This is a genomic window from Pseudomonas sp. Irchel s3b2 (assembly GCF_900187445.1).
Taxonomy (GTDB): domain Bacteria; phylum Pseudomonadota; class Gammaproteobacteria; order Pseudomonadales; family Pseudomonadaceae; genus Aquipseudomonas.
The window spans coordinates 1-115,343 of record NZ_FYEB01000012.1; the positions used below are offsets into that span (position 1 = coordinate 1).

Genomic DNA, 115,343 nt, shown 5'->3' on the forward strand with positions numbered 1-115,343 from the left:
AAAGCATACGCGGCCCCAAAATTGCCAAGCCCAAGGAATGGCTGGAGGGAAAGGCTGCCAATGCTCATGTGTCGACCGACCGGGTGCTTAAGGCCCATAAAGGGAAAACACCTTGAAAGGGCTGGCTGTAAAAGCGAAACCGCCAGCGGCCGTGACCGCAGAAATGGATATGTACTCCACTCCCAATACCAAGCCCCGCCAGATCCGACTTACCCGCGAAGCTTTTTGTCACCCGAAAAATCTCACGCACTTCTATTGATCTGCTGCAACCCCCCACTACTAACGGACCATAGATAATGGCCTTGTAGTGGCGTTTAATGCGGATACAACAATTAGAAGATGTCTGGGGTGACAAACAATGATGCGAGACGGGTCTCTGGCTGGGGCAGTGCCCGCAGCCGTACTTTTGCCGAAAAACCTTTGGCTCACGCCGACCTTGCAAAGCATCGCCCTGATGCTATTGCTGTGCGCCATGGCATTGGCTGGCTGGTCGCTTTACCTTGGCCTGCCATTGGCCGTGCTGATTATCTGGCTGCCGCGCCTGCGTTCGCGCACGCTCCCCGAGGCTATCCCTGCAGACGGCACCAGCGCTATCGCCGGATTGACTCGCGATCTTTCCTACACCACCAGTCACAACGCCTTGTCGGCCGCCGGCGTGGCCTATTCGGTCAAGCAACTGGCAGACAAACTGCAATCGCAGCTCAACGCCGCGGCGCAGATTGTCAGCAGCGCCGAAGTGATGATCGCGACCGAACACGCTACGTCGAAGCTCAGTCGGGAAGCCTTGAGCGCGGCCAGCGAAGCCCATCAGAGCAGCGCGGCAGGGCGCACTGAGCTGGTCGAGTCCATTGCGCGCATGCATCAACTCAGTCAACGTGCCAGCAGCAGCCGCGAGCTGATCGAAGCCCTGAGCCTGCGCAGCGACGATATCCAGCGGGTCACGCTGGTGATTCAGTCCATCGCCAGCCAGACCAATTTGTTGGCGCTGAACGCGGCTATCGAAGCCGCGCGGGCCGGCGAGCACGGTCGCGGTTTTGCGGTGGTGGCCGATGAGGTTCGCGGGCTGGCCGCGCGCACGGCGACGGCGACCGGTGAAGTCGGGGAGATGGTCGCCGACATTCAACAACGCACCGCGCAAGTGGTGGAACAGATTCGTCAACTGGCCAGCGATCTGAATACCGGCGTCGAGCAGGTCGAGCACACGGGGCAGCATTTGGAAAACATCGCGCGCCTGGCGGCCGGCGTCGAAAGCCAGGTCGGAGAAATCGCTCTGGGTGCGGACACCAATCGCGAACAGCTCGACAGTCTGTTCCATGCCATCGAACAGATGCGCAGCGATCTGGCGATCAGCGACCAGCAGACCCAGCGGCTCGCCCAGGCTGCGGTACAAATGGAAGGGCAGGCCGAAACCATCAGTGAACGCCTTGCAGCAGTCGGACTGGATGACTATCACCAGCGGATTTACGACCTGGCCCGCGAAGGTGCGAGTCAGATTGCGGCGCGTTTTGAAGCGGATATCGATCAGGGCCGGATCAGCCTCGATGACTTGTTTGATCGCAATTACCAGGCGATCCTCAACACCAGTCCGGCCAAGTACCAGACCCGTTTCGACCGCTACACCGATCAGGTCTTGCCGGCGATTCAGGAACCGTTGCTGCCGCGCCATGAAGGCCTGGTATTCGCCATCGCCTGCACGCAGCAGGGTTATGTGCCGACCCACAACACCGTGTTCAGCCAACCACTGACCGGTGATGTGCAGGTCGATACCCTGCAAAACCGCACCAAGCGCAAGTTCGCCGACCGCACCGGGATCCGCTGTGGCAGCCATCAACAGGCCGTGCTGTTGCAGACCTACACCCGCGACACCGGTGAACTGATGCACGATCTCTCGGTGCCGATCATGCTCAAGGGCCGGCATTGGGGTGGGTTGCGCTTGGGTTACAAGCCAGAACGTCCTCGCTGAGAGATTAGTGGATCTGGTGCATGCGCAGGTTCAGGTCGTCGACCACATGCGCCCAATCGGCGTCTTCACGCAGTTGTTCTTTGAGGAAGCCGGCTTGTTGCGGGGTCCAGAACTCGGCCTCGATGAGTTTCTTGTCATCGGGCAAGGGTGAGTGACGGGCAATGAAATCGTCGATGGCCTTCTCGCTGGAGTCCAGGCCGAGCTGGTCGAACAAGCCTTTCAAATCATGAGTGGGTGAATCCATCTTCATCTCCTTGCAGATAATCTGTCGCGTCGAGTGCGAGATCCGAGGTGCGGCTTCATTGCATCTGAGAGGCATTTGAGAGAGCCGCGCTTCAGGCGTTCGATAGCGATATTCAAATGCAGGGATGAGCATAGACTGCAAATCCGATGATCAGGCGTTCAATGCCCCTTCATCGACGGCCACTTTCAGAGCCTTGGCAGCTTCCTGGGCGGCAATGGCCGCGACATCCGCGGTCTTGAACCAGCGATCCTTTTCGACCTGGTGATACGTCACAGTGGTCAACGGCGGTTTGGCGCGCATGATAATGACTGCCTGGAATTCGCCGTCGACCTCTCTGGCTTCGCCCCGGATAAAAAATTCACCGATATCAAATTCCGTCACCTGGCAGTCTTCCCTTGGAAATAGTTGTTGTGTCGACCGCCGCCCGCCTTGGGGAGGGGTTTCATTGGTCGGGCAGTATGGCAGTAGTTGCCTGCCGGCGGCTGAGTTAAGTCGCCGGTGTGACGAAACGTCTATAGAAGTGAATGCTGCGTGTCTCAGCTGCGTGCCTCGAGTGAGCGGGCAAGGGCGCAGGCTTCGTTATGATTGGCGCGGAAACCTCTTACACGTCCGGTGGATATTTCTCTGATGTGGAAAAAGGCGTTGCCGGCCAATACCACCTGAAAACGCGGGAGCAGAAGCTCTTCAGGAAGGAAGTCCTGCTGCTGGAGCCCCATCGAATGCAGAGGTGATGAGCCGTTTGTGTATCGGGTATGAGGTTGGGCAAAGTGAGTCAGTCTGCACATATGAAGTCCTTTTCGTGGTTTTACCGACGTGTGTACGTTGTTATGGGTAGTCTCGGTGAGCATGGCTGCTCTAGAATCCATCAATGGTTGGCCATTGACGCTCATCTAAAGCAATTTTTTACTGGCGATATGTCGGAAAAGTGCTTTTTTTAAAGAGAATTTTCCCTAAAGTTGGTAATCCGGTTTTCTCTGGCCGTCAGAAGGGCGTTTTCCTTCAACATCTGACGACCGCCAGGCAAGACGACGTGAGGGATGTTCCAGTAATCTTCTCGAACCTCGCGATGAATGGGTCCTCTGCTCATTCCAGGATTCGACCCGGGTCATTTGGCTACACCTCGGCATTGCCGCTTTTTTCTGCTGTGCGCATTTCCCGCGCACGGCGTCATTTTCAGATGTGGGGATGTTTCCTTGGCAGTAAGTAATCTCGATATGCATGCTTTGTTCGTACTGGGTGATTTGCGCGCAAAGCTGGTTAAACAGTTTCAGTCACGTTTCGTCTACATCACTGAACAGAACGCTGAAGGCATTTACATTGCCGAACTGGACACTGAATCAGCGCTGGTGGTGGATGACAAACCCGGGCTTAAACTCAAGGTCGGCGATCATTTCAGCGCCTCTGTATTGCCCAGCCGCGAAGGCGGCAAGCTGGACATCAAGTTCCGCGAAATCAAACTGACGGTATACGGGCTGGGGGATTACGCATTCGTGACCACCACAGACGGCCACGGCATTGTGTTCAAGGAAGGTCATAGCGTGGTGATGGTGTTCGCAGCCCACCAACAATTGCAGGAAGGCCTGACAAAAACCCTGAAAGCCGTGACTGCCAAGGCTGCCAAGTGGCGCAAGGGTGAACTGGTGACCTTCAAGGCCAGCGAGTAATGACCCTGAGTCGCGCCGATTTCCATGAACAGAACCAGGCCAGTGCCCACGCCGAGGCGCAGCGCTTGTTGGCTCAAAAGGCCGTTCTACAGGGAGTCTGGCTGAGTTGGGTGGCGTCACAGATCTACCTGTTGCGTCCGGCGGTGTACGCCAGCATGGTCAGAAGAGAGCTTGCACGCTTGCAGGAACCTTCCGAAAATTAGTCCTCGCCCCTCGAAAGCAGGAACCTCAACTACAGTCAGATGACTGAGTATTCAGAGGCTTGCGGTCTTCTTTGTCAGGCCATCCTGCTATTGCTGTGAACAGCACGAGGTGCAAAAGCATGAAGGGATTTCGACGGTTACTGGCCGCTACCCTGGCCACGTTCAGTTTATTGGCTTCACCCGTTCCGGTGTTCGCTGCTCAGGCGCCGATTCATTTCGCCGACCTGAACTGGGAAAGCGGCAGTCTGATCACCGATATTCTGCGGATCATCGTCGAGAAGGGCTATGGCTTGCCGACCGACACCTTGCCGGGGACGACCATTACCCTGGAGACCGCATTGGCCAACAATGACATTCAGGTCATTGGCGAAGAATGGGCCGGTCGCAGCCCGGTCTGGGTCAAGGCTGAAGCCGAGGGCAAAGTCGCGGCCCTGGGCGATACGGTCAAGGGCGCCACCGAGGGCTGGTGGGTGCCGGAGTACGTGATCAAGGGCGACCCGGCCAAGGGCATCAAGCCGATGGCGCCGGATCTGCGCAGTATCAGTGATCTGCCACGCTACAAGGACGTGTTCAAAGACCCGGAAACCCCGGGCAAGGGGCGTTTTCTCAACAGCCCGATCGGCTGGACGTCGGAAGTGGTCAACAAACAGAAGCTCAAGGCGTACGGGCTGGACGACAGCTACGTGAACTTTCGCAGTGGTTCGGGGGCGGCGCTGGACGCAGAGATCAGTTCGTCGATTCGTCGCGGCAAACCGGTCCTGTTCTATTACTGGTCCCCGACGCCGTTGCTCGGCCGTTTCAAACTGATTCAGCTGCAAGAGCCACCGTTCGATGCCGAAGCCTGGAAAACCCTGACCGACGCCGACAACCCCAATCCGAAACCGACTCGCTCGCTGCCCTCGAAGCTGTCCATCGGCGTGTCCACGCCATTCCAGAAGCAATACCCGCAGATTGCCGAGTTCTTCACCAAGGTCGATTTACCGATCGAAGCATTGAACAAAGCCTTGGCTGACATGAGCGAAAAACACACCCCGCCACGTCAAGCGGCGGAGGCGTTCATGAAAGCGCACCCGGACGTGTGGCGGGCCTGGGTGCCCAAGGATGTGGCGGATAAGGTGTCTGCCGCCCTGAAATAAACCGATGTATGTAACCCGGGAACTCCCGGATGTACATAAAACTCGCAGGAGCTGCCGCAGGCTGCGATCTTCTGACTTTGCTTTAAAAAAACAAGATCAAAAGATCGCAGCCTGCGGCAGCTCCTACGGGGGAGATAGCGAATACCCTTACAAAAACGCGCAAGGAAGTTCATCCTGCTGCAACATTTCACGCTGAATGTCTGAATATGAGCCTTTTGGTCGCGCAATGGATTGCAGCAATCTTTTTATTGATCAGCCTGGTCCACCTGTATTGGGCAGCGGGTGGCAAGTGGGGCAGCGAGGCGGCGGTGCCGCGCGTGTCCGGGGAGGGCGGTGAGGCATCAAGGCCTGCGTTCAAGCCGTCGGGCTTCGTAACGTTGCTGGTGGCGGTGGGTTTACTGCTGATCGCGATGCTGGTGTGCCTGCGGGTCGGGCTGTATCTGCCCACGGTGCATCACTGGTCGCTGCAATGGGTGATCAGCGCGATCGCGATGCTGATGTTTGCCCGGGCGATCGGTGATTCGAATTTGGTGGGGTTTTTCAAGGAGATCAAGGATTCGCAGTTTGCCCGGCTCGATACCTGGGCCTATTCACCGCTGTGTGTGGTGTTGGGCGCTGGATTGTTGGCGGTGGCCTGGATCTGAAAAGCTTCGCGGGCAAGCCTCGCTCCAGGTACACCGTTTACCTGTAGGAGCGAGGCTTGCCCGCGAAGAGGCCCTACCATTCAACACAAGCCCGCGGATTTAACTCCCTGTTTCCGTCCGCCGACTACTCACCTCAGCCGGCACATCATCCCCCGCCATGCGCTTGCGAAACAGCGCCGCCCGGGCCAGCAACAGCGTGGTCACCGGTACCGTGATAGACAACAGAACCGGAATCAGCCAGGCATGCAGCGCCGGCGCCGAGTTAAGCGCCGAAAAGTAAATGATCGATGCCAGTGCCACGCACCACGCGCCCAACGTCGAGGCCAGCGCCGGCGGGTGCATGCGCTGGAAATAATCCTTCATCCGCAGCAGCCCGATCGCGCCGATCAGCGCAAACAGGCTGCCGAGCACCAGCAGAATCGCTACCGGTACTTCCACCCAAAGAGACAATTCAGCACTCATTCGATCACCTCGCCACGCAACAGGAATTTGGCCAGGGCAAACGAGCCGACGAAGCCAAACAGAGCGATCAGCAGCGCCGCCTCGAAGTAAGTGTCACTGGCATAACGAATGCCCAGCGCGAGCATCATCAGCATGGCGACGATGTACAAGTAATCCAGGGCCAGAACCCGGTCCTGAGCCGACGGGCCCTTGAACAGGCGGATCAGGGTCAGAATCATCGCCATCGAAAAAAGGAACAGGCTCAGCAGGATCGCGTTCGACAGCAATACGCTCATTCGAAGATCTCCATCAAGGGGCGCTCATAGGTCGTCTTGAAGTGCCGGATGAATTGGCTTTCGTCATCCAGATCGAAAACGTGCAGCAACAGAATGCTGCGATCCAGCGCCAGTTCCGACCAGACTGTGCCGGGGACCACCGTGCAAATAATCGACAACGCGGCCAGGCCGTTGGCATCGCGCAAGTCCAGCGGCACCTTGATGAACCGCGAGCGAGGCGCACGACGGCCCGCGTTGAGCACGCCCCAAGCCACGGCGAGGTTGGACACAAGTACGTCACGCCCGACCAGCAAGAACAAACGCAGGATCACCCCAGGACGACGAATGCGGATCGGCAGCGGTCGCAGCTTGCGCATCATCAACGGTGCGCAGAACCCCAGCATGGCGCCCAGCAATAGATTGCCGGGGCTCATCGACAGGTTCAACACCAGCCACAGCAGCCACAACGCCAGCGACAGCCACGGAGCAGGAAACAGACGCTTCATGGTTGCACCTCCAGCAGCGCCGTCTTGGCTTGCGGGCCTGGAATCACACGAGTGCCGAGCACCGCCATCACGTATTGCTGCGGGTTATTCAACGCTTGAGCGGCGGCCTGGGTGTAGCGCAGCAGCGGTTCAGCCTTGAACGTCAACGCAATGCTCAGCCCCAGCAGAATGACGATCGGCACGCATTCCAGGCGTCGCAGCAAGGGCGACGGCAGCTCTTGCGGGGTCCAGAAACGCTGGATGCCCAAACGCGAGAAAGCGATCAGCGAGGCCAGTCCGGACAAGATCAACAGGACGAGCAAACCCCACGCGCCGTTCGATATCGGTTCGTCGCTGCCATTGCCCAGGCCCAGCGGATTGAGCAAAGCGCTGAGCAGACCGAGTTTGCCGATAAACCCGGAAAGTGGCGGCATGCCGATGATCAGCAGGGCGCAGGCGATGAAGCTCAAACCGAGGAAGGCCATGGTCCAGGGGATCACTTGGCCGACCACGGCTTTGCGGTCGTCATCGAGGTTGAAGCCTTTGGGCGGCTGCAAGGATTCCAGGGGGCGTGGAAGCAGCTCGCCGTCATCGAACAGTGGCATTTCGTTGGCCGAGCGCGAGCGTTCGATCAATTCGGCCAGTAAGAACAGTGCGCTCAAGGCCAGGGTCGAGCTGACCAGATAGAACAACGCCGCGCCGATCAGGTTCGGCTGGGCGAAACCGATGGCCGACAACAGAATGCCGGCCGACACCAGAATGCTCAGGCTGGCCATGCGTTCCAGGCGTTGCGCGGCGAGGATCGCCACGGCGGCGCAGACGATGGTCGCCATGCCACCGTAAATCAGCCAGTCGCCGCCGAAGTACGCGGATGCCCCGGCCTGCCCGGAGAACAGCAGCGTCCACAAGCGTAGCAAGGTGTAGACACCGACCTTGGTCATGATCGCGAACATCGCCGCTACTGGCGCGCTGGCCGCGGAATAGGCTGGCACCAGCCAAAAGTTCAGCGGCCACATCCCGGCCTTGGCCAGGAACGCCACTGCCAGAATGGCCGCGCCGGCATGCAGCAAACCGCGATCGGCTTCCGGCACCAACGGAATTTTCAGCGCCAGGTCGGCCATGTTCAGCGTACCGGTAACGCCGTAGATCAGCGCCGCGCCAATCAGAAACAGCGACGAGGCCAGCAGATTGATCGAGATGTAATGCAGCCCCGACGACACCCGCGCCCGGCCCGAACCGTGCAGCATCAGCCCGTAAGAGGCGGCCAGAAGCACTTCGAAGAATACGAACAGGTTGAACAGGTCTGCCGTCAGGAAGGCGCCATACAGGCCCATCAACTGAATCTGGAACAGCGCATGGAAACTCGAGCCTGCACCGTCCCAGCGGGCCATGGCGAACAGCAACGCGCTGACGCCGATGATCCCGGTCAGCACCAGCATCAGCGCCGACAGACGATCGACCACCAGCACAATACCGAACGGCACCTGCCAGTTGCCCGGCAGGTACACACCGATGGAGCCGGGCACGCCGGTGGTTTGGGTCCATTGCAGCAACATCACGGCAATGCCCAACCCCAGCAGGCTGGAGAACAGATTGATTTTGGCCTTTAACGGGCGGTGTTTCTCGCCGAGCATCAGCATCACCGCGGCGGTCAGCAGCGGTAGCAGAATCGGTGCAGCGATCAGGTGCGCCATCGGATTCATTCTTTAGGCTCCCGGCCATCCACATGGTCGGTACCGGTCAGGCCCCGGGAGGCGAGCAGCACCACCAGGAACAGCGCGGTCATGGCGAAGCTGATGACGATCGCGGTCAGCACCAACGCTTGCGGCAGCGGGTCGGTGTAGTGCAGCAAATCCTGAGGCACGCCGTCCTTGATGTTCGGCTCCTTGCCGATGAACAGGCTGCCCATGCTGAAGATGAACAGGTTGACGCCGTAGGACAGCAGGCAAAGGCCCATGACCACCTGGAACGTCCGTGGCCGCAACACCAGCCACACGCCGGACGCGGCCAGCACACCGATGGCGATTGCGATGACTTCTTCCATCAGATGGCTCCTTGCGTGATAGCCGCTTTGGCCATGGGCTTGGGTTGCGCGCTGGTTTTATGACCGCGTACCGATTGGTGGGCGAGGGCGGTGAGGATCAACAGGGTCGAACCGACCACCACGGCGTACACACCAATGTCGAAAAACAGCGCGCTGGCGATGTGAATGTCGCCCAGCAGCGGCAGGGTGAAATGCCAGGTGTGAGTGGTAAGGAATGGATACCCGGCCGCCATCGCCCCGAGCCCGGTGACCGTGGCGAACAGCAGCCCGGTGCCCATCCAGCGCAGCGGTCGCAGGCTCATTTGCGCCTCGACCCACTGGGTGCCGGCGACCATGTATTGCAGGATGAACGCCACCGACATCACCAGACCGGCGACGAAACCGCCACCGGGTTGATTGTGCCCGCGCATGAACAGGTAGACCGACACCACAAAAGCAATCGGCAGCAGCAGACGAACCAGCACCGCTGGCACCATCATGAAGCCGAGCGCGGTGTCGCTGGCGTGCCGCGGGTTGACCAGGTCGGTGACCACGTCGGGCGCCAGCAAGCGCTGTTGGGCCGGTAGTTGCAGACTTTCTTTCGGCGGGCGGAAGCGTCGCAGCAGGGCGAACACGGCCAGGGCCACCGCCACCAGCACGGTGATTTCGCCGAGGGTGTCGAAACCACGGAAGTCCACCAGCATCACGTTGACCACGTTGCTGCCGCCGCCTTCGGGCAGGGCGCGACTGAGGTAGAACGAGGAAATGTCGTTGGGCGTCTGGCGGGTCAGCATCGCGTAGGACAGCAGCGCCATGCCGCCACCGACCGTGATCGATAGTGCCAGGTCGCGAACCCTTCGCACTCGCGCCTTGCGCAGACTGCTCGGCAAAGGCGACACCTCTTCGATCCGTCGCGGCAGCCAGCGCAGACCGAGGAGGATCAACACCGTGGTCACTACTTCGACCACCAGTTGCGTCAGGGCCAGGTCCGGTGCAGAGAACCAGACGAAGGTCACGCAGGTCATCAGGCCGCAGACGCTGACCATGGTCAGGGCCGCGAGTCGGTGATACTTGGCTTGCCACGCCGCACCGAGGGCACAGGCAATTGCCAGCAGCCAGAGGGTCACGAATACGATCGAGCCCTGGATTTTCGGCCGGTCGCCCCAGCTCAGGCTGCTGTGCAGCATCGGAATCAACCCGGCCAGCACCGCGGCGAGTACCACCAGAAACAGCTGGGTTTGCAGGCGCCGGGTATTGATCAGTCGCTCCAGACGTCGAGCCAGGCGCATCATGATCACCAGGCTGCGCTCGAACAGACGCTTGCCATTGAACCGGCCAATGATGGGTGGGTGGTCGAAGCGCCCGCGCTTGAGCTGATTACGCAGCAGCAGATAAAGCACAACGCCGCAGGACATGGCGATCAGACTCATGATCATCGGCGCGTTCCAGCCGTGCCAGATCGCCAGGCTGTACTCGGGCAGCGTGCCGCCCACCACCGGCAATGCCGCCGCCGCGAGCAACGGGCCGACCACTTGAGCGGGGAAGATCCCCACCACCAGACAGGTGAACACCAGCAATTCCACCGGCGCGCGCATCCAGCGTGGCGGCTCGTGCGGGGTGTGCGGCAGGTCGGTGGCGGTCGGGCCGAAGAACACATCGACAGTGAAGCGCAGGGAGTAGGCCACGCTGAACGTCCCGGCGATAGTCGCGACGATCGGCAAGGTCATCTCGATCCAGGCCGTGGCGTTGATGAACACTGTTTCGGCGAAGAACATCTCTTTCGACAGAAAACCGTTGAGCAGCGGCACGCCGGCCATCGAGGCGCTGGCGACCATGGCCAAGGTGGCGGTGAACGGGATCAGTTTGATCAGGCCGCTGAGTTTGCGAATGTCCCGGGTGCCGCTTTCGTGGTCGATGATCCCGGCAGCCATGAACAGCGAGGCCTTGAACGTGGCGTGGTTGAGAATGTGGAACACCGCGGCCACGGCGGCCAGCGGACTGTTCAGGCCCAGCAGCAGGGTGATCAGGCCCAGATGGCTGATGGTCGAGTAGGCCAGCAGGCCCTTGAGGTCATTCTGAAACATCGCGCAGTAAGCGCCGAGCAACAGGGTGCAGGCGCCGGCCCCGCTGACGATGTAGAACCATTCTTCACTGCCGGACAGCGACGGCCACAGGCGCGCGAGCAGGAAGACCCCGGCCTTGACCATAGTCGCCGAGTGCAGATACGCCGAAACCGGTGTCGGCGCCGCCATGGCGTGGGGCAGCCAGAAATGGAAGGGGAATTGCGCACTTTTGCTCAGGGCACCGATCAGGATCAGGGGAAGCAGAATAGGGTAGAGGGCATGTGCGCGAATCAGATCGCCGGCGGCCAGGACCTTGTCCAGGTCATAGCTGCCGACCACATGGCCGAGCAACATGACTCCCGCCAGCAAACACAAGCCGCCGGCGCCGGTAACCATCAATGCCATGTAGGCGCCACGTCGCGCATCGGCGCGGTGGTGCCAGTAACCGATGAACAGGAATGAGAAGAGGCTGGTCAGCTCCCAGAAAAACACGATCTGGATCAGGTTGCCGGAGATCACCAACCCCAGCATGGCGCCCATGAACGCCAGGAAAAACGCGAAGAAACGCGGCACCGGATCGTCTGGCGACATGTAATAACGGGCGTACAGAGAAACCAGCGTGCCGATGCCCAGCACCAGCATCGAGAACAGCCAGGCAAAACCGTCCATGCGCAGAACGAAGTTCAAGCCCAGGCTGGGTAACCAGAAGAACTCTTCGCGGATCACGCCGCCATGGGCGATTTGCGGGTACAAGAGGGCGACCTGGACGGTGCCGATCAGGGCGACCAGGCCAGCCAACAGCGATTCGGTATTACGCGCGTTGTGCGGCAGCATCGCTGCCAGACAGCTGCCAATGAAAGGCAGAAGCAGTAGAACTATCAGGGACATAGGCTTCTAATCTGCGGAAGTTTGTGAGGCATCATACGTGCCAGCTTCCGGATCACCAAACGCCAAGCTGTCGCAGAATCCTACAAGGTAAGCGGAAAATTCCTGCTTATCGTTCCCACGCTCTGGGTGGGAATGCCTCAATGGACGCTCTGCCGCTCTTGGGACGCGGAGCGTCCCGGGCTGCGTTCCCACGCAGAGCGTGGGAACGATCAGTGCTCGGCTTCGCGATCCAGATCGTCCTCAACCTCAAGAACCACCTTACCCTTGGTCTTCAACTCACTGACAATCACCGCCACCACAATCAACCCCGCCCCGACCAACGCAATCGCCGGCAACCGCTCTCCGGCAATCCGCCCGACAATCCCGGCCCACACCGGTTCCCCGGCGTAGATCAACGTCGCCCGCGTCGGCGACACACTCTTCTGCGCCCAGTTCATCGCCACCTGAATCGCCGCACTCGCCGCGCCCAGGCCCAATGCACTGCACAACAGCAACCAGGAGAATCCCGGAATCACTTCCTGAGTCGGCACCACCATCAGAAACGCCAGCACCGAAGTCACTGCCAGCTGCACCACCGTCACCCGGCGTACATCGACCTGGCCGGCATAGGTGCTGATCAGAATGATCTCCGCCGCAATCGCCACGGCGCTGATCAATGTGGCGATTTCACCGGGGCTGAAATTGAACGAAGCGCCGGCAGGTCCCGACAGCAACATCAACCCGGTAAAGGCCAGCATGATCCCGATGCTCGGCATCAATCCCGGACGCCGACCCAGCACCAGCCATTGCAGCAACGGCACGAACGGCACATACAGTGCGGTAATAAACGCCGACTGACTGCTGGGGATGCTCTGCAAACCCACGGTCTGCAGGCCATAACCGAGCATGATCGCCACGCCGATAAACGCCCCGGCCTTGAGTTCGAACAGGGTCAGTTCGCGCAGATGACGCCAGGAGAACAGCGCCACGAGGCCCGCCGCGGCGGCAAAACGCAGACCGACGAAAAACATTGGCCCGCTGACGGTCATTGCATGCTGGACCAGCAAAAAGGTCCCGCCCCAGATCATGGTGATCAGCACCAGCACGCATTCAGCTTTGCTGAACCGTGAGAAACGGGAGGAAGCAGGGGAGGAGTTCACCGACGTCATGACCTTGCGCGCTACCTGAGGGAGACGCACAATGCGCCGGAAGTTGGGCAGTATACTGCGCAACACCACTCAGTGAGCAATATAGTGCACAAAGATTCCACCCAACGGGCGTCGGTCCTCCAGCACGTCAGTCAGAATGTCCGACGTCTGCGCCACGCAGCCGATATGAGCCAGACAGCCCTGGCCGAAAAGTCCGGAGTCAGCCGTCGGATGCTGGTGGCCATCGAGGCCGGCGAGAAGAATGTCAGCCTGACCACCCTCGACCGCGTTGCCGAAGCACTGGACGTAGCCTTCAGCGATCTGATCCAGGCTCCCGATGCCCGTGACCCGAGCCGCATCAACGAATTGGCCTGGGCCGGCACCATCCCCGGCAGTAAGGCGGTGCTATTGTCGAAAGCCACCGCCACCCGCGAAGTAGAACTGTGGGAGTGGCGCCTGGAACCGGGTGAGCATTACCCGTCTGAGCCGGATGCCGAAGGTTACAGCGAACAGCTTTATGTATTCGAAGGTTGCCTGACCCTGATGCTCGGCGGTCAACCGCAGAAAATCGCTGCCGGCGAGTTCTTCATGTTCGCCAGCAACCAGCCGCATTCCTATCGCAATGATGGGGAAGTGGCGGCTCGATTTGTGCGTAACGTGGTGATTTGACTGTTTAGCGGCCAACATTGGATAAATACCGGAATCGGCTCGGGACAGGTAACTATCAACCAATGAGAACGCCATGACTGACACCTCACACGGACAGGCGACTGACATTCTCCGCCACGCGGACATCCTGATCATCGGCGGCGGCCTCAGCGGCACGATGCTGGCGGCGCAGTTGTTGCGTTTGCCGGGCAAGCGCCAGGTGCTGGTGATCGAACCCCGGGTCGAACTTGGTCGGGGCGAAGCCTACAGCGCGGTCGAGCTCGGCCATACGCTTAACGGCAATGCGGCGCGCATGAGTGTCGACCCGGACAATGCCGACGACCTGACGCAATGGCTGACGGAGTACATTGCCGCTGGCGGCTGGCCGGAGTCGGATCAGCAACATGTACCGGTCAGTGAACTGTTCCCACCTCGGGGGATTTTCGGGTTGTACGTGCAGCAGCGTCTGGCCGAGGCGCAAGCGTTGGGCGCATTGAATGGTTCGAGTGTCGAGCATGTGCGAGCCGAGGTGGTCGACCTGCAAACCTGTGACGATTCAGTACAGTTGAGTTTGAATGACGGGCAACGCTTGCAAGGTGCTTATGCGGTGTTGGCCACGGGAATGTTTGCAGCCGCCCGCACGCCGCAAACCGAATCCAGCGGCCTGAACGCAGCGGCGCTCGATCCATGGGATGTGGCCGCCATGCGTCAGCTCGATCCGCAGTCGACGGTGCTGGTCATCGGCTCGGGCCTGACCATGGTCGATGCCGTGGTGTCGCTGGAGCAAGCCGGGCATCGCGGGCCGATTGAAGTGTTTTCCCGTCATGGCCTGCTGCCGCATGTGCGTCGGCAACCGCCGACGTGGGTGGATTTTCTGGCCGAGGACCACGGCATTCGAACGCCGCGCCAGTTGATGCGCGAACTGCGCCGGCAGTGTCGCAATGCCATCGAACAAGGCATCGACTGGCAAGCACCACTGGATACCGTGCGGGCGCACATCGGGCGGTTATGGAGTCAGGCGACGGATGTGCAGCGTCGGCAGTTTGTGCGCCATGTGCGGCCGTGGTGGGAAAGCCATCACCATCGCTCGCCGCCATTGAGTGCCGAGTTGGTGGCGCGGTTGCACGGAGAAGGGCGGTTGCGGATTCAGGCCGCATCGTTCAAAGGGCTGGAGCCTTCGTTGAACGGGGAGGTCAGTATTCGCATTCGGCGCCGTGGCGAGGCACAGACTTGCGTCATCAGCGGCGCGGCGTTGATCAACTCCAGCGGCATCGAGTACGACTGGCGGCGGGTGGCGCGGCCGTTACCGCAGCAGCTGTTAGCGCGCGGTCTGGTGCGTCCGGGGCCATTGGCGCTGGGGATTGCGGCAGCGGTTGACGGCGCGGTTCCAGGTGCCGATGGGCAGGTCGCCAGCCGTTTGTTCGCCATGGGCCCGCCGTTGCGCGGGATGTGGTGGGAAAGCACGGCGGTGACCGACGTGGCAAGCCAGGCCAAGGCGCTGGCGGCACGGCTCTGCGAGCTTGCTCGCGACAAGGACTTTCAATCGACATAGATATTGCCTGATACACCCTCTTCGCGAGCGGACTACCTATATCGCGGGCAAGCCCGCTCCTACATTCCCGGCGCATCGCTCGGTAGGTCGGTCTGACACAATTAATAATAATTTTCTTGTCGGCTGAATTTTTCAAAATGTGTGTGGTCTGTTTCACGTCCGTGATAGCTGGCGTCATTTAGCCAGTATTTCTGGCATCAGTTTCAGGGGAACTACGACCCTGCCTCTGCGGGCAATTTGCCCCCTCAGCACTTATTAACGATGGAGCGTTATGTTTATCTCCCCACGGATGTGGCCGGTGCTTTGCGCCCTATTGCTTGGCTTGGGCACACAGAACAGTGCCAATGGCGCCAGCCCGTCAACGCCGGGTGACCAGGACCTGATTCGCGATCGCCAGAATCGCCTGATCGAAGAACAGCAGCGTCGGCTCGAAGAACTCAAGGCATTGCCGGGCAAGCCAACATTGCCCGCAACACCGGCCGCCCCGGTGGATACACGTTGCTTTCCTATCAAAGACATCGAACTCAAGGGCGCCGACAGTCTGTCCGCTGCCGACCGCGAGCGCTTGCTCAAGCCTTATATCGGTCAATGCCTGGGCGTCTCGCAACTCAACGAATTGCTCAAGGTCATCACCGACCATTACATCGGCAAGGGCATGATCACCAGCCGCGCTTACTTGCCGCAGCAAGACCTCTCCAGCGGCCACTTAAGTGTGTTTGTAGTTGAGGGCAAACTCGAGGGTTTGAAGGGCGCCGACGACAGCCATATTTCGGATCGGGAACTGTCCATGACCTTCCCCGGTAAAACGGGCGAATTGCTCAATCTTCGTGAAATAGAACAACTGGTGGATCAGTTGAACCGCTTGCCCTCCAACCAGGCGCAAATGGAGCTGACCCCCGGCGTTCAGGTTGGCGGCAGCAGCGTGCTGGTCAGGAACAACCCGCAAAAGCCCTGGCGTGCCAGCCTGTCGCGTAACAACGACGGTCAGAAAAGCACCGGTGAACAGCAGTGGGGCGCAGGCTTTGAGTGGGACAGCCCGCTGGGGCTGGCCGACCAGTTGATGTTACGCGGCGGCCATGATGCGTTGAGCGATCATCAGAAAACCTCGAAAAACTCGATGTTCTATTACAACGTGCCTTGGGGCTGGTGGAACTTCAGTTATACCTACAGCCAGAGCGAATACCGCTCCCAGGCCCAAGGCAATGGTTTCAACTTCAGCCAGAGCGGCGACAGCGAGAATCATCAATTGCGCGCCGAGCGCCTCGTCCATCGCGATGCGGTGAGCAAAACGTCGATCAATGCCGGTTTCGCTCACCTGCGCACCAACAACTACATCGAAGACAGCCGTCTGGATATCAGCAGCCAGCGCATTACCGAAGCCCAGTTGGGGATCAACCATGGCCGGCGTATCGGCCATTCGTTCGTCAACCTGGACCTGGGCATGCAGCAGGGCATCGGCGCGCTGGATGCGCAGGGCAACGACCAGCGTCGTGATGAGGCCGGCAACCTTACCGCCAACGCCCGTTATCGAAAGTACACCGCCACGGCCAGTTACCTGTTGCCGTTCAACTGGCTGGGAGAGTCCTTCACGTTCAGCAGCCTCGCCACGGGCCAGCGCAGTGAAGACGTGTTGTTCAGCCCGCAACGCATCAGCCTGGGTGGCAGCTCATCGGTGCGTGGCTACAAAGACCAGTTTTTATCCGGGGACAGCGGCGGCTACTGGCGTAATGAGCTGCGCTGGACCCGCCCGGTGACTGCCGATTGGCTGCGCCCGGCACTGAGCGAATACGGCACCAGTGTCGGTTATGACCAAGGCGTCATCAGCAATGACCGATACAACAGCGAAGTACATGGCCGAATGTCCAGCAACTCGCTGGAGTTCTTTGCCCGTGGCAAGTACCTCGCCACCCGCGTGACATTCGCCCATTCGCTGGAACGCCCCTCCGTGCTCACCGAGCGCGAGGCGCCGATCTATTTCCAGGTCGACCTGTTTCTTTAATTGATTTGTCATCGCGTCAGGATTTTTGAATATGGACGTTCACCAGCTTGCCTTTCTGTCTCGCCAGCCTTCAGCTGCCGTGGCCCCTCGCACGCACTTCCTGGGTATGCCCAAACGCTTGCTGGCCTTGCTGCTGGCGAACGTCATGTTCTGGCAGCCGATCTGGGCCCAGGCCGAGGGCATCGCCATCAGTGGCGGCACCCAGACCGGCATCGGGCAGGCCGGCAACGGCGTACCGGTGATCAATATTGCCGCGCCCAACGGCGCCGGGCTCTCGCACAATCAGTTCAAGGATTACAACGTCGGTCGCCAGGGCGTGATCCTCAACAACGCGACCAACGCGGTGCAGAACACCCAACTGGGTGGCCACATCCTGGGCAACAGCCAGCTCGGTGGGCGGGCCGCCAGTACCATCCTCAACGAAGTCAACGGCGGCAACCCCAGCCAGCTCAACGGCTACACCGAAGTGGCGGGCCGGTCAGCGCGGGTCATTGTCGCCAACCCCTACGGCGTGAGCTGTAACGGTTGCGGTTTCATCAACACGCCGCGCGTGACCCTCAGTACCGGCAAACCTGTACTCGACGGCACCGGCAAGCTTGATCACTTCGAAGTCGATGGCGGCAGCATCACCATCGATGGCATGGGGCTTGACGCGGCCAACATTGATCAATTCGACCTGATTACCCGTTCGGCCAAGATCAACGCCAACATTTATGCCCGGCAGTTGAACGTCATCACCGGTGCCAACAATGTCAACGCCGACAGCCTGGCGACCACGCCCCGCGCGGCCCGTGATGCTAACAAGCCGCAACTGGCAATCGATGCGGCGGCACTGGGCGGGATGTATGCCAACACCATCAAACTGGTGGGCACCGAGCAGGGTGTCGGAGTCAAGCTGGCGGGCAACATGGCCGCCAGTGCCGGCGATATTCAAATCGATGCCGGCGGCCATCTGAGCATGGCGCAGGCATCGGCCCAAGGTGCCTTGCGGGTCAACGCGCAAAGTGTCGAGATGACCGGCAAGGCTTACGCCGGCAGCGTCGATGTGCGTACGCCCGGCGAGCTGGTCAACCGGCAGAGCCTGGCCGCCCGCGATCGCATCGACATCAATGCCAACAAACTCACTAACTCCGGTGTGATTGCCGCCGGCATCGAAGCCGACAACAGCCGCAACACCACGGGCGACCTGAGCATCACCAGCCCCTCCGTGACCAACAGTGGCAGCCTCGAAGCCAGTCGCGCGTTGAGCATCCGTGCGAGCAAAGACCTGACCAATCAGGGCGTGGTTCAGGGCGCGGCGGTCGATCTGACCAGCGCCCGGGTGACCAACCAGGGCGTTGCCGCGCGCATCGTCGGTGATCGGTCGCTGGTGATCAACACGCCGGCCATCGTCAATCTGGCAGGGGTGATCCGCTTTGGCGCGGGGCAGGCGGCCACCTTGCAACTCGACAGCCTGGACAACCGCGAAGGCTTGATCCAAGTGCTGGGCGGCAGCCTGACCATCACCTCCCGCCAACTGAATAACCGTGACGGGCAAATCGGCGCCGATGGCCTGATCATCGATACCGATACGCTTGATAATCGCGCCGGCCTGCTTTCTGCCAGCGCCGGTAATGCGCAGGTGAACACCCGCGGCAGGTTCGACAACACGTCGGGCACGCTCCAGGCGCAAAACCAGCTTTCAGTCACGGGCAAGGAGGTCATCAACCGGGGCGGCAGGCTGCTGGCGGTCAACGGTGACCTCGATCTGAAAGCCTCGAGCCTCGATAACCAGCTCGGCAGCGTGCTGGGGGCCAAGGTCAGCATTCGCGCGCCGGGTGGGCAGGTCGATAACCGCGGCGGGAAAATCGTCGGTGAGCGCATTGATCTGAACGCCTCGGGGCTCGACAACAGCAACGCGGGGCTGCTGGCGGCAGGCGCCCAGGGCATGAGGCTGATCTTCGATCCGGCGGCCATCAAGGCGCAGCTGCTCAATAACAAAGGGCGCATTCAGAGCGACGGCGGCCTTTTGCTGCAAGGTGGCTGGCTGGACAACAGCGCAGGCACAGTGCTCGGTAAAAACATTCAGGTCGATACTCAACGCCTGATCAACAACGGCAAGGGCGCGCTGGTCAGTAATGGCGGCGACGTTGTCCTGAATGTCAGCAACGTGTTGAGCAACCTGACCGGTGTGATCGATGCCGGTAACAGCACGGTCACCGTCACCGGCGCGAGCCTGATCGATAACCAGGGCGGCACGATTCGCGGCCAGCGACTGGACCTTCAGGCGACCACTTTGCTCAACGGTCAGAAGGGGCAACTGGTCGCAGGCTCCGGTGGGTTGACCTACAGCGGGAACCGACTGGACAACAGCGGCGGCGTTATTCTCGCCGACGGTGGGCTTGCCAGCCTGAAGCTCGGCAAGGGCAGCATCGGCAACCTTGGCGGCACGATCCAGGGCGACACCGTCGAGGTGACCGCCGGCAGTCTCGATAACAGCAGCGACGGCACCAAGGCCGGCATGATCGCCAGCCTGGCGGGCGAACTGAAGCTGACCGTCGATTCATTGACCAGCCGCGCCGGCAAACTCTTCGCCAAGACCGCGCTGGTGTTCAAAGGCTCCACGCTGGACAACAGCGGTGGACAGCTCAGTGGCAACACCGTTGACCTGACGGCCGACCAACTGACCAACCAGGGTGGCCTGATCGAATCCAACACCTGGCTTGCACTCCAGGGCGGCACGCTGGACAACAGCGCTTCGGGACGAATCCGTGCTCTGGGCAACAACGTCAGTACTCTTCGCGTCTCGACAGACGACATCAGCACGCTCGATTTCAGCGACACAGTCAATAACCACAACGGCACCATCGAGGTCGGTAACTCGTCGTTCAGTTTCAAATCCAGCACGCTGGATAACCGTACCGGGACCCTCGAACACGCCAACACCGGGTTATTTACCCTGCACCTCGATAGCCTGACCGGTGCCGGTGGTGATATCACCGGCCTGGGCAGCGGCGACTGGAACTTTGGCGCGGTGGATGGGCTGGGGCGTGCACAGCTCAACGAGGCCCTGACTTACACCAACGATTCGCTGACTCTACAGTCTGGCGATCGCCTGGCCAGCAGCACCGCACTGGTGCTCAACCTTGGCAGCCTGAGCAACGGCGGCGAGCTGCTCAGCGATGGCGACCTCACGCTGAACCTTACGGGTGATCTGTTCAACAGCGGTCGATTATCCGCGCAAAAAATGCTGACTATCACCGCCCATGACGTCCGCCAGAACGGCGGACGCATGGGGGCCGGAACCGACACACGCCTCAACCTGAGCGGTACGCTGGATAACCTCGGTTACCTGACTGCCCGCCAGAACCTGCGCATCGACGCAGCGCAAATCGACAACCACGGCACACTGGGTGCCCAAGGCAAAGTCGACCTCACCGCCACCGGCGGCATCACCAACGGTGCCGATACATTGCTGTTCAGCGGCGGCGACATGACCCTGCGCGCCAGTAGCCTGCTCAACTGGTATGGCGACCTTTACAGCGCCAGCAATCTAAGCTTCGCCGGCACTGACGGCGCCGCCGCGCAAAGCTTCAGAAACCTCTCCGGGACCGTCGAAAGCCAAGGCAACATTAGCCTTCACGCCGTCTCGCTGGAAAACGCCAAGGCCGAATTCGAGCTGGAACAACAACGGGTAAGCGGCACCTTGAGGTGGGCGTGCGGCCAACACTGTGGCGGGCATGACTCCTTCAAGCGCGGCCAGATCACCATCGGCCAAACATTCATCGAGCGCGCCATCAAGGACTCTGCTTCGGCGCGCCTGGTTGCAGGCAAAGACCTCAATATCCAGGCCTCAAGCGTGCAGAATCGCTACAGCTTGCTGGCCGCCAACAACAATCTGACCATCATTGCCGATGACCTGCTCAACCAGGGCGCGTCCACCCGCACCGGGCAGAACACCATCAAGATCGGTACGCCGGGGCGCATTTCCACCGGTTACTGGGACCAGATGGAGTTCACCGACGTCCCGGCCTTCAACGCGGCCGTTGCCGCCGGCAACTACGACGACGCTCGCTTCGAGCTGCTGACATCGCGCTCCAGCGACAGCCGCTTCCGGGAGCAAAGCAACGTCACCGTCTGGACCGACAACCCTGAGCCGACCTACGCCGCCACGATTCAGGCCGGCGCCACCGTCAACCTCAACGTCACGCGTACCGTGCAAAACGGAACGCTGCACCAGAACACGCTCGAACAACTGACCGGTACGCTGGGCAACGACCAGACCGGCGTCGGGGTTGGCGAGGTCAATATCAACATCAACCCGCAGGCGAGCGGTGCCGCCGCCGTGACGCCTGCCGCTGTGCAGCCCATCGAGCGTATCGCGGCGGATGGCAGCGTACAGACCGTCTTCAAACCGGTGGATTACAGCGGGCTACCGTTCACCTCAGTGGACCCGACGGCCGGGCCGAATTTCCAAACGCCCAAGGGCGATTACGGGTTGTTCATCAAGAACCCCGACCCGACAAGCCGCTATCTGATCGAGACCAACCCGAACCTCGCGAACCTGTCGCAGTTCTTTGGTTCGGACTACCTGCTCAAGCAGTTGAACGTCAACGCCGACGCCACTTGGCGTCGACTCGGCGATGGCCTGTACGAGCAGCGCCTGATTCGCGATGCGGTGCTGGCGAAAACCGGCCAGCGTTTTCTCGCCGGCGGTTTGACCAGCGATTACGACCAATACCGCTACCTGATGGATAACGCCCTCGCCAGCAAAGACGCACTGCGCCTGAGCCTTGGCGTCTCGTTAACGGGCGAGCAGGTCAGTGCGCTGACCCATGACATCGTCTGGATGGAAAACCGCATCGTCGACGGGCAAAAAGTCCTCGTGCCAGTGCTGTACCTGGCCCAGGCAGATACCCGCAACGTACGCGGCAGCAGCCTGATCCAGGGCCGAGACTTGAACCTGTTCACCGGCGGCGATCTGGTCAACGTCGGCACGCTGCGCGCCAGCAACAACCTCAACGTCCAAAGCGCCGGCAGCGTCTACCAGGGCGGGCTGGTCGAGGCTGGCAACGACCTGCAAATACTGGCGCAAGACAGCATTCGCAACGCCATGGCCGGCGAGATCCGCGCCAGCCAAGTCAGCCTTGTCGCGCTCAAGGGCGACATCATCAACGACCGCACCGCGATCCAGGTTCGTGACGGCGCCGGCATGCGCACCCTGACCGATGCGGGCAGCAGCATCAGCGCCCGGGAAAACCTGGCCGTTGCGGCCGGCCGCGACCTGACCAACCACGGCGCCTTAAGCAGTGGCGGCAACGCGACCCTGACGGCGGGCCGAGACATCAACCTGGCGGCCAAAACCGACACCAGCGTGAGACACGAATTCAGCGACGGCGGCCACAAGTCGAGCATCACCACCGACGTGAAAAACCTCGCCGCGACCGTTACCGTCGGCGGCAACCTGACCGTGGATGCGGGCCGCGACGTCAATGTCATCGCCAGCCAGGTCAAGGCCGGGAACAACCTGACCATCAAGGCCGGCCAGGACTTCAACGTGACCTCGGCCGACGACATCCACAACGTCACCAGCAAAACCAAGGACGGCAAAAAACGCATCACTGAAGAAAACGACCGCACCACCCAAATCGCCAGCATCTTGAGCGCGGGCAACAACTTCAACGCTCAGTCCGCCCGCGACATTAACCTTATCGCCAGCAAGATCAGCGCCGGCAACGAAGCGTATCTGTACAGCGGCAACAAGCTGAACCTGCTGGCCGCGCAGAACAGTATGCATACGCTGTATGACATGAAGGAAAAGGGTAACTGGGGCGCCAAGAAGGCCCAGCGCGATGAAGTCACTCAGATCACCCACGTCGGTACCGAGATCAACACCGGCGGCCGCCTCACCCTCGCCAGTGCCGGCGATCAGCGCTACCAGGTCGCCAAGCTCAACAGTGGCAAAGACCTGATCCTTGAAAGCGGCGGTGCCATCGCTTTTGAGGGCGTCAAGGACTACCACGACGAAAGCCACACCAAGAGCAAGAGCGATTTGGCCTGGACCAGCTCCAAGGGCAAGGGCAATACCGATGAGACGCTTCGCCAGAGTGAGTTGGTGGCGCAGGGGCAGTTGGCGATCAAGGCCGTAGATGGCTTGAAGATTGATATCAAGCAGATTAATCAGAACACGGTTAGCCAGACCATTGATGTGATGGTGAAGGCTGATCCGCAATTGGCTTGGTTGAAAGAAGCTGAGAAACGCGGGGATGTGGATTGGCGGCATGTGAAGGAGTTGCATGATTCCTTCAAATACAGCCATTCCAGCCTTGGTCAGGGGGCGATGCTTGCGATCATCATCGTCGTAACGGTGTTGACGGCAGGTGCCGCCAGTACGCTTGCGGCAGCCGCCGGTAGTGCTGCAGGCGCCGGCTCGACGATGGCGGCGGCAACGGCAGCCACAGCTGCAACGACGACCAGTGCGGCTGTCGCAGGTACGGCAGCAGGTCTGGGAAACATCATTGCCACCGCATCGTTGACCTCCCTTGCCAGTACGGGCGTGGTCAGCACGATAAACAACAAGGGCAACCTGGGAGCCGCATTCAAGGAAACCTTCAGCAGCGACAGCATGAAACAAGCGCTGATCGCGGGCGCCTCAGCAGGATTTGTGAATTACGCCAGTGGCAACTGGTTTGGTGCACAGAGCGACCCTATCACTAACAAAGTGAGTGGTCCCAGCGTAGTACCTCATTGGAACGATCCGGCGGCTATTGGTCGGTTCGGTACGATCCAGTTGGCGGGCGGAGCGGTGCGCGGAACGCTTTCTGAAGCCCTTGGGCAAGGCAGCTTCAAGGACGCAATGAAGGGCAGCGTCTTCGATGTGCTTCAGGCTACTGCTTTCACAGGTGTTGGTGATTTTGGCGATGCCTTCAAACTTCAAGACAGCGGCCTAAGTAAAACCGCCCTGCATGCTGTCGTGGGTGGGTTGCTTTCGGAAGCAATGGGTGGCGATTTTAAAACGGGGGCGATCGCAGCGGGCGCTAATGAGGCGCTTATCGCGACCTTGGATAAAACACCGTTACTCAGTGGCGATGATCCCGCAGAGCACGACCGGTTGGTAAACGCTGCGTCCAAACTGGTGGGGTTGCTGGCGGCAGCAAGCGTTGATGGCGACGTTTCTCTAGGCTCGGAAATCGCCGGGAATGCGCAGTCTTACAACCGCAAATTGCACGTTCAAGAAGAGAAAAGACTTGCTCTTGAGGCCGAGAATTTAGATGCCTCAACTGGCAAAAGCCAATCTGGCTTCGAATGGAACGCTCTACTGACATTCGTAGCAGGGGGGGAAGTAGATAAGCAGACCAACAATGAACTACAGGGAATTCTGTCCGGCTATAGCCCGAATAACCCAGAGGGGCAGCACTTGGCTGACGACCTGCGTGTTGCCCGAGGAGTGGTCACTCAACTGCAGAACGAGAAGGTGCTTTTGACGTGGGCGGATGGGAGCCCCATCGTCGCCAACGGCGACAAGGTCGTTGCGTTCAAGTCTACGGACAGGCAGTACAACGACTCGCGTCTCTTCAATCCTTCGAGCAATTCCACCTACAACAACGCCCCAGATGGTATGGGTGTAGTACCGGACAAGTGGGCTGAACAATACGGGGATTCCATTGCTATCAGGAAGCTTCCGGAAATAGGTGCGCTCAGTGCCGATGCTGGGACCCAAGCAGAGCAAATGGATCGGTTACGTGTTCTGGCGAGTGGCGGGGTCAATTCGAATATTGATCTCAAGCTACTTGCTGAGCTTATGCCCATAGGTGGGGTGGGCAAGGGAACGCTTCTGAGTGCAATCAAGGACTTGGCAGCGCGAGATGCATTGGCGGTCAAAGGTGCGGAGGCTATTGCTGGGAGGGGGATCGAGTCTGTTGCAGGGAAAGGCGTAGATACCGCTGCCGGGAAAAGCACTGAACAGTTCGTTACCCAAGCCGAGGCAAAGTTGGCGGGTTACAGCCCATGCTGCTTCGCCGCAGGAACAAAAGTCTCTACACCGCAAGGCGATCGCACGATTGAATCGCTCAAGGTCGGCGATGTGGTCTGGAGCAAACCCGAGAAGGGCGGCAAGCCGTTCGCCGCTACCATCCTGGCGACACATCAGCGTTCGGATCAGCCGATCTATCGCCTAAAGCTCAAAAACGTTCGTGGCGACGGCAAAGCCGAAGGCGAAACCCTGATGGTCACGCCAAGCCACCCCTTCTACGTCCCGGCCAAGCGCGACTTCATTCCAGTCATCAACCTGAAACCTGGCGACCTGCTGCAATCACTGGCTGATGGCGACACCGAAAATACCTCGTCCGAAGTCGAGTCGCTTGAGCTGTACCTGCCCGAGGGTAAAACCTACAACCTGACGGTCGATGTGGGGCATACGTTTTACGTTGGAAATCTCAAGACCTGGGTACACAATACGGGGCCTTGTGATCTGCCTGCTGATTATTTTGCAGGTGGTGCAAAAGCGACAAGCGAAGTCGTGCCACCCGGGCCTGTTGTTTCTTCTGGTACGACTCGGACAGGTGTTGTTCGTACAAATGCGGCTGACTGGCGAGCATTGCGTGATAATTGGGATGACCTTGGGTATGGCCAAATCTTAAGTACTGAAAATCGGGCCGCTATTGCTAAAGGACGTACTCCGAAAGTCGACGATGCATGGGTTAAGGTTTTTCCGGAGGATGCAGGGTTAAAGGGTGAGAGAATTCCTATGCACCATATCCAAGGTTCGCCACTTACGGTACCACTACCTGATACACGGCATTTGGATGCGCATATGCCAGGAGGGTTTAGATATAATCCGGGTGGCCCTGGGTCAGCTCTTCCGGCATACCCACCGAAAAAAGGAGTTGAGTAATGCATTCCATACCGCTAGAGCATGCGAAGCAAAAGTTAATTTTTTACGTGGCTCAGGATTTGGATCAGTCCATTAAATCTGATGTGCAGCAGCTTGTGAATGAGCTTGCTGCATCAAGAGTATGGAACATATCCCCGCCAAGCTTCGTTGACGAGATAGACGAAGGGGGGGAGGAAGTAGTAGGTGGGATGTTGGAGATTTATTCGGCTTTACAGCCAAATATACTTTCTACTGATATGGATTCGAAAAATTTAGATGAGGTAGAGGAGCTGATCAGTGCTGTTAGAGATTTATCTGAAAGAGAAGGGCTTTCCTTTGAGTTTCAATTAGATACTACTTATGTTGGCAGCATTGATGATGGTGTCATTGATCGAGTTCTACTGGAAGGTCTGCTTGTGCCTTGGAGAGATAACCTCAAACGGAAGAGCTGAGTCGGTGCAAAAGGTTCTTTCACGGCTACGGGTAGTGCTGACTTTTACGTCACACCACAAGGAACTGCTGTGCCAGCGACCGGCTATCGAGCAGTCGGAGGTCCCGCTGTCGAGGAGGCGTTAACAGGAACAATTTCTCCTCGCAACCCTACTTATATTACATTCGACAACATTAAAAATATGACGCCGTCCGAAGCGCAGGGCCTACTTCAACTGCCCCGGACACCCTCCAACTGGGTAAGCTTTGATACGCTGCCATTAGTAAATGACCTGAAGATTCCAACTGGGAAGTAGAATACAACCACAACCTTGGAGCCGATTACCAACACATTCCCTGAGGGGGAATAGGGGACAGACCACGATTTTTTTGATGGTAAGCAAAAGCGTGGTCTGTCCCCTAATGCTTTCAGATTGCTGGAGGGAGCGGAATATGATGCCCATCAGAAATGCCGCTAACAAAGCCAACAGCACATCCGCCGAGAACAAGAGCTTGTCGGTCAGCCAGTGGATGTGCATGCAACCAATCCAGTGAAGTTTGGTGGTAGTCCGACCGATCCCACCAACAAAATTATTCTGCCTCGCAATGTTCATCGACTGCAGGTAACCCCTAGGTGGAACAAATTTCTGAAAAATCTAGGAAGATAGCGATGAAATATAATTTGACAGAGGGTCAGCTCAATGGTCCTGCTGAATCATCAACTCTTGATGGTCTGTCGACACTTCCTAAGAGTTATATCGACTTTCTCAAGGAGCATAATGGTGGTGAGGGCTTCATAGGCGACAACTACATTATTTTTTGGAAAGCTGAGGAGTTGGTCGACTTCAATCGAGAATATGAGGTCGAAACATATGCCCCAGGCATCTTCTTGTTCGCTTCGAGCGGAGGCGGAGAAGGATATGGCTTCGATACTGACGATGCAGCTATGCCGATAGTGCGCATCCCGTTTATAGGTATGGATCGGCAGTATATTGACACGGTAGCCCGCGACCTCCCGAGCTTATTTGCTTGGTTGGCAGACTGAAATGAATAAGCAAGAGCGCCCCAAGGGCATGGAGTTGTTCGAGATTACACCGGTCATTCTGGGGGGCGATCCAACCTGTCCTGAGAACAAAACCTGGTTGACGAGGCAGCAGCATTTTGAAGCGGTGCGCTACTGGAATCGGGTCATCAGCAATATGCGTAAAGAACAGCGTTAAGGTTCAAAAGGTGTTTTTCCAGTTAATTGTAGAGGGAAAGATCTGCGGAACAATATTTACTGGTTTTAATCAGGCTGCTCGTCCGGGAAAGGGGACGGATTTATTTGTTTGTTTCGGGCGTAGTGGTCAGAAAATAAATCTGTCCCCGTATTTTTCAGTGATAGTGATTTTTCTTTGTCCGTGGGGGCGAATGGGAAGCCCAAGGCGTATATCAATGAGAATGGCGATTTGGTTCCTCCAAATTTGGAGGGGACTGGCAGCGTTCAAACGCATGTAAGGGGAAGTAATCCAGAGAACTCACCCTACATATCAGCAACTGATCCACAAGCAGCGCTGAATCCGAAGGACTATGGTGGTAATCAAATCGAAATCGATGTGAAACAGCTGCAGAAGGATATTGATGCGGGTGAATTGCCGAATACTAAGTTTTTAACGAGCCAAGAAGTAGCAGCTGAACTACAATCAAAGATAGACGCCGCACGGGTGAGATACTCTACAAACCCAAGCAGGAAAAATGCGGAATCATTGGATAATGCAGTGCGAGATTTAGGGAGTGCTGTGCGGGATGGCGAGTGTTTAATAAAGGGATGTGTTCCGGCTAAATATATTAATTCCAATGGGGGATAGGTGTTCATTATGGATCGCATGATATATGACCTGCTTTATAGTGTGCCGAAGGGGGCTGATTATGCCGTTGATGCGACGAACCTAGATCCTGATGATATCCCTCGCGCCAGAGTCGATGGTGTGATGAATATACTGCTCCACGCAAATAACGAAGTGGAGCGTTTTTTAGCCGCGAGATTGCTAACTAGTTGGGGGTATCATGAAGGTTTGATCGCGCTGGAAAAGTGCATGAGTGGGTATGAGGGTGTCGAAGGCGTTTTTCTTCACAGGCTACACGGCTATGATGATACTTTTAGGCAAATACTGTTGGCAATTATTAGCTATTTTTCAAACGTGGCTGATAGAGGCGATTTAGAGAAGGGCAGGACTCAAGTATATGCTCCGTTGTCGAAAATAATATTAATGGCAAGTACGATGCCATTTGAAATATATAATGTGTTTGACTTTGTGGGGCGTGAGGGGTTTCTTGAGTATGTTCCTCTTCTTAAGCAGCATCTTGTGTCAATAATTGATCACCCAGAGATACATCGCTGGAAGATAAATGACGTTATTGAGTCGTTGCTGAAATTGGATGCTGAGTTTGTGTTTTCTGTTTTGGAGCAGAAAGGTAAAACAATCGAGGATTTCAAGGTTTAGTTTGGGAAAGGGGGAAAGGGGACGGATTTATTTGTTTGCTTCGGGCGCAGTGGTCAGAAAATAAATCTGTCCCCCTTATTTTTAGTCCCCTTATTTTTAAATTCAGTTCAATGGTCTTTAGATGATGGGTATTTAAAGGACCTTTCAAAATGAAAAAAGAACAATTGCTGTCTAATCTTTCTGCTATCGGTGTTAATGCGACTAGCTATTCTTTGGGTGAGATCCGATACAGCGATTGTGTGTGCGTCGTTGCAGAGAATGACAAGTGGAAGGTTTATTATGTAGAGTGTGACAAACCTGCTGAGCTTGCGGTGCTTGATACAGAGGAGCAAGCATACGATTTTGTGTATGAAACATTCTGCAAATGGCTTGGTGTGGAGAAGCTGCAGTAGGGGGGCTGTCGTTGGCATTGGCTCTTGCAATGAGTCAGCCCATCCACCACAAAACCCAAAGTGATAAACAGGCGATGTTTAATCGACATCTCCAGATACTCACTCAGGCTACACATTCTTGCGTCGCTGCCTACGACTACGCCAGAATCCGCCGGCTTGTGCGCCTTGAGGCCGGGCACTATCGTTTGCCTGTCGCTGAAAAACAGCGATCGGGTTTGGTAGCCCGGTTTGACTTGCGTGCATAGCGCACCTGATGCAGAGCCTTTTCGGCCTGCGTTTATGGTGGCCATGCGCAGGGCGCCTTCGGGCGCGCCGGTTCTCCAAGTCACCGGTCTACCAACCTTCGTATGGCCACCACCCCTTCGTTTGGTAGCGAGAGTGATGGCTCCTCTTTTCTGATTTGGAGTTCCATCTATATTCAAGATCACACCCAACCCGCCGGAAACCGATCCAACATCCCCCTACGATTCCCTCGATTCAAAAAAACTCAACGAAGCCGCCGACCGCGCCCTCGATCATTACCTCAAGCCGCCCATCCCCAAAGACACCAAGCACAAACCCAGCACTATTTACCATGTGGGTGCGAAGGTCGATAACGAAACCCTGCTGGTCAACGCCTGCGAATCCCTGGCGTCAGCGAGTGTGATGCTCAGTGAGTTCGCTGGATTGATGGACCCATCGCAACATGATGTTGGGGATTCAATCGGTGGTCATGCTCGGGGAGTTAGCGGTGAATCGGGTGCTGGATAACCTCGATCCACGAGACTAGCGAGGATGATCGTTCCCATGCTCCAGCGTGGGAATGCCTCAACGGACGCTCTGCGTTCGGCTCTGGAAGGGACGCGTAGCGTCCCGGCTGCATTCCCACGCAGAGCGTGGGAACGATTAAAACCCCGCATCATGCGGGGTTTCTTGTCAAAGTGTGGGGGCGGGCTTGCTCGCGAAAGCTGCTTAACATTCAACAGAGATGTCGACTGTTACGCCGCCTTCGCGAGCAAGCCCGCTCCCACAGGGGTGATGTTAAAGCTCACATCAACATTGTTACGCCACCACCTGATAACACGGCACATACTCCGCGCCGCCCGGCAGTTTCATCCGGTGCTGGGCGACGAAGGCTTTGAGCAGTTTGTCCAGCGGCTGCATGACGGCGGCATCGCCACGGATCTGATATGGCCCGTGTTCTTCGATCAGGCGGATGCCCTTGTCCTTGACGTTGCCGGCGACGATGCCGGAGAACGCGCGGCGCAGGTTGGCGGCCAGTTCGTGGGACGGCAAGTTGCGGCTCAGTTGCAGGTTGGCCATGTTGGCGTGGGTCGGATCGAACGGGCGCTGGAAGCCTTCGTCGATCTTCAGCAGCCAGTTGAAATGGAACGCGTCGTTGCGCTCGCGACGGAACTGTTTGACCTCTTTGAGGCCTTGAGTCATGTATCGCGCCACTTCAATCGGGTCGTCGATGATGATCTCGTAGTGCTGCTGCGCGGCTTCACCGAGGGTGGCACCGACGAAGGCGTGCAGCTGCTCCAGATACGGTGCGGCACTTTTCGGCCCGGTGAGCACCACGGGGAAAGGCAGGCCTTCGTTGCCCGGGTGCATGAGGATACCGAGCAGGTACAGGAATTCTTCGGCCGTGCCCGCGCCGCCCGGGAAAATGATGATGCCGTGGCCGACGCGTACGAAGGCTTCCAGGCGTTTCTCGATGTCCGGCAGGATCACCAGTTCGTTGACGATCGGGTTCGGTGCTTCGGCGGCGATGATCCCGGGTTCGGTCAAGCCGAGGTAGCGGCCACCGTGGATGCGCTGTTTGGCGTGGGCGATGGTCGCGCCTTTCATCGGGCCTTTCATCACGCCCGGGCCGCAACCGGTGCAGATGTCCAGGCTGCGCAGGCCGAGTTCATGGCCGACTTTCTTGGTGTATTTGTACTCTTCGGTGTTGATCGAATGGCCGCCCCAGCACACCACGATTTTCGGCTCGACGCCGGGGCGCAGGGTGCGGGCGTTGCGCAGCAGGTGGAAAACGTAGTCGCTGATGCCTTGGGAGGTGCTCAGGTCGATGCTCAAGGCATCGAGTTCGTTTTCGGTGTAGACGATATCGCGCAGGGCGCTGAAGAGCATCTCGCGGGTACTGGCGATCATTTCGCCATCGACGAAAGCGTCGGCCGGGGCGTTGAGCAGTTCGAGGCGTACGCCACGGTCTTGCTGGTGAATGCGGATCTCGAAGTCTTTGTAGGCTTCCAGAATGGTCTTGGCGTTATCAACATGGGCGCCGGTATTGAGGATGGCCAGGGCGCACTGGCGGAACAGGGTGTAGGTGATTCCGGATGAGGCTTGGCTCAGTTGCTGTACTTCACGTTGGGACAGTGTTTCCAGGCTGCCTTTAGGGCTGACCGAGGCGTTGATTACATGTCGTTGGGTCATTCAATGATCCTTAAAACGATGTCACCCGCCAGCAATGGCGCATGGCATCCGAATAGTGTGTATCCATGATGAAGATGGCACGAACTGCGCTGTATCGCCATGTCCCCGTTTGACGATGAAAGGATGAAAAGGAGCTCCAGCATAGCTAAATCCTTATGGGAGGCGATAATGCCTCGCACTCTTTTTGTTTTCACACCCAAGGAAGCCTGCCGCGATGTTCGAAATACAGCCGATGAATGCCGAAACCTATCGACGCCAGACGCGGCGCAGCACGGTGATCATCGCCCTGATGTTCCTGGTGCTGGCGATGGTGCTGTCCACGGCGGCGGTGGCGCTGTTCGGTGAGCCCGGCGGTGACAATCTGCGTTTCAACGTGGGTGGCGTGTTTGCCGCGTTATTGCTGGTAGCGGCGCTGATGCGCGGCAAGTTCTGGACCCAGGAATGGATGGCGCCAGCGGTCTACGGTTGGCAGCTCAAGCGTAGCCTGATGAGTATCACTAACGTCATGCACCAGGTGACGGCGGCAGTGGAGAAGAGCGATCCGAGCGCCATGAAGCTGCTGCGTTTTTATCACTTGGGACTGAGCCAGATGCACCAGTTGGACGGCAACTCCAGCGACCATAGCCAACTGACCCGTGAGATGGACCAGCACAAGGCGCGGATGGAAATGCTGGGCATCGAGACCGAACAGACGCAATTGAATCCGGCCTGGCTTGAGGCGGTGAAACAGATACCTCTGTAACAGACAGGCGTGATTCAATAAGCGTTTTCGTGCAAATCACCTATCGTATCGTTGTCGGGTTGTAATGAGTTGAGCACCAGGCACGGCTGGCTGGCGCTAAAAGGGCGAACGGGAAAATTCGCCATGTCATAAGGGATTAAGGGAGCGTCATGGGGCATCCGTTCGTCAAAGACCGTAGTGAAAGTCCCCGGCTCGCCACGCCTTGGGTGCCTGAGCAGGTTGAGTCCAGGCTCAAGGTTCGATACGCCGTCTTCCTGCTCATTGCGGTGTGCCTGTCCATGACGGCCATTGTGATCGGCGAAGTCTGGAACGCGCGTCAGTATCATTTGCGCGGCAGCGAAGTGGAGATGTCCAACCTGGCGCAAACCCTGGCCTCGCAGACGCAGGCCTCGATCAAACAGGCCGACACATTGCTGTTTGCGTTGGTGGATCGCCTCGAAAACGACGGTATGGAGCCGGCGAAATTTCCCAGATTACAACGTTTGCTCCAAGCCCAGCGCAATGAGCTGGCACAGATCCACGGCCTGTTCGTTTTCGACGAAGAAGGACGTTGGCTCGCCAATGCCATTAACATCGTGCCGTCCAATGCCAATAATTCCGACCGTGAGTATTTCATCTACCACCGTGATCATCCCGACCGCGGTCCTCATATCGGTCCGTCGATAAAAAGTCGCTCGACCGGTGAGTGGATCATGACCGTGTCACGCCGGATCAATCACGCCGATGGCCGGTTTGCCGGGGTGGTGGTGGCTTCGATCTACCTCAATCATTTCCTGGACCTGTACAACAGCATCGACATGGGTAAAAACGGGGTGATCAACCTGATCGCCGACGACGCCAGCATCGTCGTTCGCCGCCCGTTTAACGAAGCCGATGTTGGCACCAGCGTCGCCAGTGGGCCGCTGTTCACCCAACTGTTGCCCAAAGGCGATTCCGGTACGGCAACGGTCAAGTCCTACGTGGATGGGGTGGAGCGGGTCGCGGGGTTTCGGCGGGTCCAGGGTTATCCGCTTATCGTCTTTGCCGCGCTCGACAAGGATGAAGTCCTGGCTGGCTGGCGGCAGGAGTCAATACTCAGTGCGGGCATCGTCTCATTGCTGCTGGGGTTTCTGGGCGTTCTCGGCTATCGCCTGATTCGCGTCATGAAGCAGCAGAATCATATTCAGAACGAATTGCTGGAGGCTCAGGAAAAGCTCATTGAGGTCAATCACAGCCTTAAATTGCTGGCTCTGGAGGATGCCCTGACCGGGCTTTCCAACCGGCGTCAATTCGATTTGTTCATCCTGGCGGAAATGGGCCGTGCCAGGCGTACCCATACCAGCCTTGCGTTGCTGATGATCGATGTCGATCATTTCAAAAGTTTCAATGATCACTACGGACATCTGGCGGGCGATGAGTGTTTGCGCAAGCTCAGCACCATCATCACCGACAACATCCAGCGCCCCGGCGATCTTGCTGCCCGTTTCGGTGGCGAGGAGTTTACGGTGGTGCTGCCCGGCACCGATTATGTGGGGGCGTTTCTGGTGGCGGAAAAGATCCGGCGCGCGGTTCAACAAATGGACATCAAGCATAGCGGCAGCCCCGAAGGCATCGTCACGGTCAGTCTGGGGGTTTGTGCTTACAACCAGACATCGCAGAGCCAGCCCGAAGATTTGATCGGTGCAGCGGACAAGGCGCTGTACGTGGCCAAGGCCAGTGGCCGGAACATGAGCGTCATCGCCAACTGAATTCAACCAGACCGGCTACTGCCCTGAGCGGGTCGGGTGCCGCAGCTTCCATAAGCGGATCAGCCGCAGATAGATCAGCACGTTGATCGCCAGCACCACGCTGCCCAACCCCAGCTGAATCGTGGGGGTGAGCCCGGCCGGATAGATAATCGGCCACACGTAATGTTCGATAAAACCGCCGCCGTAACCGGTTTGCCCGGCCGCTTGGCGCATGAGGTTTTCCCAATCGGTCAGGGGGCACGTCAGGTGGAAAACTTCCACGATCACGCCCCACGCAGCGGCGGGCAGGTGCCACCAGACCAGGTGGTGCCATTTGAGCACCAGCAGCCCGCCGAACAGCACGAACAGAATGAACAGCAAGTGAGACAGCACCAGCCCGTCGGCAGCGATTCGGTAAAGCATGTCGATTCCCTGACGCGTTATGTGAATCACTCCATGGTACTCGGGCTGGGTACTTGTGCTCTATCGATTGCTGTTTTCAAGCAGGGCCAGTACTCCTTTCAAACGCATCGCCGTGGCTTCGCTGCTGCATTGCATCGGCGCGCGCAGCTCGTCATGGATCAACCCTTCCAAGGCCAGGGCGGTTTTCACCGGGGCGGGATTGGGTTCGATGAACAGGCTGTGAATCAGTGGCAGCAACTGGAAGAAGGTCGTTCGACCGGCCGCTAACCGGTTGTCGCGGATCTGTTGATACAGCGTCACGAACAGCTCGGGATGAACATGGGCCGAGGCGGCAATCGCGCCTTTGGCGCCCAGGCACAGGGCGCTGAAAATCTGATTGTCTTCACCGCACAGCACGTCGACTTTGCCGCTGGAGAGCAACGCAAGAGTGGTGGTGGGATTGCCGCCGCAGTCCTTGATCGCGACGATCCGCTCATGGGCGACGATCCGGAGCAAGGTCGCCTGCTCGAAGGCTATGCCGGTGCGATAGGGAATGTCGTAGAGAATGACCGGGACGCTGGAAGCATCGGCGACGGTCTTGAAAAAGGCTTCCAGGCCGGCCTGGGAAGGGCGGATGTAGTACGGCGGTGGAACCAGCAAACCCGCCAGAGGACGTTTCAGAATCTCGCTCTGTAATTGCAGCAGCTCGGCGAGGTTGTTGCCGGCCAGGCCCATGACCACGCGTTCTGGCGCTACCTGCTCCAGCACCGCATCGAGCACCGCCAGTTGCTCCTGTTTGCCCAGCGCCGCGGCTTCCCCGGTGGTGCCGCAGACCACAATGCCATCGACGCCTTTTTCCAGCAGATGATTGACCAGCCGCCGCAACCCATCGAAGTCGATCGCGCCATGGTGAAACGGCGTAACGATGGGAACCCAGATACCTTGAAACGATGACATGCACTTTCTCCTGAAGGTTGACCGATATCGTCACCGTCAGAAGCGTAGAAGGAAGTCAGCAAGAAGGAGGGAGTGTCCGCCGCGCTCAATGTCCTGTCAGCTCATCTGACGGGACAGCGCGCCCCGGTCACATGAGCGACTGTTTCTTCGATTTAAGGGCGTGCGCAACGCAACCTTGCGCCTTGGCATTCAAGCCAATGACGACAGTATTGAGGTTGAAGGTTGCGGACATGGTTGCTTACACCCTGAATGAGGTGCTCAGTTTTAAAAGTCGGCGCGATGTTTGTCAATCTCGAAAATCAGCAGCGGTTGCGGGCAAGTGCGCAAGATTGTTCAAGCCATCCATCGCGACTGCTGGCACAGTCTGGGGTCTTCTCCCTGGTTGTAGAGCGTTATGTCCAACTCACTCATGCCGCGCAGTGCATTCCTTCGCGGTGCCGCGGCCATCATGCCGTTGTCCCTGGCGACCGCGCCTTGGGGATTGCTGGCCGGCTCCATGGCCATTGAGGCCAATCTCACACCGCTGCAAGGCCAGGGGTTGTCGAGTATCGTGTTTGCCGGCGCGGCTCAATTGGTCGCCATCGGCATGCTCAAGGGCGGTGCCGGGGTCTTTTCGATTCTGTTGACCACATTGTTGCTGACCTCCCAGCATCTGCTTTACGGGATGAGCATGCGTTCGGTGATTTCCCCGTTGCCGGGCCGCTGGCGTGTGGGGCTGGGCTTTTTGCTCACCGACGAGCTGTTCGCCCTGACCAGTCAACATGACAAACAACAGTTCAATCGTTGGTACGCCCTGGGTGTGGGACTGACGTTTTATATCGCGTGGAACCTCTTCACCCTGGCGGGCATTGTGTTGGGCAGCAGCATTCCGGGCCTTGAACACCTGGGGCTGGACTTCTCCATCGCGGCGACTTTTATCGCCTTGATCACCCCGGTGGTGCGCAACGTTCCGACGGTGGTCTGCGTGGCGGTCTCGCTGTTCTGTTCGGTGCTGTTCAGCTATTGGCAATGGGGCTCGGCGCTGGTGTTGTCGGGGTTAGCGGGCATGACCGCAGGCTTTATCTGCAACAAACTCTATGTGGGGCGCACATGATGGTCTGGGCTGTGATTATCGGGATGGGCCTGCTGGTATTCCTGAACCGCTACGTATTTCTCGAGCCTCGACTGCCGGTGCGCTTGAGCAGCAATGCCCGACAGTTCCTCGGTTTCGCGGTGCCGGGCATGCTCACCGCGATCTGCGGGCCGATTGTGTTCATGCCGGACAAACAGTTGAACCTACAGTGGGACAACCCCTACCTGATCAGTTCGCTGGTGGCCGTGGGCCTGGTGCTTTACACCCGCAACACCTTGCTCAGCATGTTATTGAGCATGGGGTTCTTCTTTTTGCTGCGGTGGTGGCTGTGAGTCGTCCCATCCGAACTGTTCTATGCTTGATAGATGGCTGATCCTTTGAGGAAGGGAGGTGGACATGGCCACTGAACCAAAGCGTCCGGACCCGGATGAGGACATCGATGAACCGACTGAGGAAGAGCTCGAGCAGCAGAGGCGTTCGACGCCGGACTGGAAGCATCCCGACGACGGTAAAGAGCTGTCGGATCGCGACCAGGAGCGCCCGCTGAAACCCTGATCGTCTTGTACATACCAAAAGGCCCCGCTATCGATGGCGGGGCTTTTTAATGGTTCTTCACGGTTACCGGGACAGCGAATTCTTTTTCATGAAGATCAAGAGCGTCTTTCCCGGGATTCCGTGAAGAACCTTTTTAATTCCCAATACCTAAAATGCAATCACCCTCCCACAGGTAAGACAATGTGTCGCTGCAGACAGAGAAATGTACCGGGAAATGCAGTCTGTTGACGCACTGTTGCTGGGTAAACACTCACTGTTCCCGGTCATGAGCTTATGCATAAATAGAATTTAATTTCACTCCTGTAAGAGCGTTATGGTCTATAAAAATGACCTTCCAGGAGCCCCTGATGAACCTCTCCCGATACCTGCGCGGTCTGTTGGCCAGCGCCCTGTTTGCCGCGCCTTTGAGCTACGGCGCCGACCCCGTGGTATTGCACGTCGGCGATCAGAACTACTACAACATTCGCGCCTCGGTGGAGGCGTCGGGTGTGCTGCAAGGAGCGCCCTACACCGTCGACTGGAAGCACTTTCAGGCCGCTGCGCCATTGGCCGAAGCGCTGAACACCGGCGCATTGGACCTGGGTTTTCTCGGCGATTCAGGTTTTCTGTTTCTGGCCGCCAAACAGGCGCCAGTGAAGCTGATCGGCGTGTCGCGGCAGAACCCGGACACCATCGCCTTGCTGGTGCCCAAGGACTCGCCGGTCAAAACCATTGCCGATCTCAAGGGCAAGAAAGTCGCGTACTGGCCCGGTGCCTGGAGTCAGCAGCTGACCCTGCGCGCCTTGGAGCAAGCCGATTTGCCGGATAACTACGTCGACTTCATCAAACTGATGCCGATTGACGCCGCCGCCGCGTTACCCCAAGGCAGCATCGATGCGTTTCCGGTCTGGGAACCCTACATTTCCCAGCAAATTCTGTTCTCCGGTGCCCGGCCGATTCTCACCGCCAAGAACCTGATGCCCGGCTTAAGCGCCATCGCCGCTTCGACGCCTTCGATCGACAGCAAACGCGAAGCCATTGCCGACTTCCTGGTGCGCCTGAAAAAGGCCCGGGCCTGGGTCGACACCCACACCGATGAGTACGCCGATCTCTGGGCGAAAAAGGCCAACCTGGACCAGAACGTGTCGCGTCATTGGCTGCGCCAGGCGCACATGACTGTCGGTCCGGTGGATCAACAGGCCGCTGCGGATCTGCAAAGCACCGCGGACTTCCTGTTCAAGGTCAAGGCATTGCCGGCTGCCCTGGCGACGGCACCGATTATCGATAGCTCGTTCCAGCAGTCGCTGGCGCAATAACCGAAAATCGAAGGCATAACGCGAGTCCGGGAGCGGGCGCTGGAACCAAACACTGTGTACCCTTATCCAACCTCGGCTTGCAGCGATCTGCAGGCCGGTCGAGGGATGAATGGGCGAGGGGTTTTTGCCATTAAACGTGATGACCGCAAGGTCTGGTCCAAGGCAAAACATGAAGCAGCTGGTCAAGGTTCTCTCCGCGTTCGCCATCGCAGTCGGCTTGTTTGGCTGCATTGCCGCGCCCATTGAAATGACGCCGCAGACGCAACAGGGTCTGCGCACACAAGCGCCGATCCGCTTTCTGCTGACCTTCGACGACGGGCCCAGCGCGTCCGGTTTTTACAACCCGACCGTCACCGTACTCGATAGCCTCGCGCGTAATCCGCTGCAACCCGACATTAAAGCCGTATTCTTCGTGCAGACCCGTGACTCACGCGCTGGCGGCAGTGAAGCGGGTCGACAAATCATGCGTCGCGAACACGCCGAAGGTCACCTGTTGGGTTTCCACACCGCCACGCGCCGGCACACCAACCATCGCTCACTGGACCCGGAAGAACTGGAGCAGTCGCTCACTGATGGCAGCGCAGACATCGCCGCGATCAGCAAAGCCTTGCCGACCCTGGTGCGTCCGCCATTCTGGAATTACGACAAGCGCACCTTTGCGGCCTATCAACAGCATGGCATGCACGTACTGCTGACTGACCTGAGCGCCAATGACGGCAAGATCTGGGGCTTCAACGCCAGCCCTCGGCGACGGGCCAATCTGCTGTTGCAACTGTCCGAAGTCCGCGAGCGCATCGCCCTCGGTGAATTGCCGACGGTGGATGGGGTGATTCCGGTGGTGGTGACCTTTCACGACCTTAATCGCTATACCGCCCGACATACCCGCGAATACCTGCAAATCCTGCTCGACAGTGCCAGCGCCACCGGTCTGGTCACGGCGCAGAAAGCGTTTTACGACGACACGGCAGCCCTGCAGCGGGCGGCCATGGCGCGTACTGTACGTGACAGTTCAGAGGCGGTTGAGTTGCCAGGGATCTGGAACTGGTTGTGGGGCGCAGATACCCACTGATCGATGTCGGGCGATTAACTGTTCAAAGTGAGAAGTAGCTAACACTAATTGTTAGCGTTCGCTGGCGCGGGTTTATTGAAGTTGATCTACGCTGAGTGGATCCAATCGGAAAACCGTCCACGAGGGCGTCCGCCATGGTTCCACTTGCGCAGCTTTGCCAAATTGTCGAGTCCGGTTTCAAACCGCTGTCCTGCGAATGCACCGTGAATCGCGATGAAACGTTGCGGATCAAAGTCTTCAATGGCACCACCGGGCGGATTGAGCTGTTGATAACCGGTGTATCGCCTGACGAACTGACCAGTGTCCGCGATATTTCCAACCTGATCGGCGAACTTCGCACTGAAATGCGCGCCGGGCGCCGAGCGTTTGCCGGGGTCATGGCCTGATTTATGAACCTTCGCGGGGCAGCAGTTCATCGATCATCCGCAAACAATGATTCAACCCCGGCGATACATCGCCCACGCGCCTGCTGAGGATGATCGGCGAGGTCGCGTTGTCTTCCAGCACCGGGGTGAAGCCAATGTCGTCGCGGTGCAGCAATTGCACTGAGGCCGGCACCAACGTCACCCCGATTCCCGCCCCCACCAGACCGATTGCTGTTTGCAGCTCGTTGGTCCATTGCGCCACGTTGATGTGTACGCCATAGGATTCGAATAGCGCGATTACGTGGTCGGCGTAACTGGGACGCGGGTTGCCGGGGTAGAGCACGAAGGGTTCTTTTGCCAGTTCACGAAGGCTGATCGGCCCGGCCAGTAATGGATGGCCGGCGGGCAGGGCGGCGACCAGCCGATCTTCGGTCAGCACGGTCTGAAGAATGGCCGGGTCGTCGATGCGAATTCGCCCGAAACCAATATCGATGCGCCCGGCCTTGAGCGCCTGCACCTGTTGCAACGTGGTCATTTCCGAGAGCCCCAATTCAAGCGCCAGCGGCTCACCGCTGCGCAATCGGCGAATCAGTTCCGGCAGCACGCCATAGAGGGTCGATGGCGCAAAGCCGATGCCCAGCCAGGTCTTTTCGCCCAAACCAATCCGCCGTGTGTTGTCGCACACCTTACTCAACTGTTCGAGCAGGGCGGTGGAATGTTCATGGAAAAATCGCCCGGCGTCGGTCAACTTCAGCGGTCGGCCGCGCTCCAGCAGAAGCACCCCGAGTTCGTCTTCCAGCTGCTGAATCTGCCGGCTCAGCGGTGGTTGGGCGATGTGCAACAGTTCGGCGGCGCGGGTGAAGTTGAGGGTTTGAGCCAGCACCTGAAAATACCGCAGGTGACGCAGTTCCATGAGGCCTCCGAACGTTGATCTGTTAAATACCTTTAAGGTATCGAGCCAGACCAATTCTATATTGGCTTCCCGAAAAAAGCCGTACCAGAATCCGTTCCAGAACTTTAAGAACCTGACGGGTATCGACATGCGTGCAACTGCCATTGAATCGATCGAGACGATCATCGTCGATCTGCCGACCATCCGCCCGCACAAACTGGCGATGCACACCATGCAGAACCAAACCTTGGTGATCATTCGTGTGCGCTGTGCCGACGGCATTGAAGGTGTGGGTGAATCGACCACCATTGGCGGTCTGGCCTACGGCAATGAAAGCCCGGACAGCATCAAGACCAACATCGACAAACACTTCGCGCCATTGCTGCTTGGCCAGGACAGCGGCAATGTGAATGCCGCGATGTTGCGCCTGGAGCGCAGCATTAGGGGCAATACCTTCGCCAAATCGGGTATCGAAAGCGCCTTGCTCGACGCCCAGGGCAAGCGTCTCGGCCTGCCAGTCAGCGAACTGCTGGGCGGCCGGGTTCGCGATGCGCTGCCGGTGGCCTGGACCCTGGCCAGCGGCGACACCGCCAAGGACATCGCCGAAGCGGAAAAAATGCTCGACCTGCGTCGCCATCGGATCTTCAAGCTGAAAATCGGCGCAGGCGAGGTCAACCGCGACCTGGCCCACGTCATTGCGATCAAAAAGGCCTTGGGTGATCGCGCCAGCGTGCGGGTCGATGTCAATCAGGCCTGGGACGAAGCGGTCGCGTTGCGCGCCTGCCGTATCCTCGGAACCAACGGCATTGACCTGATCGAACAACCGATCTCGCGCAATAACCGCGCCGGCATGGTGCGCCTGAATACCGTGAGCCCGGCGCCGATCATGGCCGATGAATCCATCGAATGCGTCGAGGATGCCTTCAACCTGGCGCGGGAGGGCGCAGCTTCGGTATTCGCCCTGAAAATTGCCAAGAATGGCGGCCCACGCGCCGTGCTGCGAACCGCCGCGATTGCCGAGGCGGCCGGTATCGGCCTGTACGGCGGCACCATGCTCGAAGGCGGTATCGGCACGCTGGCCTCGGCCCATGCCTTCGTCACGCTGAACACACTGGGCTGGGACACCGAGTTGTTCGGCCCGCTGCTGCTCACCGAAGACATCCTCTGCGAGCCGTTGGTCTACCGCGATTTCCAACTGCACGTCCCGCAAACACCGGGGTTGGGCATGACTCTGGATGAAGAGCGCCTGGCGTTTTTCCGTCGAGACAAGACAACCACTGCCGTTCATCAAGCCTGAGGAGGGCATCATGCTGTTTCACGTAAAAATGACTGTGAATTTACCGGTCGACATGAACCCGGAACGCGCCGCTCAGCTCAAGGCCGACGAAAAAGCCCTGGCCCAGCGTCTGCAAGAGCAAGGCAAGTGGCGTCATCTGTGGCGCATCGCCGGGCTCTATGCCAATTACAGCGTGTTCGATGTCGACAGCGTTCAGGAACTGCATGACCTGCTGATGCAATTGCCGCTGTACCCGTACATGGCGATCGAAGTCACCGCGATGTGCCGGCATCCTTCTTCCATTCGCGAGGATGACCGCTGAACCCAGCCTGTTCAGTTCGCTACGCTAATAATTACAAGATGAGGAACCCACCAAAATGAACGTCAAGATTTCCCACACTGCCAGTGCCCAGAAGTTTCTCGAAGACGCCAGCGGTCTGCATAACGAAGCCGGCGATCCGCGGGTCAAAGCGCTGATTTACCGCATCCTGCGCGATTCAGTGAACATCATCGAAGACTTGGCCGTGACCCCGGAAGAGTTCTGGAAAGCCGTCAACTACCTCAACGTGCTGGGTGCGCGTCAAGAGGCCGGGTTGGTGGTGGCCGGGCTCGGTCTGGAGCATTACCTCGACCTGCTGATGGATGCCGAAGACGAGCAGGCAGGCAAGGCCGGCGGCACACCGCGGACCATCGAAGGCCCGTTGTACGTGGCGGGTGCGCCGCTATCGGATGGCGAAGCGCGGCTGGACGATGGCGTCGATCCGGGCGTCGTGCTGTTCATGCAAGGCCAGGTGCGCAACACCGCCGGCGAGCCGCTGGCCGGCGCGGTGGTGGATGTCTGGCACGCTAACACCGGCGGCACTTATTCGTACTTCGATACCACTCAATCGGAATTCAACCTCCGTCGTCGTATAGTCACCGATGCTGAGGGCCGTTACCGTTTTCGCAGCATCGTGCCGTCGGGCTACGGCTGCCCGCCGGACGGTCCGACCCAGCAATTGCTCGATCAACTGGGCCGTCATGGTCAGCGGCCGGCGCACATCCACTTCTTCATTTCGGCGGCGGATCATCGTCACCTGACCACCCAGATCAACCTCGACGGCGATCAGTACCTGCATGACGATTTCGCCTATGCCACCCGTGATGAGCTGATTGCCAAAATCACTTTCAGCGATGATCCGCAGCGTGCGGCGGCCCATGGCGTGAGCGGTCGTTTTGCCGAAATCGATTTTGACTTCACGCTGCAGTCGTCTGCCCAGCCTGAGGAGCAGCAACGCCACGAACGGGTTCGCGCGCTCGAGGACTGATACCCTCGACCAGCCGAACCTTTGTGGGAGCGAGCCTGCTCGCGAAAGCGGAGTATCAGTCAACGTTGATGTTGAAGCTGATAGCCCTTTAGCGAGCAGGCTCGCTCCCACAGGTCGGTCAACTGACAAATCGATGCGAGTACTGCTCTAGAATGGCCCGACGCACCCTATAACAACAATGAGAGTGAACCGATGATGCAAGCGCAATTGTTGAGTCATCGCAGCAGAGTCTTCGACCACGCGGACCCTTACGCGGTATCAGGCTACGTCAATCAGCACGTCGGCAATCATTGCCTCCAGATGCCCAGGTCCGGCCGACCGCTGGCCAGCCTCGATCATCGTAAATTCGCCAGCCTCGACCTGTGCCGCATCAGTTACGGCGCCAGCGTGCGGGTTATGTCCCATGCGCTGGACAGCATCTATCACTTGCAAGTGTTGCTGCGCGGCAACTGCCTGTGGCGCGGTCATGGCCAGGAACATTACTTCGCCCCCGGCGAATTGCTGCTGATCAACCCCGACGATCCGGTGGACCTGACGTACTCCGACGATTGCGAAAAATTCATCCTGAAAGTCCCCACCCGGTTGTTTGAGTCAGTGTGCGAGGAGCAGCGCTGGCGGTATCCGGGGCAGGGCATACGGTTTCTGGAGAACCGTTATCAGCTCAATGAGCTGGAAGGTTTCGTCGGGCTGCTGGCGATGATTTGCCAGGAGGCGGAAGCCGCCGAACCGATTCCCCGGGTGCAGGAGCACTATGCGCAAATTGTGGTCAGCAAGATGCTCGGTCTGATGAAAACCAACGTCATGCGTACCGATCCCGGCTCACCCTCGGCCACGTTCGAGGCACTGGTCGATTACATCGCGTGTAACCTCAAGCAGGACATCGACAGCGAAGAACTGGCGCGCCAGGCGCGGATGAGCTTGCGTTCGCTGTATGGGTTGTTCGAACGCAACGCGGGGGACACGCCGAAAAACTACATTCGGCAGAAAAAACTCGAACGGATTCATGCCAGCCTGAGCGACCCGACCTGCATCGTGCGCAATGTGACGGAAGTGGCCATGGATTACGGTTTTCTGCACCTGGGGCGGTTCTCCGACAGCTATCGCAAGCAGTTCGGCGAATTGCCATCGGACACCCTCAAACGCCGCCACTGACCTCGCAAACGCCGCCCATCGTTTGATCATTCCCACGCTCTGCGTGGGAATGCAGCCCGGGACGCTCCGCGTCCCTTCCAGAGCCGAACGCAGAGCGTCCGTTGAGGCATTCCCACGCGGGAGCGTGGGAACGATCATCAACCACCGACCGCTCGTTGCACAAAATGGATACAGGTCTGCACCCCGCGGATAGTCCGCCCCATCCCCTCGTCCTAGCATGGCCCTGCCTGAATAAAAACAATGGAGGCGGCGGCCATGACCCTGCGACCTGAATACCTTCACTCCCTGCTTGAAGAAGACCCTGAGCAGGGCATCTATCGCTGCAAGCGCGAGATGTTCACCGATCCGCGGCTGTTCGACCTCGAGATGGAACACATCTTTGAAGGCAACTGGCTGTACCTGGCGCACGAAAGCCAGATCCCCAACAACAACGACCTTTACACCCGTGACAACCCAAAAAAATGGACAAAGACTCATCGAAAAATCAATGAGTTACAGACTTCGTAAATGTCCATTTTTTTCAAAGCAAAATGGACAATAGTCAGATCCTTTCCTCAAATAAGATCCGCACCAGCTTCAGGCTCACCTCGCAGTACCAACACCACAGCAACGATTCAACCTCATCAAAACAATTTCCTACCTTCGGAAACCCCGATGCTTGGGCCTCATTTTCTGTGCTGAACCAGATGTGATTATCAAGACACTTGCGAGCACCCAACACAGCCGCTGGAGAGGTGGGTGCGCATGGTTTTTCGGATTTAGATCATGCTGATGACGGATCTGTTTGCGAGCGCAGATGAGGAGGCGCCCTTTGATAGTTTCGATGAAACCGTAGTAAGAAATCATCGCCTACTGCTTGAGACAAGCACGCATCAGTTACGAAAGGGGAGTGGTTATGGTCGTAGCATGCGTCTTCCGCGTTCTGGCTCCCCATGCGCTTACAGTGTTGTGCCCCAAGTCATTCGGAGTTGTCGCAGTTGGCGGGACAGTTTCTTTAATCGGTCGAACCCTTGAAAATCGTCCTTGCTACGGGACTCTTAGCCTCATCGTTCGGCTCTGCAGTCGATGCTCCAGCTCAATCTTTCATGCGCGTTTCGTGTTTCCTCTCGGGAGTAGTCGGGGCCATCCATAGCCATCTCTCCTCCCTTCGCAACCTCTGCACAAAGTGGATATCACTCTGCACGAATCGGATATTCCGATTCTCTCCACTTCCTTAATTTGACCTGGCCTGAACAATAACAATGGAGGCCCTGGCCATGTCCCTAGGATTCAATTACCTCAACGCGTTGCTCGAAGATGATCGGGAAAAAGGCATCTATCGCTGTAAGCGCGAGATGTTCACAGATCCTCGTCTGTTCGAATTGGAGATGAAACACATCTTCGAGGGCAACTGGATCTATCTGGCTCACGAGAGCCAAGTTCCCGAAATCAACGATTACCTCACCCTAACCATGGGGCGCCAGCCGGTTTTCATCGCGCGCAACAAGGACGGGGATTTGAATGCCTTCCTCAATGCGTGCAGTCATCGAGGGGCTATGCTGTGCCGTCACAAGCGTGGTAACCGCTCCAGCTACACGTGCCCATTTCACGGTTGGACTTTCAACAATTCCGGCAAGCTGCTCAAGGTCAAAGATCCGAGTAACGCCGGCTACCCCGATAGCTTCAATTGCGACGGATCTCACGATCTAACAACGATCGCCCGCTTCGAGTCGTACCGTGGCTTTCTATTCGGTAGCCTCAAGTCGGATGTCAAACCTCTGGTTGAGCATTTGGGCGAGTCCGCAAAAATCATCGATATGATCGTTGACCAGTCACCTGACGGCTTGGAAGTACTGCGCGGCGCTAGCTCTTACATCTACGAAGGCAACTGGAAGCTAACCGCCGAAAACGGCGCAGACGGCTACCACGTCAGCTCCGTGCACTGGAATTATGCCGCTACCCAGAATCAGCGCAAACAGCGTGAGTCGGGTGATGAGATTAAAACCATGAGCGCCGGCGCCTGGGCAAAACAGGGCGGTGGCTTCTACTCCTTCGATCACGGTCATCTGCTGCTGTGGACTCGTTGGGCCAACCCTGAAGACCGTCCCGCCTACGAGCGTCGCGACCAGCTTGCCGAAGATTTCGGTCAGGCTCGCGCCGACTGGATGATCGAGAACTCACGCAATCTGTGTCTGTATCCCAATGTGTACCTCATGGATCAGTTCAGCTCGCAGATCCGTATTGCCCGGCCAATCTCGGTCAATAAGACCGAGATCACTATCTACTGCATCGCGCCGAAGGGTGAGAGCGCAGACGCTCGAGCCAAGCGTATTCGCCAGTACGAGGATTTTTTCAACGTCAGTGGTATGGCTACCCCGGACGACCTTGAGGAGTTCCGTTCCTGTCAGGCAGGTTATGGCGGAGGCGTAGGCTGGAATGACATGTCACGTGGCGCAACCCATTGGGTAGAGGGCCCAGATGAGGCTGCTCGCGAGATAGAGCTGAATGCGCTTCTGTCGGGCGTGCGCACCGAGGATGAAGGCCTGTTCGTGCTGCAGCACAAGTACTGGCAGGAAACCATGCTGAAGGCACTTGAAGAGGAACAACAACTGATCCCCGTGGAGGCCGTGCAATGAGCCTTTATGAAACAGTGCGGGACTTCCTCTACCGCGAAGCGCGCTATCTGGACGATATGCAGTGGGATGAGTGGTTGGAGCTGTACGCTGCCGATGCGAGCTTTTGGATGCCTTGCTGGGATGATGATGATCGCCTTACTGAAAACCCGCAGAGCGAAATCTCGTTGATCTGGTACGGCAACCGTGGCGGATTGGAAGATCGGGTTTTTCGTATCAAGACCGAACGCTCTAGCGCCACCATTCCGGATACCCGCACCTCACACAACATCAGCAATATCGAAATCGTTGAGCAAACCGAAGGCTTCTGCCAAGTGCGCTTCAACTGGCACACCCTAAGCTTTCGTTACAAGACAACCGACAGTTACTTCGGTACCAGTTTTTACACCCTTGATGTGCGTGGCGAGCAGCCTCTCATTACGGCCAAAAAGGTAGTGCTTAAGAACGATTACGTACGCCAGGTCATCGACATCTATCACATCTGACCGTGTCGCGAGCTGTCCGGTGCGCCGATCGCGCACTGCGTCGTGACTCGCCTATGAGGTGCAACATGAGCTTCCAGATCGCATTGAATTTCGAAGACGGAGTGACCCGTTTCATCGAGGCTGACGGCCATGAAACTGTTGCCGACGCTGCCTACCGCCAAGGTATTAATATCCCATTAGACTGCCGCGATGGCGCCTGCGGCACTTGTAAATGCAAAGCGGAGTCGGGTCGCTATGCCCTAGGGGACAACTTCATTGAAGACGCTTTGAGCGAGGATGAAATTGCCGAAGGTTTTGTCCTGACCTGCCAAATGCGTGTCGAGAGCGACTGCGTTGTGCGCATCCCGACGTCCTCACAGCTTTGTAAAACCGGACAGACGACTTTTGACGGCGCTATCAGTGACGTGCAGCAACTTTCTGCAAGCGCCATTGCCTTGTCGATCAAAGGGGACGCATTGACTGGTCTGGCATTCCTACCCGGCCAGTATGTAAACCTTAAGATTCCTGGGAGCGATCAGAGCCGCGCATATTCCTTTAGCTCACTGCAGAAGGACGGGGAGGTAAGCTTCCTTATCCGCAACGTGCCTGGAGGAATGATGAGTAACTTCCTTACAAACGTGGCGAAAGTCGGCGACAGCATGAGTCTGGCGGGGCCTTTGGGTAGCTTTTACTTACGGCCTATTGAGCGCCCGCTCTTACTGCTCGCCGGTGGCACCGGTTTGGCACCGTTTACCGCGATGCTGGAAAAAATCGCTGAACAAGGGAGCGAGCATCCATTGCACCTTATTTACGGCGTCACCAACGACTTCGACTTGGTTGAGCTCGATCGCCTGAAGGTTTTGGCTGAGCTCATTCCCAACTTCACCTACAGTGCGTGCGTGGCCAACCCGGACAGCCAATACCTTCATAAGGGATACGTGACACAGCACGTTGAAGCTTGCCATCTCAATGACGGCGATGTGGATGTGTATCTGTGCGGGCCCCCACCGATGGTCGAAGCCGTGAGTAATTACATTCGTGACCAAGGCATCACACCTGCCAATTTCTATTACGAAAAGTTTGCTGCGGCGGCCTGACGTTTACTGGGCTATCCGCATCGTAGGTGCGCTCGTAGCTTCTTTTGTTCCGAGCGCGTACGGCGTCTTCGACGCAACTTTTTCCCATGCTTACGTCGTAAGCTGGAGAAGGGACAGACATGAATAATAGATTTCAAAACAAGGTGGCCTTGGTCACTGGTGCTGCGCAAGGCATTGGTCGTGAAGTGTGTTTGCAGCTTAATGCCGAAGGCGCGCAAGTTGTGGCAGTGGATCGTTCCGAGCTTGTCCATGAGCTTGCTGGATTAGGTATTCTGACCCTCACTGCTGATCTTGAGCGGAGTGTTCACTGCGCTCAAGTCATGGCAGCTGCGGTTGAAAACTTCGGTCGACTGGACGTTCTTATCAACAACGTTGGTGGAACTATCTGGGCCAAACCTTTCGAGCATTATGAGGTGGATCAGATCGAGGCGGAGGTGCGTCGTTCACTATTCCCAACGTTGTGGTGCTGCCACGCCGCTTTGCCGTACATGCTTGAAAGCGGCTCAGGTTCAATCGTGAACGTTTCTTCCATCGCTACTCGCGGGGTCAATCGTGTCCCCTATGGCGCTGCCAAAGGTGGAGTTAATGCGCTCACCGCATGTCTTGCCTTCGAGACAGCTGGGCGCGGTGTTCGAGTCAATGCCACCGCGCCCGGCGGTACTGAGGCTCCTCCAAGACGTATCCCACGTAACAGCGACGAGCAAAGCGACCAGGAAAAGATCTGGTATCAGCAGATAGTCGACCAAACTCTCGATAGCAGTTTGATGAAGCGCTATGGCAGCATCAAAGAGCAAGTTGGCGCAATTCTCTTCTTGGCCTCTGATGAAGCCTCCTACATAACAGGAGTTACTCTACCTGTGGGAGGGGGAGATCTCGGCTAACCCCCACATGCTCAAGCTTTCGTTACGATGATTTTTAAACAGGTTGGGGCAATGTTTGAAAGATTAAGTCGTAGGCGTGCGCCGCTACTCGACGGAATGTGACGCTTGATACTCAGCAATCCCTCAGCATGGCCATGGCCGATATCTATATCCGCGAAAATTGAAAAGTCCTACAAATCTGAAAACCCGCCGCTAGGCGCTCTCCACGATCTGCCAGCCCAATTGCTAGGCTGGCGTTCGTTAAATAGAGTGAAATTGAATCACCGGACTGACAGCAGAATCCACTTGCCAGGTCGCCAGACCAAACGAGAACTCGTCGCGGTCACTCCTCAATTACTACAGTGATCTTTAGCCTTTGGCACGATGCTGGCCGAGATTTTGGCCATCAGGTATGCCAGTACCTATGAACAGTCGACTTCGCCAGACAGCCCGTCCGCTGCTTCAGCCTGACTGAACCCAGCCGGCTTGAGAGCCTTAACAGCCTCGGCAGCCACAGTGTTCCCTAGTTTACCTTTCGGATGTTTCACCAATTCTTTGCCAACAAGCTGACTACGTAAAAGCTCAAGTCCTCCTATTGCTTGGGCGCCCAGATGATCCCGCGCCCGAATGAGCGTGAGCGTATATATCACCGGGCGCCACGACGCCAAACCCTTGGGTCATCAGCCTTTTTCGATTCCATCATGCACAGCCTAGCGAGCTCCACGATCTCGGGATCCGCAGGAGACCTTTTATTTTTGATTAGATTCTTGGCTGCTGTTTGCAACCATCGGTTTTGCTCACCAAGCAAAACATATTCGCGGGAATACCTGGTCAGGTTCGCTTTATCCCTCAAACAGACCCGCTCAAAAAATATTCTGAAATCCGCTAAAGTTTTTTCGAAACCGATCCGTTTAAGCATTCATAGGCCAATTTTCCGAGAAATCTATGAGTGATAAAAAACGTAGGAAATCCCGCATTACCTTTAAATCTTCCGAAACTTTCATGTTCCCAGGAACCGATGAGTATTTTCGTACGACTGTCAAACTCACAGCGTCCCAGCTCGTGCGGTTACGGCTGCACGACTTCAATGCCAGCTTTACAGCTCTTCAAGCCTATAATGTGGGATTGGGTTTAACTGAAGCGATCACCAACTCCTGTAGCCATAATGGAAGTGTGTCAGATAAGTCAAAATCTCAAATGCATCTTGAATTTTGGAGCACTCTCCTTCAGCGCAATGAGTCGTTTGGATCACCAGAAAAATCAGATTTGCTCCAGATTTTGAGAACAGGGAGAAACTTCCTCGTTGTCGGAACCCTATTGGATCCTGATCCTGCAGTGGAGTTTGAAGACGGTGAAGAGCCCTACTATGATCTGAAAATCGGGCTAGAAGGACAGTATATTTATTTGAGTTTTGGTTGGGTTCGTTGGAGGTTCACCAGCAGCGAAGCGAAATGGTTAGCGGAACAGTTGTTGACTGCTGCATTTTTGGCAACAAAGTCGGCGAGGGCCATTTCTCGAGAAAAAGCATAGCTCGGGATCTCAAGAATCGATTGGGTGCCAGCTAGGAGCAAGACTATGCACGACACTATCCCGTCGATGGAAATCTTGCGTTACCCCAAAAATTACTAGGGCTCGCAACAGCTAGGGGCGGTTTTTCATTACTGAAAAGCATACCTGTAATTTTGGGGGGATCTCACTTCACGTCCACATACACTTCTCTATATTCAACAATGAACATTGGCGTAATCAAATTGGCAAGGTAGTGAACGTTGAGACGGCGCCCGTCTCATTCTCTATACCAATACCGCCCCACAGTTGATCTCGGAATCTCTAGCATCCTCATTATCTCTGCTTGGGAATGGCCTTTTGCTTTTAACTCTTGAACGGCCTTCCATTTTTTCTCCGCCCCATCGATCTGCCGCGAGCGAATTTTTTGGGGTTTCGTGGGGAGCTGTTCGTCCAATAACGCTATGCCATCGAGCTCCAACAGCGCCGTTTGCAAGATTTCTCGCGGCGATCTCTGTTCGTGCGCAGATTGAACCAGGGCTAGGAGGGATATGGGATTCAAATTCAGAGCCGAAGCGAGCTCCTGATTAACCTCAAGCGTCGCGGAGGTCTTCAAAGCTTCAAGCTGGCTGATATGGGATTGCGTCACTGTCCCAGCAATGTCGTGCTGTGAAAGGCCACGGCGTGTTCGAAGCAGTTGCAGCACTGCTGCATACGCCTTCCTTAGAGACATCTGAACCGTCCTCTGTAAATCAGACGGTATGCCGCGTTTGCCATGTCCCATTCAAATCTATATATTTATCGAGATGGGAGGTTTTTCGACGATGGCTAGATTGACCTCTTGCCATAGCCCACGAATACACAGGCTAGGTCGGCATATCACTCGAGTCACGAGCACGGGCCTCACGCTAAATAATTTTCATCAATTGCCACATCAGAGGAATCTCGGTGACCGACTTTTCGTCAAGCAGTGAGCTACTCAACGGCCCAGGTGAGCCTCTTCAAGGTTCTATGGACACAGTGGACGAGCTCATCGAACTGGCGAAATCTCGCTTTCCACGTAAGCCCTACTGCCTTATCGAGCAATGGACAATTTTCCGAGTAGACGTCTCAGAAGGCGAGCTGCAAAAAATCCACGCAGCCGGCCAACTGCCCCTGGTTGTTTTTGCGCACAACGTCCTATTTGACAGTCAGAGAAGATTTGATGTTGGCGATTGGGTACGTAGTACGTTCGCGATTTCGTTCGAAGAGGGTTATCTCTTCGAAACTAGGAACACAATCTACATGTTGGTAGGCAACGGTCACGAAAAAGCCACAAGCCTCAAAACAGCTCTTTCTTTTTTTTAAACGGAGACCGGGCATGCGAGCGTTCAAAGCAGAGAGTCAAAATGTTCAGAACCAAATTAAAAAACAAGTACGGGCGACCGGGAACGATGAGTGAAGAGGTCTCTCACTGGCTTAAGGTCTCACGCGACCTGTCATTGCACTGGTATCACGTTAGTCTGGAAGTGCGCCGAGAAGGCAGGATGACAAGTCATGTAGTCATGCTGAACGACGAGATCAAGCTGCTCGAGACTCTTAAGGATCCGAGGGCTGATCGGGTGGTTGTGGACGTAAAGGTCGTTACGCCAGGCTGGATGAACAAAAAAGGCGAATGGCTCATGGAGACGCTGGCAGGAGTATTCGTAGGCGTCGAAAAAAATGACATTCCAGTATGTGTGTTGGAGCTGGCAAACGGCTCTATCTATACCGACTCTCACGACCCATCCATCACCAAAGAATCCTTGTCCGACGTCCTTAAAATTTACTGATAAGGGAGATGCTGATGTCTGGTGACACAGAAATTGAATTGCACTCCAAACGGCTTACCGATTTAGATATTCGCAGGCTCATTCGCGCGAGCAAGCACTTCTATGAAGAACCTGTCACCGCGTACCTAAGTGATGTATTCGTTCACTCGAATTCAGCGGTGGGCATCGTCTACGGTCACATAGAACCAGGCCCGCATGGGCGATTCGCTGACGGACATTTTTTGCGTACTTCTGACATCCGTTTTGCTACGAAGGAAGGTCGTTTCTGGGTGTTAACCACGTTGAATAGCCGCTATGTCGTTGCGTCCTTCAAGAGGGATTGTGGTGGTAGAGCCAGCTTCAGAAGCCTTTTACAGTCAGCCCAGCTTTGTCGTCACTAGCGCACGTCTCACGGGAGCATGTGGGGCGTTATCAGAGTCTAGATCTTGGTAATGGATCTCAGGAGGGCTAAATGGGAATGTACATCAAGAAAGGTGAGCCCCTTTGCGTGTCTTCTGGTATGTATGAGTCATACATCCGCGAAGGCCCGTACGTGGCGCTGCGAGATTTTGAGTTCAATGATGTAATCGAAGAGTTCAAAAGCCGGACGCCCGTCCCTGATGAGGAATACCTTCTGTTGTTCAATTTTCACGAGTATCTCGTGGCAAAGCGGTATCTCGAAAAGACACCCTGTCGCGTTATTCATCTCGGGGAGTTCGGCAGATTTGATCTGAGAGAGAAATTCGACACAGATGCTTGAACGCACGGTGCGATTGTTTATTTGCGTTCAAACGCATTTCTTGAGATGAGAAGTTGTTTCTGCCAATGGAGATGAGCGCAGTGGCTCGAACAATAGTTTCTCTGCTGATGATTATGCAAAGGTTGATATGGAAAAGTTGATGGTGGCCGATGAAGCTTTTTTTGGATTGTGAGTTCAGTCAGCTCAACAGGGACGCAAAGCTCATCTCGCTGGGCTTGGTGGCTGAATCTGGCCAAGAGTTCTATGTCGAGCTCCTGGATACCTACACCGTTAGTGACTGCAGCGAATTCGTCGTCCAACACGTACTCCCGCAGCTCAACCCAGTCCTCCATGGCCAGACAGTTGCGAATGCCCATGTATCCCTAATCGATTTCCTCGCCCGCTTCGATGAGGTGCTTGAGATTTGCACAGACGCCCCGGACTGGGACTGGGATTTTTTCTGTGACCTCGCATACGTACACCACAGTTGGCCAGCACATGTCATGAACCGGCCGACCAATCTCACCACTCTATTCAGCAAGGCAAACACTGACGCCCTGCAAGAGGTGGAACTCCCAGGCCTGCCACACCAGGCCCTGTTGGACGCACGGATCCTTGCATTGCTTTACAAGGGTTTGACATCAGCTTCGTACCCCACCATAGGTTAGAAAATATGCGGAGGATTGGCGATGGCTCTTGATGACGACACGGTGTACTGCGATGTTCAGATGCCAGTCGCGCAGGGGCGAGAGCTCCTGCAGTTAGTGAATGCCTTGCGCGATTCGGGAGCTCATCCGAACCTCGATACAGTTTTCGCTCGTATTCAATTCGAGCTGACGATGGCGATTGATATTGTTGAGCATCCGCCGACGTGGGGTGCTGGTGAACCGACGAAGCACTGATTAGCCCAGGCAATGTACGCTTGCTGAAGAGCGGTGAAGCTAGGCGCTTACGCGAAGGGGCGATTCAATCGTAGCGGCGCATCTAGCTTGCGTGTCACTGGATTATATTTTTCCTAGCACACCTGGCGAATGAGCTAGAGGAGTAACAGATGAAGGTTTACGTGCTTTCAGACTTACACCTCGAGTTTTCCGAGTTCGTGCCGCCTCCGACCGGCGCAGATTTGGTGACCTTGGCGGGAGACATCGACCCAAAATGTCGAGCCGTGGAATGGGCGAACCTGGCGTTCGAACGTAAGGTTATCTATGCCTGTGGGAATCATGAATTTCACGAGCAACAACATGACCAAAGCCAAAAGCTGGACAGCGATATGCCAAGATCCAGCAGCTGGGAGTGGCGACGTCATCGTCGACTTGCCCCCAGATTTAATCTCTAGTTTAGGGCTGGGCGTCGGTGATGTACTGACGATTGAAGTAATCGACGGCGCTATAGTCTTGACGCCGATCTCGAACGACTCAGCTCCAGCCTGATGCAATCAAACTCGGCCAGATTAACTGCTGGGTAAGGTCGTCAACATGAAAGACTCCAGCACGAACGCTACCGTACCCATCGTTCCGAGCGACGCAATGCACTCACTGCCTGAGAGGGCAGGAGAAAGCGATTCCGTGTCCCAAGTCCTTAACGTTTTGGCCAGCGATATCGACAGCTATCCAGAGAATTTGAAGCTTGTAGATACACGCTTGGTGTCACGCATCAACTCCTTAGTCCTCGGAGTTTGTGTCGATCTCGAAGCGACGCTTTTGACCGCTGATGATTAACCCGAGTCGACTACCCTGGGAGTTTTATTTTGATCACTGGATCCCAAGATTTTGAGCTTGTCATGAGCGCTTAATCGAACAAGCATCGAGGCCTCTACAGCGAGATAACAGTCATGAAGGTTGGTGAGTTAATCAGGGCCCTGGAAGCTTTTGACCCCCAGCTGACGGTGATCATCCCAAGGTCAGAAGGCTCGGGGCTGGAGGACGTAGTTGCGTGTTACGAAGACATCATCTGCAAGGGAAGGGGAATTGCTACGTACGAAGTGCTTGAGTCTTGGACTGATATTTCCGACATCGACCCTACCTCAAGCCAGAGGGCGATCGTGATCGACATGGATCTTCAGGTATCTGGCGTCAGCGTTGATTGAAAATTTGAGTCGTAATGACACTGATTGTCAGGGGGGGTAAGCGCACGGACTTGCCCATCCATTTGCATTCGATCCGACCAGTCATGCGCATCGAATTTTGACAAGCAAGATTCGTGGCCGAGACCGGCTCAGAACTACCCAAAGTGGATGCTGACGACACACTGATTTCGGCCAAAATTGACCGTCCAACAATCGTCACTGTTGTCGCGCTCGTAGGGCTCTGCCATAGGCTCAGGAGTAGGCCCCCGTTGGGGCGTAGAGAGCTTCTTTAGAACTGAAGCAGTCCGCGAGTGTCAGCCTCATGTGCGCGCTGATCATTTCACGGATGCATAGATCTTGCGATACTGGAATGACCTCCTGCGCTAAAATCCGCGCAAAACCGCTTATTTCTACTTTAGGCTCTTAATGTCCATCCTCACTGAGAATTACGAAACTATTTTTGAGCAGTACTCGGCTGCCTTAAGGTGGATGGAGGAGCTTGGAATAAAAATGGGCTCAGGAAGAACTTCTAACTACGAAAAGACCATCGGATACTGGAAGGACGCGTACAAGACCGTAACTACAGATGAGGGTCGACAGATATTTCCTGGCTTCGTCAACTCGATGTTTGAGGTTTTCGATTTTATAAATATCCATAAAGCATTTCACGGCATTCCGAATCACGAGTTAAAGTCTATTGTTGAGAAACTTCAAAAAGGTGTAAATGGCCCAATCAACGCCGCGAGTGAGACGCCTGACTCTTCCGCTGCTCGAAATTTCCTTTTTGAAGCTGCAGTTGCAGCGAAAGCCCATCGTCCAAATAGAGGTGTTGAGGCCATACTCAATGCGAGATCCGATACGGGGATCAGTCTGGGTGGTAAGAAAATATGGGTAGAGTGCAAACGTGTCACTACCGTAGAAAAAATTGAGAGCAATGTTCGCAAAGCTTCTAGTCAGCTAGAAAAAACGCTTATGAGTGCGGTAGGTTCTGGCCACCGTGGAATTGTCGCTTTAGACGTCTCCAAAATTTTGAACCGAGGGGACAAAATCTTCAAGGCTAGGAACGATGAGACGTTGTTAGCGTCATTGAATCAACTAATGGATCACTTTATCGAGGAACACTCTCTGCTATGGGAGCGAGTTTACGAGAGAAGACACAAGAAAATCATCGGAACTATCATCAGATTTTCATTCATGGCTACCTCGGAGGCGAGAGGTCTGATAGTGCATACGTCGCAATGGGCAATAAATCCACGCTTAGGTATCGCTAAGAACGATGAGCAGATTCAAAGGCAGCTTGTTGCCGAGCTAGCGACCGCACTGTGAAATGAAAACCAAAGATAGAGTTCCAAGGAGATAAAGAGGGGCTCAGCTAGCGAATTTGAAGTGAGATTAGACACTGCCAGCTCTTCTTGCAGGTAATTGGTTATGTTTTACGTGAAAGCCATTGGAATTGCTGCGAGCATAAATTGAAGCGAATTTTATGCCCCATGATTGATCTCTATAAAAATATAGACGGCCAACGTTGCCGTAAAGACCCAGGCTCAATAGTGTTTCTAGATGGTTCTCAATTATTTTATCCAGATTGTCTGGTGTGTATACAGCGACAAACGATGGAATTAAATATTCACCTTTAACTAAAAATGTTGATTGCGCGTACGTAATACTTTGCCATGCCATGCGCGTGACTTTTGATGTGGCACCGTGAATTGTGTCAGACCATTTGCATTCAACACCAAACCACTCATTAGTAAATCCTGCTTCTACCAAATGAGGCTTCGCCTTAAGCATGAGGTCTATCCGAACATTTTTCTTATAAATCGGATGGTGCCCCGATACTTCACGGAGGATCTCAAAGTCATGCCCGATATTCTTTGTTAGCCGATCTATAAGCGCTGTTTCGGACATGATAAATAAACCTATCTAATATTAGGTACATGCCATTTCGCGTTTTTTGTCGCGATGGCATGTCGTACATCGTTCCTTGTCGCCCTGCATATCCTTGTCTAGCTTCGAGCTGGTCATTGCTCAGAGAGAACGCGACATGGATGACGGCAAGCCCTGCTGCCCTCTAGAGTCGAGAGCACCATCCGTGACACTACTCATTTGCCATCACAGTGTCCACCGTCCACTTTTGGCCGATCTCTGCCTGCTATACGCTCTGATCCTTGTCCATTTTGGTTTAAGGAAAAACTAATGAACTTGGTGAGTTGAATGCAAACCGGTTAGCAGTGGAATGCCATTCGCAACCTCCGGCGGCACATCGAAATTCCGCCAGGTTTCAACCCTCATTGCTCCCTGTCCAACCTCAAAATGTTCCCCTAGAAACCCCATCGGTCGTAATTTTTTTTCGTCCAAGATTGACCGCAAGCACGCTACGACGTGTGCCGACAGATCCCGACTGGGGTATGCGACGGGGAGATGATGAGTCAGAGTTTCACTACGCGGGTTGATCAGCTTTGGACGGTTTCCAGCAAGTGACCTCAGTTAGTTCATTGACAACGCAGAGCACCGGCCCTCGCCTTCCTCGTTTGTTCGAGACGGCGTCGGATAAAGGCGTGTACATGGGCGACCTCTGCTCGATCTATAAGCTCCTTGGCGGGTGTATCGTTGATTGATGGACAGCCGGTTGAGAAATTCTGGACTTGGTAAATGCACAAAACGGAAAAATGTGTCTGGTTCCAGATCACAGCAGGCGTCTATAATCGGAATCCTATAAATTACGGTAAAGTTTTTCGACGAATATGTTAGGAGTAGCATGGATACCTTAAGGAAATACGCTCCGGGTGTTATTGTTTTAGTGTTGGTTTTAGCGCTGGTATATTTTGTATATAAGGTGTTGTCTCTGTATTTTGATAACTTTCAAGGTGGATTTAGCACGCTTAATGCGGATTGGGGGACGTTTGGCGATTACGTAGGTGGGGTGCTGAATCCGGTATTTGGGCTACTTAGCTTCAGTGGCTTGCTTCTTACTATTTATCTTCAGGGAAAGGAACTTAAAGAAGCTAGAACACAGTTTTCGCGTTCGGCGGACGCTCAGGAGAAGTCAGAAAAAGTTTTGCAGCAACAGGCTAATACATTGATTAGGCAGCAGTTCGAGTCAACTTTTTTCTCGTTGCTGGCACAACATAATAAAGCCTTGGAGTCAATATCAACTCAGATATCGGAAGTCTCCGCATCGCCAGTTGATCTTGCATATGACCACGTATTTGACTGGGATAAGGAAAGTCTATCTGAAGCAAAGATTGCTATGGATGCGCATAACGAAGATTGTGGTCATTATTTTCGAGCGTTATATCAGTTGCTGAAGTTTCTTTGTGTCTGTATTCCGAACTCTTCTTTGGTATCGAAATTTGATGTCGTAACACTCGGGTCGGCACCATTACAAGATAGTGAGAAAATGTATTCGAATATAATTCGATCTTTTTTAAGGTCTGATGTTGTTCAGTTGCTGGCAGTCAACTGCTTCTGCACGTCCGAAGGTGATCAGTATTTCAAGTATAAGTTGCTTGTTGAGCGCTATTCTTTGCTGGAGCACATGCCGTTTGATGTTCAAGGTAATAAAGATCCCGCGTTAATTGAATCAATAGGATTTTATAATCGCTCGGCTTTTGGTGCTAGCGATTATCTAGAGAAGGTTTTGGTGGAAGGGGTTAAGTGATGAGTGTCGGCGGATCGCTGGATATCTGGAAGTCTTTAGGGTTAACTGATAGCCCATATAACTCACTGCCCATAACCTCTGATGAGTTAGGGGATAAATTGCTTGTTGGACGAGAGACTGAGTTAAGGTCGCTGTCAATATCGCTATTGAATTTACATACGCACCCCACACTTGAAGGCGGTAATGGCGTCGGCAAAACCAGCTTGGTATCAGTCGCAGGATACAGGCTTTTTCAATCGTATCTAGCGGGAGAAAGCAAGTTCGTGCTTCCCCTGCAAAAAAACTTTCAACTGTCTGCACGAGAAAATGTCTCTGCATTTAGAGTTAAAGTTTTCCTTCAGATAGTTCAGGCGTTAATAGCTAACAGAGATGTTTTACCTGTTGAAGAACTTTCCATACCAACAATTCCAGTTTTAGAAGGATGGCGTCGAGCTCTGAGAGTAATCAGTACCTCGTCTGAAAATGGTGGTGTAAGCGAATCGATCGGAGGCGGGGACAGCTCTGAGTTAGCTGAAGCAATTGATGAAGTTAAAACGTGGTTAGAGACGCAGTTTAAAGACCCGCAGTCTGGTTTTTTTCTATGTGTTATCGATAATCTCGAGTTGCTGGAAACCTCCAGCGAAGCAAAAGCGCTATTGGAAGAGATGAGAGATGAAGTATTAAATATCCCTGGCTTGCGGTGGGTGCTTTGTGGGGCGCGAGGTATCATTAGAAGTGTTGCAAGCACGGGTAGACTTGTAGGCTTCCTTGGCGATCCGGTAGATATACTACCTGTGCGGGATGAGCACATTGGTGCATTAATTGAAGCGCGGTTGAATGCTTTTAAGATTGAAGATGTGGTATCAGCCCCAGTCGAGATTGATGGTTTTTTAATGCTGTATCATATAGGTCATAAAAACCTACGAATAGCAATGAAATATTGCCAGGATTTCACCCTGTGGGCGCTTATGAGGGGAGTCGATTTTTCTAAAACGGAAGGGAAAGTGGCTTTGCTGGAAGAGTGGTTGACTAGCATGGCGAGTAAAATCCTGCAAAACTCTGTTGTAGGGAAGCGAGCGTGGGCAGTCTTTGATGCAGTCACCAAGAAAGGCGGATCTTTGAAGCCTAGTGATTTCCCAGAGTTTGGCTTCAAGAGCTATCAAGCCATGGTGCCGCATCTACAGAGCCTCTCCAATGCGAATTTGATAGAGTCAGTTGTTGATAGCGTGGATGCGCGGAAGAAAACAATATCTGTGCTGCCACTCGGTTGGGTGGTTAATTATGAGAGATCAAAAATCCATCCCGATGTTCAATGATGGTATTTATCATTGAGGCTTAATTAATATCCTATTAGGGAAACAATAAATGTCACGTCTTATAGAGTATCGTAGACTTGAGCAACAACTGGCGGCACAACTCGCAGAACTCGAGTCGATGAAAAACGACTCAGGTTTGAAGCGAGAAATCGAATTTGAGACAAAGCTGCGCGCCTTGCTTGCCGAATACAGCTACAGCCTGCCGAAGGTGATCAACCTGCTTGATCCGAAGTCTGGTCGTCGCGCACCAGCAGCCGAGTCCAAGACCGGCACTCGTAAACCACGCCAAGTGAAGGTCTACAAAAATCCGGAGTCTGGCGAAGTCGTGGAAACCAAAGGCGGCAACCACAAAACGCTGAAGGAATGGAAAGCAAAATACGGTTCCGACACTGTCGAGTCCTGGCTGACCAAGTGAGTTCGGTTTGAGTACAAAAGGGCCCCTGGGGGCCCTTTTCATTAGTGCTTTACCAGGGCGTTAGTTTCAGCAGTCAGCCCGCTGAGCCCGTGACGCTTGGATATTGAATTGGCATGTCCCGCGCTAGTCGGCGTTGCTTTAAGGCGCAAGGCAATTTTAAGCATCGGTCTACAACTCAGCCATTATGCTGTTGGTGGCTGCGTTCGATTTTCCATCGGGTACACAGCGCCAGAGCAATGAAGCATGCGCCAACCCAGCCTATGCTGCTAACGCCCACGCGATCTACCAGCAACCCAGTGATGACTGCACCAATGCCGATGCCTAGATTTATCATTGATACGTTTATGGCGTTGATCAACTGACCAGCGTTCCCAGCCCTTTTTAGCACGTCTATTCCGATAAGCAGGCTGACACCAGCGTGGCTGCTGGCAACGATGATGATGGCGAGTGGTACAGCCCATGTGAGATTGCCAAACACTGACAGGGCGCACATGCCCACGGCCATGGTCACCAAGACCCGTCTGAACATGGGCTCAAGATCGTCCTTCACACGTTTGGATAGGATCAAATTGCTCACAATGTCTGCGATGCCGTACAGACATAGAATCAGTGTGATTTTCATCTCACCGAAGCCGGTCTCCCTTTCCAGGAAGGTAGCCAAGAAGTTGAATGCCGAGGCTACGCCAGCAAACATTAAGCATGAACTGACCAAGGTCATTGATACGTCAGGCTTGAAGGCTACACGCAGGGTGTCGCGCAGATTTTCTTTCTGCCGCGATTCTTCTGTAGGCCTCACCCAAATCCACACGGTTAGCAAAGCCACACTGCTCAGCGCTGTCATCATCCACATTGCCATCCGCCAATTGGTGGCGTCTGCGACGAGTTTGCCGACTGGGACGCCTACGACGGATGCGATCGAGATCCCTACCAAGACTCTACCAATCGCCATGCTTTCATTGCGGCCTTGAGACAGTGACTTCGCGGCCAGAGCGGCGTTTGTCCAGAAAACAGCAACACCGATTCCTCCTAGTACGCGACCAATGAGGATGATGTAGTAGTCGCTAAAGACTGCTGAAATCCCATTCCCGAGAACAAGTGCCACGCACGCGGCGATGAGAAGGGATCGTTTGGAGGCTCGGTGTGCTAGCACACCAATGATGGGCGCGCTGATGCCCATGCCTAAAGCAAAAGCTGTCACGAGTCCACTCGCTGCACCGATAGTGATGGCGAGCGACGTAGCAATTTGAGGCAGTAGGCCTGCGACTATAAATTCAGAGGAGAGCATTACAAATGCCGTGAAGGTCAGCGCATAGACCCTGGGGTTAATCGTGCTGCGATCTTGTGTCATCGGAAAACCATCTTCTGAGTTCAGTGGACACGACCTGCCAAGAAGGGGCGTCTGGTGAAATTCGATCGGGTTGGGCGGGGCGCTTGCTCAGGTTTTTTGAATAGCCTGATGAAGCTTTTATAGAAACAGGATGAGCAGAACCGCGACAGCCACAAAGCTATCGCGGTTGTTCTGCGTTTTAGCGGTTCGCGTCGGCCAAGCCTGCCTCGATGAAGCGAACGGAACTCTCCATAGCCTGCTGACCTTCTGGCAGCATGGTGGCGTAGAAGTGCCAGGCGTGGAACATCGCGGGCCATACTTCCAGGTTCACGCGAACGCGGTTATCAGCCAGGTGAGTTGCAAGGCGCATTGCATCACTCAACATCAGCTCGTTCTCGCCGATCTGCACCAAGATTGGTGGAAGGCCGGTGACGTCCGCGAACACAGGTGAGGCCAGAGGATGATTGGCCAATGTGTCGCCTAGGAATGCTCTGGCGAGGATGTCCAAGACAGGCTTGGAGTTCAGAGGATCCAGACCTTCACGGTTGCTCATGGAAGCACCGGTGTGTTCAAGGTTCGCCCATGGTGAGATGGAGGAGCCAACCGCAGGCAATGGAAGCCCTTTCGATTTAGCCGCGACCATGACGCTGACAACCATTGCGCCGCCAGCCGACTCGCCAGAGAACGCAATTTTGTTAGCCGGGATTTTCTGCTCAAGCAACCATTCGTAAGCGCGCAATGTGTCGTTAATAGAGGCTGGAAACTTGTGCTCAGGAGCGAGGCGGTAGTCCGGCATGTACACACGAGCACCGAGCATTTTCGCGTAGTTGCCGCCGATACCGTGGTAGCCGTCTGGACGACCTACAATGTAGGCGCCGCCGTGGATGTACATCACGACCGCGTCGGTTTTGATCTCGTCCGGAGTAACCAGTGTGCCGGGTACGCCACCCATGTCGACTGCTTCGAATTTAACGCCAGCTGGCGCTGGATTTTGCGCGAGCATTTTTGCGTAAGAGTCGCGGATGTCGCTCATTTTTGTGGTGGTATCGATTCCCTTAAGAACGGGTACCAGATCGCTAAGGCTGTTGGCCCAGGTTTGGACGGCTGCTTGGACTTTAGTGTTCATAATGACCTCAATTGATCGTTGGGAGTGGATTAGCTAATTGAGATACTATGCTTAGTATTGGGGAATAGGGTTCCCCATAACAGGTGCTAAGCCGCCCGAACGTTGAGACCACTGAGGCCGTATGGAACTCCATAACCTGAATGATATCGCCGCGTTTGTAAGCTCGGTAAACGCGGGAAGCTTCACTGCGGCGGCAAAGCAACTTGGCCTCACGCGCTCTGCGGTGGGGAAGTCGATAGTCAGGCTCGAGGCTCGTTTACAGGTACGTCTACTGAATCGCACCACTCGTAGTTTGAGCATGACCGATGACGGCCAGGTTCTTTATGAGCGCTGTGTGGGCGTGCTTCAGGATCTGGATGACGTGGAGGATGCCCTTGCGTTTCGTCGTTCGACACCCAGTGGGCGACTGCGGATGAGTCTGCCGGTTGCGTTGGGCAGACTTCATGTCCTTCAGCACATTGAGTGCTGTCTTAAGGATTGGCCCTCCCTGAGCGTCGATATCACCTTTTCCGACAGGCTGGTCGATCTGATCGATGAGGGGTTTGATTTGGCCATGCGCATCGGGCCACCCAAGGAAGACTCTCGGTTGCTCACGCGCACGGTGGCCTTCCAACAAATGATTACCTGCGCTTCACCCAAGTATCTGGCTGAGCATGCCGAGCCTAAAACGCCTGAGGATTTATCCGAGCACCAGTGCCTGCATTTCGTGAGCGGTGGGAGATTGCTTCCTTGGAATTTTCGAGTGAATGGGAGCTCCGTGCCCGTTACTCATGGCGGAAGGCTACAGATGGACAGTGCTGAGTCATTGCACCAGTCAGCTGTCGCTGGCCTGGGCATCGCGACTCTTCCTTCCTATGTGGTAAATGACGATTTGAGGAACGGTAAACTCGTTCAATTGCTCGCAGAGTATGCAGAGGCCGCAGAGCCTATTCGGGTGATTTACCCTAGCAAGCGGCACCTCTCTCCAAAAATTCGGCTCTTCATCGATAAGCTCGTGGAGGCTTGGTCACCTTGCCCACCATGGGAACAGCATTCAGTGGAAGGCACTCACTCAACTTGACCCGCGAGCGAGGCACGGGCGGCTGGTCGATGCCAGGCTTATGCGTCGGATATTCATCTCACTCGGGCTTCGACTTCCAGGCGTTGGGCATTGCTTCCAAATTCCGCGCATCTGCCATATGAGTTAGTGTCTCGGAGGCCGACTGCACCCGTGGTTTCCACCTCCTCAATATGATTGGCGCAGATGCTCATAACTGTGGAAGCGTTCACCACCGCTCGGTTTTCTAGGCGCTGCTGGCCTTCCTTAGACAGGAAGTGACCGCGCAGACGCTTGACAGCGGTCAAATATCCGAATAAAAATGAAGCGCTTCATAAACATTTCTTTCGAGAATAAATACAAAAACTAGAGTCGGGAGCAGATCACTAATGTTGTTGGCTTTTGCCCGCGAGCTGTGGACGTGAAACGATTCATATTTGCCATTTTCTTATGGCAAGTCTGGAGATCATGATGGTCACTTCATCATTAGCCTGCGCTCGTTCAAGCACGCGGGTAGCCCTCGTCATTCTCTTATCTAAAGTCAGCGCCCGCTCCGGCACGGGTGCACTGGCTTCACCACACAAATCTCCTAAAACCACCCGCTTACATGAGCCCGAAATTTTCGGTCAACCAATGCGGCACCGGAGGTGTGTGAGCATCACCGCGTCTTGTTTCTGCTTTTTCAGCGCGGGGAATTTGGCATGACGAATCTTCGACATTCAGGACGCACAGTCCTCATTACCGGGGCGGGGGGAGGCATCGGTGCCGCGATCGCCCGGCTGTACTGCCAGGAGGGCGCGCGGGTTGCCCTGTTAGATTTCGACGAACAGGCAGTTTCCGAGCTTTCCCGGCAACTCATTGCTGCCGGCCATGGGGTGGCCTGGGCGAAAGCTGACGTATCAGACTTTGCACAATGCAGTCGAGCCTGTCTTGAGTTTAGCGAGCAGCTCGGCCCAATCGACACCTTGATTAACAATGCAGGTATTTCACCTAAACACGAGGGCGCACCAGCGCCGATTTGGGAAATGGATCCTCAGGAATGGGATCGCGTCGTTGGCATCAACCTGACAGGCTCGTTCAACCTAGTCAGAGCTCTCGCACCGGGGATGGTCGAGCGCCGTTTTGGAAGAATAGTGTGCATGTCTTCTGTTGCTGGCAGCGCATATCTCCCTATCGTCGCGGCGCATTACAGCGCCACGAAAGCCGCAATTATCGGTTTTACCCGTCACCTGGCAGGTGAGCTCGGGCCCTATGGGATTACGGCAAACGCGCTGGCTCCGGGACGCATCGAAACGCCGCTTCTAAAAACAGTTTCTGCGCAAGCAAACCAGGCAGTCGTTGATGAGACTCCGTTGGGCCGTCTTGGAACACCGCTTGAGGTAGCCAAAGCAGCATGCTTTTTGACTTCCAACGACAGCGACTTCATCACGGGCCAAGTCGTGGATGTGGCAGGTGGCTGGTTGATGCGCTGATCCAGCCGGGCTCCGTATTCAACGTAACGATTTATCTCACGGTTTTTTCAGCAGCGGGTGATGGCATGGTTCGAACAATGGGTTTTCCTGGCCGATACGAGCAAGGGCCAGGCGCGCTAAAGCAGCTTGGTAGAATCCTTTCGGATATGGGGCAATCGCGCCCTTTGGTGTTGTGCGACGAGTTCGTCTCGAGGCACCTGTGGCCTGAGGTCGGGAATGCATTGTCAGAGCATGGCATCGAGGCGAGCAGTATCGTTTTTCCTGGTGAATGCACCAAAGCGGCAATTGCGTCTCTCTGTGAGAGATCAGCAGATTACAGGCCAGACACCATCATCGCTTTGGGCGGGGGTAAGACAATTGACACGGCTAAAGGGATGGCCGTCCAGCTCAACGTTCCGATCGTCGTATGCCCGACGATCGCGTCGAGCGATGCCCCGACCAGCCGATTGATTGTGCTCTACGACGAAGCGCATAAGGTCGTCGGTGTCGAATATTTGAATATGAACCCTTCTGCAGTGGTCGTTGACACCGAAGTCATCGTCCGTGCGCCTGCAAGGTTTTTCGCCGCAGGTATCGGTGACGCCATCAGTAAAAAATTTGAGGCGCAGCAATGTCAGTCTGCCGGAGGCAATAACTCATTTGGTACTCCCGCGCTGAACACAGCGTTGCTGCTAACCGAAGCAGTGTTTACGACGCTCATGACCTACGGGCACAGCGCTTACCAAGCGGTGAGCCGGCATGAAGTTAATGAAGATGTCGAGCGGGTCATTGAGGGCACCGTTCTTATCAGTGGGGTTGGATTCGAAAGTGGCGGTCTGTCGCTAGCTCACGCGCTTGTGCGAGGTCTTACGGCAATACCTGCGATCACTTCCATGCTGCATGGTGAACTGGTCGCTTTCGGAACGCTGGTGCAGATGTCCGTTGAAGAACGGCCAGATGCCGAGATTCTAGAGGTTGCTCAACTGCTGAGTGACGTAAATCTCCCAGTTACCTTGGCAGCCCTCGGTCAACCGTCACCCTTTACCGCACAGGAGTTGAACATCGTTGTCGAGGCGACGCTGGGGGCCGCGTACGCAAAAAATATGGCACCAGCACTGACCGCAGAGCGATTGATAAGAGGACTCGCTCGCGCTAACGCGCTGGGTCAACAATTTTGAAACGAAAGCTTCGCCGCTAAACGCAGTACAGCTAATCCAAAAATAAAAGAGGCTCACAAAATGACCGACAAAAACGTTCCTCACGTGCATGACTTGCTTAAAGACTCGCCTAAAAATTGGGGTAAGTGGGGGCCGGATGATGAGGTAGGTTCACTTAATTACCTTACTGGTGTCGAGGTGCTCCAAGGCGTCAGAGAGGTCAAGCAAGGTAAGACATTCACCTTGCAGGTTCGGATGGCCGATCCTGCTGGCGACCCGGTTTGGCCAGGACGCTCGCAGTCAAAGCGCATGAATATCATGGATCGAGGTCACTACAACTGCGGTAAAGGCCCACATTTTCCAGGTTCGTACGAATTCGCCGACGATGTGATGTTTTTTCATCTTCAAGGGTCGACTCAGTACGACGCGCTTGGGCATGTTTGGTACGACGATCAGATATGGAATGGATACAGCGCGGATACCACAATTGGTTCGCTAGCCAAAGCAAGCGTTGCTCCTTTGGGTGAAAGAGGCATTGTTGGTCGAGGCATCCTGATCGACATGGCTCGCCACCGTGGCAAGGAAGTGCTGGATGCTGGCGAAACGTTCAACCATGAAGACCTGATGGCTGCTGCGCGGGCCCAAGGCGTAACCATCAACAAACGTGACATTCTGATCATCCGCACTGGGTGGATCGGCTCGTTTTACAAGCGTGACCCGGAGGAGTTTTACAAAGATTTCATTGAGCCTGGACTGACCTATAGCCCGGATTTGGTGAATTGGTTTCAGGAAATGGAGATTCCGAATATCGTCACCGACACGATCGCCAATGAAGTAACGGTTGATCCGGTCTCAGGCGTCGCGTTGCCGCTGCATAACGCGCTCATGAGGAACCTTGGGATCACGCTAACTGAAATCGCCCAGCTCGATCCTTTGGCGGATGATTGCGCTGCAGACCAACAATGGACATTCCTATACACCGCCGCTCCTCTGAAGGTTGTTGGTGGAACAGGCGCGCCAGTGAATCCAATCGTAATCAAGTAGGTGTAGTAGGAGGGGGAGCAAAACGATGCTCCCCTTCAGATTTTGATCTGGAGTCACACGCCTCCCGGATATGTCGCTGTTAGCTTATTATCCTGTGCGCAAACCGAGGGCCGTTTCTGACAGTCCTGTCTAAGACGCCTAGACCTAGGATGCTAACTCTTCAATGAAAAAAATCGAGAAACCGAAGCTCAAGGATGTAGCTGATTTGGCAGGGGTGTCGATGGGCAGTGCATCTAGGGCGTTGGCTGTGCCCCACCTGGTAAAACCTGCGACGCTTGCCAAAGTTAAAGCGGCTGTTCTTGAGCTCGGTTACGTGCGGGATGGCGCCGCGCGCGCTTTGGCGTCGAGACGCACGCACAGTATCGGTGCTGTTTTTCCTACCTTTAACAATCCGGCCTTCGCAGAAGCAGTGCAAGCCTTGCAGCTTAGACTCACAGAGCTGGGGTATCACCTGATTATTTCGTCTCACGAGTACGACCAAGCGCAGGAACTGGTCAACGTAAGAAACATGATTGAAAGAGGTGTGGAGGGCCTTCTGCTGGTAGGTACCGAGCATAGTCCTGCAACCTATGAAGCCCTGACCGCTGCGCAATGTCCATTTATCCTCATGTGGTCGCTCGACGGCACGCATGATCATTACTGCGTTGGGTTCAGTAATGAAGAGGGTGGCAGGTTAATCGCCAAACACCTGGTTAGCCTCGGTCATGAAAGTGTGGCCATGATCAGTGGTGTGGTTTCGCACAACGAGCGTGCGAAATACCGGTTGAAAGGTATTACCGGTCAGTTACTTGAATCCGGGATTGATCTTTCCAGTGAGCGAGTCGTGGAGCAGCCATTCACGATTGAGGGAGGTCGCGCGGGTTTGCGCATCGCGATGGAACTGGAGCCCAGGCCTACCGCCATCGTCTGTAGCACTGACGTGACATGTATTGGAGCTTTGGCAGAGGCCCGAGCCATGGGAATCGATGTGCCTAAAGATCTGTCTATCAGCGGATTCGACGATATCGAATTCGCTGCTGCATGCGTTCCTGCACTCACGACTGTCAGGGTGCCAACCTCAAAAATTGGCATTAGCAGTGCCAACAATATTGTGGCTTTAATCGAGGGGCGCCCGTTGGCCCGCCGTGAGCGCATTCAAATCGAACTCGTTGTCCGGGATAGCACAGCGCCACGGCGTTAGGATCGTATGAGACATGGCTCCAGTGATTACACTTTAGAGTTCTGGAGCCTCGTTTGCGTTGAACCAGCCGGGCCTGTATTCGCTCCAGGTTAATTGCCAGAACCCCTCGTATTTGCGCCTCAAGCGCATTCGGTAGTGGGCTCCGTAGAGTGGAGTGCCGTCCTGCGCATGCGAGTTACCGGGGATTATTCGTCCCACTAGCATTTCTGCTACACCCTGTTCCTCATCGGCTTGGACGTCCAGGACGTCGGCAAAATGTTGCATCCACGGCCAGGGACGGCGGAACTCTTTGAATGAACCGATGATTGCGTGCCGGCCTTCGATAATACCCATGGGTTGGAAATCACCTGCTGCATCATCCGCAAAGCAGTTCGAAAGCAAATGCATGTCTGCCTGATCCAGAGCCCATGAATAGCGAGCATAGGTTTCAGCAATGGATTCGTGGGCACTTGCCGCAGGCGTTGAATGTGGGAAAGCCAGCCACGGCGAGTCTATTTCGCTGACTATGGTCGGGGCTGGATCTCCAATTCTCCAGCCGTCGTCGCCCGGCGGAAGTGTCCAGTGAGTCGCGAGTGAGTGGTCGCCGGTCACCCAGTTCAATGCGATCAAAACCCTTTCGAATTGCCAGGAGCTTGCTATTTTTTTGAGCGAGCCAGTCACTGTCATGCCAAATCCAAAACCTTTCGACTCAGTAGCTTTGTTCATTTGGCCGTAGACATAAAAGCTAAATGCTCCGTCGGATTCTGTTGCCCCAACGTAGCGATTGGTTGCCTTCAATGACAAAGCATTAGTCTTCGCTCGATCCTGCTTGAACGCTTCGGCTATTTCGCGTCCACCTTCATGGGATGACATGTGGCTCGTTACCAGTTGGCACTTTCCTGAAAACAAGTCCTTAGTTGAATCCCAACTCCCGCTATCCCATGCGCTGAGGAAGCCGTCTATTAGATGTTGGATAGCTGCTCTATCCACTGACTTGCTCACAGGCTCACCTTCGGGGCGCTTTGGCCAACTGGAAAGTGGGGCAAGACATATTCAGCCATCTCTTCCAAGACATCAGCTGCTGGGCGCTGTAGGGGTTTTATGTTTAAGGCAACGTGCGAAACACCTTCATCCTGCTGCCGCTTCCAGAGCTCTATCAGGGCGTTACGTCCAATCCTGATGCCGTTGTAGCCGCGCTCCAACGGAGTGGTTGGGTCTTTTGCCAGGTCGAAAAAGGTAGCGTAACCATAGGGTTTGAACGCACCACTCTGATTGGCTGATCGGAACTCCTGAATCAGAGCAGGGAGTCGACCAAAGTCACTCAGATGCCATATCCAGGCATCGGCATTATTTGCGATCCACTCAAGTGTTTGGCGGGCTCTGCCCACCACAATCATGGGAAGACGAGGGCCGACTGGCTTCGGCACCATATCCAGGAGGCCTTCCAATTGCCCGAAAAGTCGGGTTGAGGCAGTTGGGAAACTGTTCTCCGTCACTGTGCGTATGAGCTGAAAGCCTTCCCTGTATCGCTCTTCTCTCGTTTCAAAATCAATGCCGAAGGCAGGATATTCGATGGGGCGATCTCCGCTTGAGAGCCCCAACATGAATCGTCCACCGGTGAGCTGGTCAACCGACACAGACTGTTTAGCAACGATCAACGGCTCGCGCAGTGGAAGAACGATTCCTGTCGTTCCTAGAGCAATTTGTTTAGTTACGGCTGCCAAATATCCAAGGTAGACGAAGGGGTCGATCATCTGCCCGGTGTCACCAAAGCTTGGATCGTAAAAGGGCACGTCCCTCATCCATAAACTTGCAAAACCAGCCTCATCCGCGATCCGAGCAAGACGTTGATGATCCTGCAAAGTAGGGAACGGTGAATTTGGGTAGCCTTCCAAGGGCATGATGTATCCGAAGGTGAGGCCTTCGGGCTGGAACACTCGCGAATAGGCCGGGTGAGCTGCAAGCTCGGGACTGAGCTCAAGGGACGGGCTGAGAGAAGGCATTGCTAAACCTCGTTATTCCAAGCCGATTACTACTGTATAAGCGGCTTTCAGATGAACAGGTCTGCATGGTAGTGAAGGTACTAGGGAAAATGTGTCCCCTCTGTTGGGGACGCAATCCGCTAATGGACGCTAACCGCTAATTGAAATATTTGATGGGGACGGTGACTTGAACCGTTCGCAGCATGAGCTTGGGCTGCGTCGTTGCTTGCTGTGGGATGAGCCAAACGCGCTGTGACGAGTAGTCACAGATGGTGTGAATTTCTGAGTATTCTCCTGCGCGAGAGCATCACCTAATCTCACTCAGCGATTGAAATCCTGGCTCGCTCGCCAGTCACACGTTGAGAGAAATACATAATGAATACGCCCGTTAAACCTGATGAACTCGCTATTCCTTACGCATTGCCACAGGTGCCTTTCATGTCTCCAGACATGGTGCATCCAGGCGTAATGACCACTTGGCTCGAAGACGACAATCTCTGGGTGCCTGTCACCAAGTCAGTTTCTTTCAAACCACTGCTTCTGAGCGTTAGCGGTGGCTACTATATAAACCTGCTACGAGTGCGGCAGAGTGGGGTGTTATCACGCCACCGCCATACGGGTGCAGTGCATGCGATCGTGTTGAAGGGGCGCTGGTACTACCTCGAACATGACTGGGTCGCTGACGAAGGCTCCTTCGCGTTCGAGCCGCCAGGAGAGACTCACACTCTGTTCGTTCCTGAAGACGTCGAAGAAATGATCACCTGGTTCCACGTTCAGGGTGGCTACACTTACGTCGACCCACAGGGTGTCGCGGTTGGCTATGAAGACGTTTTCACCAAGCTAGAAGCTGCCCGCAGCCATTACAAGACGCTGGGTTTGCCGGACGATTATATCGAGCAATTTATCCGCTGATTTTGTGGCAAAAAAAACGCGCTACGGCGCGTTTTTTTGTGTAAATAAACAAGTGAACTCAGTTGGGTAAGGAGCGTGCCAATATGGATCAATACTCTCAAATGCTAGCTTTCATCTGGTCGACGGAATGCGGAAGTTTTTCTGCCGCCGCCAGGGCGCACGAGATGACTCCGTCGGCCATCAGCAAATTGATAGCGCGGCTAGAAGATCGGCTTCGGGTTCGGCTTTTCCAGAGGGGTTCCCGAGTCCTCACTCTGACGGAGGAGGGGGCTGCTTACCTGCGCAGTGCGAAAGCTGTGGTTGAGGCGATGAGTGAAGCTGACTCTCTGGCAGAAGGGCTTCCTTCAAGGGTCAGTGGCACGCTTCGCATCCACACGATGACCTCTTTTGCGAAGCAGCAAATCGTGCCTTGGTTGCCAGAATTCCTCGACACTTATCCCGGTCTTGATGTCGAGATTCAGTTAGGCGCCCAGTTCGTTGACCAGTTCGAGCAAGGGTTGGACATAGCAATTCACAGTGGGATTCTTCCGAGTTCATCCAGAATTGCAAAGAAAATCGGCGAGTGTGAATGGTTACTATGTGCTTCGCCTGAATACCTCGAAAAGTATGGAACGCCGCTGCAGCCGAAAGACCTGATGAACCATCGTTGCTTTATTTTCAGTTTCGTCAGTCCCTGGAACAAATGGGCGTTTATCCAGGATGGTCTGGGCGTCACGACCCCTGTGAAGCCGAGGGGCTCGTTTACTCAAGGCGAGTTGCTAAGAGACATGGCCAAGTCAGGCGCGGGCATAGTCCGACTTGCAGATTTTCACATTGGGAAAGATATCCAGGAAGGCTCGCTTGTGCTCCTTCTTGATGAGTTTAAAGCGGAGATCCTAGAGCCTATTTATCTGCTCTACTCAGATCGTAAGCATCTGAGCCCTCGCATCAGAGTTTTCATCGAGTTTTTCCAGCAAAAATGGATTGATCATCCATGGAAGGTCGTGAGAGGACTACCCGAAGCGCCTTGATAGCCACTACGGCACCTCCACTAATTTTCATTTTACCCCTGGGCCAATCCGCAACTTTGGCTCCTAGGCTCAGTGAGCCCTGATCCTACTCGTTGGTAACTTCCCGCCTGCCCTGTACTCGACAGATCATTCTCAGTTTGAAACCAAGTCCCCCGAAATTTCCTGGACGAGTGCTTCGGCGGGGCTCCTCTCGTTTTGTGCCACTGACCTGTTCCTACCGTTCACAGCAGGTGTGCTCGGCTAGCTATATTCAACCCTAAAATTGACCCATAACCTCTGTCCATGGTGAGCAGTACGACAAGTGCTGATTCATCTCAGATGCTGGGGTCGCAAGTGTGCAAAACACGAATCCCCAGCCGGAGAATAAAAATAAACACCCGGAGATATCCCCATGGGATTTGCTCAAGACAAAATCGAAGTGTTACCTGCGATTCAGCGCGTGCCGAAAGGGGCAGGTGTAGCCTCATGGGGAGCGATGGCTCTTCTATGGCTCGTCTATGCCATGGATGCCAACTCCCGCCAGATGTTTTTCATGGTCTTGCCTTCCATCACCAGCGAGTTCAAAACAAGCGCAGAGCTGACCGGATTGCTTGCTGCCTTCATCACGATCGCGACGTCGTTGATAGCAGTGCCTTGCATGATTTGGGCGGATAAAGGTGGCCAAGGATGGATGCGAAAATATCGCCACCTGCCAATCGTGATTGCTTACACGCTATTCACCTTTCTGACCGGCCTCAATTTCTTGACCGGCTCGCTGGGAGTGCTTGTCGCGCTGCAAGTGATGTCTCACGCATTTGGTGGTGCCGGCGAAGCCATCGAAGTCACCTCCTTGTCTGAGTGGTGGTCGAAAGAGCGACGTGGCTTCGCATTGGGGCTTCATCACACTGGATATCCTTGGGGCACATTGATCGGCGGCCTGGCGATCAGTGCACTGCTTAATGCTTACGGCCCAGAAAACTGGCGCTTGGCCTTTCTGCTATTTCCCGTGCCGATGATCATCATCTTCTCGATCTACTGGTGGTTCAGTACGAAGAAGCGATACGAGTCATTTGTTGAACACGCTCAAGCTGTAGGCGAAACGCCTCCGGCGTTGGAAGTGGCCCAAGGCGTTGTTGAAGTACCCAAAGGCGCTTTCAAATCGGCGATGAAAAATCCAAACATCAGCACCATTGCATTGATCTCGATGTTTGCGATTGTGGGCTACTTCGGCATCAGCTTCTGGCTGCCTCAGTATCTGGCCTTTGTTGCTCATTACAACTTCGCGGAGGCTGCTGCTTACTCGGTGCTCTTCACCATCACCGGCGGCATCGGCCAGATCGTTTGGGGATGGATTTCAGACCGAGCTGGCCGAAAACTTTGCCTTGTGCTTGTTTTCGCGTGGCTTGCGGTGGGCATGTACCTCTTCAAATACTCATCAGTCAGCCTGACCTGGCTGATCGCGATTCAATTGTTTGCTGGGTTCGCAATGAACGCGCCCTACACGTTGCTGTATGCCATTGCGTTCGATTCTGCAAAGCAAGGCACGACTGGCCTTGCAGGCTCAATCGTCAACGTCGGTATTTACGCCGGTGGCTTCGGGCCTTTCGTGATCGGGATGTTCATCGGCGCTGGTGGTGGCTTTGAGCAGGCTGCTGGCTACAACTACGCGCTCTACTTTATCTCCGGCCTCATGGTACTAGCGGCCATCATCACCATTTTCTTCACACGTGAAACTACCGGCTGGTTCCTTAAGTACGACAAGGCGTTGGTCTCGAAGCACTCTTGCAACATGGGTTTGTAACAAACCTGTTGCACCTGCACTTACAAGAAAATCCCCTTGGGGATAGCTAAAGCTAGGAGAAAGTCATGACCCTTATTAATGATGCCAAATGGTTGAGCCAATTCGCCGACGAGTTAAACGGTGATGCTGATTGGACTGCCGCTGCTCGCTATTTCGATGGGCGCATTCAATTCAAGCACAGCACAGGCTTTTCAACGCTTGCGGTTCTCGCCGGTAAAGTCGTTGCGGTTTATCCGGAAGGAAGCCCTTTGGGCGCGGATATCATCGTGTCTGGTTCTGATGATGAGTGGCAACGTGTTCTTGATGGAAAGATCGACTGGTTTGAAGCGTTGTCCCCAGGGTTGGGCAAGCTTGAGCTTGAGGGCAACGTAGTCGCCGCATGGCAGTACGTTGATGTGATGGCCCGCGCGTTTGACGCAATGAAGCGTGTAGGGAAAGCCGATAAAACCCCTTCAGTCTCCTATTCTCCCGGGCCGAAACCGTCGGGCAAAGAGACGGTCGGACGCTACATCACCGTGGATGGAATTCGCGTTTACTACGAAGAAGCAGGGGAGGGGCGTCCGCTCGTTTGTTTCCATGCGGCGTCGCAAGATTCTCTAATGTACAGGCACGTACTGGACGGTCTCTCAGATGAGTTCCGCGTCATTGCAGTTGACGCCCCTGGGCACAGCAAATCAGAGCTGCCCGAATCAGGCCCATTCCACAGCCTCACTCGCCATGCGGAGTTCAACGAACATCTTATGGAGGCCCTGGGACTTGAGAGGCCTGCCATCATGGGGTGCTCGATGGGCGGCAATCTGGTGCTGGAATTGGGGGCACGTCGACCCGATGCGTACAGTGCGATCATTTCAGCCGAGGGGGCAGATTTCACCCCAACGGTTTCGGAGTTCTTCCTCGATATGTTGCTCATGAATGGGCCAGAGATCATCGGTGCCTGGTCTCGTTCGATGACGGGCAATCGCACTCCACCAGATCGCGCTAGGGAGGTGGTGTGGCAGATCTCGCGCACCACGCCGCAGGTGATGAAAGGTGACCTGACAGGTTATGCAAACTTTGATCAGCGGCAACAAGTTGGAAAGATCAAAGCGCCTGTTCTACTTCTGCGCGGTGATGCGGATTGGTTGGTGTACCAAGAGAAGGTTGAGGAAACAGCGTCTCGCATTCCCGGCAGTAAGATCGCCGTGCTCGCAGGTACTGGCCACTATCCAATGACTGAAAACCCGTTGGAGTTCTGTGACACGGTACGCGCGTTCCTTCGTGAAGCGGGTCACGGCCACGCAGGCTGAAAGATGTGATTGAAGAGCCCGCTCGGCAGGCGGGCTTTTCTGCGTTTATTTAACGCGAAGGTTCAATCCCGAAAAAGTCTTTTCCTTTTCCTTTTCCTTTTCCTTTTCAATTTCAGCTCAACACACCTGAAGCGCGCCTACCCGCTGAGGCTCATGCCATCTGCAGGTGCTATCTCGACCCTCGAATCCCTTGCATAGCCGATCGTCAGACAATCAAAATTATTATCTTGTGATCTGTGATCACAGTGGATAGGATCTGTCTCAGAGCGAACATCTGAGCGTCAGCATTGTTCACCAACCGCTCAAACGATTACTCCTAAACATAAATACAAAATTTGGAGAACATCATGCGAAGTACAACTCCATCTGCGACCGAGCGTGGCCCCATTGCAATCGTTGGCGCGGGCCTGATTGGGAGAGCTTGGGCGATTGTTTTTGCTCGGGCAGGACATCCGGTGCGTCTACACGACATGGATCTGCAGACAATGCAGAACAGCCATGCCTACATCGAAGCGAGACTTAACGAGCTCGCAGAATTCGATCTTCTCAATGACGCCCCCCTCACCGTACTTGCACGCATTACGTGCGTTCCCGACTTGGCTGAAGCGCTACGTGATGTAGTGCTCGTACAGGAAAACGTTCGGGAAACGGTGGAGGCGAAAATCGACATCTTTAGTCGAATGGATGCGTTGGCGCCCAAGGACGCGATTCTCGCCAGTTCAACTTCATGGTTACCGGCCTCTGAGTTCACTAAGGATCTTTCAGGTCGGGGACGCTGCGTAGTTGCGCACCCTACCAACCCACCTTACTTAGTTCCGCTTGTGGAGCTGTGCCCTGCGCCGTGGACAGACTCTGAAGTGATGATTCGAGCACATGAGATCTACACCGCAGCAGGGCAGAGCCCTGTCGTTCTATCCCGAGAGATCCACGGCTTCTTGTTGAACCGAGTCCAAGCCGCAGTCCTCAACGAATGCTTCAAATTGCATGAGGAAGGCTTTGCTAGCTCGGAGGATATTGATCGGGTGCTTAAAGATGGGCTCGCCCTTCGCTGGTCATTTATGGGCCCCTTCGAAACTATCGATCTCAACGCCCCTACCGGCGTATCTGACTATGCCAAACGCTACGGTCAGCAAAATCGCGAAACGATCAATTCCGAAAATGCTTTTGACTGGTCGGAATCAGCGGTTGCTCGAGTACATGACGAGCGTCGCCAAAAACTTGAGCTCGAAGGAATTGCATTGCGTTCCGCCTGGCGTGACCGCCGCCTGATGGCCCTCGCTGCTCATAAGCGTCAAGCCCCAAATTCCTGACGGCATCACTTCATCCTGAACACCAAAATAAAAGTAACCAGGAGATCACCATGGCTCGTAAAGTCATCATCACTTGCGCGGTCACCGGCGCAATTCATACACCTTCTATGTCCGCTTACCTGCCGGTAACACCGGGTCAAATTGCGGAAGCTGCGATTGGTGCTGCACAGGCGGGTGCCTCAATAGTTCACCTGCATGCGCGTAATCCAGTTGATGGGAGTCCCTCTCAGGATCCTGAATTGTTTAAGCAGTTTTTGCCTGCTATCAAAGAGGCGAGCGATGTGGTGATCAACCTGACTACAGGTGGCGCACCGACAATGTCTCTTGAAGATCGACTTCGTCCAGCACATCAATTCAAACCGGAAGTGGCCTCATTGAACATGGGCACGATGAACATGGGTCTTTACCCAATGCTCAATCGGTTTAAAGAGTTCAAACACGCTTGGGAGGAACCATACCTCGCCGGCAGCCATGATCGCATTTTCAAAAACACATTTTCCGACATAGCCCACATCCTCGAGTCATGCAGTGAGAACGGTACCCGTTTTGAAATCGAATGCTATGACATTGGGCATCTCTACACCGCTGCACATTTCATTGATCGTGGCCTCATAAAACCCCCATTTTTGATCCAATCGGTCTTCGGTATTTTGGGCGGTATCGGCGGTCACCCTGAGGACGTACTTCATATGCGGCGCACAGCTGATCGTCTCTTTGGGGATGACTATCAGTGGTCGGTTCTTCCAGCAGGAAAGCAGCAGATGAGCATTGGTGCTCAATCAGCCACGCTTGGAGGACACGTGCGTGTAGGTCTTGAAGACTCGCTTTGGGACGGGCCAGGCCAATTGGCAAAAAGCAACGCCGATCAAGTCTTGCGCATGCGCAAAATTCTCGAAGGGCTTTCACTTGAAGTGGCGACACCAGCTGATGCCAGGGAAATCCTGAAGCTCAAAGGTGGCGATAACGTCAACTTCTAAGCGCGGGTACTCACACCTTTAAGTTTAGCTAGAGGAAATGAATTGCTAAAGGTCGCCTCACAAAACCGGCGCCCTAGCAATCTATCCTTATGAGGAGACCTGAATCATGTTCGCTACGACCCATACAAAAACACAAAAGGGACAGTCGCTGAACGCTTTAATGTTTCGCAAGTTAATGCCGATGTTGGTGTTTGCTTACGTCATCAGCTTTCTGGACAGAACAAATATTTCACTTGCCAAAACCCACATGGCAGTCGACTTGGGTATTTCTGCTGCTGCCTACGGTTTTGGTGCAGGGCTCTTCTTCCTCACCTATGCACTCATGGAAGTACCCAGCAACCTGATCATGCACAGAGTGGGTGCCCGACTCTGGATCACCAGGATCATGATCACGTGGGGGTTATTGTCTGCCGGTATGGCCTTCATTACCGATGAGACTACGTTTTACATTGCCCGCGCGCTACTGGGCGCAGCTGAAGCCGGATTGTTCCCAGGTGTAATGCTCTATTTAACCTATTGGTTTGGTCGTGAGCAAAGAGCACGAGCCAGCGGTTATTTTCTAATCGGGGTCTGTCTCGCGAACATCATCAGCGGCCCGGTTGGCGGTTTGTTGTTACAGATGGATGGAATCTTGGGTTGGCACGGCTGGCAGTGGCTCTTCTTCTTGGAGGGCATTCCAGCTGTTCTATTCTCCGTCGTGATTTGGCGAAAGCTTCCGGACGGCCCATCTACTGCAAGTTGGCTGTCAAAGGAACAAGCAACTAAAGTAGAGCAAAGCCTGAAAAAAGAACATGATGAAGAAATCGCTTCGGGTAACGTTGGTCATTCTTTTAAAGGTGTTCTTAAAATTCCTCAAATTTGGCTTGCCATCGCGGTGTACTTTCTCCATCAAATTAGTGTGTATTCGGTAATTTTCTTCTTGCCGGGCATCATCGGTACCTACGGAGGCTTGTCATCCTTACAAATAGGATTGTTAAACTCAATCCCATGGATAGCTGCAGCACTTGGCGCAGCGTTTCTTCCAAAATATGCAACTACTCCAAAAATTTCGCGAAAAATAATGTTCGGGGGGCTGCTCCTGATGTCGGCTGGATTGACCCTCGCGGCATTTACCACTCCGTTAATCGCACTAATAGGATTCACTCTGACGGCATCAATGTTTTTTGTTGTTCAGCCTGTGATATTTCTCTTTGCCAGTTCAAGGCTAGCGGGAGCAGGTATGGCGGCGGGTCTAGCGTTAGTGAACACCTTTGGTATTACTGGTGGCTTCTTCGGGCCTTCGTTGCTGGGCTTCGTAGAGCAAACAACTGGGAGTACGAAGAATGGTCTTATTATTGTTGCTGCTCTTTTGACGCTCGCCGCGTTTTTGAGTTTAAAGTTGCGTCAGGCACAGGAAACGATCACTACAACAACTCGGGGCAACATTGTATTGCCCCAAGCCGTGCCGTGTATTACTGATAATGGGAGGACAAAATGAAGAGCACATCCCTAGCACTTAAACTACATCCTGATGACAATGTTGCAATCGCGCGCGCTCCTATATCTCAAGGGACAGTTGTCACCGAGTTCGGCAATATCGTGGTGCTCGCCGATGTGCCCGCAGCGCACAAGATTGCCCTGGCGCATGTGAACGCAGGCGAAGCTGTCCTGCGTTATGGGCAAATTATCGGCTTTGCCACGCAAGCCATCGAACCAGGCGATTACGTGCATACGCACAATCTCGAGATGGCGACGTTCGAGCGGGACTACGCGTTCGGCGAGGACGCCAAAATCGCTTCGCCTGCCGCCGCTCCCATCACGTTTCAAGGGTTCGTCCGGGCGGACGGTCGGGTTGCCACGCGAAACTACATCGGTGTCGTGAGCACAGTGAACTGCTCCGCGACAGTGACCAAAATGGTGGTTGAACACTTCTCGCGAAACGGTGTGCTGGATGCTTACCCAAACGTGGACGGTGTGGTGCCGATCACCCACAGCTTCGGTTGCTGCATAGAGCACAATGGCGAGGGGGTGAACCAACTGCGGCGCACGCTAGGCGGGTTCATCAAGCACGCCAACTTCGCTGGCGTGGTGGTCATCGGCCTTGGCTGTGAAGCCAATCAGATGGGCGCGCTGTTCATGGCCCAGGGCATCGAGACCGGCAAGCTTATCGCTCCCGTGGTCATCCAAGACGTTGGCGGAACCCGCAACGCAGCGGATGCCGCCATTGCCGCCGTGGAATCGATGCTGCCGGTTGCCAACGAGTGCCGACGCGAGCCGGTCTCGGCCCGGCACCTGACCGTGGCGCTCCAGTGCGGCGGTTCGGACGGGTACTCGGGCATCACGGCCAACCCCGCCCTCGGTGTGGCTGTCGATATGCTCGTAGCGCAAGGTGGAACGGCCATCCTTAGCGAAACGCCGGAGATCTACGGCGCTGAACACCTGCTGACTCGTCGCGCGGCAACCCGTGAGGTCGGCCAGGGTATCGTCGACCTTATCAAATGGTGGGAAAGCTACGCAGACCGCGAAAAAGGCAGCATCGACAATAACCCCACTCCTGGCAACAAGGCTGGCGGCTTAACGACCATTCTTGAAAAGTCTCTAGGCGCAGTTGCCAAAAGTGGTTCCTCAGCACTCATGGGCGTTTATCGTTACGCCGAGCCCATTACAGTCCGAGGCTTGGTGTTCATGGATGCGCCTGGCTATGACCCGATGGGAGCCACCGGCCAAATCGCCAGCGGCGCAAACCTCGTTGCGTTCACCACCGGACGCGGCTCGTGCTATGGCGCCAAACCTGCTCCTTCGATCAAGCTTGCGACGAATACCAAAATGTACACTCGCATGAAGGATGATATGGACATCAACTGCGGGGATGTCATGGATGGCGATGCCACCCTTGAATCAAAGGGTAAAGAGATTTTCGACATGCTCATACGAGTGGCTTCTGGGGAAAAATCTAAAAGCGAGGCGTTGGGCGTTGGCAATGAAGAAACAGTGCCTTGGATGATCGGCGCTCAAATGTAATAAGCGAGCAAAAAAAGAGGCGCCCTGATATCAGGGCGCCTCTTTTTAAAACTTGTTGGTGAAATTAATCAGCTTCGACAGGCTTGTGCGCATCGGCAACGATCAGCGCCCCTGTATTCAGGATAAACTCGGCAGCACTTTTGATGTCATCTTGCAGTGATTCACAGGCGGCAACGGGGTCACCCTTCTTTAAAGCATCAACCATCGCTGCGTGATGACTGGCTTGCACTCGCTGAACCACACGCTCAGTGCCAGATCGTAGGTCATAGTTGATGATAGGCCCTATTCTCAACCACAGGGACTCAACTATCTGGAGCAGGATGGGCATGTCCGCCTGATTATAAATTGCGAAATGCAATTCTTTGTTTAGCGTAATTAGCCGTGACTCATCGGGAGCGCCTTTTGCAAACTCCGCGCAAAATGCCTCGTGTATCTTTTCTATCTCAGCCAGCGCCTGGGAATCAACAAGCTCCGCAGCACGAGCTGCAGCTTGCCCCTCCAGATTCAACCGGATACTGGTGATTTCCCGGAACTGGCTGACCGTCAGTACAGGAACGCGAATATATCGATTAGCCGCCATTTCAAGCGCTTGCTCAGCGACCAACCTGTGAACCGCTTCTCGCACTGGCATGACGCTAACACCTAGAGCGTCCGCGATAGATCTGAGGGAGAGCTTTTCCCCAGGCATAACGCGTCCACTTATCAGCAGATCACGCAGCTGGGCATAAACGTCCGCACTGAGGGTCTGGCGGATCATGGGCGTTACGAGTGTGGATAGGTTCATGGCGAGAATTATAGGCATGTTCGATCAGCCGGCATAGAAAAATGAGGCATCTGTGATCACGGATGCGCCGGTTAAATAGATCGAAATGGCGGAATTGAGGGAAAACGAGTTCTCTAGGTGCACATGTACAACAACCATCTCGCCACCAAGGTTGATGGCGAGACGTTTTAGATCTGATTTAATCAGAGATACTCGACATTGCCGTCGATACTGATTGCTTGGCCTGTCACATTGTGAGCGGCAGGAGAGCAAAGAAATAAGGCCATTGCTGCCACGTCTTCGGCTGGAGTCATCCGGCGCAATGAGATTTTCTTCAACGTTTGTTGACGCATCTCCGGCTCTGAAATGCCTAACTGTTTGGCGCGATCACTGATGACGCGATCCTGGCGAGGGCCCTCGACGATGCCTGGCAGCAGTGCGTTGACTCGAATGTCTTTTTCGCCCAACTCGGCTGCCAATGACTTCATAAGACCTACGATCGCCCACTTGGTCGCGGCGTATGGAGTTCGCCAGGCATAACCTAAGCGCCCCGCGACGGATGAAATGTGAATGATGTGTGCGTGTTCTGACTTCGTTAGGAGGGGGACAGCATGATGAGCGAAGCGATACTGCGCATTGAGATTGATGTCTATTGTCTGTTCCCATTCGGCATCGCTGATTTTGTCGATTCCGCCGGTCGGCCCTGCTATGCCTGCATTGTTGATAAGTACATCGAGCCCATCCACCCACTCCTGTTGTACCTCGAAGACTCGCTTAATTTGAGCAGAGTCGGAGACGTCAGCCAATGTGGCCAAAGCCTCAGGATAGCGCTCACGAAATTGTGCGATCGCCTGCTCACTTACATCACAGACATGGACTCTTGCCCCAATTTCGAGATATGCAGCCGCGATCGATTCTCCAATGCCTGCTGCCCCACCAGAAATCAAAACCCTCAATCCGGTATAGGGTGTCAGCCGCTTCATCACGTTCATAGCTAATGCGTCCTGTCTTATTTTTGTTCATGAGTTCTTCCTTGGCTACGGCGCGCATAGACAAGAAAATCTCATCAAGTGATATGTGATCACAGTTTGTTTGTCAAGACAGGATTGCCGCAGATTTGCAGGTGGATACCGGAGTGGGTGCAGACGCCTACTCCGGTTCGGCATTGCTACCTGCGGCCCGATTACTCTGCGAGAGGCAGCCGGCGGCGACTACGCTTGCCGCAGCACTTCATCGCTATAGGATCTGGGCCATGGTCGGGTAATCCGTATATCCGTGCTCCTCACCCTGGTAGAAGGTGGTCGGGTCTGCGTCATTCAGTGCGACACCCTGTTCGAATCGCTCTACCAGATCCGGGTTGGCCAGGAACGCAGTGCCAAAGGACACCAGATCAGCATTTCCTTCTCGGAGCGACGTTTCTGCGCGTTCCGCGTCATAGCCGCCATTGGCGATGTAGGTGCCTCCGAAACGACGCTTTAGTTCTCTGAAGTCGAATGAACCCGCACCGACTTCTACTACGTGAATGTAGGCTAGCCCGTAGTGACTGAGCATTTTCGCTGCATAGTTGAATGTCGCTCGGGGATCGCTGTCGCTCATGGAGAAGTAATTAAAGATTGGCGACAGGCGAACGCCCACGCGGCTAGCCCCGAATACTTCGATGACCGACTCCACAACCTCCTTAAGAAACCGAGCGCGATTTTCTGCAGAGCCGCCGTATGAATCGGTTCGGGTGTTGGTGCCATCGCGCAGGAACTGATCGATCAAGTAACCGTTCGCACCATGTATTTCCACACCGTCAAAACCTGCACGCTTCGCGTTTTCAGCACCTTGGCGAAAATCTGCGATCACGCCAGGAATTTCATCCAGACTCAGAGCACGTGGTGACTCGTAAGGCTTCAGTCCTTCAGGCGTGTAGATCTCGCCATCAGCCTTGATCGCTGAGGGGGCTACCGGCAGCTGATTATCGAGCTGTACTAGGGAGTGTGACAGGCGCCCAACGTGCCAGAGCTGGAGAAATATCCGTCCGCCTTCTGCATGCACGGCGTCGGTCACGTGTTTCCAGCCGACGATTTGCTCGCTGGTGAAGATGCCCGGTGTTCTCATATAGCCTTTGCCTTGAGCGGAGACCTGAGAACCCTCAGTAATGATGAGGCCGGCGCTTGCACGTTGACGGTAATACTCGACCACTGTGGAAGTTGGAACATCGCCTTGGCCAGCCCGGCTTCGCGTCAGCGGCGCCATCACCATGTGATTTTTCAGGGGGAGGTTGGCGATTTGAGTGGGGGACAAAAGAAGGTTGAGATTGCTCGCTGTCATGACGTGCCTCAGTATGATTTGGGGTGTTGGATAGTTATCGTCGAGATGATTTTCACGCCGGGTTGAGCGGCGCTAGTTGAGCCGTCCTTGCTGCCGCAGCCGTGTGCCAATCCGCTGTATTTCCGTTTCGCCCTGCGCCAGAGCTGCCTTGCTCGTGTGAACCGAGTAGTGACCCGTTACCAGGTCGTACGGATGCTTTACCGCCGAGCCCATCACGAAAGAGCAATCGCCTTTCGCGATGAAGTTGATGTGGTGCTCTGACTCTTCGAACACGGCTAATTCGCCGGCATTGATCAACCCTCCTGCGTCCAGACTTCCTGAACTAACCGCGAGCCAGGCAATGTTGTGAGCGGACGGTGGGGTGTAACGCCAGTGCTCACCGTCTTTTAAACTCACGGCGAGATAGTTCATTGCACTCGGTGCTTCGATCAGGCTTTGTGCTGCCCCGTAACGTCCCAGTAGCACCCGTGCTGGGCCCACTTGTGGAACTTGCGACGGCGCAAGGTAGACACTCATTGCGGGCGAGTTTTCAAGCGGCGGCGGCAATGCCACCCAGAGCTGGAATCCCTGTATTGCGGACTCGCTTGCTAGCGTAGCGTCGTGCCACACCCCATTGCCGGCCTGCATCCACTCAACACCACCCGCAAGCAGTAAACCGGTCGCCCCGGTGGTGTCCTCATAAGAGACATCCCCTTTTGTCATGAAGGTAACCGTTGCGATTCCTGAGTGCGGATGCATGCCGAAACTCGACTTACCACCACTGGCGTTCAGGCTGAAAATGTCCAGGAAAATAAACGGCTTCAACAGCTCGCCTAGATCACCTGGACTCATAAGCCTCGTTATGGGGCCGTGTGTGCTTCCTTCAGTACGATGGACAATGGCGCGTGGTCGAACTACTACGGTGGCGGTCATATGTTTTCTCTTTGTTCTCCCTTGCCGACAGACGATGTCGTCGAGCGGAGTTCCGGCTGCCTGGACTAGATGTGGATGAACTCAGTGATGCCGAAAAGTCTGGACGGTGAGCCCGTAGGAGATTCCGGCAACTGAAGGTCAGCTGCAGCAATGACTGAAGGATATGCGTCTATTGATTGCTTTATTAGATGGCATAATTGGATTGAACTGATCCATTTTTGGAGTGGGTGGCAGCAAGATGATCGATCTGAATGACGTCGCATTGTTTGTAAAAGTGGTGCGCAGCGGTAGTTTCGCTGAAGCAGCACGGCAGCTTGGAATGCCCTCAAACACCTTAAGCCGGCGGGTTCAACAGCTTGAGGCTCAACTCGGTACGAGGCTGCTGCAGCGCTCCACGCGCAAGCTCACACTCACCCAGTCCGGCGAGGCTTTTCACGAGCGCTGCTGTGGAGCAGTGGAAGGTCTGATTGACGCTGGTGAGCAGCTGATGACCGGAAACCAAGAGCCGAGTGGCAATGTGCGCATTGCGGCAATGGCTGATTTCTTCGATTTCTTTCCTATGGAATGGGTGGCCGATTTTCTTGACGCGAATCCGCGGGTACAAGTCGACTTCGTGCTGAGTGATGCACGCGCCGATTTGATCGCTGATCGCATCGATATTGCATTTCGAGGTGGGGCGTTGCAGGACTCAGGATACGTCGGTCGCCAACTCCTTGGAGCTGGTAACGAAGGTCTGGTGGCCAGCCCGAATTACCTTAAAAAAAGAGGCGTTCCTACTAAGCTTGGAGATCTGGTCAAACATGACTGTGTGAGCTTTGGCCATCCTAGCGGTTTCACCACCTGGGTTCTTCATGGGCCAAACGATGCGGCGGAAGAGGTTCGGGTCACTAGCCGTTTCAATGGAAACACCGCCCAAGCTTTGCGCAAGGCGACGTTGGCTGGGCTAGGAATTGCCTTGCTGCCGCCCGCCATGACTAAGTCTGATCTTCAGACGGGGCGCCTTGTGTCTGTGCTTCCGCAGTACCATAGAACCGGGTACGGCCTGCATGTGCTTTACCCAAGTCGGCAACACCTACCGCTAGCTGTATCTGCTTTCATTGGTTTGGTTATGGAGAAATTAGAGGGGCAAGAATTCCCTGCAACTACTCTTTCCTGATCCATGCATTGTCGAAATATCGACAATTCGGTCGTGCTCGGAATAGAGGAGGGTAGCGCTATAGTGGGAGCCTGGCACTTCGTTGTTTGAGGATTCATTCCCTGACCAAACATTCGAATGGTTACCTTCAAAGCCCGAATCGTGCCTTGATGCATAAACATTTCGTCGCGCGGCAGTCGCAAGCCTCGTCAGTTGAAGGTCTACAAAAAAACGCACACCGGCGAAGTCGTCGAAACCAAAGGCGGCAACCACAAAACGCTGAAGGAATGGAAAGCCGAATACGGCTCCGACACCGTAGAGTCTTGGCTGGCCAAGTGATTTTTGTTTGAGTACAAAAGGGCCTGAGAAGGCCCTTAATTAGTTGGCGAGGAAGAGGGCACGAACTAGAAAGCAGTGCGTTTACTTTGGCGGCCCAGGCAATGACAACGCCGATGGTTCAGCGCGTTGGGACTATCGATTAAAGCGCTCGACCAACGAATATTGAGTTGCAGCTGTCTTGGTCAACTCCTTGCTTAGTTCTGCTGAGTGATGAGCTTGCTCCGATGTCTGATCCGCCAGGTGGGCAATGGTGGTGATGTTACGGCTGATTTCCTCGGCGACGGCGGTTTGTTCTTCAGTGGCGGCCGCAATCTGCGTGGTCATATCAGTGATGTTGGCTACGGCTTCACTAATTCCTACCAACGCCTTGTCTGCTTCAAGTACCCACGCCACACCTTCTTCAGCTTGACGATGACCGGTTTCCATTGTCTGCACGGCATTGTTAGAGGAGGTCTGAAGCTTGGTGATCAGGTCATGGATCTGCTTAGTGGACTCAGACGTGCGCTGCGCCAACTGGCGTACCTCGTCGGCCACCACGGCGAAGCCTCGACCCATATCGCCAGCGCGCGCGGCCTCGATCGCGGCATTCAGTGCAAGTAGATTGGTTTGATCGGCAATACCTTTGATTACGTCGACCACTGTTCCGATTTCATTGCTGTCCTTGGCCAACTGCGCGACGGTCTCCCCAGTCTCGCCCACCACAGCAGAGAGGCGCTGGATCGCTTTGCGGGTATCTCGGGCCACGTCGCGTCCGCGCCCGGTCAGCAGGTTAGCCTCCTGGGTGGCGTCAGCGGTGCGCTGGACATGGCTCGCGACTTCTTGTGTGGTCGCCGCCATCTGATTGACCGCAGCGGACACTTGCTCGGTCTCGACGCGCTGGCGATCAAGTCCTTTCGAGCTGTCGGAGGCTAGTATGTCGGATCTCCCGGCCAGCCCGCTGAGTTGCTCAGCGGTGTCTTGCAGGCGTGTAAGACAGGTCTGTAGACGCGCAGCCTGGCTCACAAAGGCTGTTTCCAAACGCGCTTGAGCCCCGTGCTCATCACTGTACATCTGTGCAATAAGTTGATCAGAAGTAGAGGGCTCAGCCATCTGCAACAGGCGCATTGTTCCTTGCTTTTGCCAACGAGAGGTCATCAGTCCGAGCGGAACGGATATGCCTACTGTGGCGACAATAGCCACGGATGCGTTGAGAAGTAGGCCACTCAAAGTGCCCGCCAGGCCCATGACAAGGTACGGCAGGCAGTCCAGCAGGGCAGGCAGCCACTTGTCTCGAGTGGGAATGGCAGGTTTTCCCTGACTGATGCGCCTGTAGAGGGATTCCGCGCGTCGGATCTGCTCAGTGGTCGGTTTGACTCTGACCGATTCAAAGCCAACCATTTGGCTGCCTTCAAAAATTGGTGTTACGTAAGCGTTGACCCAGTAGTGATCGCCATTCCTAGAACGGTTTTTGACAATCCCCATCCACGGGTTGCCTTGCTTAAGAGCGCTCCACATATGGGCAAAGACTGCGGATGGGACGTCAGGATGGCGGACGATGTTTTGAGGGGCGCCAATCAGATCGTTTCGGTCGAAACCGCTGATCTCGACGAAGGCGTCATTGCAATAAGTAATCACTCCTCGAGCATCTGTTGTTGAGATGAGTTTCTGTTGAGGTGCTAGCGCAATTTCGTGCTGCGTTACTGGTTGATTGTTTCTCATTACTACTGCTCCTTGTGTCCTATTAAAAAGCCATCGGCAGATACTAGAAAAAGGTTAGTAGGTATTTCAAAAAAAACCTTTAATAACAACAGGTTGTGTTATGTTTCTTTGGTGTTGATTGGATCCGGTTAGGGTCTTTTCTATATTTTTGAAAATTAGATAAACAGCTTTCTGAGTGCAGACGTTATCTTGGGCACTCTAGAAGTCCGTAACGAACCAGCGCCCCAGGCTGTGGAAGCACGAGCGGATTGGCCATTTCGCAAACTTCATCACCTCACCGTTAGGCTATTTCGAGGGTTTAGACACCCTGAGCCTTTTGAGCTACACAAGCGGATTGTCATGTTCTACGGCCCGAATGGCAGTGGAAAACCAACCTGTGCGAAGCGTTGGAATTTGCCTTGCTTGGTGCTATGGACGAAGGGGATATCAAGCGAATTTCAGCTGACCGCTACCTGTCAAACTCACACGAGGGCCGCTTCGCCCGACCAGTTTTGAAGGCTAGCAAGTACCGGTAATGGCTGACGCGGATGCCTACCGTTTTTGCTTCGTCGAAAAGAATCGTATAGACGCATTTTCTCGCATAACTGTGAAGCCAGCAGGTCAGAAAACTGAGCTGATAGTCGCGCTCTTTGGCATGGATCAGTTCAATGATTTCGTTGGGCACTTCAACGATTCAATGAAAGGCTAGCTAACGTTGCTTCTGGTCGCAGGCTTGGTCATTGAGTATGGCCCGTTGTCCTCAATCATTTATGAAGAAATGCCGTTCAAGGCAATCCATCAAGTTTGTCACCTTAGTAAGCGACTCCTGATACTCGCTGCCAGCCTCCGAATCCGCAATAATTCCACCCCCTCCCCAGCACGTTAGAAGACCGTCTTTGGCGAGCAGTGTCCGAATCGCGATGGAGCTATCCATTTCCCCCCTGGTATCGATATACAAGAGAGACCCGCAATAAATCCCACGTTGAGAAGCCTCCAGCTCATCAATGATCTGCATTGATCGGAGCTTCGGTGCGCCGGTGATTGAGCCACCTGGAAAGGCATCCATCAGCACGTCGAGAACGTCTTTACCTTCTGCAATCTCACCTCGAATGGTACTCACCAAGTGGTGGACGTTTGGATAGCTTTCAATCGTGAATAGCTCAGGCACTGTTACTGAGCCATACCTGCAGTTCTTGCCTAGATCGTTTCTGAGCAGGTCGACGATCATAAGATTTTCTGCACGGTCTTTGGGGCTGTTCAGAAGCGCTTGAGCATTTGACGTGTCTTCCGACTTTGTGCGGCCCCGAGGGGCTGTGCCCTTGATCGGACGAGTCTCTAGCGATCTTTGCTCACACCTAATAAACCGCTCTGGAGAGAAGCTCATGATGGAATTCACAGCGTCCAGACTTACAAAGCCACCAAATGGTGTTGCACAGGAATTCCTAAGGGTTTCATAGGCTGCCCAGGTATCCCCTAAACACTCAGTTTGAAAGCGTTGAGTGAAATTCACCTGGTAGCAGTCACCCGCTTGGATGTAGGCAAGTATTTTACTCAGGGCCTTTTTGTAGTCGTCATAATCTATGTCTTTGGCAAATTTCTTAGAAAGTGCGAAGGCTTGGTTTTGACGGTGTTGAGGTACTGCGGATTCAAATAGGTTGATGATTCGCTCTTGTTCTTCTTGGCTGGCCGTAGGGTGGAAAACGAGCTGACTCGTCCTTTCGATGTGATCGGAAGTGAGCGACCAGGTGTACAAACCTATTCCTGCATGAGGGAGTTTGAGGTTATCGGCAGGCGGATGCTCAAGCCTGAAATTTCTTCGCGCCAAGTCGTAGGAAAAATAGCCTATCAAGCCCCCAGCAAAAGGCAGACTTGGCGACAGCTCTGCCGGCCCTAATTGCCTCAGTGCGGATCGTAGTCTGTCGGCAAACGAGGTCAATGATTCGCCATGTGTTGGCTGAAGGTGCCTTGTAGGCCAGGCGCTCATGAGGTCATAACGACCTCGTTGCGATGTCGGTCTTCCTGAGTCAAGAAGGATTGCCCCGGAAGCGTGCCTGATGAGAGAGAAATAGATCGTAGGGTCGGCGAAGTAAGGTATGGCGTGTATGTGGCAGCTAACCATGCCGCACTCCGTTGAAATTTACTTTGTAAGAGGCTTAGCTGGCCAACTGATTGGCAGGCCGCTGTATTGCTTTACTTTGTCCAGCGGAGAGGTTCGACCCGACGAGCTGGAAGGGGGGAATACCGAACGGGTAGCGAACTGGCATCAATTCTGGGCCAGGTCTGAGCTTTAGCCACAGCTCTGCCAAGGAGACTTCACACCCAGGTGGATGCAGCTTAGGTGCAAGTAGCTGCAGCGGGTAGAGCACGAATGAGCGGGTCAGAATTTCGGCTCTAGGCAGCTGGATGCCGTCAATATCGCCAGTCAGGCCGTCAAAGAGGAGTAGATCAATATCGAGAGCGATCAACCGCTGCATCCCGCTTCTACGGCCATGTAGGTGCTCTATTCCTTTGAGCCATGCGACGAGCTCTCGCAAGCTCAGATCAGTGGTCGCAGACATGACCAGGTTGAAAAAGGGCGGGTGATCTCCATCTAGGGAGATGCTTTCGTAGACGGGTGAACAACGGATATTTTCCAGATGCTCTTCCAGCATTGTAAGAGCGATCTCAATGTGCCTCTCACGCTCAACATTGCTGCCCAGGCCGAGATAGATTTTGTGATTTTTCATGGGGCCTGACTCGCAGATCTTAAACCTATTTGATGACGTAATTCCTTGTGACATCAAATAGGCGATAGTAATGGCGCCTTCAATGGCATGACCTTCAGTATGACTTCAACTGATGGTGTAATTTAGTAGTAGAGTCGCCAAGAGAGCGACGATGGAGGCTACTACAGTCCCTCCTGTGAACTTCTTCAATGCATCTGAGAGGGATACATTTAAGTATTCCTTCACGACCCAGAAAGCAGAGTCGGTGACATGTGCCCAGCCGATGGAGCCGGCACCGATGGCGATAACGAGAATCTCGGGCTTCAGGTGAGGGTCGGCAGCCAACATTGGGTGAATCATTCCAGCGGCGCTTACCATTGCTACGGTCGCCGAGCCGACTGCAAAGTGCATCAGCCACGCAACAAACCAGGCAAGGACAATCAAATTAATATCAGATCCTGCGAGAAGCCCGGAGATAGCTTTACCCACCCCACTTTCGATCAGAACAGCATTGAATGCACCGCCCGCACCGATAACAAAAATAATATTGGCTAAGGCTGGAAAGCTACGCTGAGTCAGTTCCAATAGCTCGATCATGGTGCGACGTTGACGTAAGCCAAGCGACCAGTAGGCAAAGCCCACAGAAATCATCAGCGCGATTAAAGGGTTTCCAACGAACTGTGCGGCTAACTTTATCCACATACCATCAGGGAGGCTTGCGGTAGCCGTTTTAAAAACCATGAGGATGAGGGGTAAGCCAATGGTCAGTAATGTAATCCCGAAACCTGGCAGTGTTCGCGCCGCACCAACGCTTTCTCCTTGAACTTTCAGGAATACTTGCTGACTTGCTGAGGCTTCTCGCCCACAGTAAAGGTTTACCCAAATAGGCCCTGCAACAATGATTGTCGGAATGCCAACCAAAAGGCCGTAGATAATCACAGTCCCAACATCAGCCCCCATCATCACAGTAATAGCCATCGCGGCTGGGTGCGGAGGAAGAATGCAGTGGATGGTCATCAAGGAAATGGCGAGAGGAATTCCCAAAAACAAGGTGTTTATCTTTGTTTCCCGCGCTACGACATAGACAAGTGGAATCAGGAGAACAAAGCCGACTTCGAAAAATACTGGGATTCCTGCGATGGCCCCAACAATAGCCATTACCCAATGGGCTCGTTTGGAACCTAAGTTATCGAGTAACGTTTTAGCGAGTCGTTCAGCTCCACCGGACTCCTCTAGAATTTTACCAAGTATGCCTCCGAGGCCTATTATCGCAATTAGGAAACCCAGTGTTACGCCGATACCTGATTCAAGTGTGCTAATAATTTTTGGAACAGGCATCCCCGCACCAAATCCGACCACGAAGCAAGCGATCACGAGTGCTATGAAGGCGTGAAGCCTGACCTTCATAATCAAAATAATAATTAAAGCAATAGACGCAAATAGTACCCCTAACAACCATGTAGATTCTTGCATTGGTATGCCTCGCACCTTGTTTTTATTAGCGTAGCGTTGAGCGGAATGATAATTAAAGTGCCGAAGCTTTAAGTCGTTTTCATGGTTTTTTGATTTAAGGTTGATCAGATTTTTACATGAGTGCGCCCCCCTCAGAAGAACTCCCAAGGGGGGGTGCTTTCGTATTAAAGATTTGGCCAAGCGTCCGAGACTTTATGGTCTGGATGTTGGCCAAAGCACGCGCATCAGCCGATAGTCTCAGACGAATACGAATCTGGCGAAGGCGGAAACACAATCGTCTTAGTGTCGTTTAGAAAAACCCGGCCATGCACATAGGCATGAATCGCGCGTGCCAGCACTTGGCTTTCAACATCACGTCCCAACGATACGTAATCTTCTGGGCTCTGAGCGTGAGTAATGCGAACGATATCCTGCTCGATGATCGGGCCTTCATCCAAGTCAGCTGTAACGAAGTGTGAGGTTGCACCAATCAGTTTCACTCCACGATCAAAAGCCTGCTTGTATGGGCTACCACCTTTGAAAGATGGCAGGAACGAGTGGTGGATATTGATGATCCGGCCCGACATCTGTTGGCACATTTCATCAGAGAGGATCTGCATGTAGCGAGCTAGAACGATGAGCTCTGCGCCGGTTTGGCGAACGATGCGCATCTGCTCTGCTTCAGCCTCTGCCTTGTTTTCCTTGGTTACCTTGATGAGGTGATAAGGAATGCCATGGCCTTCTACTACTTTTTGGAAGTCCAAGTGGTTCGAGATGACGCCAACGATGTCGATTGGCAGGGCACCGATGCTCCAGCGATAGAGCAGGTCGTTCAAGCAATGGCCGAAACGCGACACCATCAAAATGACTTTGCGTTTGGTACGCTCATCAAAGAATTCGTAATCCATCTTGTATTTCTCTACAAGTGGTTGGAATTCTCTTTCTAGATCCTGCAGTGAGCAACCTTCCTCAGAGCGGAAGGTAATGCGCATGAAGTAGTGATTGGTGCTCTCATCGTCAAATTGGGCGCTGTCACGAATATTGCAACCATGCCCAGACAAGAAAGCAGTAATATCAGCGGTTACGCCCCGGATCGAAGGACAGGTAACACGAAGTACGTTATTTTTAGCCTTGTTCATCTGAGATCACCTTAAACGGCAACTACTGCCTGATGGGTAACAATGTGGTGCTGGCGCTTGAATGCTGTGACGGTATTGGCCAGCAAACATGCGATCGTCATTGGGCCAACGCCACCTGGAACTGGTGTGATTGCCGAGGCATGCCCTGCTTCTTCGAATGCAACATCACCAACAATCCGGGATCGCCCGTCGCGATCAATTCGGTTGATACCGACATCGATAACGACCGCGCCTGGTTTGATCCAGTCACCCTTCACCATCTCTGGGCGGCCTACAGCGACAACCAAAATGTCTGCCGTGCGGCAGAGCGCGGGTACGTCTTGGGTTTTCGAATGCGCCACTGTGACAGTGCAGTTCTCGCCCATCAGTAGCTGTGCCATGGGCTTGCCGACAATATTGGATTTACCGACGACCACGGCGTTAAGTCCTGCGAGGTTGCCGAGTCGATCTTTGAGCATCATCAAACAACCGAGGGGAGTGCACGGGACTAGGGCATCTTGACCGGTCGCGAGACGGCCAGCGTTCAAGATGTGGAAGCCGTCAACGTCTTTGTCCGGATCAATGACGTTAATAACGGCATTTGTGTTCAGGTGTGCAGGCAGGGGAAGCTGCACCAAAATGCCATTTACTTCCGAAGCAGCATTTAGCTTTTCAAGCAACGCCATCAACTCGTTCTGAGTTGTTTCGGCTGGAAGTCGGTATACAAATGACTCCATGCCAATTGCAAGAGTTTGCCGGTGTTTAGCACCTACATATACACCGCTGGCTGGATCCTCACCCACAAGGACAACTGCCAAGCCGGGTGTAAGGCCGGTTCTCGATTTAATATCTGCGACGTCAACCGTGAGCTTCTCAACGAGATCAGCTGCGAAGCCTTTCCCGTCGATACGGTCGGCCAGGAATGGTTTATTCATGAAGCTTTACCTCAACATCAAAAACTGGCGTGGTTATAGTTTTTTGACGCAAGCTAGAGTGAATGGAGTATGAAATTCATACCCTGGCAAAAACTCCTTAATCAACGTTGACTAAGGACGTGCCACGCTCCATAAACTGTTTGAACTGGTCTTCGGGAACAAAGGCGCCACCGGTCGTCCAGATGACGTGAGTAGCTTGGGCGAGTTTGCCCGTCAGACCTCGGGCTTCCTGGTATGCAAGTCCCTGCTTACCTTTGACAATGAACTCAGGCCCTGCGAATCCTGCGGTTGCCGAAGGTTCGAGGCGAATGGACTGAGTCGTCTCAGCCATCCAGAGCCAGCGAAATAGGTCGTCATCGGCCACAGTAAAGACACCGGACAGCATGGGCTTCATTACATCCGCAACGAATGCCGACATGCGCGCTACTGCCATCCCGTCAGCTTCTGTACGGTTGGTCAGCCCAACGTCGTAGACCGATACCAGTTCTTTCGAACCACTCATCATGTGCACCAGTGCGCAAGGCGACTGGACAGGCTCAACAAAGAACGCGTGTGCAGCATCACCGAAGATTGCCTTCAAGCCATAGGCTGCGCCACCTGGAGCTCCACCGATACCGCACGGTAGATAGATGAAAAGAGGATGCTCTTCATCTACGGTTACACCTGCTGCTTCCAATTGGCCCGCGAGCTCGCTTGCCGCTGCGCTGTAGCCGAAAAACAGCATTTCGGAGCGTTCGTCATCCACGAAGTAGATGGTTGGATCGCCTTCGGCGTCGATACGGGCACATTCGACCGCAGTAGTGTAATCAGCCTTATGCTGAACCACTTCAACGCCAAGACGAGTCAAGCGTTCGACTTTCCACTGTTTGGCATCGGACGACATGTGAACCACGGCACGGAACCCAAGTGCGCGTGCTGCAATGCCCACGCTCAGGCCTAGGTTGCCGGTACTGCCCACAGCGATGGTGTGCTGTGCGAAAAGTGCTCGAGCCTGCGTACGGGCAAGTACGGTGATGTCGCCACCTGGTGTGAGAATTCCGCGCTTCTCTGCCATTTGCTTGGCGTACATGAATACTTCATAGACACCGCCACGCGCCTTGATCGAGCCAGCGACAGGAAGATCGTTGTCTGCCTTCACGAATACTCGACCGTATTCGGGGCCCGCGTAACCCAGAGCAATACGCAGATCTTTCGCCTCGATCAACTGGGAGAGAATCTTCCCGTTTGAAGCTTCTAGCTCTGGAAAGCAGGCCTTCAGTACAGGTGCAAGGATCCGCCAATTTGCTTCGGCTTCGCTAACCTGGGCTGAACGAATTGGCAGCGACGGGTCGGAGATGCCATCAGGTTTCAAGTTGGGGTTCAGCCATAGTGCTGGGCGCCCCGCCAAGACATCTTCCCGCGCTGGATCATTAGGGAGAGTAACGCTCATTTTTTTATTTTCCTGCGGAGTAGAGGAGGCCGGCGGCAGAGAATGTCCTCCACCGCCAATGTCACCTCAGGCATAAATCGGAAACGCAGCGCACAGCTTGGCGACAGTTGCTTGGCTGCGTGCAATAACGGCGGCGCGTGTAGCCTCGTCAGCTAATTGAGCCTCGAAAATATCCGCGATCAGGTTGCCAATGATCTCGAACTCGACCGCACCAAAACCACGAGTCGTACCCGCCGAGGAGCCCAGACGAAGACCTTTCCATTCCGAAGGTTTTGCACTGTCGAAAGGGATCGGGTTTTTGTTTGAGGTGACGTTGATCGTAGAAAGCGCATCCTGGGATTGCTGCCCAGTGAGGTCTTTAGAAGAAACATCAACCAGGACTACGTGAGTATCAGTGCCGCCGCTGACGATACGCACGCCGCGTTTCTGTAAAACGTCTGCCAGAAGTCGTGCGTTGGCTTTGACGTTGGCACCGTAAGCCTTGAACTCATCGGTCAGTGCTTCGCCGAGGCATACAGCCTTACCAGCGATAGTGGCCAGGTGAGCACTGCCTTGCACGCCAGGGAATACGGCTGGCTGGATTTTTTTGAACAGATCCTCTCTGTTTGTCAGGATCAAGCCGCCACGGGAACCACGTAGGGTTTTGGTCGTAGTGCAGGTGACGATATCTGCGTAGGGGATCGGCGAAGGGTGAACACCTGCTGCAACCAGGCCAGCGAAGTGGGCCATGTCGACCAAGTAAGTTGCGCCCACCTTGTCGGCGATTTCACGCATGCGAACGAAGTCGATTTCACGTGGATAAGATGAGCCGCCCGCAATCAGCAGTTTTGGCTTGTGTTCCAGAGCGAGCTTTTCGACGTTGTCATAATCGATACGACCGGTTTCACGGTCGACTCCGTAGGAAACAATCGTAAACCACCGGCCAGATTGGTTGGGCTTTGCACCATGGCTGAGATGGCCGCCGGATGCCAAGTCAAGGCTCAGCACCACGTCGCCAGGTGTCAGCAAAGCAAAAAACACCGCCTGGTTGGCCTGCGTCCCAGAGTGCGGCTGGACGTTGGCAAACTCGCAGCCGAACAGTTCTTTCGCGCGATCAATGGCTGCTTGCTCGACGATATCTGCAAAATCAGCACCGCCGTGGAAACGTTTACCTGGGTAGCCTTCGACGGTTTTGTTGGTGATGACTGACCCAAGGGCGTCCAGCGATGCGAGACTTACCGAGTTTTCTGAAGCGATGAGTTCAATCTGCCCTTGCTGGCGTTTCTTTTCATTTTCAAGCGCGTTGAAAATCAGCGGATCGCGTGCTGCAAGGTGATCGTGAAAATAGGACTTGGTCATTGCTGCGGTTCCCGTCTTGGTTTTTTCATACCCTAATCCTTGGCCAAGATGAGAAAAAGCGAATAATATTTCAATATTACATTAGCAATTCTTACTGATTGATCTTGTTAGGCGGAGGGAAAAAGCTCATGGATATCGGTAGATTGCGCGCGTTGCGGGAGTTATCTATTCGCAAAACCATGGCGGCTGTAGCGGAGGCCCTTCATGTGTCTCCATCCGCCGTGTCCCAGCAAATTTCTCTTTTGGAGCAGGAAGTAGGAATCGACCTGGTCGAACGGCGTGGACGCGGGGTTAACCTGACTATTGCTGGTCGTATGCTGGTTGAACGGGCAAACCGCATTTTTACGGAACTTGAGTCGGCCCGTGCAGACATGGCGGAGCTCAAGGAAGTCGTTGCAGGTGAACTTCGCGTAGCGGCCTTTCCCTCGGTGGCAGCGGCCTTTATCCCTAAGACCATTCGTGCGCTGAGCGCCACGCACCCTCAGTTGATAGTGCAGTTTGACGAGATGGAGCCGGAGGAGGGGTTGAATGCGTTGAGAAGCTGGCAAACGGACGTTGCTTTGATCGATGATCTCAATATTCCACCTGGCCTCCTTGATCCGGGCATCGAAACTATCCCGCTGATTGAGGATGTTTTTAATGTGATGATGTCTCCCAATCATCGGCTGGCACACATGGAGGAGGTCACGCTGGGTGATCTAAGTGACGAGCATTGGGTGATTGATACTGCTTCCAGTACCTACACTCGCGTATTGACTGATGCGTGTCAAAACGCTGGTTTCACACCCAACATCATCGCGCGCTGTAAGGGGTTCGAAGTCACTCTCTCTTTGATCCGTGAAGGCTGTGCAATTGCAATTTTCCCCGAGTTACGGGCCAGCTTCGACCTGCAAGATGCACGGGTCTGTCGGTTGGTTCCTGAAATTCGACGCAGGATATCCGTTGCGTTCCGCAGAGGAGAGAAGAAAAGTCCAGCGCTCCAAGCTTTCATTCAGAGCATTTATGCTCATGCGACCGATTTTCGCTGATCCTCCCACCATCTGATCTTCTCCCACAGTCATTCGCTTAAGTCCTTTCCCCGCTAAACGTCTGACTGTCTCGCCGCGCGGACGTCATTTCGTGTGACTTGGGCTTCGCATAAAAAATCATTAGTTTTACTTACGTAATATTGAAAAAATATTCGCTTTTTCTGACTTTGAACAGGGGCTACGGTATTTGAAAGCGTTTTTGCCCCGTCACAGCGGGGCCTTTTTAAAACAATAAAAAGAGGGCCTACGATGCCACTTTCCATAAGCGCTTACTGCGCATACCGGGTGCCCTGACGGCCTCCATCTTGTTTTCTGCCCTCCACATCGCTGTTCAAAATTCCGTCCGGTTTCGGTGCGTCGGCATCGTGCGGTCTGGATTTACTCGTGAAATTTCTGGAGCATTGAAATGAAAAAAGAAAACAAGCTGATCAAAGTCTGCGGTGGCCTGATCGGCATTACCCTCATGAGTTTACTGTCCGCTAATGCCAGTGCTGGAGTTACGCTGGATAACGTGAAGAAAAAGGGCTTTGTACAGTGCGGGGTTAGTGACGGACTTCCAGGGTTTTCATTTGTGGATGCCAAGGGAAGCTTTGCTGGTTTTGACGTAGACGTTTGCCGTGCGGTCGCAGCGGCGGTCTTCGGTGATGCGAGCAAGGTCAAATACTCTCAGCTCACCGCCAAAGAGCGCTTCACTGCTTTACAGTCCGGCGAAGTGGATCTGCTCTCCCGCAGCACAACCTGGACGTCCTCACGTGATGGCTCGATGGGCATTCTGTTCACAGGCGTCAGCTACTACGATGGCCAAGGATTTTTGGTCAATAAAAAACTGGGTGTGAAGAGCGCCAAAGAGCTGAATGGCGCAACGTTCTGCATCCAGGCGGGAACAGTTACTGAGCTGAACCTTGCAGATTATTTCCGTGCGAACAAGCTGAAATTTACCCCTATCTCATTTGATACTTCTGACGAGAGCTTCAAAGCGCTCGAGGCTGGGCGCTGCGACGTGCTCACCTCCGATCAGTCGCAGCTTTATGGGCAGAGATTAAAACTCGCGACTCCTGACGACTATGTGGTGCTACCAGACGTTATCTCAAAAGAACCACTTACTCCTGCCGTAAGACGAGGTGATGAGGAGTGGTTTACGGTTGTGCGCTGGACGTTAAATGCAATGCTGAACGCCGAAGAGTTGGGCGTCACTTCCAAAAATGTGGTCGAGCAGAAGCAGGGCATCACCAATCCTGATATTGCGCGGCTGCTAGGAGGCGAAGGTACTCTGGGTAAGGATTTGAATCTGCCGAACGACTGGGCTTTCCAGATCGTCAAGCAGGTAGGTAACTATGGTGAGTCGTTCGAGCGAAACCTCGGTGACGGCAGTGACTTGAAGATCAAGCGTGGGCTTAACGCGCTTTGGAACAAAGGCGGCATTCAGTACGCAGCACCTGTCCGCTAAGTCTTTTCCGCCCGGTCTTAGGCCGGGCGTTTTCTTGTCTGTCCTGCCGGTGTACATATGCAAATGAACAATGGCTCAAAGCGCCTGGCGTCATTTAATGATCCCGTTGCGCGCGCACTACTCTTCCAGATCCTGATCGTTGCTGCAGTGGTGACGATGGGATGGACTCTCTACCAAAATACGTACACAAACCTTGTGCATCGCGGAATCACTTCTGGGTTTGCATTTCTTGAAAACAGTGCTGGCTTTGGTGTCGCGCAGCATCTGATTTCTTATAGAGAAGCCGATTCATACGCCCGTGTTTTCGTCATAGGTCTGTTGAACACGCTGCTAGTAACCCTCATCGGCGTGATCCTGGCGACGATTCTCGGCTTCATCGTCGGCGTGTCACGGCTGTCGAAGAACTGGATCATCAACAAGCTGGCAACAGTTTACGTTGAGACTTTCCGAAACATTCCACCGCTGTTGCAAATCCTGTTCTGGTACTTCGCGGTCTTCCTGACCATGCCAGGGCCGCGTGCCAGCCATAACTTCGGTGACACCTTCTTCGTCAGCAGCCGTGGATTGAACATGCCAGCGGCGCAAATGGCTGAGGGGTTTTGGGCGTTCGTATGGAGTGTCGTGATGGCCATCGTCACCATCGTGCTGATGTGCCGCTGGGCCAACAAGCGCTTTGAAGCCACCGGCGTGCCGTTCCACAAGTTCTGGGTGGGCTTGGCGTTGTTCATTGTGATCCCGGCGTTGTGTGCCTTGATCTTCGGCGCGCCGCTGCACTGGGAAATGCCCAAGCTGCAGGGCTTTAACTTTGTTGGCGGCTGGGTGCTGATTCCGGAACTGCTGGCGCTGACCTTGGCGCTTACCGTATACACGGCAGCGTTCATCGCGGAGATCGTGCGTTCGGGCATCAAGTCCGTCAGCCACGGCCAGACCGAAGCAGCCCGCTCCCTGGGCCTGCGACCAGGGCCGACCCTGCGTAAAGTCATCATCCCTCAAGCCCTGCGCGTGATCATTCCACCGCTGACCAGCCAATACCTGAACCTGGCGAAAAACTCATCGCTGGCCGCCGGTATCGGTTACCCGGAAATGGTCTCGTTGTTTGCCGGCACGGTGCTGAACCAGACCGGCCAGGCGATCGAAGTTATTGCTATCACTATGAGTGTGTACCTGGCGATCAGCATCAGCATTTCCCTGCTGATGAACTGGTACAACAAGCGCATTGCGCTGATTGAGCGGTGAGGAAACGTCCATGAGTTCGCATACTTTCAAACCTGACATGCCGCCGCCGAGCAAAGTCTTCGGGCCGGTGGCGTGGATGCGCGCCAACATGTTTTCCAGCTGGCTGAATACCCTGCTGACCTTGCTCGCGTTCTATTTGATCTACCTGATCGTGCCCCCGATTCTGCATTGGGCAATCTTGGATGCCAATTGGATGGGCTCTACCCGTGCCGACTGTACCAAGGAGGGGGCTTGCTGGGTGTTCATCCAAGAGCGCCTTGGTCAATTCATGTACGGTTACTACCCACCGGAACTACGCTGGCGAGTCGACCTGACGGTGTGTCTGGCGGTCATCGGCGTGGCACCGTTGTTCATCTCGCGCTTTCACCGTAAAGCAGTGTATGGCCTGAGCTTCCTGGTGCTGTACCCGTTCATTGCCTACTTCCTGTTGCATGGCGGCATCTTCGGTCTGAGCACCGTGGCGACCAGCCAATGGGGCGGCCTGATGCTGACCCTGGTGATTGCCACCGTCGGTATCGCCGGTGCTTTGCCTCTGGGGATCATCCTGGCCCTGGGTCGTCGTTCGAACATGCCAGCGATTCGGGTGGTTTGCGTGACCTTCATCGAATTCTGGCGCGGCGTGCCGTTGATCACGGTGCTGTTCATGTCCTCGGTGATGCTGCCGCTGTTCCTGCCCGAAGGCATGAACTTCGACAAGCTGTTGCGGGCGCTGATCGGCGTGATCCTGTTCCAGTCGGCCTACGTTGCCGAAGTGGTGCGTGGCGGCCTGCAAGCGATTCCCAAAGGTCAGTACGAAGCGGCCGCAGCGATGGGCCTCGGTTACTGGCGCAGCATGGGCCTGGTGATTCTGCCGCAAGCCCTGAAGCTGGTAATCCCCGGCATCGTCAATACCTTCATTGCGCTGTTCAAGGACACCAGCCTAGTGATCATCATCGGCCTGTTCGACCTGCTCAACAGCGTCAAGCAAGCCGCTGCCGACCCGAAATGGCTGGGCATGGCCACTGAAGGCTACGTATTCGCCGCCCTGGTGTTCTGGATTTTCTGTTTTGGTATGTCGCGCTATTCCATGCATCTGGAACGCAAGCTCGACACTGGCCACAAGCGTTAGGAGTTCTCTGTAAATGAGCGAAGCAATCAAACAGCCTGTGAGCCCTGAAGGCATTATTCAGATGAAGGGCGTGAACAAATGGTACGGCCAGTTCCACGTGTTGAAAGACATCAACCTGAACGTCAAGCAGGGCGAGCGTATCGTCCTGTGCGGCCCGTCGGGTTCCGGCAAATCCACCACCATCCGCTGCCTCAACCGTCTGGAAGAGCACCAGCAGGGCCGCATCGTGGTTGATGGCGTGGAACTGACCAACGACCTCAAGCAGATCGAAGCGATCCGTCGTGAAGTCGGCATGGTGTTCCAGCACTTCAACCTATTCCCGCACCTGACCATTTTGCAGAACTGCACCCTGGCGCCGATGTGGGTGCGCAAGATGCCCAAGCGTCAGGCCGAAGAAATCGCCATGCATTACCTAAAGCGCGTACGCATTCCGGAGCAGGCGCATAAATTCCCGGGGCAACTGTCCGGTGGTCAGCAACAGCGTGTGGCGATTGCCCGTGCCCTGTGCATGAAGCCGAAAATCATGCTGTTCGATGAACCGACTTCGGCACTCGATCCTGAGATGGTGAAAGAGGTGCTCGACACCATGATCGGCCTGGCCGAAGACGGCATGACCATGCTCTGCGTAACCCACGAAATGGGCTTTGCCCGCACCGTGGCCAATCGCGTGATCTTCATGGACAAAGGTGAAATCGTTGAGCAAGCCGCGCCGAACGACTTCTTCGATAATCCGCAGAATTCGCGTACACGCTTGTTCTTGAGTCAAATCATTCACTGATTCGACTGCCTTACTGGATTTCGACTTTGATAGTTTTTGTCAGGGCTCGTGATAAAAGATCCGTCTCTCCGTTCGAGCCGGTCTTCTGGTTTGGTCACCTTCGGTCACGTGTTCTGCGCTTGGTTTCCTGAGTAATCGGGGAACCCTTTTTATTTGGTGTTTTTATCGTTGCTGGTCTTACGTATTGACTCCGCCCCCAGTCAGCTGGGCTCGCTTATTCACGGCTGGGTTCCAAAACCTCACGCTGAGAGAAATCAATATGCTCGATTCCAAACTATTACGTAGCCAAACCCAGGAAGTGGCGGATCGTCTGGCTTCCCGTGGTTTCAGCCTGGATGTCGCGCGCATCGAATCACTGGAAGATCGCCGAAAAGCGGTGCAGACCCGCACCGAGCAATTACAGGCAGAGCGTAATGCCCGCTCAAAATCTATTGGACAGGCAAAGGCTAACGGCGAAGACATTGCTCCCTTGATGGCTGCCGTTGCGCGCATGGCCAACGAACTTGAGTCTGGCAAAAACGAACTAGACAGCATTCAGAAAGAATTGGACGATATCGTTCTGGCCGTTCCCAACTTACCGGACGCCAGCGTACCAATCGGCTCCGATGAGGACGACAACGTAGAGGTGCGCCGCTGGGGCACTCCGCGTGTGTTCGATTTCGAGATCAAAGACCATGTAGCGTTGGGTGAAATTAGCGGAGGTCTTGATTTTGAGGCTGCAGCTAAGCTGTCCGGTGCGCGCTTTTCCGTCTTGCATGGCCCGATTGCGCGCCTGCACCGCGCACTGGCGCAGTTCATGATCAACTTGCACACCTCACAGCATGGATACGAGGAAACCTACATCCCATACATGGTTCATGCGTCTGCTCTTCAGGGAACCGGCCAACTGCCGAAGTTTGAGGAAGACCTGTTCAAGATTACCCGTGAAGGTGAGGCTGACTTCTATCTGATCCCTACCTCCGAAGTCCCATTGACCAATCTGGCGGCAGGGCAGATTCTCGATGCAAAACGATTGCCCCTCAAATTTGTCGCCCACGGCCCATGCTTTCGCAGTGAGGCAGGTGCTTCTGGCCGGGACACTCGAGGCATGATCCGACAGCATCAGTTCGACAAGGTCGAGATGGTTCAGGTGGTTGAGCCAACGAAATCCATGGAGGCTTTGGAAGAGATGACCGCCTGTGCTGAACGTGTGTTGCAGGCGCTTGAATTGCCATACCGTGTTTTGGTTCTGTGCACCGGCGACATGGGTTTTAGCGCCGTCAAAACCTTCGACTTGGAAGTCTGGGTGCCGAGCCAGGACAAATACCGTGAGATCAGCTCTTGCTCTAACTGCGGTGACTTCCAGGCCCGTCGCATGCAAGCGCGCTGGCGTAACCCGGAAACTGGCAAGCCGGAGCTGGTGCACACCCTCAATGGTTCTGGGCTTGCAGTAGGACGCACCTTGGTCGCGGTACTGGAAAACTACCAAGAGGCGGACGGATCCATCCGAGTGCCGGAGGTGCTTAAACCTTATATGGGCGGTGTCGATATCATTCGCTAAACGTATATATCTCAACCTGCTTAATCAGCAGGCCAGTCGTCGCGCTACGGTGTCCGCGCCAAAAACCGGCACACGCAAAGCTTGTCAGGTGAAGGTTTACAAAAAAACCTCACACAGGCGAAATCGTCGAAACCAGAGGCGGCAACCACAAGACTTTGAAGGAATGGAAAGTGAAGTACGGTGCAGACCAGGTTGAATCTTGGTTGACCAAGTGATTTCGGGTTGAGTACAAAAAGGCCTTTAGGGCCTTTTTTTGTTGTTCGGATTTTACTCTGAGCCGGACGAAACCTGTTCACTAATCAGTTGGGCCAGTATCCGTACTGGTTCGGTAAAACTTTGCCGAGACCGATGTACGAGCCCGATATCACGATGGAAGGTGTGCTGTCCTAGGTCGAGTGCTCTTACACCTGCAGGCCATTCCTGATGGGTTGCTGTCTGCGGCACTAGAGCTACACCGACACCATTTTCAACCAGCTTGATGATGGCCTCCAGTTCATCCAGCTCGCAAACTTCACGCAAGGTGAAATGCATCTGCCGAAGGAAGCGATCCACTTGTCTGCGCTCATCATTGGCGTATCAAGCGCGACATCCTTCAGCATCTTGTAGAAGACATTTTTATCCTTGGGGTCAGCTACGCTAAAGACCTGAGAGCTCATTCGCCTTAAATAATTTCAACTTGGACGTAGGAGAATGGATATGGAAAATTTGGTGATTCTCATCGTATTACCGTTGGTGGCCTTCATTGTTGCCTTCATCGTGGCTTGGGTGATCGCCAGTTGGCGTGCCCAGCGCAACAACCAGCAGTTACAGACTGATCTGGAAGTGACACAGGCCGATCTGAGGCGTGTTCAGGCAGAGTTGTCGGAACATCAGGCCACACTTGGCAGCCTGTCTGGAGAGAAAGCAGCACTGGATATTGCTTACGGACGGTTGGAAACCGAACGGGATAGCGGCAAGGCCCGAATCGAACGCCTTGAGGGTGATTTGGTCACCCAGCAAGCTGAGATAGATCGCTTGCGACAATCCGAACAAGTGGCCAGAGAGACGAGCTCGAAAGCACAAGAGGCGGCCGACAAGCTGCAAGACCAGTTAGCCAGTAACAATATTGCCTTCAAAGAGCGCCTCGAAGAGAAGGATCAGCGCATTTTAGATCTGGATAGAAAGCAGGTCGCCGCAGAGCTGCAACAAACCAACACGGCGAAGCTGCTGTCCGAAAGTCGCGAGGCACTGAAACAAGCCCAGACTCAGTTGGAGGAAAAACTGGTCGCTCAAGAGCGTTTTGAACGCGATTGGATTGCCCAGAAAGCCGAACTCGAAACCCTGCGTAAGACAGAAAAACTGGCTCGTGAGGTCGGAGCTACGGCGCACGAATCGGTGAACAAGTTGAAAGAACAACTTGTCATTAGCGGTACGACCTCCATGGAGCGTATCGAAGAGAAAGATCAACGCATCGCGAAGTTGGATGAAAAGCTGGCAACCGCCGATGCAGCGCAAAAGCACACGGCTGCTCAACTGGCTGAGATTCGCGAAACGCTGAAGAAGGCGCAGACGCAACTGGAGGAGAAGCAAGAGGCGCTAACCAGCTACAAGGCGTGGTGGGAGCAGTCCAAGGGCGAATTGAAGACTACGCAAGACAGATATGCGGCGCTGGACAATGCCCATGGCCAGCTCAAGACCTCGCTAGATGAAAAGCAGCAACACTTTGACGCGCAGTTGAAGCTGCTGCTGGAGAATCGCGAGGAGTTAACCAAAGAGTTCGAACGTCTCGCCAACGAGGTTCTGGAGCGCAAAGGCAAAGCGTTTAAAGAATTGAATCAGGAGAGCATCACCAACCTGCTCAATCCCCTCCATACTGAAATGAAAGGCTTTAAGGCGAAGGTGGAGGAGGTTCACGCTAAAGATGCGGAGCAACGCATCGAGCTCAGAACCGAGCTGAAGAATCTACAAACGCTCAACAAGGAAATCACCGATCAGGCCGACAAGCTGACTACCGCCCTGCAAGGCCAGAAGAAGGTACAGGGCAACTGGGGTGAACTGATGCTGGAGAATGTACTGGACAATTCAGGCCTTCGACTCGGTATCGACTACAAACGGGAAGTCAGCTTCACCACTGAAGAGGGCCGGCAACGTCCCGATGCGATCGTCTATCTGCCACAAAAACAGCATCTGATCATCGATGCCAAGACGTCGTTAATGTCGTACACCCAGTATGTAAACGCCGATAACGACTTGGAACGCGGTCAAGCGTTGGCAGCCCATACCAAGGCGGTGAGTGACCGGGTCAATGAGTTGGCCGATCGAGACTATTTCAAGCTGCCTGGCCTGAATTCACCCGAGGTGGTGATTATGTTTATCCCTATCGAATCCGCCTACGTCGAAGCCCTTAAGTACGACGAGACTCTATTCCAGCGGGCTATCGAGCGTAACGTGCTGGTTGCCACACCCACCACCCTGTTGACCAGTCTTAACATCGTCCGCCAACTGTGGCGGTTCGAAGATCAGAACAAGCACACCGCCGAGCTGGCCAACCGAGCTGAGAAGTTTTACAACAAACTCAATGGCTTCCTGACCAGCATGCAGGGGGTAGGCAACCAGTTGAACAGAGCTCGTGAAAGTTACGACAAGGCTTTCGGTCAGTTGTACAGTGGAAAAGCGAACCTGATCAAACAAGCTGCTGAGTTTAAAGACCTGGGTGTGTCTGTCCAGAAAGAGCTGCCAGCCGATCTTGTCGAACGTGCGAACTTAGAGCTAAGCAGTGCCGTCGCTGAACTCGCAGAGGTTGAAGCTACGCTATTGATAGCCTCATCTGACTCCATCCGACCTAATGGTTCACACCAATAGGAGGTGATAGACAAGCGAATGATTCAGCTTGAAGATTCGATGATGGCAGTCTCCAAGGCGAGCTGATTTTCATTGGTCTTGCATTGCAGGCATGGGAACACTCCTCAGAATGTGGATAAAGGACGGTAGCTAGTCGCGGTTACGCGTGGTGGCTAAGTGGCCTTTTCTACCTCTGGTGGCCGACGTCATTTAGGTACCAATATTTCCATAGGGTGCCGTCCGATTATTCAATCAGCGGGCCCTGATCACCTACACCGCTCTCCCGCTCCAATCTGGGAGGGTTGCAATACCATTGCCAACGGAAGGACTCTGCTCAATGTTCTTGGGAAGTCGCGAACAAATTTTGTCGGCAATCAAAAATCTCATTCAGACCCCCGATGCCGATTACGGCGTGGCGGTCGCTTTCTGGGGTAATGGCTCAGAGGCTCTGATACCCGGCCAAGGAGCCGGCAGACTGATTTGCAATCTGAGTCACCCTGGAACCAACCCTTATGCTGTAGAACGCATCATGGCGCAGCCTGGCATCCGCATGAGGCAATCTAGCCGACTGCATGCCAAGGTAGTTGTTTCCAATGCGGGCGCTATCGTGGGGTCAGCCAACTTCTCTGACGCTGCTCTCGGGTTCGAGGGGCAGGCATTGGGCTGGAATGAAGCCGGGGTGTTGCTCGACCCTGAGCGCGATGAGTTCAAGCAAGCCTTGGACTGGTTCGAGAGCACTTGGGAAAAAGCGGCTGAGGTAGCAGAAACTGATTTGGCAGCTGCCAAGGAAAACTGGAAAGCTAGAGGCCTGCCTGAGGCGCCCGAACCTCTTCCTAATGTAAACAAGCCGGAAGCCACTGCAGTTCCCGAGCCGAGCGACCGAGCGCCTGAGCTATACGAGGAAGACATTTTTGAGAAGAAGCCTTTTTTGCGCACCTCCTCTAACCAGATGAGAATGGTCTCCGACACCCTCCAAGGCTTGTTCGATGAGTCCGTGCTTGGGATTGAGCGTGGATCCAGAGACCCGAAACCAAAGGACAAGGAGCGATATGCTTCAGCTCATGCGGCCCACATCCTATGGACAGCGAGTGGACAGATCGCTCCTACAAATATCACAGGAATCCCATTTTTCAGAAATCCTGAGGAAGTCGCCGCGCGATCCAGGGAGATGGGTACCTTCGACCTCGTGCTCTCATTCATTGAGAGGCTCGCGCATGACCCCACGCTTCCAGTAAAACCATCGATCAGGTACTGGGCCAAGATTGCTCAGAATCAGATAAGGCCACAGTAGCGGCTGGTAGGCACCACGTTGGCCAACGTTAGAGAGTGGAAAATGGGCGTTGGGTAGATTCGAAAAGCAATGTGCATGACGGAGGCTTAGGTAGTGAAAACCTCGGATATTCGACTCATTCCGGAGCGTTCTTTCATTCTGACCACCAGTCCTTTTCTGCACGTGTCATTCCATAGCCGTTGAACCAGCTTTCGATATCGACGGTGAGCGAAGTGACGGATGAAGTGTTTGGGTGAAGAGGGTCAACTAGGTTCGCTTGCGATGTAGCCCAAGCCGCCCATAGTGCAGTTTGTTGCTGGCTGTGCTCTGAGGTAGACGCACTGGCATTGCAGGTTGCCTGGATGAATGCTCTCAATCGCTGAGCCTGCTCCCAGCGCTTTGTATTCTCCACGAGTTTGTGACGTAGACGCCTATGAGTCTCTTCACGCTTGGCGCGCTCAAGTCGTACCGCTTCTTCAGCCATTCGCTCACGACGAGCCTCTTCATTTTTCAAGCGCAGAACTTTCATCGACTCAGCTATAGCCTCGAAGCCGTCGAAAATGCTCGTCAGTTTTTCCTCGATTTTTCCGGTCTTGGTGTCCGTCCAGTTCTTCCGCTTTCCGTATTCGGTGCGTGCGTCAATCTGCAGGCTTAATTCGCCAGTGGAAGACCATTCAAACTGAGGCGCGCGCAGCAACGAGAAATCAGGTTCCCATCGAGCATTGCGCTTAGGGGCGGGTGGCGGCGGTGGCGGGATAACGTGTTTATTTAAGCGCTCCACAAGTTTGATCCCAAGGTGCTCGCCATCGACCTCTACCAGCGTTTTGTAATCGGAGGCAACCTTCCACCTGTAGCCAAGTATCTCGCTCTCTTTAATCAGGGTGTCGAAGATCAGCGCGCAGCGATCAATGAGTCCGGGGGAAATTTTCGCGTCGAGCACCTGTTTGCCCGTAGTAACGAGATGACCCTCATGGGCCTTGGCCGCTTTAACGCATTTCAACCATTTGCTCACCAGTGGGTGAGGGGCAAGGAGGGTGTGAGGTACTTCGATGATTGAACGGATTGCTTTCGGTTTTATAGGCGCAGCGCTTTGCAATGGAAGCGTGCTTCGATCCAATACTCTGAAGCTGATGGGCTGTCCGCCGACGGGAGGCTTAGGTTTGCCTGGGCGTTTTGAAACTGGTTTTGCCCAATGCCCTCGTGGGGGCAGGGCTATGCCAGCTTTCCGACAGGCCTTGGACAGCGCGACGTCTGATATGCCGATTTCTTGGGCCAGCTTCAGGACAGGTGTTTCCCAAGCCTTGTCGAACAGCTCGCTGGAAGTGAAGTTTACGATCTTGTACATATAGTTACCCGGCGCTTGGCGTTCCGATACCAGCGTAGATTCCCTCTCTCCAATCTCAAGTCAAATCTTGCGAGTGATACCGGGGGGCGTAACGTCCAGCTATTCACCTGGTTTCTTCGTAGGGGGATCACTCCGGTGCCATTAAGAGCGTCAAGTTGATGAACTCTTCATTTGCTTTGATCGTGTCCAGCGCACCGCGCACGTTGCCTCCAACCTCACCCGTGTTGAGCGGGAGAGAGTATAGGCCTAGTGGTCACAAATCGAGATCGGGTGAACCAATCAGGCCCCACATAAGCACAGCTCCTGGCGACCGCCTACCATCAACCAGGAATCCAACGCTGCCCTCTACGCTATACCAATCCCCCAGGGGATGGTTCCACGTCCCCGCGAGGAGGGCAGGTCAGTTCCCTGAAATCGCCGATGCCACAGCTACGGGCGCGGCGCTGAACTGGCCTACAGGCTTCGGCCACACGAGTAGCGCGGCTTTAAGCAGGGCTTTTGAACGGTTCGCGATGGCATCGTCATCCCATGCTACAAGCGCTGTCTGCTGAAAGTAGGTATTCAATAATAGAGCGCTTTGACCCAGTCGAGACCGTTTACCCAGAACCTGTTCATTGCCTGCACCCTGGGTGTCGGCAAAGGGGCCGTTGCTGATCGAGCTGTTCAGCGGCTGAGTAAGCAACGTCAGGTTCCCAAAACCATGAACTGCCGTCTCTCTGAACTGACGCTGTGCCTCGGTCATGTCTGTTATCTGGTATGTAGGCAGCTTTTCCCAGCTTTGCGGTGTCACATGCTCGACGGTCAAATCAGACTGGGCTGGCACATGATTGCTCCCTTGCTGAGAGCCACGAGCGGCATACTCCAGCGCCCGCAGGACACCGCACGTTTTAACGGGGCGAAGCTCCTTGTAAACCGGACGATGACACCACTTGTCACTAAAAAGGCTGTCATCCGGCCAAACCTCGCTGAGTGCCGTCGCTGCTTGAAGCACTTTGCGTAAAGCTATGTGTGGGGCTTCGGGTGCGCCCAACACAGCTTGCAGTACGCGCATGAAAAAGCGGTTGTAGCCCTTGGTAGTCAAACCGCAGACAGCGCGTCGTGTCAGATAGGAGGCCAAGTCGCCGAGAGCCTGTTTCAGCTCCGCGCTGTCGCTTGCCAACCGCTCACGCAGTGCAAGGTAAACCGGTGTAACCGTACCCACGTCAAGTGACTTAACCAAGCGCGCAAACTCAGCCAAGTGTCCGGTACCCTCTGGAGATACCAGCTCCTGGAAGTGCCGGCTAGATGCAACAAGCTGCTCCAGCTCCATTTCAAGATCGCGTAGCTGCTTTAGCCACCAAGCTTTGAATGACTGAAACACATGACTAGCTAGGGTGATTTCGTGGCTGCGCAGGATCGTGTAGTTGTAGAAGAACAAATCAATGCGCGGATAGGTCAAGCGCCCCTGGCGTTCCTTTTCCCGCCAGTAGGCATTTGCCGAAACGCCCTGGCCGGTGGTCGCAACAAGATCAAATGGGCTCCAGTACCGTTCATATAGCTGCGGCACAGCTTGTCCCTGGCGAGCGGCTTCAAGGAACACGAAATTGCGTACAAGGTCAGACGCCAGCAGTGGTTCTCCACGCGCATTAAGCGTTTCGAAGATGACTTGAGGGTCGTCCTCGGCGTCCAAAGTCAGGGTCATGATCTGCACGTGGTCGGCCAATGCCATGTAAAGCGCCTGAGCTCGCTTCGACTCTAGCGGCATATGGGCTTGCAACGGCGACACGTCGTTATTGCGGCGGATGTCCGCGATCAGCGTATCCCCGACCGTGGGGTCAGCTGTAGGATTGACAACATCAGTGAGGTCAACACCCCGCATATAGGCAAGGCAGGCGTGGTAGAGGTACAGGTAAGTCTGCACCATAAGGGGGCGCTCAATCCGAGTGCGTACATCGCGTGCCGGATAAGTCGTGTACACGTCCTGAGCGTAAGTGGCGGTATCGCTCAGGTGGCGCATCTCGTCCTGCCCTGCCTGGGTTGGCCAAACTTTGTAATGATCTTCTGCACGCTGGTAAGGGCCTGGGTTTCGCACCAAGCCATCGAGCATTTGCGGTATGGGGCTGTCTATCAGCTCACGCGCTGCCTGGCGGAAGGCGAGTAGTAGGAGATGTAAGGTCGTCGAACGCTGTTGGCCATCAATCACCTCGAAAGCTGGCGCCCTACCGAAACTGTTGGGCACAGGAGTCATCACAATTGAACCCAGAAAGTGCTTCTGTAACGGCTTCAATGCCGCCGTGGTGCCTGTTGATACTAGCGATTGTTGCTCCAGCACGGCATCTGCACGGTCTTGGATGTCAGTCCATAGCGGGCCAACCTGCTTTTCCAGCGTCCATACATAACCCCGCTGAAAAATGGGAATCTGGTACTGATGAGGTGTACTGAACAGACCGGTGACTGTGGTTTTACTGGGCTGCATCCTGAAATCCTTGTCTGTATTTCAAAGATAGGTGACCTCAGTCGTCCTATTCGATGTTGAGGGCAAGCAGTGCCTTGACGATCTTTTGGTTTCCAAACTCACCGCCACCACACATAGGAACAGCTCCAGTGGGTGCTTAGGGTTGCCCATGGTTTCTATGGCCCAGTTGTTGGCTTCGTTGACGATGCCCATCACCCAGCCCGGCCTTGCCGTTGACCACGTAGTCCCAAGCCACAAGCGGGATGCCGCGTAGAGCGATGCGGTAATTGTAGATCACGGTGGTCTGCGCAATGTATTGGAAGCGTACTTCGACCCCACCACTCTGAAACGTCCTTTCATAACAGTTACAGCAATGTGGTTTCCGCATTAAGGCAACAGCTTAGCAACGCCCTCGAACGCGAATGGCTTAACGTCAAACGCATCCTCCAGTTCACCCAGAGTGGGCAACCGACCTTTTGGTTTTTCGAGCGCCTGGGTGACCATGAGCATGCGCCAACGAGGATTGTCGAGATATCGGTACTCATTCCTAGTCATAAAAAAATGTGGTATCGCATTGCTGGTTCCCTTTACCTCTACGTGTAGTTCTTCACCTGTTTTACGATCCCGAAAAATCAGGTCGTAGCCAAGGTTGAGCAGCTGGACATCCTGAATTTCATAGCGTTTTCCATAAGCTGTAGATGCGTAGTCCACAGCCGCCATTTCCACCGCCTTTCTATGCTCGGCATCAGGAAAGGAAAACGTTGGTACTTGTACGTCAACAACGTCGCCTTCAGGGGAGACGCTGACTATTTCCTGTGCAATCTCGGCGAAGTGCTGACGCCACTCTTGATCCTGACCAGGTCTGTTACCTCGAACGTAAACGATTGGCGACCTTTTAAAGTGAGCACCTGAAATTTCTGTCTGACGCAAAGGTAAGGGAATGATATTGGCTTTGTCGGCGCTAACGATGTAGCTAAAATTCTGTCCGTCTGCGTCTTTCGGAAATGAACCGTAGCGATACTCAGGCCGGTCGCGATAGCCCGTTTCAAAAGTCGCATTTTCGTAGTGTCCGACTACGGTCAAAGGGCCATCGCCATCTCGTGCCGCGACTAAAATGATTGTCCACCCGCTAAGGCGTAAGGGCTTCGGCGTTGCCTCATGCTCTCCCATCGGAGGTATGTAGCCGTAGTAACGTCCGTCCGGAGCTTTTCTAAAATTGAAGCGTTCGTGCGCTTCAGCATAATCATTGATGTGGCGATGTCTGCCGACTACCTCTTCTCCTTGGTAGTCGATGGCCCAACCTGTTTTTAAAAATGCAATTCTGTCCATATATACCTTTGAAATTTCTCAGCGAAGCGTGAGTGAGATAATCGGTGTTTTGATTAGGTAATGGCACCTTCGCACCCAACAGGCTTCTTTCAACATGTGGGGTGAATTACTCCGGTGTCATCAATACAGCGAGCGTCATGCTGATGAACTCTTCATTTGTTCTGATCGTGTCCAGCGCGCCGCGCACGTTGCCTCCAACCTCGCCCGATCCACGCTGCTCGACCCAGAGCGTCAGTTCCATGATGGCGGCTTCAAGGGCTTGCTGGTTTTCGTTGATCTTGAAGAGCAAGGAAGGGAGCAGGTCTGAGTTTGGCATCGCGATTCCTCCATGGAAAAAGGACAGCGTAGCAGTAGGAGAATTTGATGGGATCTGGTCGCTCGGCCATTTGGCCCCTCGGCATAAGCTTTCTCGGGAGTTTTTTGGTTTGTGCTCTCGAGCGAGCCGCTTAGCTACATCAATGACGGGTTGCTACAAGCGTAATCGACCCCTCAGGCTTCCCCTCCAGCTAGCGTCAAATGAGCCGGAGCCGGTGATTCAAGCCAGTTCATGCAGCTGAAATACTGACGAAACATTCTGGCCATATGATTCGCGTCACTGAAATCCAGGGAGTTGGAGATGAATCGACCATCAAGAAGCATGCGCAAACTGCTCGACGCCGTTGCCACCAACAATGAGGCAGCGGCGCTTGATGTGATGCGTGTTGCTGAGCAGCTCCAAGACGAAGTGCTACGCCAACGGTTGCTCAACATGATTCACCGACTCAACCAGGACGCTAATGACTTACGAATGGCGCGTGACGATATCCAGGGCGGTGCAATAAAGCTCGCGTGATCGGTCTCGTAGGAGTTTCGTGTTCGCTCCTTTGGGTAAACGAAGCCCGGCTAAAACCTTGTTTTCTGATGCAGGAAGCCAGGCCAGCTGAGGCTGGTCGCATATCAACATAAACCGACGAGTCCGGCTCGCTTCGCCTGCGAGTCACGTCTTCTGCGAATAGTTCTTCACCTCTGTGAGCAGACGATCGCTTTCAAGCCTGAACCTGCTTTAATCGGTTAAAAGACGTGCATATTTCAACGCTCTCCCCCGATGCTTAGCTGATCGAACACGTCTATCCA

At 54.7% G+C, this 115,343-nt stretch carries 103 protein-coding genes and 8 pseudogenes; 73 read left to right on the plus strand and 38 right to left on the minus strand.

Annotated elements, in window-relative coordinates; translation table 11 throughout:
• Positions 1–739: 739 nt before the first annotated feature.
• Positions 740–1,963: a methyl-accepting chemotaxis protein gene (locus tag CKW20_RS21545; RefSeq protein ID WP_371857444.1), complete on the plus strand. Its 1,224-nt coding sequence runs from the start codon at positions 740–742 to the stop codon at positions 1,961–1,963.
• A gap of 4 nt (positions 1,964–1,967) precedes the next feature.
• Here the strand turns inward: CKW20_RS21545 and CKW20_RS21550 are convergent, their stop codons facing one another.
• The 3 genes from CKW20_RS21550 to CKW20_RS29955 form a co-directional block, all read right to left on the minus strand.
• Entirely contained in the window at positions 1,968–2,207 is a 240-nt protein-coding gene (locus CKW20_RS21550; RefSeq protein WP_095054682.1) for a DUF2789 domain-containing protein, read from the minus strand.
• Positions 2,208–2,357: 150 nt separating this feature from the next.
• Positions 2,358–2,588 carry a hypothetical protein gene (locus CKW20_RS21555; protein WP_095054683.1) on the minus strand — a complete coding sequence of 77 codons (231 nt, stop codon included), beginning with the start codon at positions 2,586–2,588 and terminating at the stop codon, positions 2,358–2,360.
• Between the two features lie 155 nt (positions 2,589–2,743).
• Positions 2,744–2,992, minus strand: coding sequence for a hypothetical protein (locus CKW20_RS29955; protein ID WP_095054684.1), 249 nt, complete (start codon positions 2,990–2,992; stop codon positions 2,744–2,746).
• 408 nt (positions 2,993–3,400) lie between these two features.
• Between CKW20_RS29955 and CKW20_RS21565 the strand changes: the two genes are divergently transcribed.
• From CKW20_RS21565 to CKW20_RS21580, 4 genes are all read left to right on the plus strand, one after another.
• On the plus strand, positions 3,401–3,871 hold the full coding sequence (locus CKW20_RS21565; RefSeq protein WP_095054685.1) for a hypothetical protein: 471 nt from the start codon (positions 3,401–3,403) through the stop codon (positions 3,869–3,871).
• Complete coding sequence (locus CKW20_RS21570) at positions 3,871–4,074, plus strand: hypothetical protein (RefSeq protein ID WP_095054686.1); 204 nt, start codon at positions 3,871–3,873, stop codon at positions 4,072–4,074. Before CKW20_RS21565 ends, CKW20_RS21570 begins: the two co-directional genes overlap by 1 nt.
• A 119-nt stretch (positions 4,075–4,193) precedes the next feature.
• On the plus strand, positions 4,194–5,210 hold the full coding sequence (locus CKW20_RS21575) for an ABC transporter substrate-binding protein (protein ID WP_095054687.1): 1,017 nt from the start codon (positions 4,194–4,196) through the stop codon (positions 5,208–5,210).
• Positions 5,211–5,416: 206 nt separating this feature from the next.
• Complete coding sequence (locus tag CKW20_RS21580) at positions 5,417–5,854, plus strand: DUF3995 domain-containing protein (protein ID WP_095054688.1); 438 nt, start codon at positions 5,417–5,419, stop codon at positions 5,852–5,854.
• 99 nt (positions 5,855–5,953) lie between these two features.
• Here CKW20_RS21580 and CKW20_RS21585 read toward each other — a convergent pair whose 3' ends face one another.
• The 7 genes from CKW20_RS21585 to CKW20_RS21615 form a co-directional block, all read right to left on the minus strand.
• Positions 5,954–6,316 carry a Na+/H+ antiporter subunit G gene (locus tag CKW20_RS21585; protein WP_095054689.1) on the minus strand — a complete coding sequence of 121 codons (363 nt, stop codon included), beginning with the start codon at positions 6,314–6,316 and terminating at the stop codon, positions 5,954–5,956.
• Positions 6,313–6,591, minus strand: a complete 279-nt coding sequence (locus CKW20_RS21590) for a K+/H+ antiporter subunit F (protein ID WP_095054690.1) — start codon at positions 6,589–6,591, stop codon at positions 6,313–6,315. Before CKW20_RS21590 ends, CKW20_RS21585 begins: the two co-directional genes overlap by 4 nt.
• Positions 6,588–7,076 carry a Na+/H+ antiporter subunit E gene (locus CKW20_RS21595; RefSeq protein ID WP_095054691.1) on the minus strand — a complete coding sequence of 163 codons (489 nt, stop codon included), beginning with the start codon at positions 7,074–7,076 and terminating at the stop codon, positions 6,588–6,590. The genes CKW20_RS21590 and CKW20_RS21595 overlap by 4 nt, the downstream gene beginning before the upstream one ends.
• Complete coding sequence (locus CKW20_RS21600) at positions 7,073–8,758, minus strand: monovalent cation/H+ antiporter subunit D (protein ID WP_095054692.1); 1,686 nt, start codon at positions 8,756–8,758, stop codon at positions 7,073–7,075. Before CKW20_RS21600 ends, CKW20_RS21595 begins: the two co-directional genes overlap by 4 nt.
• Complete coding sequence (locus tag CKW20_RS21605) at positions 8,755–9,099, minus strand: Na+/H+ antiporter subunit C (protein WP_008029186.1); 345 nt, start codon at positions 9,097–9,099, stop codon at positions 8,755–8,757. Before CKW20_RS21605 ends, CKW20_RS21600 begins: the two co-directional genes overlap by 4 nt.
• On the minus strand, positions 9,099–12,029 hold the full coding sequence (locus CKW20_RS21610) for a monovalent cation/H+ antiporter subunit A (RefSeq protein ID WP_095054693.1): 2,931 nt from the start codon (positions 12,027–12,029) through the stop codon (positions 9,099–9,101). The genes CKW20_RS21605 and CKW20_RS21610 overlap by 1 nt, the downstream gene beginning before the upstream one ends.
• A 209-nt stretch (positions 12,030–12,238) precedes the next feature.
• Entirely contained in the window at positions 12,239–13,246 is a 1,008-nt protein-coding gene (locus CKW20_RS21615; protein ID WP_095054694.1) for a DMT family transporter, read from the minus strand.
• Positions 13,247–13,261: 15 nt separating this feature from the next.
• On the opposite strand from CKW20_RS21615, the gene CKW20_RS21620 reads away from it, so the two are divergent.
• From CKW20_RS21620 to CKW20_RS21675, 11 genes and pseudogenes are all read left to right on the plus strand, one after another.
• Positions 13,262–13,825 carry a helix-turn-helix domain-containing protein gene (locus CKW20_RS21620; RefSeq protein ID WP_095054695.1) on the plus strand — a complete coding sequence of 188 codons (564 nt, stop codon included), beginning with the start codon at positions 13,262–13,264 and terminating at the stop codon, positions 13,823–13,825.
• 73 nt (positions 13,826–13,898) lie between these two features.
• On the plus strand, positions 13,899–15,356 hold the full coding sequence (locus CKW20_RS21625; protein ID WP_095054696.1) for an FAD/NAD(P)-binding protein: 1,458 nt from the start codon (positions 13,899–13,901) through the stop codon (positions 15,354–15,356).
• A 271-nt stretch (positions 15,357–15,627) separates the two neighbouring features.
• Complete coding sequence (locus tag CKW20_RS21630; protein WP_095054697.1) at positions 15,628–17,355, plus strand: ShlB/FhaC/HecB family hemolysin secretion/activation protein; 1,728 nt, start codon at positions 15,628–15,630, stop codon at positions 17,353–17,355.
• A 31-nt stretch (positions 17,356–17,386) separates the two neighbouring features.
• Complete coding sequence (locus tag CKW20_RS21635) at positions 17,387–26,227, plus strand: DUF637 domain-containing protein (protein ID WP_095054698.1); 8,841 nt, start codon at positions 17,387–17,389, stop codon at positions 26,225–26,227.
• Positions 26,227–26,658: a hypothetical protein gene (locus tag CKW20_RS21640; protein WP_095054699.1), complete on the plus strand. Its 432-nt coding sequence runs from the start codon at positions 26,227–26,229 to the stop codon at positions 26,656–26,658. The genes CKW20_RS21635 and CKW20_RS21640 overlap by 1 nt, the downstream gene beginning before the upstream one ends.
• Positions 26,659–27,305: 647 nt before the next feature.
• A complete protein-coding gene (locus CKW20_RS21650) occupies positions 27,306–27,680 on the plus strand; it encodes an SMI1/KNR4 family protein (RefSeq protein ID WP_095054701.1) in 375 nt (124 codons plus the stop codon).
• A 1-nt stretch (position 27,681) separates the two neighbouring features.
• Positions 27,682–27,855 (plus strand): hypothetical protein, encoded by a 174-nt coding sequence (locus CKW20_RS29630; RefSeq protein ID WP_176466940.1) that lies wholly within the window; start codon positions 27,682–27,684, stop codon positions 27,853–27,855.
• 228 nt (positions 27,856–28,083) lie between these two features.
• The gene (locus CKW20_RS29960; protein WP_256585084.1) at positions 28,084–28,482 is read left to right on the plus strand and encodes a hypothetical protein; all 399 of its coding nucleotides are present in this window, start codon (positions 28,084–28,086) and stop codon (positions 28,480–28,482) included.
• A gap of 9 nt (positions 28,483–28,491) precedes the next feature.
• Positions 28,492–29,118 (plus strand): hypothetical protein, encoded by a 627-nt coding sequence (locus CKW20_RS21665; RefSeq protein ID WP_095054702.1) that lies wholly within the window; start codon positions 28,492–28,494, stop codon positions 29,116–29,118.
• A gap of 149 nt (positions 29,119–29,267) precedes the next feature.
• Positions 29,268–29,510 carry a hypothetical protein gene (locus CKW20_RS21670; protein WP_095054703.1) on the plus strand — a complete coding sequence of 81 codons (243 nt, stop codon included), beginning with the start codon at positions 29,268–29,270 and terminating at the stop codon, positions 29,508–29,510.
• A 414-nt stretch (positions 29,511–29,924) separates the two neighbouring features.
• Positions 29,925–30,279, plus strand: a pseudogene (locus CKW20_RS21675) (DUF6124 family protein).
• A 272-nt stretch (positions 30,280–30,551) separates the two neighbouring features.
• Here CKW20_RS21675 and ppnN read toward each other — a convergent pair.
• The gene (gene ppnN, locus CKW20_RS21680; RefSeq protein WP_095054704.1) at positions 30,552–31,925 is read right to left on the minus strand and encodes a nucleotide 5'-monophosphate nucleosidase PpnN; all 1,374 of its coding nucleotides are present in this window, start codon (positions 31,923–31,925) and stop codon (positions 30,552–30,554) included.
• A gap of 214 nt (positions 31,926–32,139) precedes the next feature.
• On the opposite strand from ppnN, the gene CKW20_RS21685 reads away from it, so the two are divergent.
• Positions 32,140–32,667 carry a DUF3087 family protein gene (locus CKW20_RS21685; protein ID WP_095054705.1) on the plus strand — a complete coding sequence of 176 codons (528 nt, stop codon included), beginning with the start codon at positions 32,140–32,142 and terminating at the stop codon, positions 32,665–32,667.
• Positions 32,668–32,816: 149 nt separating this feature from the next.
• A complete protein-coding gene (locus tag CKW20_RS21690) occupies positions 32,817–34,394 on the plus strand; it encodes a sensor domain-containing diguanylate cyclase (protein ID WP_095054706.1) in 1,578 nt (525 codons plus the stop codon).
• Between the two features lie 15 nt (positions 34,395–34,409).
• On the opposite strand, the gene CKW20_RS21695 is transcribed toward CKW20_RS21690, so the two are convergent.
• Positions 34,410–34,796: a DUF2784 domain-containing protein gene (locus CKW20_RS21695; RefSeq protein WP_095054707.1), complete on the minus strand. Its 387-nt coding sequence runs from the start codon at positions 34,794–34,796 to the stop codon at positions 34,410–34,412.
• A 60-nt stretch (positions 34,797–34,856) separates the two neighbouring features.
• Positions 34,857–35,732 (minus strand): 4-hydroxy-tetrahydrodipicolinate synthase, encoded by an 876-nt coding sequence (dapA, locus tag CKW20_RS21700; RefSeq protein ID WP_095054708.1) that lies wholly within the window; start codon positions 35,730–35,732, stop codon positions 34,857–34,859.
• 394 nt (positions 35,733–36,126) lie between these two features.
• On the opposite strand from dapA, the gene CKW20_RS21705 reads away from it, so the two are divergent.
• The 6 genes from CKW20_RS21705 to CKW20_RS21725 all read left to right on the plus strand — a co-directional run bounded on the left by CKW20_RS21705 (position 36,127) and on the right by CKW20_RS21725 (position 40,109).
• The gene (locus CKW20_RS21705; RefSeq protein ID WP_032830637.1) at positions 36,127–36,825 is read left to right on the plus strand and encodes an AzlC family ABC transporter permease; all 699 of its coding nucleotides are present in this window, start codon (positions 36,127–36,129) and stop codon (positions 36,823–36,825) included.
• Positions 36,825–37,136, plus strand: a complete 312-nt coding sequence (locus CKW20_RS21710) for an AzlD domain-containing protein (RefSeq protein WP_162830927.1) — start codon at positions 36,825–36,827, stop codon at positions 37,134–37,136. The genes CKW20_RS21705 and CKW20_RS21710 overlap by 1 nt, the downstream gene beginning before the upstream one ends.
• Positions 37,137–37,200: 64 nt before the next feature.
• Positions 37,201–37,359, plus strand: a complete 159-nt coding sequence (locus CKW20_RS29635; RefSeq protein ID WP_007895518.1) for a hypothetical protein — start codon at positions 37,201–37,203, stop codon at positions 37,357–37,359.
• Between the two features lie 347 nt (positions 37,360–37,706).
• On the plus strand, positions 37,707–38,654 hold the full coding sequence (locus CKW20_RS21715; protein WP_095054709.1) for an ABC transporter substrate-binding protein: 948 nt from the start codon (positions 37,707–37,709) through the stop codon (positions 38,652–38,654).
• A gap of 169 nt (positions 38,655–38,823) precedes the next feature.
• Positions 38,824–39,723 (plus strand): polysaccharide deacetylase family protein, encoded by a 900-nt coding sequence (locus CKW20_RS21720; protein ID WP_095054710.1) that lies wholly within the window; start codon positions 38,824–38,826, stop codon positions 39,721–39,723.
• A gap of 134 nt (positions 39,724–39,857) precedes the next feature.
• Complete coding sequence (locus CKW20_RS21725) at positions 39,858–40,109, plus strand: DUF1652 domain-containing protein (RefSeq protein WP_030130610.1); 252 nt, start codon at positions 39,858–39,860, stop codon at positions 40,107–40,109.
• Between the two features lies 1 nt (position 40,110).
• On the opposite strand, the gene CKW20_RS21730 is transcribed toward CKW20_RS21725, so the two are convergent.
• Positions 40,111–41,001, minus strand: coding sequence for a LysR family transcriptional regulator (locus CKW20_RS21730; protein ID WP_095054711.1), 891 nt, complete (start codon positions 40,999–41,001; stop codon positions 40,111–40,113).
• Positions 41,002–41,128: 127 nt separating this feature from the next.
• Here CKW20_RS21730 and CKW20_RS21735 point away from each other — a divergent pair, with 127 nt between their 5' ends.
• From CKW20_RS21735 to CKW20_RS21785, 10 genes and pseudogenes are all read left to right on the plus strand, one after another.
• On the plus strand, positions 41,129–42,277 hold the full coding sequence (locus tag CKW20_RS21735) for a muconate cycloisomerase family protein (RefSeq protein ID WP_176466941.1): 1,149 nt from the start codon (positions 41,129–41,131) through the stop codon (positions 42,275–42,277).
• A 10-nt stretch (positions 42,278–42,287) separates the two neighbouring features.
• On the plus strand, positions 42,288–42,578 hold the full coding sequence (gene catC / locus CKW20_RS21740) for a muconolactone Delta-isomerase (RefSeq protein ID WP_007895545.1): 291 nt from the start codon (positions 42,288–42,290) through the stop codon (positions 42,576–42,578).
• A gap of 55 nt (positions 42,579–42,633) precedes the next feature.
• Positions 42,634–43,563: a catechol 1,2-dioxygenase gene (catA, locus tag CKW20_RS21745; protein ID WP_095054713.1), complete on the plus strand. Its 930-nt coding sequence runs from the start codon at positions 42,634–42,636 to the stop codon at positions 43,561–43,563.
• 192 nt (positions 43,564–43,755) lie between these two features.
• Positions 43,756–44,715, plus strand: coding sequence for an AraC family transcriptional regulator (locus CKW20_RS21750; protein WP_095054714.1), 960 nt, complete (start codon positions 43,756–43,758; stop codon positions 44,713–44,715).
• 255 nt (positions 44,716–44,970) lie between these two features.
• A pseudogene (locus CKW20_RS21755) lies at positions 44,971–45,159 on the plus strand (benzoate 1,2-dioxygenase large subunit); the annotation flags it as partial.
• 812 nt (positions 45,160–45,971) lie between these two features.
• Positions 45,972–47,330 (plus strand): benzoate 1,2-dioxygenase large subunit, encoded by a 1,359-nt coding sequence (benA, locus tag CKW20_RS21760; protein WP_095054818.1) that lies wholly within the window; start codon positions 45,972–45,974, stop codon positions 47,328–47,330.
• Positions 47,327–47,812 (plus strand): benzoate 1,2-dioxygenase small subunit, encoded by a 486-nt coding sequence (gene benB / locus CKW20_RS21765; RefSeq protein ID WP_095054715.1) that lies wholly within the window; start codon positions 47,327–47,329, stop codon positions 47,810–47,812. The genes benA and benB overlap by 4 nt, the downstream gene beginning before the upstream one ends.
• A 65-nt stretch (positions 47,813–47,877) precedes the next feature.
• The gene (gene benC, locus CKW20_RS21770) at positions 47,878–48,888 is read left to right on the plus strand and encodes a benzoate 1,2-dioxygenase electron transfer component BenC (protein WP_095054716.1); all 1,011 of its coding nucleotides are present in this window, start codon (positions 47,878–47,880) and stop codon (positions 48,886–48,888) included.
• A gap of 119 nt (positions 48,889–49,007) precedes the next feature.
• Positions 49,008–49,769, plus strand: coding sequence for a 1,6-dihydroxycyclohexa-2,4-diene-1-carboxylate dehydrogenase (locus tag CKW20_RS21775; RefSeq protein WP_095054717.1), 762 nt, complete (start codon positions 49,008–49,010; stop codon positions 49,767–49,769).
• A gap of 924 nt (positions 49,770–50,693) precedes the next feature.
• Positions 50,694–51,278 carry a hypothetical protein gene (locus tag CKW20_RS21785; protein WP_095054718.1) on the plus strand — a complete coding sequence of 195 codons (585 nt, stop codon included), beginning with the start codon at positions 50,694–50,696 and terminating at the stop codon, positions 51,276–51,278.
• 256 nt (positions 51,279–51,534) lie between these two features.
• Here CKW20_RS21785 and CKW20_RS21790 read toward each other — a convergent pair whose 3' ends face one another.
• The gene (locus CKW20_RS21790; RefSeq protein WP_371857443.1) at positions 51,535–51,960 is read right to left on the minus strand and encodes a helix-turn-helix domain-containing protein; all 426 of its coding nucleotides are present in this window, start codon (positions 51,958–51,960) and stop codon (positions 51,535–51,537) included.
• 242 nt (positions 51,961–52,202) lie between these two features.
• On the opposite strand from CKW20_RS21790, the gene CKW20_RS21795 reads away from it, so the two are divergent.
• The 10 genes from CKW20_RS21795 to CKW20_RS21840 all read left to right on the plus strand — a co-directional run bounded on the left by CKW20_RS21795 (position 52,203) and on the right by CKW20_RS21840 (position 57,174).
• Entirely contained in the window at positions 52,203–52,601 is a 399-nt protein-coding gene (locus CKW20_RS21795; RefSeq protein ID WP_095054720.1) for a hypothetical protein, read from the plus strand.
• 41 nt (positions 52,602–52,642) lie between these two features.
• Entirely contained in the window at positions 52,643–53,065 is a 423-nt protein-coding gene (locus tag CKW20_RS21800; RefSeq protein WP_095054721.1) for a hypothetical protein, read from the plus strand.
• A 451-nt stretch (positions 53,066–53,516) separates the two neighbouring features.
• Positions 53,517–53,804 (plus strand): hypothetical protein, encoded by a 288-nt coding sequence (locus CKW20_RS21810; RefSeq protein ID WP_095054723.1) that lies wholly within the window; start codon positions 53,517–53,519, stop codon positions 53,802–53,804.
• A 149-nt stretch (positions 53,805–53,953) separates the two neighbouring features.
• Entirely contained in the window at positions 53,954–54,451 is a 498-nt protein-coding gene (locus CKW20_RS21815; RefSeq protein ID WP_095054724.1) for a 3'-5' exoribonuclease, read from the plus strand.
• A gap of 21 nt (positions 54,452–54,472) precedes the next feature.
• Positions 54,473–54,685 carry a hypothetical protein gene (locus CKW20_RS21820; protein WP_095054725.1) on the plus strand — a complete coding sequence of 71 codons (213 nt, stop codon included), beginning with the start codon at positions 54,473–54,475 and terminating at the stop codon, positions 54,683–54,685.
• A gap of 149 nt (positions 54,686–54,834) precedes the next feature.
• Positions 54,835–55,119, plus strand: coding sequence for a metallophosphoesterase (locus CKW20_RS29315; RefSeq protein ID WP_141228972.1), 285 nt, complete (start codon positions 54,835–54,837; stop codon positions 55,117–55,119).
• Positions 55,052–55,213, plus strand: a complete 162-nt coding sequence (locus CKW20_RS29970; protein ID WP_256585099.1) for an AbrB/MazE/SpoVT family DNA-binding domain-containing protein — start codon at positions 55,052–55,054, stop codon at positions 55,211–55,213. Before CKW20_RS29315 ends, CKW20_RS29970 begins: the two co-directional genes overlap by 68 nt.
• A 45-nt stretch (positions 55,214–55,258) precedes the next feature.
• A complete protein-coding gene (locus tag CKW20_RS21830) occupies positions 55,259–55,501 on the plus strand; it encodes a type II toxin-antitoxin system PrlF family antitoxin (protein WP_095054726.1) in 243 nt (80 codons plus the stop codon).
• A gap of 113 nt (positions 55,502–55,614) precedes the next feature.
• Entirely contained in the window at positions 55,615–55,869 is a 255-nt protein-coding gene (locus CKW20_RS21835; RefSeq protein WP_095054727.1) for a hypothetical protein, read from the plus strand.
• Positions 55,870–56,274: 405 nt separating this feature from the next.
• A complete protein-coding gene (locus CKW20_RS21840) occupies positions 56,275–57,174 on the plus strand; it encodes a hypothetical protein (RefSeq protein ID WP_095054728.1) in 900 nt (299 codons plus the stop codon).
• Between the two features lie 66 nt (positions 57,175–57,240).
• Here CKW20_RS21840 and CKW20_RS29320 read toward each other — a convergent pair whose 3' ends face one another.
• Positions 57,241–57,756: a hypothetical protein gene (locus tag CKW20_RS29320; RefSeq protein WP_141228973.1), complete on the minus strand. Its 516-nt coding sequence runs from the start codon at positions 57,754–57,756 to the stop codon at positions 57,241–57,243.
• A 476-nt stretch (positions 57,757–58,232) separates the two neighbouring features.
• Here CKW20_RS29320 and CKW20_RS30230 point away from each other — a divergent pair.
• The 4 genes and pseudogenes from CKW20_RS30230 to CKW20_RS21855 form a co-directional block, all read left to right on the plus strand.
• Positions 58,233–58,329, plus strand: a pseudogene (locus CKW20_RS30230) (DUF4113 domain-containing protein); the annotation flags it as partial.
• A 277-nt stretch (positions 58,330–58,606) separates the two neighbouring features.
• Positions 58,607–59,509 (plus strand): putative phage abortive infection protein, encoded by a 903-nt coding sequence (locus CKW20_RS21845; RefSeq protein WP_095054729.1) that lies wholly within the window; start codon positions 58,607–58,609, stop codon positions 59,507–59,509.
• Positions 59,509–60,804 (plus strand): hypothetical protein, encoded by a 1,296-nt coding sequence (locus CKW20_RS21850; RefSeq protein WP_095054730.1) that lies wholly within the window; start codon positions 59,509–59,511, stop codon positions 60,802–60,804. The genes CKW20_RS21845 and CKW20_RS21850 overlap by 1 nt, the downstream gene beginning before the upstream one ends.
• A 49-nt stretch (positions 60,805–60,853) precedes the next feature.
• The gene (locus CKW20_RS21855; protein WP_095054731.1) at positions 60,854–61,219 is read left to right on the plus strand and encodes a histone-like nucleoid-structuring protein, MvaT/MvaU family; all 366 of its coding nucleotides are present in this window, start codon (positions 60,854–60,856) and stop codon (positions 61,217–61,219) included.
• A 175-nt stretch (positions 61,220–61,394) separates the two neighbouring features.
• Here the strand turns inward: CKW20_RS21855 and CKW20_RS21860 are convergent, their stop codons facing one another.
• On the minus strand, positions 61,395–62,567 hold the full coding sequence (locus CKW20_RS21860; RefSeq protein WP_095054732.1) for an MFS transporter: 1,173 nt from the start codon (positions 62,565–62,567) through the stop codon (positions 61,395–61,397).
• A 178-nt stretch (positions 62,568–62,745) separates the two neighbouring features.
• Entirely contained in the window at positions 62,746–63,672 is a 927-nt protein-coding gene (locus CKW20_RS21865) for an alpha/beta hydrolase (protein WP_176466942.1), read from the minus strand.
• A gap of 121 nt (positions 63,673–63,793) precedes the next feature.
• On the opposite strand from CKW20_RS21865, the gene CKW20_RS21870 reads away from it, so the two are divergent.
• From CKW20_RS21870 to CKW20_RS21895, 5 genes are all read left to right on the plus strand, one after another.
• Positions 63,794–64,732, plus strand: a complete 939-nt coding sequence (locus tag CKW20_RS21870; protein WP_095054733.1) for a LysR family transcriptional regulator — start codon at positions 63,794–63,796, stop codon at positions 64,730–64,732.
• 677 nt (positions 64,733–65,409) lie between these two features.
• Positions 65,410–66,180, plus strand: a complete 771-nt coding sequence (locus tag CKW20_RS21880; RefSeq protein ID WP_095054735.1) for an SDR family NAD(P)-dependent oxidoreductase — start codon at positions 65,410–65,412, stop codon at positions 66,178–66,180.
• Positions 66,102–67,337, plus strand: coding sequence for a glycerol dehydrogenase (locus CKW20_RS21885; RefSeq protein WP_256585087.1), 1,236 nt, complete (start codon positions 66,102–66,104; stop codon positions 67,335–67,337). The genes CKW20_RS21880 and CKW20_RS21885 overlap by 79 nt, the downstream gene beginning before the upstream one ends.
• Before the next feature lie 60 nt (positions 67,338–67,397).
• Positions 67,398–68,360, plus strand: coding sequence for a cyclase family protein (locus tag CKW20_RS21890; protein ID WP_095054737.1), 963 nt, complete (start codon positions 67,398–67,400; stop codon positions 68,358–68,360).
• A gap of 163 nt (positions 68,361–68,523) precedes the next feature.
• Entirely contained in the window at positions 68,524–69,540 is a 1,017-nt protein-coding gene (locus tag CKW20_RS21895) for a substrate-binding domain-containing protein (protein WP_095054738.1), read from the plus strand.
• 33 nt (positions 69,541–69,573) lie between these two features.
• Here CKW20_RS21895 and CKW20_RS21900 read toward each other — a convergent pair whose 3' ends face one another.
• Both CKW20_RS21900 and CKW20_RS21905 read right to left on the minus strand, forming a co-directional pair.
• The gene (locus CKW20_RS21900; protein WP_256585089.1) at positions 69,574–70,392 is read right to left on the minus strand and encodes a nuclear transport factor 2 family protein; all 819 of its coding nucleotides are present in this window, start codon (positions 70,390–70,392) and stop codon (positions 69,574–69,576) included.
• A gap of 125 nt (positions 70,393–70,517) precedes the next feature.
• Positions 70,518–71,522, minus strand: a complete 1,005-nt coding sequence (locus tag CKW20_RS21905; protein WP_095054740.1) for an LLM class oxidoreductase — start codon at positions 71,520–71,522, stop codon at positions 70,518–70,520.
• Between the two features lie 354 nt (positions 71,523–71,876).
• On the opposite strand from CKW20_RS21905, the gene CKW20_RS21910 reads away from it, so the two are divergent.
• The 8 genes from CKW20_RS21910 to CKW20_RS21945 all read left to right on the plus strand — a co-directional run bounded on the left by CKW20_RS21910 (position 71,877) and on the right by CKW20_RS21945 (position 81,776).
• Complete coding sequence (locus CKW20_RS21910) at positions 71,877–72,413, plus strand: 2,4'-dihydroxyacetophenone dioxygenase family protein (RefSeq protein WP_095054741.1); 537 nt, start codon at positions 71,877–71,879, stop codon at positions 72,411–72,413.
• 83 nt (positions 72,414–72,496) lie between these two features.
• On the plus strand, positions 72,497–73,423 hold the full coding sequence (locus CKW20_RS21915) for a LysR family transcriptional regulator (RefSeq protein ID WP_095054742.1): 927 nt from the start codon (positions 72,497–72,499) through the stop codon (positions 73,421–73,423).
• Positions 73,424–73,814: 391 nt separating this feature from the next.
• Positions 73,815–75,203 carry an MFS transporter gene (locus CKW20_RS21920; protein WP_095054743.1) on the plus strand — a complete coding sequence of 463 codons (1,389 nt, stop codon included), beginning with the start codon at positions 73,815–73,817 and terminating at the stop codon, positions 75,201–75,203.
• Between the two features lie 65 nt (positions 75,204–75,268).
• Positions 75,269–76,489, plus strand: a complete 1,221-nt coding sequence (locus tag CKW20_RS21925; RefSeq protein WP_095054744.1) for an alpha/beta fold hydrolase — start codon at positions 75,269–75,271, stop codon at positions 76,487–76,489.
• Between the two features lie 347 nt (positions 76,490–76,836).
• A complete protein-coding gene (locus CKW20_RS21930) occupies positions 76,837–77,799 on the plus strand; it encodes a 3-hydroxyacyl-CoA dehydrogenase (RefSeq protein ID WP_095054745.1) in 963 nt (320 codons plus the stop codon).
• A 50-nt stretch (positions 77,800–77,849) separates the two neighbouring features.
• Complete coding sequence (locus tag CKW20_RS21935; RefSeq protein ID WP_095054746.1) at positions 77,850–78,776, plus strand: 3-keto-5-aminohexanoate cleavage protein; 927 nt, start codon at positions 77,850–77,852, stop codon at positions 78,774–78,776.
• 106 nt (positions 78,777–78,882) lie between these two features.
• Positions 78,883–80,253 carry an MFS transporter gene (locus CKW20_RS21940; protein ID WP_095054747.1) on the plus strand — a complete coding sequence of 457 codons (1,371 nt, stop codon included), beginning with the start codon at positions 78,883–78,885 and terminating at the stop codon, positions 80,251–80,253.
• Positions 80,250–81,776 carry a UxaA family hydrolase gene (locus CKW20_RS21945; protein WP_095054748.1) on the plus strand — a complete coding sequence of 509 codons (1,527 nt, stop codon included), beginning with the start codon at positions 80,250–80,252 and terminating at the stop codon, positions 81,774–81,776. The genes CKW20_RS21940 and CKW20_RS21945 overlap by 4 nt, the downstream gene beginning before the upstream one ends.
• A 64-nt stretch (positions 81,777–81,840) precedes the next feature.
• On the opposite strand, the gene CKW20_RS21950 is transcribed toward CKW20_RS21945, so the two are convergent.
• From CKW20_RS21950 to CKW20_RS21965, 4 genes are all read right to left on the minus strand, one after another.
• The gene (locus CKW20_RS21950) at positions 81,841–82,533 is read right to left on the minus strand and encodes a GntR family transcriptional regulator (protein WP_256585090.1); all 693 of its coding nucleotides are present in this window, start codon (positions 82,531–82,533) and stop codon (positions 81,841–81,843) included.
• Positions 82,534–82,742: 209 nt separating this feature from the next.
• On the minus strand, positions 82,743–83,531 hold the full coding sequence (locus CKW20_RS21955) for an SDR family oxidoreductase (protein WP_095054749.1): 789 nt from the start codon (positions 83,529–83,531) through the stop codon (positions 82,743–82,745).
• Positions 83,532–83,775: 244 nt separating this feature from the next.
• On the minus strand, positions 83,776–84,855 hold the full coding sequence (locus tag CKW20_RS21960; protein ID WP_095054750.1) for an alkene reductase: 1,080 nt from the start codon (positions 84,853–84,855) through the stop codon (positions 83,776–83,778).
• Positions 84,856–84,927: 72 nt separating this feature from the next.
• The gene (locus tag CKW20_RS21965; RefSeq protein ID WP_095054751.1) at positions 84,928–85,767 is read right to left on the minus strand and encodes a pirin family protein; all 840 of its coding nucleotides are present in this window, start codon (positions 85,765–85,767) and stop codon (positions 84,928–84,930) included.
• A gap of 238 nt (positions 85,768–86,005) precedes the next feature.
• Here CKW20_RS21965 and CKW20_RS21970 point away from each other — a divergent pair, with 238 nt between their 5' ends.
• The gene (locus CKW20_RS21970) at positions 86,006–86,923 is read left to right on the plus strand and encodes a LysR family transcriptional regulator (protein ID WP_095054752.1); all 918 of its coding nucleotides are present in this window, start codon (positions 86,006–86,008) and stop codon (positions 86,921–86,923) included.
• A 162-nt stretch (positions 86,924–87,085) separates the two neighbouring features.
• Positions 87,086–87,241: pseudogene (locus tag CKW20_RS21975) on the plus strand (histone-like nucleoid-structuring protein, MvaT/MvaU family); the annotation flags it as partial.
• 132 nt (positions 87,242–87,373) lie between these two features.
• Here the strand turns inward: CKW20_RS21975 and CKW20_RS21980 are convergent.
• The 8 genes from CKW20_RS21980 to glyA all read right to left on the minus strand — a co-directional run bounded on the left by CKW20_RS21980 (position 87,374) and on the right by glyA (position 97,895).
• Complete coding sequence (locus CKW20_RS21980; RefSeq protein WP_371857445.1) at positions 87,374–88,855, minus strand: PAS domain-containing methyl-accepting chemotaxis protein; 1,482 nt, start codon at positions 88,853–88,855, stop codon at positions 87,374–87,376.
• An 823-nt stretch (positions 88,856–89,678) separates the two neighbouring features.
• Positions 89,679–91,037, minus strand: a complete 1,359-nt coding sequence (pabB, locus tag CKW20_RS21985; RefSeq protein WP_095054754.1) for an aminodeoxychorismate synthase component I — start codon at positions 91,035–91,037, stop codon at positions 89,679–89,681.
• Positions 91,038–91,071: 34 nt separating this feature from the next.
• Complete coding sequence (gene folK / locus CKW20_RS21990; protein WP_095054755.1) at positions 91,072–91,644, minus strand: 2-amino-4-hydroxy-6-hydroxymethyldihydropteridine diphosphokinase; 573 nt, start codon at positions 91,642–91,644, stop codon at positions 91,072–91,074.
• A gap of 105 nt (positions 91,645–91,749) precedes the next feature.
• Positions 91,750–93,096, minus strand: coding sequence for a gluconate:H+ symporter (locus CKW20_RS21995; protein ID WP_095054756.1), 1,347 nt, complete (start codon positions 93,094–93,096; stop codon positions 91,750–91,752).
• 224 nt (positions 93,097–93,320) lie between these two features.
• Complete coding sequence (gene purU, locus CKW20_RS22000) at positions 93,321–94,214, minus strand: formyltetrahydrofolate deformylase (protein ID WP_095054757.1); 894 nt, start codon at positions 94,212–94,214, stop codon at positions 93,321–93,323.
• An 11-nt stretch (positions 94,215–94,225) separates the two neighbouring features.
• Positions 94,226–95,128 carry a bifunctional methylenetetrahydrofolate dehydrogenase/methenyltetrahydrofolate cyclohydrolase FolD gene (gene folD, locus CKW20_RS22005; protein ID WP_095054758.1) on the minus strand — a complete coding sequence of 301 codons (903 nt, stop codon included), beginning with the start codon at positions 95,126–95,128 and terminating at the stop codon, positions 94,226–94,228.
• Between the two features lie 97 nt (positions 95,129–95,225).
• The gene (locus CKW20_RS22010; RefSeq protein ID WP_095054759.1) at positions 95,226–96,557 is read right to left on the minus strand and encodes a D-serine ammonia-lyase; all 1,332 of its coding nucleotides are present in this window, start codon (positions 96,555–96,557) and stop codon (positions 95,226–95,228) included.
• A 66-nt stretch (positions 96,558–96,623) separates the two neighbouring features.
• Positions 96,624–97,895, minus strand: a complete 1,272-nt coding sequence (gene glyA / locus CKW20_RS22015; RefSeq protein ID WP_095054760.1) for a serine hydroxymethyltransferase — start codon at positions 97,893–97,895, stop codon at positions 96,624–96,626.
• Between the two features lie 128 nt (positions 97,896–98,023).
• Here glyA and CKW20_RS22020 point away from each other — a divergent pair, with 128 nt between their 5' ends.
• The 7 genes and pseudogenes from CKW20_RS22020 to CKW20_RS29695 all read left to right on the plus strand — a co-directional run.
• Positions 98,024–98,923, plus strand: a complete 900-nt coding sequence (locus CKW20_RS22020; RefSeq protein WP_095054761.1) for a LysR family transcriptional regulator — start codon at positions 98,024–98,026, stop codon at positions 98,921–98,923.
• A 484-nt stretch (positions 98,924–99,407) separates the two neighbouring features.
• Positions 99,408–100,370: pseudogene (locus CKW20_RS22025) on the plus strand (amino acid ABC transporter substrate-binding protein); the annotation flags it as partial.
• A gap of 57 nt (positions 100,371–100,427) precedes the next feature.
• A complete protein-coding gene (locus CKW20_RS22030) occupies positions 100,428–101,606 on the plus strand; it encodes an amino acid ABC transporter permease (RefSeq protein WP_095054762.1) in 1,179 nt (392 codons plus the stop codon).
• 10 nt (positions 101,607–101,616) lie between these two features.
• Positions 101,617–102,714, plus strand: coding sequence for an amino acid ABC transporter permease (locus tag CKW20_RS22035; protein WP_095054763.1), 1,098 nt, complete (start codon positions 101,617–101,619; stop codon positions 102,712–102,714).
• A 13-nt stretch (positions 102,715–102,727) separates the two neighbouring features.
• Complete coding sequence (locus CKW20_RS22040) at positions 102,728–103,492, plus strand: amino acid ABC transporter ATP-binding protein (RefSeq protein WP_095054764.1); 765 nt, start codon at positions 102,728–102,730, stop codon at positions 103,490–103,492.
• Between the two features lie 259 nt (positions 103,493–103,751).
• Complete coding sequence (gene serS, locus CKW20_RS22045) at positions 103,752–105,032, plus strand: serine--tRNA ligase (protein WP_095054765.1); 1,281 nt, start codon at positions 103,752–103,754, stop codon at positions 105,030–105,032.
• Between the two features lie 79 nt (positions 105,033–105,111).
• Positions 105,112–105,247, plus strand: a pseudogene (locus CKW20_RS29695) (transcriptional regulator); the annotation flags it as partial.
• A gap of 52 nt (positions 105,248–105,299) precedes the next feature.
• Here CKW20_RS29695 and CKW20_RS22055 read toward each other — a convergent pair.
• Positions 105,300–105,590 (minus strand): annotated as a pseudogene (locus tag CKW20_RS22055) (LysR substrate-binding domain-containing protein); the annotation flags it as partial.
• Between the two features lie 138 nt (positions 105,591–105,728).
• Here CKW20_RS22055 and rmuC point away from each other — a divergent pair.
• Together rmuC and CKW20_RS22065 are read left to right on the plus strand one after the other, a co-directional pair.
• Positions 105,729–107,873, plus strand: a complete 2,145-nt coding sequence (gene rmuC, locus CKW20_RS22060) for a DNA recombination protein RmuC (protein ID WP_256585091.1) — start codon at positions 105,729–105,731, stop codon at positions 107,871–107,873.
• A gap of 316 nt (positions 107,874–108,189) precedes the next feature.
• The gene (locus tag CKW20_RS22065) at positions 108,190–109,143 is read left to right on the plus strand and encodes a phospholipase D family protein (protein ID WP_095054766.1); all 954 of its coding nucleotides are present in this window, start codon (positions 108,190–108,192) and stop codon (positions 109,141–109,143) included.
• A 133-nt stretch (positions 109,144–109,276) separates the two neighbouring features.
• Here the strand turns inward: CKW20_RS22065 and CKW20_RS22070 are convergent, their stop codons facing one another.
• The 5 genes and pseudogenes from CKW20_RS22070 to CKW20_RS22085 all read right to left on the minus strand — a co-directional run bounded on the left by CKW20_RS22070 (position 109,277) and on the right by CKW20_RS22085 (position 114,546).
• On the minus strand, positions 109,277–110,467 hold the full coding sequence (locus tag CKW20_RS22070; RefSeq protein WP_095054767.1) for a hypothetical protein: 1,191 nt from the start codon (positions 110,465–110,467) through the stop codon (positions 109,277–109,279).
• A gap of 400 nt (positions 110,468–110,867) precedes the next feature.
• Positions 110,868–112,922, minus strand: a complete 2,055-nt coding sequence (locus CKW20_RS22075; protein WP_095054768.1) for a DUF262 domain-containing protein — start codon at positions 112,920–112,922, stop codon at positions 110,868–110,870.
• Between the two features lie 46 nt (positions 112,923–112,968).
• Positions 112,969–113,208: pseudogene (locus CKW20_RS30235) on the minus strand (hypothetical protein); the annotation flags it as partial.
• Positions 113,209–113,288: 80 nt separating this feature from the next.
• Positions 113,289–114,230, minus strand: a complete 942-nt coding sequence (locus CKW20_RS22080; protein ID WP_095054769.1) for a protein NO VEIN domain-containing protein — start codon at positions 114,228–114,230, stop codon at positions 113,289–113,291.
• A gap of 106 nt (positions 114,231–114,336) precedes the next feature.
• Complete coding sequence (locus CKW20_RS22085; RefSeq protein WP_095054770.1) at positions 114,337–114,546, minus strand: hypothetical protein; 210 nt, start codon at positions 114,544–114,546, stop codon at positions 114,337–114,339.
• Positions 114,547–114,846: 300 nt separating this feature from the next.
• Here CKW20_RS22085 and CKW20_RS22090 point away from each other — a divergent pair, with 300 nt between their 5' ends.
• The gene (locus tag CKW20_RS22090; protein WP_095054771.1) at positions 114,847–115,062 is read left to right on the plus strand and encodes a hypothetical protein; all 216 of its coding nucleotides are present in this window, start codon (positions 114,847–114,849) and stop codon (positions 115,060–115,062) included.
• Positions 115,063–115,343: the final 281 nt, after the last annotated feature.

Excerpts from the sequence above, each read along its gene's own strand:
- CKW20_RS21545 (WP_371857444.1), top strand. The coding sequence starts at position 740 with ATGATCGCGACCGAACACGCTACGTCGAAGCTCAGTCGGGAAGCCTTG.
- CKW20_RS21550 (WP_095054682.1), bottom strand. The coding sequence starts at position 2,207 with ATGGATTCACCCACTCATGATTTGAAAGGCTTGTTCGACCAGCTCGGC.
- CKW20_RS29955 (WP_095054684.1), bottom strand. The coding sequence starts at position 2,992 with ATGTGCAGACTGACTCACTTTGCCCAACCTCATACCCGATACACAAAC.
- CKW20_RS21570 (WP_095054686.1), top strand. The coding sequence starts at position 3,871 with ATGACCCTGAGTCGCGCCGATTTCCATGAACAGAACCAGGCCAGTGCC.
- CKW20_RS21575 (WP_095054687.1), top strand. The coding sequence starts at position 4,194 with ATGAAGGGATTTCGACGGTTACTGGCCGCTACCCTGGCCACGTTCAGT.
- CKW20_RS21580 (WP_095054688.1), top strand. The coding sequence starts at position 5,417 with ATGAGCCTTTTGGTCGCGCAATGGATTGCAGCAATCTTTTTATTGATC.
- CKW20_RS21585 (WP_095054689.1), bottom strand. The coding sequence starts at position 6,316 with ATGAGTGCTGAATTGTCTCTTTGGGTGGAAGTACCGGTAGCGATTCTG.
- CKW20_RS21590 (WP_095054690.1), bottom strand. The coding sequence starts at position 6,591 with ATGAGCGTATTGCTGTCGAACGCGATCCTGCTGAGCCTGTTCCTTTTT.
- CKW20_RS21595 (WP_095054691.1), bottom strand. The coding sequence starts at position 7,076 with ATGAAGCGTCTGTTTCCTGCTCCGTGGCTGTCGCTGGCGTTGTGGCTG.
- CKW20_RS21600 (WP_095054692.1), bottom strand. The coding sequence starts at position 8,758 with ATGAATCCGATGGCGCACCTGATCGCTGCACCGATTCTGCTACCGCTG.
- CKW20_RS21605 (WP_008029186.1), bottom strand. The coding sequence starts at position 9,099 with ATGGAAGAAGTCATCGCAATCGCCATCGGTGTGCTGGCCGCGTCCGGC.
- CKW20_RS21610 (WP_095054693.1), bottom strand. The coding sequence starts at position 12,029 with ATGTCCCTGATAGTTCTACTGCTTCTGCCTTTCATTGGCAGCTGTCTG.
- CKW20_RS21625 (WP_095054696.1), top strand. The coding sequence starts at position 13,899 with ATGACTGACACCTCACACGGACAGGCGACTGACATTCTCCGCCACGCG.
- CKW20_RS21630 (WP_095054697.1), top strand. The coding sequence starts at position 15,628 with ATGTTTATCTCCCCACGGATGTGGCCGGTGCTTTGCGCCCTATTGCTT.
- CKW20_RS21635 (WP_095054698.1), top strand. The coding sequence starts at position 17,387 with ATGGACGTTCACCAGCTTGCCTTTCTGTCTCGCCAGCCTTCAGCTGCC.
- CKW20_RS21640 (WP_095054699.1), top strand. The coding sequence starts at position 26,227 with ATGCATTCCATACCGCTAGAGCATGCGAAGCAAAAGTTAATTTTTTAC.
- CKW20_RS21650 (WP_095054701.1), top strand. The coding sequence starts at position 27,306 with ATGAAATATAATTTGACAGAGGGTCAGCTCAATGGTCCTGCTGAATCA.
- CKW20_RS29630 (WP_176466940.1), top strand. The coding sequence starts at position 27,682 with ATGAATAAGCAAGAGCGCCCCAAGGGCATGGAGTTGTTCGAGATTACA.
- CKW20_RS21665 (WP_095054702.1), top strand. The coding sequence starts at position 28,492 with ATGGATCGCATGATATATGACCTGCTTTATAGTGTGCCGAAGGGGGCT.
- CKW20_RS21670 (WP_095054703.1), top strand. The coding sequence starts at position 29,268 with ATGAAAAAAGAACAATTGCTGTCTAATCTTTCTGCTATCGGTGTTAAT.
- ppnN (WP_095054704.1), bottom strand. The coding sequence starts at position 31,925 with ATGACCCAACGACATGTAATCAACGCCTCGGTCAGCCCTAAAGGCAGC.
- CKW20_RS21685 (WP_095054705.1), top strand. The coding sequence starts at position 32,140 with ATGTTCGAAATACAGCCGATGAATGCCGAAACCTATCGACGCCAGACG.
- CKW20_RS21690 (WP_095054706.1), top strand. The coding sequence starts at position 32,817 with ATGGGGCATCCGTTCGTCAAAGACCGTAGTGAAAGTCCCCGGCTCGCC.
- CKW20_RS21695 (WP_095054707.1), bottom strand. The coding sequence starts at position 34,796 with ATGCTTTACCGAATCGCTGCCGACGGGCTGGTGCTGTCTCACTTGCTG.
- dapA (WP_095054708.1), bottom strand. The coding sequence starts at position 35,732 with ATGTCATCGTTTCAAGGTATCTGGGTTCCCATCGTTACGCCGTTTCAC.
- CKW20_RS21705 (WP_032830637.1), top strand. The coding sequence starts at position 36,127 with ATGTCCAACTCACTCATGCCGCGCAGTGCATTCCTTCGCGGTGCCGCG.
- CKW20_RS21710 (WP_162830927.1), top strand. The coding sequence starts at position 36,825 with ATGGTCTGGGCTGTGATTATCGGGATGGGCCTGCTGGTATTCCTGAAC.
- CKW20_RS29635 (WP_007895518.1), top strand. The coding sequence starts at position 37,201 with ATGGCCACTGAACCAAAGCGTCCGGACCCGGATGAGGACATCGATGAA.
- CKW20_RS21715 (WP_095054709.1), top strand. The coding sequence starts at position 37,707 with ATGAACCTCTCCCGATACCTGCGCGGTCTGTTGGCCAGCGCCCTGTTT.
- CKW20_RS21720 (WP_095054710.1), top strand. The coding sequence starts at position 38,824 with ATGAAGCAGCTGGTCAAGGTTCTCTCCGCGTTCGCCATCGCAGTCGGC.
- CKW20_RS21725 (WP_030130610.1), top strand. The coding sequence starts at position 39,858 with ATGGTTCCACTTGCGCAGCTTTGCCAAATTGTCGAGTCCGGTTTCAAA.
- CKW20_RS21730 (WP_095054711.1), bottom strand. The coding sequence starts at position 41,001 with ATGGAACTGCGTCACCTGCGGTATTTTCAGGTGCTGGCTCAAACCCTC.
- CKW20_RS21735 (WP_176466941.1), top strand. The coding sequence starts at position 41,129 with ATGCGTGCAACTGCCATTGAATCGATCGAGACGATCATCGTCGATCTG.
- catC (WP_007895545.1), top strand. The coding sequence starts at position 42,288 with ATGCTGTTTCACGTAAAAATGACTGTGAATTTACCGGTCGACATGAAC.
- catA (WP_095054713.1), top strand. The coding sequence starts at position 42,634 with ATGAACGTCAAGATTTCCCACACTGCCAGTGCCCAGAAGTTTCTCGAA.
- CKW20_RS21750 (WP_095054714.1), top strand. The coding sequence starts at position 43,756 with ATGATGCAAGCGCAATTGTTGAGTCATCGCAGCAGAGTCTTCGACCAC.
- benA (WP_095054818.1), top strand. The coding sequence starts at position 45,972 with ATGTCCCTAGGATTCAATTACCTCAACGCGTTGCTCGAAGATGATCGG.
- benB (WP_095054715.1), top strand. The coding sequence starts at position 47,327 with ATGAGCCTTTATGAAACAGTGCGGGACTTCCTCTACCGCGAAGCGCGC.
- benC (WP_095054716.1), top strand. The coding sequence starts at position 47,878 with ATGAGCTTCCAGATCGCATTGAATTTCGAAGACGGAGTGACCCGTTTC.
- CKW20_RS21775 (WP_095054717.1), top strand. The coding sequence starts at position 49,008 with ATGAATAATAGATTTCAAAACAAGGTGGCCTTGGTCACTGGTGCTGCG.
- CKW20_RS21785 (WP_095054718.1), top strand. The coding sequence starts at position 50,694 with ATGAGTGATAAAAAACGTAGGAAATCCCGCATTACCTTTAAATCTTCC.
- CKW20_RS21800 (WP_095054721.1), top strand. The coding sequence starts at position 52,643 with ATGTTCAGAACCAAATTAAAAAACAAGTACGGGCGACCGGGAACGATG.
- CKW20_RS21810 (WP_095054723.1), top strand. The coding sequence starts at position 53,517 with ATGGGAATGTACATCAAGAAAGGTGAGCCCCTTTGCGTGTCTTCTGGT.
- CKW20_RS21815 (WP_095054724.1), top strand. The coding sequence starts at position 53,954 with ATGAAGCTTTTTTTGGATTGTGAGTTCAGTCAGCTCAACAGGGACGCA.
- CKW20_RS21820 (WP_095054725.1), top strand. The coding sequence starts at position 54,473 with ATGGCTCTTGATGACGACACGGTGTACTGCGATGTTCAGATGCCAGTC.
- CKW20_RS29315 (WP_141228972.1), top strand. The coding sequence starts at position 54,835 with ATGAAGGTTTACGTGCTTTCAGACTTACACCTCGAGTTTTCCGAGTTC.
- CKW20_RS21830 (WP_095054726.1), top strand. The coding sequence starts at position 55,259 with ATGAAAGACTCCAGCACGAACGCTACCGTACCCATCGTTCCGAGCGAC.
- CKW20_RS21835 (WP_095054727.1), top strand. The coding sequence starts at position 55,615 with ATGAAGGTTGGTGAGTTAATCAGGGCCCTGGAAGCTTTTGACCCCCAG.
- CKW20_RS21840 (WP_095054728.1), top strand. The coding sequence starts at position 56,275 with ATGTCCATCCTCACTGAGAATTACGAAACTATTTTTGAGCAGTACTCG.
- CKW20_RS29320 (WP_141228973.1), bottom strand. The coding sequence starts at position 57,756 with ATGTCCGAAACAGCGCTTATAGATCGGCTAACAAAGAATATCGGGCAT.
- CKW20_RS21845 (WP_095054729.1), top strand. The coding sequence starts at position 58,607 with ATGGATACCTTAAGGAAATACGCTCCGGGTGTTATTGTTTTAGTGTTG.
- CKW20_RS21850 (WP_095054730.1), top strand. The coding sequence starts at position 59,509 with ATGAGTGTCGGCGGATCGCTGGATATCTGGAAGTCTTTAGGGTTAACT.
- CKW20_RS21855 (WP_095054731.1), top strand. The coding sequence starts at position 60,854 with ATGTCACGTCTTATAGAGTATCGTAGACTTGAGCAACAACTGGCGGCA.
- CKW20_RS21860 (WP_095054732.1), bottom strand. The coding sequence starts at position 62,567 with ATGACACAAGATCGCAGCACGATTAACCCCAGGGTCTATGCGCTGACC.
- CKW20_RS21865 (WP_176466942.1), bottom strand. The coding sequence starts at position 63,672 with ATGAACACTAAAGTCCAAGCAGCCGTCCAAACCTGGGCCAACAGCCTT.
- CKW20_RS21870 (WP_095054733.1), top strand. The coding sequence starts at position 63,794 with ATGGAACTCCATAACCTGAATGATATCGCCGCGTTTGTAAGCTCGGTA.
- CKW20_RS21880 (WP_095054735.1), top strand. The coding sequence starts at position 65,410 with ATGACGAATCTTCGACATTCAGGACGCACAGTCCTCATTACCGGGGCG.
- CKW20_RS21885 (WP_256585087.1), top strand. The coding sequence starts at position 66,102 with ATGCTTTTTGACTTCCAACGACAGCGACTTCATCACGGGCCAAGTCGT.
- CKW20_RS21890 (WP_095054737.1), top strand. The coding sequence starts at position 67,398 with ATGACCGACAAAAACGTTCCTCACGTGCATGACTTGCTTAAAGACTCG.
- CKW20_RS21895 (WP_095054738.1), top strand. The coding sequence starts at position 68,524 with ATGAAAAAAATCGAGAAACCGAAGCTCAAGGATGTAGCTGATTTGGCA.
- CKW20_RS21900 (WP_256585089.1), bottom strand. The coding sequence starts at position 70,392 with ATGTCATCCCATGAAGGTGGACGCGAAATAGCCGAAGCGTTCAAGCAG.
- CKW20_RS21905 (WP_095054740.1), bottom strand. The coding sequence starts at position 71,522 with ATGCCTTCTCTCAGCCCGTCCCTTGAGCTCAGTCCCGAGCTTGCAGCT.
- CKW20_RS21910 (WP_095054741.1), top strand. The coding sequence starts at position 71,877 with ATGAATACGCCCGTTAAACCTGATGAACTCGCTATTCCTTACGCATTG.
- CKW20_RS21915 (WP_095054742.1), top strand. The coding sequence starts at position 72,497 with ATGGATCAATACTCTCAAATGCTAGCTTTCATCTGGTCGACGGAATGC.
- CKW20_RS21920 (WP_095054743.1), top strand. The coding sequence starts at position 73,815 with ATGGGATTTGCTCAAGACAAAATCGAAGTGTTACCTGCGATTCAGCGC.
- CKW20_RS21925 (WP_095054744.1), top strand. The coding sequence starts at position 75,269 with ATGACCCTTATTAATGATGCCAAATGGTTGAGCCAATTCGCCGACGAG.
- CKW20_RS21930 (WP_095054745.1), top strand. The coding sequence starts at position 76,837 with ATGCGAAGTACAACTCCATCTGCGACCGAGCGTGGCCCCATTGCAATC.
- CKW20_RS21935 (WP_095054746.1), top strand. The coding sequence starts at position 77,850 with ATGGCTCGTAAAGTCATCATCACTTGCGCGGTCACCGGCGCAATTCAT.
- CKW20_RS21940 (WP_095054747.1), top strand. The coding sequence starts at position 78,883 with ATGTTCGCTACGACCCATACAAAAACACAAAAGGGACAGTCGCTGAAC.
- CKW20_RS21945 (WP_095054748.1), top strand. The coding sequence starts at position 80,250 with ATGAAGAGCACATCCCTAGCACTTAAACTACATCCTGATGACAATGTT.
- CKW20_RS21950 (WP_256585090.1), bottom strand. The coding sequence starts at position 82,533 with ATGATCCGCCAGACCCTCAGTGCGGACGTTTATGCCCAGCTGCGTGAT.
- CKW20_RS21955 (WP_095054749.1), bottom strand. The coding sequence starts at position 83,531 with ATGAACGTGATGAAGCGGCTGACACCCTATACCGGATTGAGGGTTTTG.
- CKW20_RS21960 (WP_095054750.1), bottom strand. The coding sequence starts at position 84,855 with ATGACAGCGAGCAATCTCAACCTTCTTTTGTCCCCCACTCAAATCGCC.
- CKW20_RS21965 (WP_095054751.1), bottom strand. The coding sequence starts at position 85,767 with ATGACCGCCACCGTAGTAGTTCGACCACGCGCCATTGTCCATCGTACT.
- CKW20_RS21970 (WP_095054752.1), top strand. The coding sequence starts at position 86,006 with ATGATCGATCTGAATGACGTCGCATTGTTTGTAAAAGTGGTGCGCAGC.
- pabB (WP_095054754.1), bottom strand. The coding sequence starts at position 91,037 with ATGGTTAGCTGCCACATACACGCCATACCTTACTTCGCCGACCCTACG.
- folK (WP_095054755.1), bottom strand. The coding sequence starts at position 91,644 with ATGAAAAATCACAAAATCTATCTCGGCCTGGGCAGCAATGTTGAGCGT.
- CKW20_RS21995 (WP_095054756.1), bottom strand. The coding sequence starts at position 93,096 with ATGCAAGAATCTACATGGTTGTTAGGGGTACTATTTGCGTCTATTGCT.
- purU (WP_095054757.1), bottom strand. The coding sequence starts at position 94,214 with ATGAACAAGGCTAAAAATAACGTACTTCGTGTTACCTGTCCTTCGATC.
- folD (WP_095054758.1), bottom strand. The coding sequence starts at position 95,128 with ATGAATAAACCATTCCTGGCCGACCGTATCGACGGGAAAGGCTTCGCA.
- CKW20_RS22010 (WP_095054759.1), bottom strand. The coding sequence starts at position 96,557 with ATGAGCGTTACTCTCCCTAATGATCCAGCGCGGGAAGATGTCTTGGCG.
- glyA (WP_095054760.1), bottom strand. The coding sequence starts at position 97,895 with ATGACCAAGTCCTATTTTCACGATCACCTTGCAGCACGCGATCCGCTG.
- CKW20_RS22020 (WP_095054761.1), top strand. The coding sequence starts at position 98,024 with ATGGATATCGGTAGATTGCGCGCGTTGCGGGAGTTATCTATTCGCAAA.
- CKW20_RS22030 (WP_095054762.1), top strand. The coding sequence starts at position 100,428 with ATGCAAATGAACAATGGCTCAAAGCGCCTGGCGTCATTTAATGATCCC.
- CKW20_RS22035 (WP_095054763.1), top strand. The coding sequence starts at position 101,617 with ATGAGTTCGCATACTTTCAAACCTGACATGCCGCCGCCGAGCAAAGTC.
- CKW20_RS22040 (WP_095054764.1), top strand. The coding sequence starts at position 102,728 with ATGAGCGAAGCAATCAAACAGCCTGTGAGCCCTGAAGGCATTATTCAG.
- serS (WP_095054765.1), top strand. The coding sequence starts at position 103,752 with ATGCTCGATTCCAAACTATTACGTAGCCAAACCCAGGAAGTGGCGGAT.
- rmuC (WP_256585091.1), top strand. The coding sequence starts at position 105,729 with ATGGAAAATTTGGTGATTCTCATCGTATTACCGTTGGTGGCCTTCATT.
- CKW20_RS22065 (WP_095054766.1), top strand. The coding sequence starts at position 108,190 with ATGTTCTTGGGAAGTCGCGAACAAATTTTGTCGGCAATCAAAAATCTC.
- CKW20_RS22070 (WP_095054767.1), bottom strand. The coding sequence starts at position 110,467 with ATGTACAAGATCGTAAACTTCACTTCCAGCGAGCTGTTCGACAAGGCT.
- CKW20_RS22075 (WP_095054768.1), bottom strand. The coding sequence starts at position 112,922 with ATGCAGCCCAGTAAAACCACAGTCACCGGTCTGTTCAGTACACCTCAT.
- CKW20_RS22080 (WP_095054769.1), bottom strand. The coding sequence starts at position 114,230 with ATGGACAGAATTGCATTTTTAAAAACAGGTTGGGCCATCGACTACCAA.
- CKW20_RS22085 (WP_095054770.1), bottom strand. The coding sequence starts at position 114,546 with ATGCCAAACTCAGACCTGCTCCCTTCCTTGCTCTTCAAGATCAACGAA.
- CKW20_RS22090 (WP_095054771.1), top strand. The coding sequence starts at position 114,847 with ATGAATCGACCATCAAGAAGCATGCGCAAACTGCTCGACGCCGTTGCC.